The sequence below is a fragment of the Brevundimonas sp. NPDC055812 genome, from assembly GCF_053616535.1.
This window is the reverse complement of sequence record NZ_JBSHDX010000002.1, coordinates 193,146-301,508: the sequence shown is the minus strand read 5'-3', so window position 1 is coordinate 301,508 and position 108,363 is coordinate 193,146. Positions and strand designations below refer to the sequence as shown.

Genomic DNA, 108,363 nt, shown 5'->3' with positions numbered 1-108,363 from the left:
ACTGCATGTGCGTCAGGTCGATGTGCAGCGGCGTGACCGAGATGCGGCCCTCGTCCATGGCGCGCAGGTCGGTGCCGTCGGCGTGCTCCTGCGGCGCGCCGCGGAAGGCCATCCAGTAGTAGTCGCGGCCGCGCAGGTCGGTGCGGCGGATGGCGTGCATCTCGCCGATGTCGCGGAAGCCCTGACGCGTCACCTCAACCGTCTTGACCAGTTCGGGCGGCAGGCGCGGGAAGTTGACGTTCATGACCACGCCCTCCCCCCATTTCTGCTCCAGAAGGCGGGCGACGATGCCGGGACCGAAGGCCTCGGCCGTTTCCCAGTGGGCGACCGCTTCGTCGTGGAAACGCTCCAGCGACTGCGACAAGGCGATGGAGCGGATGCCGAAGGCCATGCCCTGAAGGGCGCCCGCCACCGTGCCGGAATAGCTGACGTCCTCGCCCACGTTGTGGCCGCGATTGACGCCCGACAGCACCAGATCGGGCTTCTCGGGCATGATGTCGTTGACGGCCAGGATGACGCAGTCGGTCGGGGTGCCGGTCACGGCGAACCGCTTGTCGCCCAGCTGATTGACGCGCAGCGGTTCGGTCAGGGTGATGCCCCGCCCCTTGGCCGACTGCTCGGTCTGAGGCGCCACGACCCAGACGTCGTCCGACAGGGCGCGGGCGATCTTCTCAAGGCAGGCCAGGCCCTCGGCCTCGATGCCGTCGTCGTTGGTCAGAAGGATACGCATCAGGCTTCCTTCTCCCCTTGTGGGAGAAGGTGGCTGGCGAAGCCAGACGGATGAGGGGTCGCGCCCCGGTCGGTAATCATGTCGTCTGCACTCGCCACTCGCATCTTCTGCCTGAGCAACCCCTCATCCGAGCCGCTGCGCGGCCCACCTTCTCCCGCAAGGGGAGAAGGATCAGCCCACCTGTTTCAACCCGCCCATATAGGGCTGCAGAGCGGCCGGAACCGCGATGGTCCCGTCCTCCTGCTGATAGTTTTCCATCACTGCAACCAGGGTGCGGCCGACCGCCAGACCCGAGCCGTTCAGGGTGTGCAGGAACTCGGTCTTCTTCTCGCCCGCGCGCTTGAACCGGGCGTCCATGCGCCGGGCCTGGAAGTCGCCGCAGTTCGAGCACGAGCTGATCTCGCGATAGGTGTTCTGCGAAGGCAGCCAGACCTCGAGATCATAGGTCTTCTGCGCCGAGAAGCCCATGTCGCCCTTGCACAGCAGCACCTTGCGATAGGGCAGCTCCAGCGCCTGCAGCACAGCCTCGGCGCAGCCGGTCATGCGTTCGTGCTCGGCTTCGGAATCCTCCGGGCGGCAGATGGAGACCATCTCGACCTTGGAGAACTGGTGCTGACGGATCAGACCGCGCGTATCGCGTCCAGCCGACCCGGCTTCGGCCCGGAAGCACGGCGTCAGGGCGGTCAAGCGCATGGGCTGGACGACCTCGTCCTCAGACAGGATCTGCTCGCGCACGAGGTTGGTCAGGGAGACTTCGGCGGTAGGGATCAGCCAGTGTCCGCTACGGCGTTGCTCAAAGGCTAAGTTTGTTCGATCTGGATCATGAACTGTAAGCGATTGTTCAATGGCTTCCTGGCGAGTGTCAGGGTGCAGGAACTTCGGATCGCCGATATTGGCCAAGCTGTCTGCAACTGTCTGAGCGAAGTCCACCGCGTACCTGTTGAGTTCTCCGATTCCCGGAAGCGCCAGGAACTGGTCATCGGAAAACTTCGGCAACTGCCCGGTGCCGAACATCGCCTCATCCTTGACGAGGAACGGCGGATTCACTTCCTGATACCCGTGCTTGTCAGTCTGCAGATCCAACATGAACTGACCGATGGCGCGCTCCAGACGCGCCAGTTGGCCCTTCAACACGGCGAAGCGCGAGCCGGACATCCTGGTGGCGGCTTCAAAGTCAAGAAGACCCAGCGCCTCGCCGAGGTCAGCGTGATCCTTGGCCGGGCCCGTGGTGCGAGGTTCGCCCCACTTCAGAACTTCGACGTTATCGTTTTCGTCCTCGCCGTCCGGCACGTCGGCGGCGGCCAGATTCTTCAATCCTGCAAGCAGGTCGCGCAACTGGTCGCTAGCAACCGCCTCGGAAAGGCCAGCTTGGTTGATCTCAGATTTCAACGCCTCGACCTCGGCCTTCAGGCGGTCGGCCTCGGCCATGTCCTTCTTGCCCATGGCGGCGCCGATGGCCTTGGAGGCGGCGTTGCGCTTGGCCAGGGCGTCCTGGCCGCGCGTCTGGGCGGCGCGCAGGTCCACGTCCAGCGCTAGAATGCGCGCGACGACATCGGCGGCGTCATCCACGCCGCGCGACGACCAGCCCGCAACGAAGGCTTCGGGATTGTCGCGAATGGCTCGGATATCGTGCATGGCGTCGCTCTTTCGGCGCTCAGGAAAGGAGAGCCGAAGGCTGTAGCGCCCCGCGCGGAGTCGGGCAAACCCCGCGCCCGATTTCTTAACCCTGACGCGCCGCCTTGACCTTGATCTCGACGCCGATTGCCTTGGACACCCAGTCGCCGCCCGCGTCCGACGCCATGCCCATGTTCAGCGCCGTGCGATCCAGTTCCAGCTTGCCCGCGACCGTGGCCGTCCCGTTCGCCTCGTCGAAGGTGAAGGGCAGGACGACCGGGACCGTCGTCGTCTTGATGCGCAGGGTTCCGGTCGCCTCATAGCGGTTGCCGCCCAGCGCCTTGAACGCCGTCGCCTCGAAGCGGGCGGTCGGATAGGTCGACGTGTCGAACCATTCGGCGCCCGGCAGGCTGCCTTCCTGCGTGGCGTCGCCGGTCCTGGCCGTGCCGGTCTGAACCGTCACCACGGCTTTCGAGCCCGCCAGATCGGCCGGGTCGAACCAGACTTGCGCGTCCCACTGCTCGAACCGGCCGGTGAAGGCCTTGCCGGTGTGGGTTCCGGTGAACTGGATCGTCGAGGCGGCCTTGTCCACGGTCCAGGCGGCGGCCGTGCCCGGCGTCACCGTCGCGTCAGCCGCAGGCGCGACGGCAGGGGCCGAGGCGACCGCCTGCCCTTCCGTCTTGGGCGCAGGCTTGGCGGCCAGACCGAAGGCGACGCCGATCACGACCACGAAGGCCACCCCCGCCAGCCGCTCGGCCCAGCGCAGGGCCGGGGTCGGCTCGGGCGCGACGCCATGCGCGTCATCGCCATGCGGCAGGACGGGGATCATGTGCGACAGCACGCCGTCACGGTCAAAGAACTGGTGCTTCAACGCCGCCCCGACGTGCAGGGCGACCAGCACGATCGCGCCCCAGGCCAGCTTGCTGTGCGCGCCCATGGCCATCCAGGCCGTCGTGCGACGGGCGGCTTCGGAGGCGTGCTCGATGAAGGGCAGGTGCGGAATGGTGAACAGGCCGAACCAACTGGTCGCCACGGCCAGCGGCGTGTCCGTGACCACGGCCCAGCCGGTCGAGACATAGATCCACCCCGTCAGCGGCAGGGCTAGCATCAGGGCGTAGAAGGCGGCGTGCGTCGCCCGCGCGGCGAACTGCTCCCACCCCTTCATGGCGCCCGGCAGGGCCGGAACCGGGTGCGTCAGCCGCCACACGATCCGCAGCACCGTCAGCGCCAGGATCAGGAAGCCGATCGACTTGTGAATCTGGAAGACGCGATAGGCCAGCGCCTGGCTGTCCGGCTCGACGATGGCGTCGCTCATCCACCAGCCCATCGGGATCATCGACAGGATGGCGACCGCAATCAGCCAGTGCAGGGCGATGGCGACGGCGCTGTAGCGGCTGGGGCGGCGGGTCATGAGAGCTCTCGCGTCAGTCTGAACATGAAGAAGGCGGGACCGACGGCCCCGCCCCTTCGTCGTGGTTCGCCGATCAGGCGGCCGGAGCGGCCGGGGCGACTTCCTTGATGAACTCGGCGTCGAAGCGGATCGTCACCTCATCGCCGACCGGGCCCAGCGGCATGCCGAAATCGGTCCGCTTGATCTTGCCTTCAGCCGCGAAGCCGATGGCCGGCGCCGGCACGAAGGGGTGTTGTTCCAAATCGCCGTTGAAGGTCGCATCCAGAGTCACCGGCTTGGTGACGCCCAGGAAGGTCAGGTCGCCCGTCACCTTGGCGGTGCGCGCGCCGGTCAGCTCGACCTTGGTCGACTTGAAGGTGATCTGCGGGAAGGCCGTGGCGTTCAGGAAGGCCTTGTTCTTGGCGATGTCCTCGCTGAAGCTCTTGAACCCGCTGGTCGGGAAGGCTGCGACATAATCGGCGGGATAGTTGGTGTCGACCGAGGCCGGGTCGATGGTCGCCTCAACCGTGCTGTTGGCCAGGTTGGCGGTGTCGAGCGTGATCTTGGCGTCGAACTTGTTGAAGCGCGCCGTGTAGTTCGAGATGCCGAGGTGCGGCAGCGACCACTGCAGCGAGGCGTGGGTCGGGTCCATCACATAGACGCCCGAGGTCGCCTTCAGCGCGACCGGAGCGGTCGAGGCGGCGTCGGTCGTCGGGGCGCCGGCGGTGTCGGCGGGCTGGCTGCAGGCGGCCAGCAGGGCGGCGGCCGAAACAGCGATCAGGGCGGCTTTGATCTTCATGGGAGGGAAACCTCGGTCAGACGGGTGAAACGAAAACTGGACAGACAGTCCGGAAACAGGTCGATTGTCCGTCCGGCCTCGCCGTCGGACTGCAACAGTATATGTTGCCATTCACGCGCTTCAAGCCCTCGATCACGAATTTCGCCTCGAGCCTCACGAAAAAAGGATTGAGGTGCGCCGGGCGGCGACGGCGCCTATCCTCGCGACTCACATGACCATCCGCCGCCTCCCCCCCGAAACCGTCAACCGCATCGCCGCCGGCGAAGTGGTCGAACGCCCGGCCAGCGCCATCAAGGAACTGGTCGAGAACGCCATCGACGCCGACGCCCGCAGCATCGAGATTCAGGCGGACGGCGGCGGCCTAACCCGCATCCTGATCGCCGACGACGGCAAGGGCATCCCGCGCGACGAACTGCCCGTCGCCATCGAACGCCACGCCACCTCGAAGCTGGAGCCGGACGACGCAGGCGACGTGGACCTGCTGCGCATCTTCACCCTGGGCTTCCGGGGCGAGGCCCTGCCCTCCATCGGCTCGGTCGCCCGGCTGAACATCACCACCCGCGCCAGGGCGGAGGCGGGCGAGTCGCAGAACGACGCCTGGGCCGTTTCCGTCGAGGGCGGCGCCCAGCGGCCCCTGTCGCCCGCCGCCTTCCCCGGCCCGCACGGGGCGCGGGTCGAGGTGCGCGACCTGTTCTACGCCACCCCTGCCCGGCTGAAGTTCATGAAGTCCGAGCGGGCCGAGGCCATGGCCATCTCCGAAGAGATCAAGCGCCAGGCCATGGCGCACGAGGCCGTCGCCTTCACCCTGACGCTGGACGGCAAGACGACCCTGCGCCTGCCCGCCGAACATCCCGGCGACGAAGGGCGGCTGAAACGCCTCGGCGCCCTGCTGGGCCGCGATTTCGAGGCCAACGCACTGCTGATCGATCAGGAGCGCGACGGCGTGCGCCTGTCGGGCTATGCGGGCCTGCCGACCTATTCGCGCGGCAATGCGGCGCACCAGTTCCTGTTCGTCAACGGCCGCCCGGTGCGCGACCGCTTGCTGCAGGGCGCGCTGCGCGGCGCCTACGCCGACTTCCTGGCGCGCGACCGGCATCCGGCGGCGGCTCTCTTCATCGACATCGACCCGCTGTATGTCGACGTGAACGTCCACCCGGCCAAGGCGGAGGTGCGTTTTCGCGATCCGGCGCTGGTGCGGGGCCTGATCGTCGGCGCCCTGCGCCACGCCCTGCACGCAGCGGGACACCGCGCCTCGACCACAGTCGCCGCTGACGCCCTGTCAGGGTTCCGCCCCCACACCGGCGACGCGCTCTACAACCCTGCTGCGCCGCAATCGTTCAGCAACGCCGCGCCGGGCTGGAGCGGCTGGCAGGGCTGGTCGCAACCGACCGCCGCCGCCCAGAACCTGCCGGGCCTGAACGAACGCTCCGGGCGCGTCGAGCATACATGGAGTGGTGAAGCCAGCGCTCCCAGCTTCCGTACGCTGGGCGAGATTCAGGCCGACCACGCCGGACAGATCACGCCGGGCGCCCCGACCCCGGTCGACCTGATCGACTATCCGCTGGGCGCCGCGCGGGCGCAGCTTCACGCCAACTACATCGTGGCCCAGACCCGCGACGGCCTCGTCATCGTCGATCAGCACGCCGCCCACGAACGGCTGGTCTATGAGCGGATGAAGGCCCAGATGGCCGACGGCGCCGTCACCCGTCAGGCCTTGCTGACGCCCGAGGTGGTCGAACTGGACCCCGCCGAGGCCGAGCGCGTCGCCGCCAAGGCCGAGGAATTGGCCGAAATGGGACTGATCGTCGAGGCGTTCGGCGCGGGCGCCGTGCTGGTGCGCGAGACGCCCGCCCTGCTGGGCGACACGGACGTTCAGGGCCTGATCCGCGACATCGCCGACGACCTGTCCGAACACGGCGCCGCCCTGTCGCTCAAGGAACGGATGGCCGAGGTCTGCGGCACCATGGCCTGCCACGGCTCGGTGCGTTCGGGCCGAGTCCTGTCGGCGCCCGAGATGAACGCCCTGCTGCGCCAGATGGAGGCCACGCCCCACTCCGGTCAATGCAACCACGGTCGACCGACCTATGTGGAGCTAAAGCTGCACGACCTCGAGAAGCTGTTCGGGCGGCGCTGATCTTTTCGTCGCCCTACCGCTTCGCTACTTGAGGGCATGGCTCCTTCCGTCCTCTTCGTCTGTCTCGGCAACATCTGTCGCTCGCCGCTAGCCGAGGCGGCCTTCCGCGAAGAGGCGCATCGCCTGAAACTGGACGCCATCGCGGATTCCGCAGGAACCGGCGGCTGGCACGTCGGCGCTCCGCCCGACCCGCGCGCCCAGGCGGTCGCCCTGAAGAACGGCGTCGATATCTCGGCCCTGCGCGGTCGCCAGGTGAAGCCCGCCGACTTCCGTCGCTTCACCCATCTGGTGGCGATGGATCACGACAATCTGGCGAACCTGCGCCGCCTCGCCCCGCCCGACGCCACGGCGGAACTGAGCCTGCTGCTGGACCACGTCGAGGGCCGCGCCGGTCAGGCCGTGGCCGACCCCTATTTCGGCGAGGACGACGGCTTCGACGTCACCTGGGCCGACGTCACGGCCGGCGCCCGCGCCCTGGCCGCCGAGCTCCAGCGTCTTAGAGGCTGAGCGTCTCGACCAGGCCGCTGGCCTTGCCGCCCGACGCCGCCTCTCCGCCGCCGATGGCGTAGATCACGCCGTCCACGCTGGCCGCCGCCAGGCCATGGCGCGGCGTTCGCATGGCCGGGCCGGCCGTCCAGGCGTCGCGCGCCGGGTCATAGATCCAGGTCTCGGCGAAGACCCCGCCCCCGCGACCCTCGAACCATTCGCCGCCGAAAGCGATCAGCCTGCCGCCCGCCTCGGCCATGGCCAGGCCGCCGCCGACCTGCCGTCCCGTGGCGGGCGAGGCCGGAATCGGCGCCAGCGTGTCCCAGCGGTCGCGGGCGGGATCATAGCGGTCCAGCCGCCCTGTTCCGCCGCCGTCCACCGTGCGGCCGCCCGCCACGAACAGCTTGCCGTCGAGCACCGCCCCGGCTGCACTGTTGCGAGCCATCGGCGTCGGACGCGCCGTTTCCCAGCGATTGGCGGCGGGGTCGAAGACCAGATGGGTCGCCACATCGGCCTGATCGTTCCACTGACCGTTCGCCTCGCCCTTAGGCGAGCGGCCGGTGACCAAATGCACCCGATCACCCACGGACAGGCCAACCGTTTCGCACAAACGCTGCGGCATCTGGCCGACCTGGGCCCAGCCCCCCCGGTCGATGGCCCAGATGTCCGTCATAGCCGTCCATTCGCCGCCGTCGCGCCGGTCGTAGCCGCCGAAGGCCCAGATTCGCCCGGCCGCCGACGCCAGCATCGGGTGATGGCGCGGTTGCGGCAGTCGCGGTCCTTCGCTCCAGCGATCCGCCTTCACGTCATAGATCGCCGTCCGGTCATTGATGTGCAGCCCGCCCGCCGCCGACCGCACTAGGCCGCCCGCGACCGTGATCGAACCGTCCTGGGCGGCGCAATAGATCTCCTGCGTCGGCCAGGGCATGGAGGCGCGGGGCGTCCAGCCTGTCTCGGCGCGGGATACGACGGGCGCTGCGGCGACGGCGGCGCCGACGGCGAGGAAGGTGCGGCGGTGTAGGGTCATGCCAACAAACCTAGCCGTTCGCCTCGTCCTGCGCTAGAAACCCGCCTCTTCCCCCAACGGGATCGAACCATGTTTGAGATTGTAGCCACGGCATAGGCCCGGACGCTGATCGTCCCAGGCCTTCTGAACCCGCCCCGCGCCGCCTTGCGCCGGGCGCGTGTCTTCTCATGCCTTGGAAATCTCAATCCCATGAACCTGTCACGTGCAGAGCAACGCACGCTCCACGCCCTCGCCCAGGGCGGTCGCATCCTGCTGGAACGCGACGAACAGGGCCGCATCCTGGCCGCCCGCTGCTTCACTCGCGAAGGCTGGGTGCTGGACGGCTGCAATCTGGATCAATGGCGCAGCCTGAAGCGCAAGGGCGTCATCAAGTCCCGCAACGGCGGCCCTTATGTCGTCAACCGCGAGGGCCTCGGCCGCCTGCGCAGCCGGGCCGACAACCGGACCTCAGGCCGAGGCTTCTGACGCCCTGAGGAACAGGACGCGCGCGGCGCCATAGTCGCGCGCGTCCAACCGCTCATAGCCGGGCGTGTCGATCTCGGGCTCGTCCGAGCCGCGCTCGAACACCACGACAGCGCCCGGCGCCAGCCAGCCGCCCTCCAGCAACCGCGCCAGCGTCTGCTCGCCCAGACCTTTGGCGTAGGGCGGGTCCAGAAAGGCCAGTGTGAAGGCTTCCCCCGCCGAGCCGGGACGCGGCCCTAGATCGGTCGCGCTGCGCCGATGCACCCGGCACCGGCCGAACAGGCCATAGGCGTCCATGTTCTCGCGGATCGCGCCGCGCGCGCCGTCGTCCGTGTCCACGAACAGGCAGAAGGCCGCCCCGCGCGACAGGGCTTCGAACCCCAGCGCGCCAGAGCCGGCGTACAGGTCGATCACCCGCGCCTCATGCAGACCATCAGCCCAGGGGGCGTGCTCCAGCACGTTGAAGATCGCCTGACGCGCCCGATCCGAGGTCGGCCGCGTGTTCTGCCCTTCGGGCGTGACGATGGCGCGGCCCTTCAGACTGCCCGCTACGATGCGCATGGATCAACCGCGCCCGCGCGGGCCGCCGCGACCGCCGCCGCCCGAAGGCTTGCCCCCGAAGGGTTTGCCCCCAAACGGTTTGCCGCCGCGCGGACCGCCGGGCCGGTCGCCCGAGCGCTCGCCAAAGCGATCATTGGGACGCGCATCGGAACGCCCGCCGGCGCCGCTCGGGCGGCCGAAAGGCTTATTGCCAGGCTTCCCGCTCGGACGACCGCCCTTGGCCGGGCCGCGACGGTCGTCGATGAACTGGTCCGCGCGCGGCTCGCGCGGCTTGAACGGGCGGCGCGGACGGTCATCGTTCCCAGCGCCTTCACCCTCGCCCGGACGAGCGCGCGGTTTGAAGGTCTTGGAATGCTCGAATTTGGGCTTGGCCTTGGCCCAGCCCTCCTTGCGGGCGGGCTTGCCGAACTCGGCGCCTTCTTCCGCAGCCGTTTCGGCGGCGCGGACACGGCTGGGCTTGCGCGACGGGTCTGACATCGCCGAGCCGGACTTGCCGCGCACGATCGGCGTGCCGGTGCGGCGGCCGGGAACGGGCGCGGGCGTCTCGACCGTGTTGCCGGTCGGCAGGTTCTCGGGGCGGATATGATCGGCCAGCATCTCGCGGATTACGCGCGGGCCGACTTCCTCGACCGCGCCGACCGGCAGGGTGCCGAGCTGGAACGGACCATAGGCCAGGCGGATCAGGCGGTTGACCGTCAAGCCGACGCTCTCCAGCACCTTGCGAACCTCGCGGTTCTTGCCCTCGGTGATCTGGACGCTGAGCCACAGGTTCGCCGAGGATTTCTCGCCCTCGGCCTTTTCCTTGGCCTTGTCGATGGTGGCTTCCACGGGGCCGTAGCGCACGCCGTCGACGACGACGCCGTCCTTCAGCTTGTCCAGCTGCGCCTGGGTGATGCGGCCGCGCGCCCGGGCGCGATACTGGCGCACCAGTGCCGTGTCCGGCAGTTCCAGCGCCCGGCTGAGTTCGCCGTCGTTGGTCAGCAGCAGCAGGCCCTCGGTCGCCAGATCCAGACGGCCGACCGAGATCACGCGCGGCAGGCCGCTGGGCAGGGCGTCGAACACGGTCGGGCGGCCCGCCGGGTCGTTGTGGCTGGTGATCAGGCCCGCAGGCTTGTGATAGCGCCAGACGCGCGTCGCCTGTGCGGCCCCGATCGGCTTGCCGTCGACGGTGATCTTGTCGTCGCGTTTCACCAGCACGGCGGGCGTGTCCAGGATGCGGCCGTTCACCGCCACCTTGCCCAGACCGATCAGCCGCTCGACCTCGCGACGCGAGGCGATGCCCGCGCGGGCCATGGCCTTGGCGATTCGTTCGGTGCGTTCGGGCGCCTTGGCTTCAGGCCCAGGCTTGCCGCCCGATCGACCCTCGGCCCGGTCGCGGGGCTTCCCGCCCGGCTTGCCGTCCTTGTCAAAGGGCTTTCGCGGGCCCTTGTCTGCGAAATTGCGGGGACCGCGCGCGTCGTCGTCTTGACGGGAGCGGGGCTTCTTGTCGTTGTCTTTGGGATGGCGATCCATGATGAGCGGTTCATGAGCATGGCGCTCGATCTGGCGCAAGCGGCGGCTGAAGCCGGCGAGGTGCCGGTCGGCGCGGTAATTGTCGATGAAAGGACCGGCGAAGTCCTTGGGCGTGGGCAAAACGGCCCCATTACGGCCCATGATCCAACCGCCCATGCCGAGATCATCGCCCTGCGCGATGCAGCGGCGAAGTTGCAGAATTATCGCCTTACCGACCTGACCCTCTATGTCACGCTGGAGCCGTGCGCCATGTGCGCGGGCGCCATCAGCCACGCTCGCATCGGCCGCGTGGTCTGGGGGGCTGATGATCCCAAGGGCGGCGCCGTCATCAGCGGCGGGCGTTTCTTCGACCAGCCGACCTGCCACTGGCGACCACAGGTCGAGGGCGGCGTCCTGGCCGATCCGGCGGCCGACATGCTGCGCGGCTTCTTCCGCTCACGCAGGAAATCCCGCACAGGAACGACGGGCGACGCAGGGCGTTGAGCCTTCAAGCTTGACCTTGAGAGGGGCCTCCCTTGCCGACCCGTATCCTCTGGCCCGCCATCGCCGCCCTGGTTCTATTGTCCGGCTGCGGCCCTGAACGGCGCAAGGCCCCTACAGATGGCGAAGAGGTGCGCGAGCGCGCTGTCGAGGCCCAAACCGCGCGCCGACGCACCGGCGCCGAACTTCAGGATCGAGCCCTGAACCGCGTCGTCCACGCCGTCTACCTGTGCAACAATTCCGAACGTCTGTCGGTCGACTTCGACAATCCGCGCCAGATGGCGACTGTGCGCAACTCCAGCGGCGAGGCGGTCGACCTGTACCAGGAGCGCGCCGCCGACGGCATCTGGTATCGCGCCTCGGGCTATGAACTGCGCGGCAAGGGCGTCATGGCCACCTGGACCGCCGCCGACCGCGAACCGACCGAGTGCCGGGCGGTGGACTAGGCGAGACTCCCCAGCCGTTCGTCCAGTCGTCGCCGTACCTCGAGCCAATCTTCGTCCAGTATGGCGAACTGAGCCGTATCCCGCGCCCGGCCCGTCCAGGTGATCTTATGCTTGCGCAGCACGCCTTCAAAGGTCGCGCCCAGCTTGCGGATAGCGGCCTGGCTGGCCGCGTTCAGGGCGTCGGTGATGATCTCGACCCGGATCGCCCCGTTCGAGAAGGCGTAGTCCAGCAACAACCGCTTGCACGCCGGATTGATCGACCCGCCCCGCGCCTCGGGCCGATAGAAGGTCGAACCGACCTCGCAGCGCCGATGCTCGGGCCTGATCTCATAGAGGCTGGTCGTGCCGACGACCGCCCCGTCGCTGCGCCGTCTGACCGCATAGGCGATGCGCGAACCCGCCGTCATCGCCCTCAGAGCTGCGCCCCACCAGCCGTCGAAATGCGCGCCATAGGCGGCGGCGACCATGCCGTTCCAGGCGTCCGCGTCACAGTCCAGCGCCGCCCTCACCTCTTCCTTCAGCGCTTCGCTGAACGGCTCCAGCCGCACGAAGGCGTCTTCCAGGACGATCGGCGACAGCTTCACGCCGCGCCTTCTTCGATCAGGAAGGCGCGCGCCGCCTCCGCGTCGACGTTCTTGTCGGTGAAGGCGTCGCCCACCGCCCGCGCCAGGATCAGGGTCAGGCGCCCGCCCTCGGCCTTCTTGTCCCCCGCCATGCGGCCAATCAGGGCGTCAGCGGCGAAGCCGTGCTCCACGTCCGACAATCGCGTCGGCAGGCCCGCCGCGCGAATACCCGCTTCAGCCCGCTCGACCTCGGCCGCCGGACATAGCCCCTGGCGCGCCGAATAGCGGAAGGCCATGGCGCAGCCCAGCGCCACCGCCTCGCCGTGGGTCAGGGTCTCGTCGAACGCCAGTTCAGCCTCCAGCGCGTGGCCGAAGGTGTGGCCCAGGTTCAACAAGGCGCGACGGCCCGCCTCCTTCTCATCCTCGCCGACGATCTGGGCCTTGATTTCGACCGAGCGGATCACGGCCCGTTCCAGCGCATCCGGGTCGCCCTGAGATCCCGAAGCACCCTCGCCGCCTAGCCAGTCGAAGAAGGCCGCGTCGCAGATCAGCCCGTGTTTCAGCACCTCGGCCCAGCCCGAACGCACCTGCCGCACCGGCAGGGTGGCCAGAGCTTCGATGTCCGCCAGCACCCGGCGCGGTTGGTGGAAAGCGCCGATCAGGTTCTTGCCGCGCGGGGTGTCGATCGCCGTCTTGCCGCCGACCGAGGAATCCACCTGGGCCAGCAAAGTGGTCGGAATCTGCACGAAGTCGACGCCGCGCATGAACAGGGCCGCCGCCAGACCCGCCAGGTCGCCCACCACGCCGCCGCCCAGGGCGACGACCATGCTCTTGCGGTCCAGCCCCTCGGCCAGCAGCCGGTCCAGAACGGCCTCAAGCTGTTCGAACGACTTGGACGCTTCACCCGCAGGAACGGTGACGATCCCCGTCGCCAGGCCCGCCGCCGCCAGAGAGGCGCGCACCGTCTCGCCGTGAATCGCCGCCACCGTCTCGTCGCTGACGATAAAGGCGCGCGTCGGCTTCAGCGCCGCGACCTCCGCCCCCGCCGTCTTCAGCAGGCCGCGCCCGACGACCACCTCATAGGGAGCGAAGGCGCCGCCCGCGACCGGGATCGTCGTGGTCATGACTGGGTCTCCTGCCGTCCGAACCGGCGCAACTGTTTCAGGATGGCCTCGACAGCCTGAGCGTGCGATCCGCCGCCCACATCGACGGTCAGATCGGCCTCGCCGTAGATGGGATAGCGCGCCTTGGCCAAGTCGTTCAGGGCCGTCAGAGGATCGCGATTGCGCAGCAGCGGCCGGGTATCGCGCCGCCCCACCCGCTCGGCGATCACTTTCAGATCGGCTCGCATCCAGACGCTGACGGCGTGCTGCTTCATCAGGGCGCGGGTGTCGGCGTTCAGCACAGCCCCGCCCCCAGTCGCCAGCACGATCGGCGGCCCTTCCAGCAGGCGTTTCATGACCCGCGCCTCGCCCGCACGGAACTCCGCCTCGCCGCGCGTGGCGAAGATTTCGTTGACGGTCATGCCCGCCGCTTCCTCGATCACCTGATCGCCGTCGGCGAACGGCAAGCCCAGCCGCGCGGCCAGGCGGCGCCCCACAGTCGATTTCCCGACGCCCATCAGCCCCACCAGAGCTATGGTGCGGACCGAAGACAGTGGGAAGGAATCAGGCGAGGCGTCGGAAGGCATGGTCCGTATACCCTCTACACCAGACGCCGCCCTGCTCCACATCCCACAAGCAACGATTGGCCAGAAGAGACGACCTGACGCCGCATGACCCCGCAGATCGAAGCCTTTCTGGAGATGATGGCGGTGGAGCGTGACGCCTCGCCCCATACGCTGGCCGCCTATGGTCGCGATCTGGCGGATGCCGAGACCTGGCTGGGCGACGCCGGGGGCCTGATGAGCGCGCCGCAGGAAGCTCTGGAGGCCTGGTTCGCCGATCTGTCGCGACGCGGACTGTCCGCCGCCACGGCCGCGCGACGCCGCGCCTCCGTACGCCAGTTCTATCGTTTCGCCCTGGGCGAGGGTTGGCGCGCCGACGATCCCTCCCGCCGCCTGGATGCGCCCAAACAGGGCCGCAGCCTGCCCAAGACCCTCAGCCGCGACGAGATCGAGGCCCTGCTGGCCGCAGCCGGCGCCGCCGACAGCACGGCGGGGCTGCGCCTGATCGCCCTTGTCGAGATGGCCTACGCCTCGGGCCTGCGGGTGTCGGAACTGCTGGCGCTCAGGGTCGAGGCGGTGCGCCGAGATCCCGCCTATCTGATCGTGCGCGGCAAGGGCGGCAAGGAGCGGCTGGCCCCACTGAACTCCGCCGCTCGCGAGGCGATCAAGGTCTGGCTCGACGCCCGCGACGCCGCGCGAAAGCCGAATGCGCCGGACAGCGTCTGGCTGTTTCCGTCGCACGGAAAGAGCGGTCATCTGACGCCGCGGCGGTTCGCCCAGCTTCTGGATCAGGCGGCCGTCACAGCGGGAATCGACCCGGCCCGCGTCAGCCCCCACGTCCTGCGTCACGCTTTCGCCACCCATCTGCTGGAAGGCGGCGCCGACCTGCGCGTGGTGCAGACCCTGTTGGGCCACGCCGACATCTCGACCACCCAGATCTACACCCACGTCGCCACGGATCGCCTGTCCCAGGTGGTCCACGCCAACCACCCCTTGGCGAAGGACGACTAAGCCCCCATACTCCCGATATGGCGCGCACCTTCTACGTCAAGGCGATCTGGGACCCCGAAGTCGAGGTCTGGTGCAGCGAATCCGACATTCCAGGCCTCGTCATAGAAACCGCGACCTTGGCCGAGTTCGAAAGCCTGGCGCGTCAGTTCGCCTCGGAACTCTTGGCTGAGAATCTCGACATCCACGGTCCCGTACCCATCCGTTTCGAAGCGTCAGGCGGTTTCGAGGTGCTGGCGGCGTGATTGCACATGCCGTGCGTTGCTCAATCGCGCTCCCGGTGATGATCTGACGTCATGCCCAAGGATTTCTACCCAGAACTCACCGCCCTACTTTACGCCGCAGGCTGGCGGCGCATGAACAACGCCAAAGGCAGCCATGAAAAATGGCGTCATCCCGATGTCGCGCACGCCATCATCGTACCGCGCTCCAAAAGCCGACACACCGCCAACACCGTCCTCAAACAGGCCGGCCTGCCCAAAGCCTTCTGAACCCGCGCTTGCTCCGGAACGTTCCCCGCTCTAGGTTCCGCCGCTTTCCGTAGCGCCATCGGCGCTTCCTCCTCTACGGACGCCTTATGGCCACGCACTATCTCGAATTCGAAAAGCCGATCGCCGAGCTGGACGCCAAGATCGCCGAGCTGTCGCTGCTGGCGCCGACCAGCGGATCGTTCGAGACCGAGATCGCCGCCCTGCGCAAGAAGGCCGACGCCATGCGCACCAAGGCCTACGCCAACCTGGACCCGTGGATGCGCACCCAGGTCGCGCGCCACCCGCAGCGTCCGCACTTCGTGGACTACGTCGACGGCCTGTTCACCGACTTCGTGGAGCTGCACGGTGATCGTCAGTTCGGCGACGACCAGGCCATCCTGGGCGGCCTGGCCCGCTTCCGCGGCCAGCCGGTCGTGATCATGGGCCATGAAAAGGGCCACGACACCCAGACCCGCATCACCCACAACTTCGGCATGGCTCGCCCCGAGGGCTATCGCAAGGCCGTCCGCCTGATGGACATGGCCGAGCAGTTCGGCCTGCCGGTTCTGACCTTCGTCGACACCGCCGGCGCCTATCCGGGCCTGGGCGCCGAGGAGCGCGGACAGGCCGAGGCCATCGCCCGCTCGACCGAGCGCGGCCTGACCCTCGGCGTGCCCTCCATCGCCACGGTGACCGGCGAAGGCGGTTCGGGCGGCGCCATCGCCATCGCGGCGGCCAGCCGCGTGCTGATGCTGGAGCACTCCATCTATTCGGTCATCTCGCCGGAAGGCGCGGCGGGCATCCTGTGGCGCGACGGCACGCGGGCCAAGGACGCCGCCAACGCCATGAAGATCACCGCGCCCGATCTGATCGAGCTGAAGATCGTCGATCGCGTGATCCCCGAGCCCCTGGGCGGCGCCCACGCCGATCGTGAAAAGGCCATCCAGAACGTCGGTCAGGTTCTGGAAGAAGAGTTGAAGGCCATGTCCGGCCTGTCGGCTGAACAGCTGAAGAAGCAGCGCGCCGACCGCTTCTACGCCATCGGCCGCCTGGGTTGATCGAGGGCTGATCGCGATTGCGCGGCGTCGCAGCGCCGCCGAAACTGACGCCATGCGATTCGGTCTGTTTCCTTCCTCAACCCTCGGCAGGCCTCCATGCGCAGCATGAACGGGGTCGGCGAATCCCTGCGCGAAAGCGCGGTGTTCAACTTCGACGGCGCGGTGACCATGGTCATCGACGATTCGCCGTTTTCGCTGGAGCTGACCGCCCAGGCCCTGCTCGGTTTCGGCATGAAGGTCCGTCACGCCTGCGAAAGCGCGGCCGGGGCCATCGCCATCCTGCAGAACCATCCGGTCGACCTCATCCTGGTCGACTGCGAGATGCCGGGCATGAGCGGGTATGAGTTCGTGCGCTGGCTGCGTCGCTCGGGGCTGGATCCGAACGCCTACAGCCCGGTCATCATGACCGCGGCCCACGTACGCCGCTCCAAGGTGTCGGACGCCCGCGACTGCGGCGCCAACTTCCTGATCACCAAGCCGTTCAGCGCGGGCGTTCTGCTGGAACGCATCGTCTGGGTGTCGAGAGACAATCGTCCCTTCCTGGAGGTGGGCGACTATTTCGGCCCCGACCGCCGCTTCCGAAACGAGCCCTGGCCAGGCCCGGAACGTCGCGCCGAGGAACGGCGAAGAACCGCCTTTGAAAAAGAACGCCGCGCGGCGGTGGAGCTATGACGGTCATCACCCACAATCGGCGCCGCAGCCGCCTGTCGACCCTGGTCGATCAGCCTGGCGGCGTCAGCGTCGGCGTCGCCTTGACCGAGGCTCGCGCCAATCTGGCGCGGTATGAGAGCCGCAGCCGCGAGATCATCGAGCAGCAGGTCACAGCCCTGGCCGCCCTGCCCGTTCCGACCGGCGTCGACGAAGGCGCGCTGGACCAGGCCTACGCCCACGCCAGCGCCGTGATCGACGCAGCCGGGCCGTTCGAGCTCAACGACCTGTGCGCGGCGGCGGCCAATCTGTGCGATCTGATCGACGCCGCGCCCGAAGACCGCCCATTCGACTGGCGCGTCGTCACCGTCCACGCCCAGGCGCTGCGCCTGCTGCTGACCCTGCCGCCCGAAGCCGTCGACGCCCGCGCCAAGGTGCTGGACAGCCTCAAGGACATGCTGAAGGCCAAGGTTCCGGGCGCCGGAGAGCCTGAGGCCTAGCTCGCCTGAGTCTTCGCCCCGCGCGTCTGCTTGCGCCACAGAGCCGCATATTCCCCGCCCTGACGCGCCACCAGCTCATGATGGGCGCCGCGCTCGACGATCCGGCCCGCCTTCAGCACCAGAATCTGATCGGCGTCGGCCACCGTGGACAGGCGGTGCGCCACCACCAGGGTGGTGCGGCCCGTGCGGGCGCGGCGCAACGTCTTCTGGATGGCGGCCTCGGTGCGGCTGTCGAGCGCGCTGGTCGCCTCGTCCAGGATCAGGATGCAGGGGTCCGCCAGCAGGGCGCGGGCGATTCCGACGCGCTGCCGCTCGCCGCCCGACAGCTTCAGCCCCCGCTCGCCGACGCGCGTGTCCATGCCCTCGGGCAGGTTGCGGATGAAGTCCGCCAGCTCCGCTGCTTCGGCGGCCGCCCAGATCGCCGCCTCGTCCGCATCAGGGCGGGCGAAAGCGATGTTGGCGGCGATGGTGTCGTTGAAAAGGGCCACGTCCTGCGGCACCAGGGCCACGGCGGCCCGTAGCGACGCCTGAGTCAGACTGCGCGCGTCCCGCCCATCGATCAGCACGCGCCCGTCCTGCGGATCCAGCAACCGCAGGGCCAGCTTGACGATCGTCGACTTGCCCGCCCCGGACGGTCCCACCAGGGCGGTCGTAGTGCCCGCCGGCGTGACGAAGCTGACGTCGTCCAGCCCCGCCGCCCGTGCGTCATGCCGGAAACCGACGTGGTCGAAAACGATCTCCGCCCCGCAGCCGCTTTCAGGTCGCGGCAGATCGATGGCGTCGGGCGCATCCGCCACCTGCGGCGCTTGACGCGTGACCTTAAGCATCTCCTCCATGTCGATGAAGGATTGTCGGATTTCCCGATAAGCGAAGCCCAGGATGTTCAGCGGCGCATAGAGGGAGATCATGATCAGCACCGCCGCCGTCACATCGCCCGGCCCCATGCGCCCGGCTGCCGCTTCGAACCCGGCCATGACCGCCATGACGCCCAGGCCCAGGTTCATGATCAGGCCCTGGATCAGGTTCAAGGCGGCCAGGGAGGTGTTGGCCTTCAACGACGCCTGAACATAGGTCGCCAGCGACTGGTCATAGGCCTCGGCCGCACGGCCCTCGGCCCCGAACGATTTGACGGTTTCGTAGTTCAGCAGGGCGTCGACCGACAGGCCGGCCGCCTCGCTGTCGGCGGCGTTCATGGCGCGCCGGTGCTCCAGCCGCCAGTTGGCCATGGCGAAGGTTGTGGCCGCATAGACCAGCACCACGGCCACGGCGACCGCGCCGAAACGCCAGTCGTACTTGCCGCCCAGAACCGCCGCCGCCAGCACCAGTTCCAGCACCGTCGGCCCCAGGTTGAACATCAGGATGCGCAGCAGGAAGTCCACCGCCCGCGAGCCCCGGTCCATCACCCGAGACAAGGCGCCGGACCGCTTGGTCTGGTGGAAGTCCAGCGACAGGCTGAGCGCGTGGGCGAAGGTCTCGGCCGCCGTCTTGCGCTGGGCGGCCGCCCGCACGGGAGCGAACACCACATCCGACAGTTGCGGCGTCGCCGCCGACAGGAAGCGGACCAGCGCCCAACCCACGGCGAAGGCGGCGAATCCCAGGCCTACGGACGCCGCTGGTCCCTGGTCCGCCGCCAGATGGTTGACCGCCGCCCCCAGAACCAGCGGAGCCAGGACCCCCAGCCCCTTGCCCGCCAGGGTCAGCAGGATCGCCCCGGCCACCCGCCAGGGCAGTTGCGGCGCGCCCGAACGCGCCACGACGCCGATCAGGTTTTTCAGCGCCTCGAACGTAGGCGGCGCCTCTTGCTGAGAGGTGTCGACGCCGGCGTTCATCGCCTTGGCCGCGACATCGCCGCGTCTTCCCGAGCGCTCACCACGCATCGCCACGCCTCGCCGCCATCACGCCTCCGAGGCGAAACGCGCTCGCCACGTCAGTTCAGGCTCGCCACGGCGTCGATCAGGGCGTCCACCGACGCCTCGTCCGTCGCCCAGGAACAGACGAACCGCACCGAACCGTCATCGAATTGATAGCAGGCCCAGCCCGCCGCATTCAGCTGCTCATGGGCTTCACCGTGCATCCGCACGAACACGGTGTTGGACTCCACCGGGTGAGCCAGCACGAAGGGCGTCTTCGCCTCGATGCCGTCCGCCAGGCGCTGAGCCATCAGATTGGCGTGAGCGGCGCCCGCCAGCCAGTCGCCCGACTCCAGCAGCCCCAGCAGGGGCGCGGCCAGCAACCGCCCCTTGGACGCCGTCTGGCCGGCCTGCTTCAGCCGGTTGTCGATCCGCCGCGTCATCGTCTTGTCGAAGATCACCAGGGCCTCCACGCAATGCGCCCCTGACTTGGCCCCGCCGAACGACAGCACATCGACGCCCAGGCGCGGAATGTCCTTGGGGTCGAAGCCCGCGGCCACGGCGTTGGCCAGCCGCGCTCCGTCCATGTGAACGCCCAAGCCCGCCCGTTTGGACGGCTCGATCAGGTGGCGCAACTCTTCCTCGGAATAGACGGCGCCGTATTCCGTCGCCTGGGTCAGGCTGAGCGCGGCCGCCGGCTGACGATGGCCCACGACCGGCTCTTCCAGAGCAGCGTACAGGGCGGCTACGTCGATCTTGCCCGAATAGCCCGGCAGACCGATCAGGCCGACGCCCTGGCCGAAGAAGCCGGGCGCGCCCGTCTCGTCCGTGCAGACGTGGGCCGCATGATGCGCCAGAACCGCCTCATAGGGGCGCGCCAGCATCGACAGGCCGATGGCGTTCGCCGCCGTGCCGCTGAAGACGAAACGCACCTCGGCGTCCGCATCCAGGGTCTGACGGATCAGATCGGCGGCGCGCGCCGATGTATCATCAGCCCCGTAGGCCCGCGCGAACCCGGCATTGGCGGCGACCAGGGCCTGAAGCGCCGAGGGCGCCATGCCCGCCGTATTGTCGGAACCGAAATCAAAACGCACGGCTCATTCTCCCCCTTGGGCCGACGTTCCGTCGGGCGCCACATCACTCTGAACAGGGGCCATGACGACCCGCGCGAACTTGGCGTCCCTTGCCGGCACCTCGACCTGGTGCGGGAAAGGAATCTCGATGCCGGCCTCGTCCAGGGCTTCCTTGCCCGCCTGCATCAGATCCGCCTGTGTCTGCCACCAGTCGTCGTTGTTCACCCAGGCATGCAGGGTGATCTGGACCGCGCTGTCCAACAGCCCTGTCACGCCTGTCCACGGCGCAGGCTCCTGCAACACCCTGTCGTTGACCCGCGCGACCGAAGCCAGCACCGCGCAGGCGTCCTTCAGATTGTCGCCGTAGCCGACGGTGAACTTGATCTCGATGCGGCGCGTGCGTTGTCCCGTCAGATTGACGATCACGTCGCTCAGCACCTTGGAGTTCGGAATGACGATCTTGTGGTTGTTGGCGTTCGTCAGCTGGGTGGTGAACAGGTCCAGCTTCTGAACCGTGCCGGAGGCGCCGCCTACGTCGATGGCCTCGCCCACGCGATAGGGACGCAGAATCAGAAGCATCACGCCCGCCGCGACATTCGACAACGTCCCCTGCAGCGCCAGACCGACAGCCAGGGAGGCGGCGCCCAGCACGGCGATGATGGAGGTCGTCTGCACGCCCAGCCGCTGCAACACGGCGATCATGCCGATGATGATGACCACGACCCGGACGATCTGCACCATGAAGGCCAGCACGGTGGGATCGCGCCGGACCACCCGCGTCCGCCCTAGAATCTTGCGCGCCGCGCCCGAGGCCCATCGCGCGGCGATGAGAGTCAGGACGAAAATGATGGCCGCCACCGTCAGGTTGATGGCGAAATCGCCCAGCATATCCATGGCCTTGGCCAGGATGGCGGCGTCGATGCTCAACCTCTGCTCGCCGGCGGCCACAGCCTGAGCCAGAGGCTCGGCGAACGCGGCAGGACTATGCTGAAACTTCGTGAGCATGAACCGGGTCTAACGCACGTACAGCCGATTGGAAGCCCCGCCGCTCAAGCTTTTTCGCCGGCGCTGACGCGCCCGCCGCCTCGCTCGATCGCATCCAGCAGGTCGAGGACGGAATCGAGGCTGTCGGCCTCACGCGCGGGCTTGTCCCAGCGGATGCGGCTGACGCGCGGAAAACGCATGGCCACGCCCGACTTGTGACGCGTCGAACGCTGCAGTCCCTCGAAAGCGATCTCCAGCACCAGACCGAAATCGCGCTCGGCGCGGACCGCGCGGACCGGCCCGAACCGGTCCGTCGTATGATCACGCACGAACTTGTCCAACTGCTTCAGCTCTTCATCGGTGAAGCCGAAGTAGGCCTTGCCGACCGGCGTCAGCGCGCCCTCATCGGTCCAGACGCCGAAGGTGTAGTCGGAATAGAATCCCGAGCGTTTTCCGTGCCCTCGCTGGGCGTACATCAGCACGGCGTCGATGACGTGCGGGTCGCGCTTCCACTTGAACCAGGGCCCCTTGGGACGCCCTGCAACATACAGGCTGTCGCGGCGCTTGAGCATCAGCCCCTCCGCGGCGGCCCCGACCGGCGGCTCAGCGCGCAGAGCGGCGAGATCGTCCCAGGTCTCATGCGTCAACAGCGGCGACAGCCCCAGGCGCTGCCCGCCATGTTCCCCCGCCAGGCGTTCCAGTCGCGCCCTCCGCTCGATCAGGGGCAGGCCGCGCAGGTCTTCTTCTCCATCGGACAGAAGATCATAGGCCAGGATCGACGCGGGATAGTCCTGCATCAGCCTGGCGCTCGCCGTCTTGCGATTCAGCCGCTGCTGCAGATCCCCGAACGGCGCCACCACCCCGTCGCGTATGACCAGAAGCTCGCCGTCGACGGCCCCCTCGAAGGCCAGATCCGCCGTTACATCCGGAAAGGCGGACGATATCTCATCGCCCGTGCGAGAATAGAGGCGTGTCTGTCCGCCTTCGCGTACGGCCTGCACCCGGATGCCGTCCCACTTCCATTCGGCGAGGAAGTCCGCCGGGTCCAGGCGCGGCAAATCCAGCCCTTCGTCGAGGGCCGTAGCCAGCATGACAGGACGAAACCGGCCGGGTGCGTTCGCGCTGGGCTGCTCCGCCCGCCCTTCAACCCAGGCGAACAGATCCTGATAGGGGGGCTGCAGCGCGTGCCATATCTCCTCGACATCGCTGACGGTGATCGGCGGCAGGCGCTCGACCGCCTCGTGCCCTTGCGGGCTCGGCGGGTCCGTCAGGGCGGCCGGCCGCATCATCGCCACGGCGGTGCGGGCCAGACGCGCGGACAGGCCGACCCGGAGCCCTCCCGTCACCAGCTTCAGCAATGCCCACCGCCCCTTGGGCTCCAGCGCATCCAACCAGCCCTCGATCAGGACGGGCGCGTCAGCGCGGTTGGCGCGAAGCAGAGCATCGACCACCTCGCCCAGATCTGGCTCCCGATTGGCGCGATGCGAGGGGTCACGCGGCCAGATCAGCGCGGTCGTCTCGGCCAGATCGCCCACATAGTCATAGGACCAGCCGAACAGGATGGAATCGACCCGGGCCTCGACGGCCTTGCGGATCATGGCCGGCTTGGCCGCCGTGAAGCTCAACTCGCCGGTCAGGGCAGCCAGCGCCCAGCCGCGATCAGGGTCGGGCGTCGCCTTCAAGTAATCGCGCAGCAACACCAGCTTGGCGTTGCGCGAGGTCGTCAGCGACAGGCGATCCAGCAATTCGGCGAAGGGACGCAATCGGGCTCCAGCTCTCAAGGCTCCCCTGCACAACGACGAAGAAAGCGCCTGGCTCCCTCGACGGTCGTCGCACCCGGCCCTTGCGCCGCATGATCAGGCGGCCTCCGCTTCCTGATCCATCAGGCGGCGAAGCGCCGTCCGTCCGCCCTTGGCGTGCGCCATGAGGGCCGACAGGCTGCGGAAATCGATCGGCTTGTTCAGATAGGCGTCAGCGCCCGCCGCCAGCCCGGCTTCATGGTCCTCGTTCCGCGCCGAGGCCGACAGAACCACGATGGGCGTCTCGGCGTTGGCCCCGCCCCCTTCACGGATCAGGCGCGTCGCCGCCAAGCCGTCCATGACCGGCATGTTGACGTCCATGACGATCAGATCGAACCGCTGATCCCGAGCGGCGTCGACGGCTTCCTGACCGTTTTCGGCGATGCTGCTGCGCCGCCCGGTGGAAGCCATCCAGGCTTCCAGGATCATGCGGTTGACGGGGTGATCCTCCACCACCAGCACCTCCATGCCGTCGCTCATGACGACGTCGCCCTCGGCTGGCGTCGCAGCTTCGGCCGCGCGCCAGGCGACCACCTCGCCCTCGACGGCGAAGGTGAAGGTGGATCCTTCGCCCGGGCGGGAGGTTACGGAAATGTCGCCCCCCATGATGTTGGCCAGACGACGCGAGATCGTCAGCCCCAGCCCGGTACCGCCGAACCGCCGTGTCGAGGACGCGTCCAACTGGGTGAAGGGCTGGAACAACTGTTCCATGTCCGCTTGGGAGATGCCGGCGCCACTGTCGATGACGGCGAATTCAAAAGTCACGCGGCGTTCTGAAACGCGTCGCCCTCGGGTGACGAAACGAACGGCTCCCTGATCCGTAAACTTGACCGCGTTGGACAGGAGGTTCTGCACCACCTGGCAGACCCTCAAGGGATCGCCGCGCACCACGGCGGGAATGTCGCCTTCGAAGGCGGTCACGAAGTCCAGACCCTTGGCCTCGGCCTGAGCCTCGAACGGGCCGATGATGCGACGGTGCAGATCCTCCAGGTTGATGTCCACCGTCTCGAAATTCATGCGCCCGGCCTCGATCTTGGTCATGTCGAGGATGTCGTTCAGCAGGCTCAGCAGGTTGTCGCCCGAGTTGCGGATGATCGCCAGATACTCGCGCTGCGCCCCTTCCAGCCGCGTCGCGCTCAACAGTTGCGCTGCGCCCAGCACCCCGTTCATCGGCGTGCGAAGTTCATGGGAGATGACGCCCAGGAAGTTGGACTTGGCTTCATTGGCCGCATCGGCCTTGTCGCGCGCAGCCTCCAGCTCCTCGATGAGATGCGCCTGATGCTCCTGGAAGGCGCGTATCCGCTCCTCGCGCAGCATGGTCATCGTCACAAGGACGAAAAGGCTGGCGGCCGTGAACGGCGCCAGGGCGACAAAGGGCCAGAAGACGGGGTCGCCGATCAGGCTGGCCCCGATGATCGCCGCCGCCGCGCCATAGGGAGAGGAGATGAGAATAGCCTGCCGGGGCGAATTCCTCAGCTGGGCGAACACGAGGACATAGCCCGATATCAGGAGGGCGATGGCCAGTTCGCGCCCAAACGCCGACGGCGAGAACCACGCCAGCAGGGGCGCCACGGCCCAGATCGCCGTGGTGGCGGTCGCCACCGCCGGGAACACCAGCCCCCAACCGGCGCCTGCGCTCTGGCTGACGCGTTTTTCGACCTCGCCGCGCAAGGCGCCTGCGGCCAGGGTCGCGACGAACCAAAGCAAGCCATGCGCCAGACCGACCGTCGCAATCAGTCCCAACGCCCAGCTGACGATAATGAGATAGCGCAGATAGTGAGTTTGCAGGATGGCGGTCAGGGCCTGGGCCGCTTCGCCCGGCGCCTGCGCCCCATCCATCCCCTTCGCAAACCCGTCAGATCCAACCATCGCGACGCCCCCGCTCGCTCCAAAATGCTTCGGGTGCGGACGCTAGAATGAAAGGTTCTAAGACGATATGAATGCGGATAACTACGTAATCCGAATTATCAACGGCGGCGACCGGCGTCAGGCCTGAGCTTCCTGCGGCGTCTGCGCCCGGATCGAAAGGGCGTGCACCGGACCGGCCAGCTCCTCCTTCAGCACGGCGTTGACGGCGCGCTGTCGGGCCACACGCGTCTGGCCGGCGAAGGCGTCGGATACGATGGTCAGCTGAAAATGACTTTCCCCGCCGTCCTGGGCGTCAATGCCGCCTTCATGATGGTGGCCCGCGTGCTTCCAGCTGTCATCCTCCAGTTCCAGACGCACCGGCGCGAAGGCCGCCGTCAGTTTTCCGCGCATAACCGTCGCGATCGGGCCGTCAGACATAGGGACTCCTTGAAGCTGACCAATTCGGCCCTACACTTCGGGCGATGTCTGCGTCTTTTCAATACAAGCCTCGCTTCACCGACATTCGGGTCAAGCCGCCGCGTTCCGACGATGAACAGGAAGCGGCGGAGGATGTCCTGCGCCTCAAGCCTGGCGAGAAGGCCTGCGAATGGGCGGAGTGCACCCGGCCGGCCACGGCCCGCGCGCCCAAGTCGCGCGAGCAGCTGAACGAATTCTATGACTTCTGTCAGGCGCATGCGGCCCAGTACAACAAGAGCTGGAATTTCTACGCCGGCATGAACGAAAGCCAGATTCGCGCCGCCCAGGAAAACGAGGCCATGACCGGCGGCCGCCCCACCTGGCAGATGAAGGCCGGACCGCAGACGCGCGAGGCCGCCGCCTTCGCCGCCAAATTCGGCACGGCCAATAATTCAGGCGCCGGTTCATGGCGCGACAGCTTCGGCCTGTTCGGTCGGCGGGTTCACGCCGAAGGCCCGGTGCAGGACGACCCCAGTCATCGACTGGGCAAGCTGGAGCGCGCCGCCCTGGCCGACCTGGGTCTCGAGCCCGGCGCCGACAAGGCCGCGATCAAGGCGCGCTATCATGAGATGCTCAAGCGCTTCCACCCGGACACCAACGGCGGCGATCGCGGCGCGGAAGCCAAGCTTCAGAGCGTCATCAAGGCTTGGAAAACCTTGAAGAAGGCCGGCCACGCCTGAGCGTTCTCAACAGCCCGCCCTCGCCCGGCAAGGCGTCGACGCGGGTCATGGACTGATCGACGGCCGAGGAATCCCAGATTTCGGCAAAGACCTCGGCCCCGGTCTCGTCCAGCATCATGCGCTGCGTTTCCTGGACCGCCTCCGTGAAGCTGTCGGCTTCCAGGGGAAACATCTGAGGCGTCCTTCCGGGCGCGTCATAGACATAGCAAAAATATTGCGTGTGCGTTTCCATGTCCCTCTCCCCCGACGGGAGCGATGCCCAATTGTTAACACCCTCCTGCCGAATTCCCGAATCACAGAACCGTTGTTTCTGAAAGACGTTGCCCCTTCATCATCCCCTTGTTCATCCCCAGACTGGGGATAAGGAGTCCACAGATGGAAGTTCTGTATCGCGCGCACGCAACCGCCTCCGGCGGAGGCCGCGATGAAGGCCGATCGGCCACCGACGACGGCAAGATCGATGTTCTCCTGTCCGTTCCGACCGAAATGGGCGGCAAGGGCGGCGACGGGACCAACCCCGAGCAGCTTTTCGCTACGGGTTATGCGGCCTGCTACCTGGGCGCCCTGCGGCTGGTCTCAGGCAAGGCGGGCACGCCCGTCGGTCCTGACACCAAGGTTTCGGCGGGGATCGGATTCGGCAAGAACACCCGAGGCGAGGGCTTCAACCTCGATGTCGCCTTGCGGGTGTCGGACCATGGACTGGATCGCGCGGTGATCGACGACCTGATCCAGAAAGCGCATCAGGTCTGCCCCTATTCCAACGCCACGCGCGGCAACGTCGACGTAGACCTGTCGGCGGAATAGGCGACCGGCCCAGGGCGAATAATCCATCCGGCCCCTCGCGCGTGTTGAGCCGCGCGCGCGAGGGCGCTAGGTGGATGGCCATGACCTCTCCGCTCGACGCCTCCCCCGATCCGCTCGTCACCCTGGAACCGCACCGCAAGGTCACGCTCAGAGAGGCGTTCGGCGTCGATTCCGACATGCTCGTGCCCGCCTTCGAGACGCGCGACAGCCATGTGCCGGAGATCGACGAGTCCTATCGCTTCGATCCCCAGACCACGATCGCGATCTGCGCAGGCTTCGCCTATGACCGCCGCGTGATGGTCCAGGGCTACCACGGCACCGGCAAGTCGACCCACATCGAGCAGGTGGCCGCCCGCCTGAACTGGCCCCTGGTTCGCGTCAATCTGGACAGCCACGTCAGCCGCATCGACCTGATCGGCAAGGACGCCATCGTCCTGAAGGACGGCAAGCAGATCACCGAGTTCCGCGAAGGCATCCTGCCCTGGGCGCTGCAACGCCCGGTGGCCCTGGTGTTCGACGAATATGACGCAGGCCGCCCCGACGTCATGTTCGTGATCCAGCGCGTGCTGGAGGCGCAAGGGCGTCTGACCCTGCTGGACCAGAACCGCGTCCTCCGCCCGAACAAATGGTTCCGCCTGTTCGCCACCTCGAACACCGTGGGCCTGGGCGACACCACAGGCCTGTATCACGGCGCCCAGCAGATCAATCAGGCGCAACTCGACCGCTGGAACATCGTCACCACGCTGAACTACCTCGACCACGACGTCGAAGCCGAGATCGTCGCCGCCAAGGTGCCCGAGTGGAACGACGCCGAGGGCAAGCGTCGCATCGCCGCCATGGTCCGCGTCGCCGACATGACCCGCAACGCCTTCATGAACGGCGACATCTCGACCGTCATGTCGCCGCGCACGGTCATCACCTGGGCCCAGAACGCCATCATCTTCGACGGCGACGTGGCCCTGAGCTTCCGCCTGACCTTCCTGAACAAGTGCGACGAACTGGAGCGGCCGACCATCGCCGAATTCTATCAGCGCGCCTTCGGCGAGGACCTGCCGGAATCCGCCACGCGGGTGAAGATCGGCTAGAGGGCTTCCCTCGCTCAAATTGAAAAGGCCGCCTTCCTGATCGAAGAAGGCGGCCTTTTTCTTAGCGCAGGCCCGAGGCGAACATCCTCGGTCGTGAACGCCGCACCATCCACAGATTGACCGTGGCCGCCGCCAACACCAGCGCCGCCGCAGCCTGGTGCAGCACGCCCAGGGTCACCGGCACCGCGTGGATGAGCGTCAGAACGCCCAGCCCCGCTTGCAGCCACAGCGCGCTCGCCAGCACCAGGGCCGAAGCGCCCAGCCCTTCGCCCAGGCGCCCGCGCAGGGCCTGGACGGCATAGAAGGTGCCAGCAAACAACAGCACATAGGCGCCGATCCGGTGGTTCAGCTGCACCAGCCCCTGATCGTGAAGGAAGGTCAGCGCCCCCTGCCCCCAAGCGACCGGCGGAAACAGAGCGCCGTTCATCATCGGCCAGTCCGTGTAGATCATGCCGGCCTTGGCCCCGGCCACCAGGCCGCCGAGCAGGCACTGGAAGAAGACGCCGCCCAGCAACAGGCCCGCGCCCCAGCTCCATCCGCGCGGCGCGCGCGTGAAGTCCGAGCCGGACCAGGCCTCAAGCCCCGTCCAGATCAGGCCGGCGAAGATCAGGAAGGCCAGACCCAGATGGGTCGCCAGCCGCTCCGGCGCCACGTCGACGCGCTCGGCCAGGCCGCTGGACACCATCCACCAGCCAATCAGCCCCTGCAGGCCACCCAGGGCCAGCAGGATCGCACAGCGCGCGATCAGACGGCGCGGAAGAACGCGGAAGGCCAGGAACAGGACGAAAGGTACGGCGAAGACCACGCCGATCAGACGCCCCAACAGCCGGTGCGCCCACTCCCACCAAAAGATGTACTGGAACTCCGCCATGCTCATGCCGGCGTTGACTTCGACGTACTGGGGGATGGCCTTGTACTTGTCGAACGCCTCGACCCAGTCGGCGTGGTTCATCGGCGGCAGGGCGCCCATGATCGGCTTCCACTCCGTGATCGACAGGCCCGAGCCGGTCAGCCGCGTCGCGCCCCCGACCACCACCATGGCGAACACCAGGGTCGCGCAGAAAAACAGCCACAGCGCCACCGCGCGGCTGCGGTCCAGTTCACCAATACGCTTCATTCGACGCCTGCCGTTCGCCCCGATATGCTTGCCGCCTCTTTCGCGGGCGGCGGAACCGAGGGATATGCCCCTCCCGCGAGGCAAGATCGAGTCGGTTTCTACGCCAAAGCGTCGCACAACATTCTAGGGAGCGCCGACCGGTGCAATATATCGAGATCGCCATCGCCCTGGCCGGGGCCCTGGGCCTGGCCTGGATCGCCGATCTGCTGACGGGCCGTCGCGGCCTGGGCGGGACGATTCTGGTCGCCCTGGTCAGCGCCGCCTGCGGGGCCTTCCTGGCGATCCGCGTCTTCGCCGTCGCCACCCTGGCCGACTGGGAATGGCTTCCCTGGGCCTTCGCGGCTGTCGTCATAGGTCTGGTCGCCTTCTTCCTGTTCCGGAGCAAACGCTGATGCCGCCTCGCGCCCGCCGCTTCATCGCCACCCTCGGCGTCATCGGCTTCCTGGCCTTCTGGGTGTGGGGCGCGGTGACCCTGCACGACCATCTGCCGGACGCCTGGTGGATCGACCTGATCTTCTTCGCCGTGGCGGGGATCGGCTGGGGCGTGCCGCTCATCCCCCTGCTTCGCTGGGCCGAGCGCGCGCCGGACGACAGAACGAAAGCCTGAACAGCAGAACGGCCGGCGAGATTTCCCTCACCGGCCGTTTCAGCCTGCTGATAACCCTCAGCAAATGGTCGGAGCGACAGGATTCGAACCTGCGACCCCTTGACCCCCAGTCAAGTGCGCTACCAGGCTGCGCCACGCTCCGAAGGCGCTCCCTATAGACGGCGGTTCGGTGCTCCGCAAACCCTAAAACGCTCTATCGACAACAACTTCCGCCTTATCGGCGCAGAACGGCCTCCAACCGGGCTCTGGCCCCCTCAAGGTCGCTCAACACGGCCTCGAGACGCGCCGAAGCCGCCGGCGTCACCGCCGCTTCCGACGCCGTTTCAGCTCGATCACCCGAATCAATCTCCAGCGTGGCGGCGGGATCGGCATAGGCCGTCAGCCGCGCCAGGCCCTGATCCTGCACAAGACGCTGGACGCCGCGAATCGTCAGTCCCTCGTCATGCAGCAGGCGCCGGACGGCCTTCAGCACCATGACGTCGTCGGGCCGATAGAAACGGCGCCCCCCGGCCCGCTTCACCGGGACGACGAAGTCGAACTTGGTCTCCCAGAACCTCAGCACATGCTGGGGGGCGCCGACTTCATCGGCCGCTTCAGAAATGGTGCGGAAGGCTTTGGGGCTTTTGGCCAAGGATCTCAGGTCTCGACGACGGCGTCGTGCACCCGGCTCTTCATGATCTGGGAGGCGCGGAAGCTGATGACGCGGCGGGGGTTGATAGCGGCCGGTTCGCCGGTCTTGGGGTTGCGGCCCATGCGGGCGCGTTTTTCACGGACCTGAAAGACGCCGAACCCCGACAGCTTGACCGTCTCGCCCTGCTCAAGCGAGTCGACGATCAGGTCCAGCGTGCGCTCGACCAGTCCAGAGCATTCCTGTCGGGACAGCCCGACTTCCTCGTGGACCGCTTCGCACAAATCCGCCCGGGTAAGGGTGTGATGTCCGGCCACTTGCATCTCCCCGCAATCAATCGGCGGGGCATTGAAGGGCAAAACGGCCGGAAATCAAAGTCCTCAATGCGAATCTAGAACCGGAAGGCGCACGCGCCCCACGTCAGGCCGCCGCCCATGGCCTCGACCAGGACCAGATCGCCCTTCTTGATTCGGCCATCCTTGATCGCGACGTCCATCGCCAGGGGGATGGAGGCGGCCGAGGTGTTGGCGTGCATGGCCACGGTCGAGATCACCTTGCCCTCGTCCAGGCCCAGACGGTCGCCCACGCCCTTGATGATGCGCTGGTTGGCCTGGTGCGGCACGAACCAGTCGATCTCGGGGATGTCGACGCCCGCGACCTGGGCGGCGGCGGTGATGGCTTCGGCGATATTGACCACGGCGTGACGGAAGACCTGGTTGCCCAGCATCCGCAGGTGGCCGACCGTTCCGGTCGTGGCCGGGCCGCCGTCGACATAGAGCATGTCCGACTTGGCGCCCTCGCAGCGCAGGGCGAAGCCCAGCACGCCGCGATCGTCCTTGCTCCCCCGCCCCTCGCCCGGCTCCAGCACGAAGGCCCCGGCGCCGTCGCCGAACAGGACGCAGGTGGTGCGGTCCGTCCAGTCCATCAGCTTTGTCATTTCCTCGGCGCCGATGACCAGGGCGCACTTGGCCTGACCGCGCGCCACGAATCCGTCGGCCACGCTCAAGGCGTAGACGAAGCCCGAGCATACCGCCTGGACGTCGAAGGCGATGCCCACCGGCGCGCCCAGCTTGCGCTGGACGATGGCGGCCGTGGCCGGGAAGGTCTGGTCGGGCGTCGTGGTGGCGACGATGATCAGATCGACGTCCGCCGCCGTCTTGCCGGCGTCAGCCAGGGCGCGCTCGGCGGCCTTGAGCGCCAGGTCGCTGGTCGGCTCGTCGTCGCGGGCCTTGTGGCGCTGGCGGATGCCGGTGCGCTCGATTATCCATTCGTCGGAGGTGTCGACGACCTTGGTCAGGTCGGCGTTGGTGACGACCTGTTCGGGCAGGAAGGAGCCAACCCCGGTAACGACGCTGCGGATGACGCTCACTGTTCGGTCTCTCCCATGACGGCGGGCGCCGTCTCGTCCATGGCCGCCGCCAGACGCGCGAAATTGGCGCTGACCTTGGTCAGATAGTCGCTGCGGGCCAGTTCGACAGCCACGCGGATGGCGTTTGCATAGCCCTCGGCCGTGGCGCCGCCGTGGCTTTTCACGACGATGCCGTTCAGGCCCAGCAAGGGGCCGCCGTTGACGCTGCTGGGATCGATTCGGCGCGCCATCTTCTTCAGGGCCGGCATGGCGATCAGAGCGCCCAGCTTGGCCAGAGGACCCGAGGTCAGCGCCTCTTTCAGCAGGCCCGAGATGAAGCGGGCCGTGCCCTCGGCGGTTTTCAGCGCGACATTGCCGGTGAAGCCGTCGGTAACGACGACATCGACCGTTCCGGCGGCGATGTCATGCCCCTCGACAAAGCCGGTGTAGTTCACCGGCACGGCGTCGGTGCGCAGGACGGCGTGAGCCTCGCGCACCTCTTCATGGCCCTTCATCTCTTCGGAGCCGACGTTCAGAAGGCCGACCGTCGGTCTTTCCACCCCATGCACGGCCGCCTGAAACGCCTCGCCCATGATGGCGAACTCGACCAGTTGGCGCGCATCGCTGCCGATGTTGGCGCCCACGTCCAGAACGGCGGTGACGCCGCGCTTGGTCGGCCAGCTGGCGACGATGGCGGGGCGCTCCAGCCCGTCGACCGCCATGCGCAGGATCAGCTTGGAGATCGCCATCAGGGCGCCGGTGTTGCCGGCGGAAACAGCCCCCTGGGCCTCGCCGGTCTTGACCGCCTCGATCGCGTTCCACAGGCTCGAGCCCTTGCCCCGCCGCATCGCTTGGGCCGGCTTTTCGTCCATGGCGACGACCTTGTCGGTGTGCCGGACCTGGCAAAGGTCGTCCGAGACGTGCAGGCGCGCCATCTCCGCGCGGATCGCCGCCTCGTCGCCGTGCAGCAGGAAGCGCACGCCGTCGCCCCCATAAAGGGAATAATAGGCCTTCACGCCGCCGACCACGACGGCGGGACCGTGGTCGCCCCCCATGGCGTCGAGCGAAATCAGTGTGGATGATGCCAAGTGGAAATCGACTCCGTCGCCGTCTTGTCGCGGCGCTTCAATGTTAGGGCGTACAGACGCAAATGTCGCACCCTGTGGATGCAACCGGGGCGCCCTTAGGTCAACTCTTGTCGGAATCGCCCGGCTTCAAGGTTCTCAGCACGCCGAAAGGGGAAATCTCGCCTGGCTCCGGCGGCTGCTCGAAGACGGCGCCTTCCTTGCGCGGGTAAGGGTCCAGATGCAGGGCCAACTGCTCGACGGCGTACTGGCCCAGGTCGATCTGGCCGTTCTCGACCACGTCGGGAGAATTGTCGTCCAGTTCCAGATCGATCTCGCCCTCTTCCGAAGGCGGCGTATCCAGGGCCTCGACCAGATTGATCTCGAACCGCTCGTCGATGTGGATCGGCAGGGGCTCCAGCGTCAGCACGCAGGATTGAACGGCGTCGGCCACGACTCGTCCCGTCAGGCGCCAGCCCGACACCGTGGCCGTCACCTCCAGATCCGCCTCGAAGCGATCCAGCGACTTCAGGTTCAGCGCGCGCGCGATGCGCTGACGCGCTTCGGCGTCCGGCTCCAGTCGCCGGGACAGACCCGCACCGATCTGATGCAGGCGGACGGGGTCGCTGTAAGGCAGGGCGGGAATCGTCATGCGACGATCATGGCCCAGTCCGGCGCCTTTTCCACGGCGGAAATCGGCTGACGCGCCAGGCGTTCGTGCGATTCCAGCGCATAGCGGGTCAGTTCGGCGCCGGCTGCGGGATCGTCGCTCTCGAACACATTGCGTGCGATCGAGGCCTGGAAGCCGTCACGGTCGCCATCGCGCAGCGCCTTCTCATAGGCGCTCATCCGGCCATAGAGAGCTTCGCCCAGCTTGCGCATCTTCTTGCCGACCGACACATCGCCGACGCCCAACTCGCGCAGCACATTGTCCAGGGCCGAGACGTAGGTATCGAACATTTTCTGAGCCAGATCGGCCCCACGCTCGCCCTCGCCCTTCATCCGCACGAACAGCAGAAGGACATGCAGGGTGTAGAGCTCGAACCGCGCGTCGATTCGATCCGCCACCCCCAGGCGGGCGTAAAAATCGGGCTGGCGCGCCTGTTCCACAGCCAGGGCGTAAAGGCCCTGCGCCTGGCGCTCTTGCGTCTGTCGTCTGAAGAGTGTCTTGAACATAGGATTTCACGGCCCCTTTTCCGCCGCGCCGTTGCACTAGGACGCAGCGACGGTTAGGTCAAAGACCTTGTTCCTAGAGGCCCATCGCCGATGCCCCGTTTTACGTCGCTCATCATCGCCGCCTCGCTCGCCGCCGCTGCGGGCGCCTGCGCCCCCGTCGTCGCCACTCAGGGCTTCCAGGCCGTGGACGCCAAGCCTCAGGACGTCGAAGTGGGCGTCGACACCCGCGAGACCGTTCTTGCCAAGCTGGGCACGCCCTCCACGACCTCGACCTTCGAGAGCGACAACGTCTGGTATTACCTGACCCAGACGACGCAGCGCTACACCTACAACAAGCCGCAAGTGTCGCAGCGGACCGTCACGGAAATCACCTTCGCCGAGGGCGACGAAAAGGTCGCCAACGTGCGCACCCTGGGGCTGGAAGACGGCCGCCAGATCGCCATGGAGCGTCGCGAGACCCCGACCCGCGGACGCCAGCTGACCATCCTCGAGCAGTTGCTCGGCAACGTCGGCCGCGGCCAACTGCCGCGTACCGAGGACGACGTCCCCGGCCAACGCCGCCCGGACTAAGCGGCCCCTACAAACAGGCGCCCTCAAGCCGCGAGCGACCGCGTCGCGAGCATAGGGCGCAAAGACAACGCCCCGGAGATCGCTCTCCGGGGCGTTTTCAGTTTCAGCCGATCGCCGTCAGACGATCTTGCCGCTCGCCAGCACCGCCAGCAGCAGAAGCGCCACGATGTTGGTGATCTTGATCATCGGGTTCACCGCCGGGCCGGAGGTGTCCTTGTAGGGATCGCCCACGGTGTCGCCGGTGACGGCGGCCTTGTGCGCTTCAGAACCCTTGCCGTGGACGACGCCGTTCTTGTCGGTGAAACCTTCCTCGATCACCTTCTTGGCGTTGTCCCAGGCGCCGCCGCCCGAGGTCATCGAGATGGCGACGAACAGACCCGTCACGATCACCCCCATCAGCATGGCCCCCAGGGCGGCGAAGGCGTTGGCCTTGTCCGGCTGGATGAACAGGATGACGACGAACAGGACGATCGGCGACAGAACCGGCAGCAGCGACGGCACGATCATCTCGCGAATGGCCGCGCTGGTCAGAATGTCGACCGCCCGGCCGTATTCGGGCTTGGTCTGGAAGGTCATGATGCCGGGGTTCTCGCGGAACTGACGCCGAACCTCGGCCACCACGGCCTCGGCGGCGCGCCCCACAGCCGTCATCGACAGGCCGCCGAACAGGAAAGGCAGCAGCCCCCCGAACAGCAGGCCGACCACGACATAGGGGTTGGACAGGTCGAAGGCGACCGCGCCCAGTCCGTGGAAGAAGCTGCCCGGCTGCGCCTCGGCCGCGAAGAACTTGAGGTCCTCCACATAGGCGGCGAACAGGACCAGCGCCCCCAGACCCGCCGAACCGATGGCGTAGCCCTTGGTCACGGCCTTGGTGGTGTTGCCCACGGCGTCCAGGGCGTCGGTCGAAACGCGGACCTCAGGCGGCAGACCCGCCATCTCGGCGATGCCGCCCGCGTTGTCCGTGACCGGACCGAAGGCGTCCAGCGCCACGATCATCCCCGCCACGCCCAGCATGGTGGTGGTGGCGATGGCGATGCCGAACAGACCCGCCAACTGGAAGGCTGCGACGATGCCCACGATGATGGTCAGAGCCGGCAGCGCCGTGGCCTCCAGCGACATGGCCAACCCCTGGATCACGTTGGTGCCGTGCCCCGAGACGGAGGCGTTGGCCACCGACTTCACCGGGCGGAAGCCCGTGCCGGTGTAGTATTCGGTGATGACCACGATGGCCGCCGTGACCAGCAGGCCGACGACGCCCGCCCAGAACAGGTTCATCGGCTGGATCAGCAGCCCGCCCGAGGTTTCGACCGCCCCCGGCAGAAGCTGGTTGATCACCCACCAGACCGCGCCCAACGACAGGACGCCGGTGACGATCAGCCCCTGGTACAGGGCCCCCATGATGTTGCCGCTCTTGCCCAGACGGACGAAGAAGGTGCCGATGATCGAGGTCACGATGCAGACGCCGCAGATCGCCAGCGGCAGCAGCATCAGCACGTCCACATAGGGCTGGTTGCGGAAGAAGATGGCCGCCAGCACCATGGTCGCCACCGTGGTGACGGCATAGGTCTCGAACAGGTCGGCGGCCATGCCGGCGCAGTCGCCGACGTTGTCGCCCACATTGTCCGCGATGGTGGCGGCGTTACGGGGGTCGTCCTCAGGGATGCCGGCCTCGACCTTACCCACCATGTCTCCGCCGACGTCGGCTCCCTTGGTGAAGATGCCGCCGCCCAGTCGCGCGAAGATGGAGATCAACGAGGCCCCGAAGCCCAGGGCGACCAGGCCGTCGATGACCTCGCGGCTGGTCGAGGCGTGGCCCAGCCCCTGGGTCATGAAGGCGTAGTAGCCGGACACGCCCAGAAGCGCGCCGCCCGCCACGAACATGCCGGTGATGGCGCCCGAGCGGAAGGCCAGGTCCAGTCCCTTGGACAGGCTCTGCGACGCGGCCTGGGCCGTGCGGACGTTGGCGCGAACGGAGATCAGCATCCCCGCATAGCCCGCCGCGCCCGACAGGACCGCGCCGATCAGGAAGCCCAGCGCCGCCCAGGTTCCGATAAGAAAAAAGGCCGCGACCAAGATCACGACCCCTACGATGCCAATCGTTGTGTACTGACGCTTCAGATAGGCGGATGCCCCTTCCTGGATCGCCGCGGCGATCTCACGCATCCGTTCATTACCACTGTCGGCCTTCATCAGGACGGCGGTCTGGACGGCGCCGTAAAGCACCCCCAGAGCGCCGGCCGCGATGACCAGCCAAAGATATGACGTCATGGCGTTTCCAAGCCCTATGCAACTAGACGCGCGGATCCATGGGCTGCGCTACGGGCGTTGTCGCCTCTCGGCCGCCTTCCGGTCCCCCCGTGCGCTTACGGACGCAAATTCACGCCCCTCGGGAATTGCGGCTAAATCGTGCCAAAAGCAGAGCCGTGGCGCAACAGCGCTCTTCTAGACGGCGCGAACGGTCGTGCGGCGGCGCGCGGCCTGGCTGACGACCTCGACGCGGGCGATCGCGCCCTTGCCGATCAGGGCGTCGGCCGAGCGGATCAGGCTGGCGCTCAAGGCCTCGGCGTCCACCTGGTTCCAGTCGTCAGTCAGGACGAAGGGCGTGCGGTGCCCGGCGCGAACCAGGGCGTCGCGCAGATAGGGCTCCTTGGCCCTCACCGCATCCAGGGCGTGGCCCTGGCCCAGATGCAGCTTCAGCACCACGAAGATGTAGTTTCGGACGCGACCGCCCATGATGATCGGCAGGCCCACCCCGGTCAGGTTGAAGCTCACCGGCTGGGCGGGCGTTTCCGCCGACGGCGAGGCGAACGCCGGCCCCGACAGGGCGGCGCCGGCGACGGCGAGGATCAGGGCGCGGCGGTTCATGGCGGCAGTCTGGCCTGGTCCCGTTAGGATTCCGTTGCCCTCAGCCGTGGGTCCAACCGGTGCGGGTCGGGGTGATGACCTGGCCCAGATAGCGCGGCGACAGCCCCCTGCCCTCGGCCACGCGGCCGACGCAGGTCAGGCGCAGATGGCGGCGCTCGGCCTCGCGGCGCAGGGCGTTCTCGGCGCCCGCCGGGACAGTCAGCAGGATCTCATAGTCGTCGCCGCCGCTGGCCAGCAGCTCCAGCGCCGCCTGCGGGTCGACCCGTCCCTCGAACCAGGCCTGGGCCGCCGCCGACAGGGGCAGAACCTCCAGATCAAGCTCGAGGCTGACGCCGCTGGCCTCGGCGATATGGGCGGCGTCGGCCAGCAGGCCGTCGGACACGTCGGCGCTGGCCGTCGCCAGGCCCAGGACGACGGGTGCGAACTCCACGCGCGGCATGGGGGTGCGATAGGCGGCTTCCAGCGCGTCTATGCGTTCGGGCTCCAGGCTCAGGGTCGCCTGGGCGGCCTGAAGGCCCAGCCAGCCGTCGCCGATCGTGCCGGTGACGAAGACCAGATCGCCCGGCCGCGCGCCCGCCCGGCTGACCGCCGCCCCCGCCGGCGCCCAGCCCAGCAGTGTGGCCGAGAAGCTGGCCGGTCCCGGCGTCTTCACCGTGTCGCCGCCCAGCAGGGAAATGTCGAAAATGGCCTGATCGCGCCGCAGTCCGGCGACGAAGGCCTCGCGTTCCGGCCAGCCGCAACGTTCGGACCAGTGGCAGGCCAGCAGATAGCCGAACGGCTCGGCCCCCTTGGCCGCCAGATCGGACAGGTTCACGCGCAGCAGCTTCTGCGCCACCGTATCCAGCGGGTCGTCGGGCAGGAAGTGGACGCCCTCGACGATCGCATCCTTGGTAAGGATGAGGTCGTGTCCCGGACGCGAGGGCAGCGCGGCCACGTCGTCGGCCAGCCCCCTCGCCCATTCCGGGTGCGCCAGCGGCTTCAGCAGCCGCTGGATGGTCTCGAATTCACCCGCGACGTCAATCGCGGGCATCGCGCGCCACGCCGTCCAGCGCCGCGTTCACGAACTTCGCCTCCGCATCGTCGAAAAAGGCCTTGGCCAGTTCGACGTACTCGTCGATCACGATCTCACGCGGGACGTCGGGCTTGTGCTTCAGCTCCCACGCGCCGCAGCGCAGCAGGGCGCGCAGGGTGGCGTCCAGACGCTCCATCCGCCAATTGGAGGCCAGACGCGCCTTGACCGCCTCGTCGATGGCCCGCTGATCCTCGACCACGCCGTGGACGATGTCGGAGAACCAGTCCTCGTCCGCCTCGGCCAGGGGGGCGCCGTCGATGTCGGCGTCGAAGCGGTGATTGCGGAACTCACGCACGACGCTTTCGACGCCCTCGCCCGCCAGCTCCATCTGATACAGGGCCTGGACGGCGGCCAGGCGGGCGACCGTGCGGGCGCGGCGTTGACGGCTGGTCAGTTGCGGTTCGGCGCGAGCCTTCTCGGCCTCGGCCAGCTGGGCCATGACTTCGGCGACGGTCGCCGGGGCGCTGGTCGGTTCGGTCACGAGGCCAGCCCCCCGCGCAGGCGCTTGCGGATGGCGATCAGGTCCAGGCAGGCGCGGGCCGCGAAGCCGCCCTTGTCGCCCTCGCTGAGACGGGCGCGGGTCCAGGCCTGCTCCTCGTCCTCGGTCGTCAGGATGCCGTTGCCGATGGCCACGCCCTTCAGGCCCAGATTGCGGATGCCGGCGGCCGACTGATCCGAGACGATCTCGAAATGGTAGGTCTCGCCGCGGATCACGCAACCCAGGGCGACGTAGCCGTCATAACGCGGGGCGGTCGGATAGCGCCCGGCCTCTTCGGCCATGGCGATCACGGTCGGCACTTCCAGCGCGCCGGGCACGGTCACGACGTCATACTGGACGCCTTGCGCGCGCAGGGCGTCCTTCGCCCCTTCCAGAAGGGCGTCGGCCAGTTCGTCGTAGAAGCGCGCCTCGACGATGAGGACGCGAGTGGGGTCGTTCAAGATTGGTCTTCTCCGTCCATGTCGCGCCAACCGGCGATGCGCAGGCCGTAGCCTTCCAGCGCCGTCGGATTGGGTCGCGTCGAACTCATCACGATCATATCCTTGACGCCGAGGTCGAGCAGAATCTGCGCCCCGACGCCATAGGCCTTCAGCGAACGATCCACGGCGGCGGGCTTGCTGGTGGCGCCCAGCCGCTCGGCCAGACCATGCAGACCGGGATCACGCAGGAAGACGACGACGCCCGGCCCGTCCTGGGCCGCCAGCGCGCGCATGGCCCTCGGAATATAGTCCTGACGGGCCTCGACATGGCCCAGCAGGTCGGCGGCGAAGTCGATCTGGTGCATGCGCACGACGGTCGGCTTCGCCGGGTCGATGTCGCCGCGCACCAGGGCGATGTGCTCGGCGCCCTCGATGGTGTTGCGATAGAGGATCAGCTTGAACGCGCCGCCGTGGACGCTCTCGAACGGCGTCTCCATCACGCGCTCGACAAAGCGCTCGGTGCGGCGGCGATAGGCGATCAGGTCGGCGATGGTGCCGATCTTCAGCCCATGCAGCTGGGCGAAGGCGATCAGGTCGGGCATCCGCGCCATCGTCCCGTCGTCCTTGATGATCTCGCAGATCACCCCGGCCGGGATCAGGCCGGCCATGCGGCTGATGTCCACCGCCGCCTCGGTATGGCCGGTGCGGACCAGGACGCCGCCGTCGCGCGCGACCAGCGGGAAGATGTGGCCCGGCGAGACGATGTCGTCGGCGGTGCGCGACGGATCGGCCGCCACCTGGACCGTATGGGCGCGATCGGCGGCCGAGATGCCGGTCGTGACGCCTTCCTTGGCCTCGATCGAGATGGTGAAGGCCGTGCCCATGCTCTCGCGGTTCTCGGCGGCCATCGGCGGCAGGCGCAGCTGCTTGGCGCGCTCGGACGTCAGGGCCAGACAGACCAGGCCCCGCGCATAGCGGATCATGAAGTTGATCTGGTCCGGCGTGGCGAACTGGGCCGGAATGACGATGTCGCCCTCGTTCTCGCGGTCCTCGGCGTCCACCAGGATGTAGGGGCGGCCGTTGCGGGCGTCCTCGATAATGTCCTCGATCGAGCTGATCGGGCTGTCGGTGTTGTAGACGGCCAGTTTCATCATGCGGTCTCCTGCCACCGCGCGAGGTAACGCGCCAGCATGTCGATCTCCAGATTGACCTTTTCGCCGACCTTCAGGTCGCCGAGGGTGGTCGCATCCCACGTGTGCGGGATAATATTCACGTCGAAGCGGCGCTCATGCACCCCATTCACCGTCAGGGAAACCCCATCGACCGTGATTGAGCCCTTTGGGGCGATGAATCTGTGCAGGGGCGCGGGCGCCTCGATCACGATGCGGTGCGATCCGCCCTCGGGCGTGATGGACACGACCTCGCCCAGACCGTCGACATGGCCCGAGACGATATGGCCGCCCAGTTCGTCGCCCAGCTTGGCGGCGCGCTCCAGATTGATGCGGCTGCCCTCGCTCCAGTCGCCCAGCTTGGTCTTGGACAGGGTCTCGCCGGACACCTCGACGGCGAACCAGCCCTCGCCCTTTTCCGTGACAGTCAGGCAGCAGCCCGCATGGCTGATGGAGGCGCCCAGGTCGATGCCCGCCGTGTCCCACACGGTCTCGACCTCATAACGACGGTCGCGGTTGGTTTCACGGACGCTGCGAACGCGGCCGATGTCGGTGACGATGCCGGTGAACATGAAAGCTCCGGTCCCTTCGGACCCAAAAAACAGAGTCTAATTAGTCTAATTCGTCTGAAATCGCGCCTGAGGAGACGTCAGATGCGGGCGTAGCGTTCCCACAGATCGTCTCCGACAGGCTCGACGCCCAGACGACGGAACTTGGGGGCGTCGGCCACCTTTGCAAGCGCCAGAGAGGCGACGCAGGGCCTGCCCTCCCCGCCCAGCAGGATCGGGGCGCGGAACCACTCGATCGCGTCCACCGCCCCCGCCTGGATGAAGGAGGCGGCGACACGGCCTCCGCCCTCGATCAGGATGGAGCCGACGTTGCGGGCGGCGAGCGCATCGAGGACGGCTGAAATGGCGGGGCGGCCGTCTTCGGCGGCGACCGCGACGACCTCTGTATGACCGATGGCGTGAGGCGCGGCGGCCGTGAGGATCAGGGTGTTGCCGGATGCGACCTTGGCCATCGCGGGGGTCCGCAAGCGGCTGTCGAGGACGACACGCAAGGGATGCGGACCGGCATGGTCAGGAAGACGCACCGTCAGTTCGGGATCGTCGGCCAGCACCGTCTCGACGCCGACCAGGATGGCGTCATGCGTCGCGCGCAAGCGGTGGCCCTGCTGGCGCGCCTCTGGCCCGGTGATCCACTGGCTTTCGCCCGTGGCCGTGGCGATGCGGCCGTCCAGCGAGGTGGCCAGCTTAAGGGTGACGCGAGGCCGCATCAGTCCTGGCCGGACTTGGTCTCGTCGAAACCCTCGTCGCCGAGGAATTTGGCGAAATCGCTGGTGTGGCGGAAGTCCTTGTAGACCGAGGCGTAGCGAACGTAGGCGACCTCATCGACCGACTTCAGCGCCTTCATGATGAAGTCGCCGACGATGTGCGAGGGGATCTCGGTCTCGCCCAGGCTTTCCAGCTGACGCACGATGCGGCTGACCAGAAGCTCGACCTGATCAGGCTGCACCGGACGTTTCCTCAGGGCGATGCCCAGCGATCGCTCCAGCTTGTCGCGGTCGAAGGGGGTGCGGCGGCCGTTCCGTTTCAGGATGACCAGTTCGCGCAGCTGCACCCGCTCGAAGGTGGTGAAGCGCCCGTTGCACTGCGGGCAGGACCGACGGCGGCGAATGGCCGCGCCGTCGTCAGACGGGCGGCTGTCCTTCACCTGGGTGTCGGCGTTTCCGCAGAAGGGGCACTTCATCCGATGGGCCCCTTAGCGATAGATCGGAAAGCGCGCAGTGAGCTCGCGCACCTGAGCCGCCACGCCCGCGACGACGGCCGGATCGGCTTCATCTCCGCCGTTCATCGAAGAGACGACATCGGCGATCCAGTGACCGATCTGCTTGAACTCCTCCTCGCCGAAGCCGCGCGTGGTGCCCGCCGGGGTGCCCAGACGGACGCCCGAGGTGACGGTGAAGGGCGCAGTGTCGAACGGCACGCCGTTCTTGTTGCAGGTCATCAGCGCCTTCTCGAGCTCATGCTCGGTGGCCTTGCCGGTCACGCCCTTGGGACGCAGGTCGACCAGCATCAGATGGCTGTCGGTGCCGCCCGAGACGATGGCCAGGCCGCGTTCGACCAGGACGGCGGCCAGGGCCTGGGCGTTCTTCACGACCTGCTGGGCGTAGAGTTTGAACTCGGGTTTCAGCGCCTCGCCGAAGGCCACGGCCTTGGCGGCGATAACGTGCTCCAGCGGGCCGCCCTGCAGGCCGGGGAAGACGGCCGAGTTGATCTTCTTGCCCAGATCCAGGTCGTTGGACAGGATCATGCCGCCGCGCGGGCCGCGCAGGGTCTTGTGGGTCGTGGTGGTGACGACGTGGGCGTGCGGGATCGGGTCGGGATAGGCGCCGCCCGCGATCAGGCCGGCATAGTGGGCCATGTCGACCATCAGATAGGCGCCGACCGAATCCGCGATCTCGCGGAAACGCTTGAAGTCGATGTGGCGGCTGTAGGCCGAGGCGCCGGCCAGGATCAGCTTGGGCTTCTCCTTCTGGGCCATTTCGGCGACGTGATCATAATCAATCAGATGATCGTCTTCGTTCACCTTATAGGTGACCGGACGAAACCACTTGCCCGACTGGTTGGCGGGCGACCCGTGCGTCAGGTGGCCGCCGCAGGCCAGATCCATGCCCAGGAAGGTGTCGCCCGGCTGCAGCAGGGAGAAGAAGACCGCCTGGTTGGCCTGCGCGCCCGAGTGCGGCTGCACGTTGACGAAGGCCGCGCCGAACAGCTCCTTGGCGCGCTCGCGGGCCAGATCTTCGGTGATGTCGACGAACTCACAGCCGCCGTAATAACGGCGCCCCGGATAGCCCTCGGCGTATTTGTTGGTCAGGACCGAGCCCTGCGCGTCCAGCACCGCCTGAGAGACGATGTTCTCGGAAGCGATCAGCTCGATCTGCTCCTTCTGGCGGCCAAGCTCGCCCTGGATGCCCTTGAAGATCGCCGGATCGGCGTCGGCGAGGCTCTTGGAGAAGTAGGAGTCGTGGGTGAAGGCGGTCACAGGCAGGCATCCCGAAGGCTGAGGGCGGAAACGGCGCTCTCTTCTAGGCCGCGCCGCCGAACACCACAACATCTAGGGGTTCAGCGCTGTGACAACGCTCGTTTCAGTTTGGCGATCGCCACCCGCTCGACGGCGCGCGGCTCGGCGACGGGCCCCATGGCCGAAACCTCGACGCCGGTGGCCGTGTGGACCGCCGAGCATTTCACATAGGGGCCGTTACGGACGAACTCGACGATGACTTCGCCGAGTTCGGGGTCAGCCGTCATGCGGCGACCGGACGACGCGCCACGTTGCAGTGCGACCAGAGCTTGTCCATCGCCTCGACCAGCTTGTCGATCATGGCGTCGTCATGATCCGGCGACGGGGTGAAGCGCAGACGCTCGGTCCCCTTGGGCACGGTCGGGTAGTTGATCGGCTGGACGTAGATGCCGTGCTCTTCCAGCAGCATGTCCGAGATCAGCTTGCAGTGGACCGGATTGCCGACGTGAACCGGCACGATGTGGCTGACGCTGGGCAGGACCGGGATGCCCGCCTCGGTCAGGCGCCGCTTCAGGGTCGCGGCGCGCTCCTGATGGGCGTCGCGCAGTTCGGGGTGCGCCTTCAGGTGGCGGACCGAGGCCAGGGCGCCGGCGGTCAGGGCCGGCGGCAGGCTGGTGGTGAAGATGAAGCCCGAGGCCCAGCTGCGCACCGCGTCCACGATCACGGCGTCGGCGGCGATGTAGCCTCCCATGACGCCGATGGCCTTGCCCAGCGTGCATTCGACGATGTCGATGCCGTCCAGCACGCCGTCGCGCTCGGCCACGCCCGCGCCGGTCGCGCCGTACAGGCCCACGGCGTGAACCTCGTCCAGATAGGTCAGGGCGCCGTATTTCTTGGCCAGGGCGATGGTGCCGGCGATGTCGGCGATGTCGCCGTCCATCGAATAGACGCTCTCGAAGGCGACCAGCTTGGGCGCATCGGCAGGCGCGGCGGCCAGCAGTTCCTCAAGGTGTTCGAGGTCGTTGTGGCGGAAGATGTGGCGCTCGCCGCCGCCGTTGCGGATGCCCGCAATCATGGAGGCGTGGTTCAGGGCGTCCGAGAAGGTGATCAGGCCCGGAAGGATCTTCTGCAGGGTCGACAGCGTCGCCTCATTGGCCACATAGCCCGAGGTGAACAACAGGGCCGCTTCCTTCTGGTGCCAGCTGGCCAGTTCGGCTTCCAGATCGACCGCCGAGCGCGTGGTGCCCGAGATGTTGCGCGTGCCCCCTGCCCCGGCGCCGGTCTTCTCGACCTCGGCCTGCATGGCCTCGATCACCGCCGGATGCTGGCCCATGCCCAGGTAGTCGTTGGAGCACCAGACGACGACGTCCTGCTGCGTGCCGTCCTCGCGGCGGCGCACCGCCCGGGGAAACTGGCCGCGCACCCGCTTCAGATCGGCGAAGACGCGGTAACGACCCTCGCTGCGGACCTGCTCCACAGAGTTCTGAAAGGCGGACTTATAGTCGAACAAGGCGGCGCTTCTTTCGCTTATGCAGCTTTTGGAGCCTAATTGCGCGCGCCGCCCTGTCTTGTCCATGTCAGGAGCCGGACAAAACGTCCCAACCCCTTAATTGATAACGGTTCTCAGAACCTTCAGCTAGAGGTTTCGGCCAAGGTCTCGATCGGAATACGCGTCACCTGGACATCCTCCTTGTTGGTCGCATAGCCGACATAGAGCCATCCATTCCAGATGACGCTCTTGGGGTAGTGATAGCCGGGCCGCTTGTATTGTCCCTCGTAACGCAGCGGCTGGAGATCGCCCGCCCCGCGCAGGAGAAAGCTGCGGTCGAACAGCCGCCCGTCGGAGCTCAACGTCACGGCCAGGGGGATGCGCGGGCGGTCCGCGTTCGGCGCATTGACCAGATAGGCCGTCCCGTCCGGCAGGTTGCCCGCGCTCTGCTTGGCCCGCGAATCCGGCATGTCGGTCAAGGCGGGCGTGGTCCAGGTCACGCCGCGATCACAGCTTTCCGACGCCAATTGGCGAAAGCTCAGCTCCTCGTCGCGGAAGACCATGACGGCGCAATCGCCGCGCTGGAACAGGCTGGGTTCGATCTCGCGGCTGAGCTGCTTTTCGTGTTCGGCGGCCGCGCCGCTGACGTCGCGAGGCAGGTTCTGCATCCGTCCGGCGGTCCAGCCCGACACGCCCAGAGCGTCATCAGTGTAGAAGGGCGTGGCGATCATGCCCGGACGCCTGTGGAAGCCGGTCATCAGACGGCCGCCGATCAGGTGCGGGTCCTGCTCGATCACGCCCTCAACCGGCCCATCGACGCCCGTGACGCGGCGCGGCTCGCTCCAGGTCTCGCCGTCGCGGCTCAGGCGATATTCGGCATAGCCGCCCGCCCCGGATTGAAAGCCGTCGGGCCAGACGTTGGCGTAGGCCACCAGGGTTTCGCCGTCCGTCCACCATCCGCCGCTGGAGCGCATCACCCCGCCCTCGCCCGCCTCGGCCAGGACGGCGGGCGCACGCCAGGTTTCGCCGTCCTCGCTGACGCTCCAGGCGACCCAGGTATCGGGCGCATCCTCGTCCCGAGCCGAGCTTTGCCACTGGGCGTACAGCCGCCCCTTGAAGGGCGTCAGCACCACGCCGTTGCTGAACCGGTCGGTGTTCTCGTCTGGGGCGAAGACCGTGAACGTCTGGGCGCCCGGCGCCGGTTTCAACCCCAGGTCGGGCTTCCCTGCCTGGAACAGGCCAGGCGCGACCCGGTAAAGCGGATCGGCTGGAGCGGCGGCCATCAGACCGACCGCCGCCACAGCGGCCAGCAGGCGAAGCCCGCCCTGACGCGTCACTGGGTCAAAATTCACTGGGCCAAATTTCGCTGGGCCAAACTTCACTGAGCCAGGGTGTCGATACGGCCGCGCAGCATCTGGACCATGGCGGAGAAGTCCTTGCCGCCGTAGCCGAGGCCGTTGAACAGCGCGTAGAGGGCTTCGGCCTGCGCCCCCAGCGGGGTCGTGGCGCCCGCCTTGGCGGCGGCGTCCTGCGCCAGCTTCAGATCCTTCAGCATCATGGCCGTGGCGAAGCCGCCTTCATAGTCGCGGTTCGACGGGGCGGTCGGCACCGGACCGGCCCAAGGGTAGTAGCTGGTCACGCTCCAGCACTGGCCCGACGACTTGGAGGCGATTTCGAAGAAGCGTTCCGGCTCCAGACCCAGCTTCTCGGCCAGGGCGATGGCTTCACAGGTGCCGATCATCGAAATGCCCAGCAGCATGTTGTTGCAGATCTTGGCGGCCTGCCCCGCGCCGTGGTCGCCCGCGCGGATGGTGATGCGGCTCATCGGGTCCAGCGCCGGTTCGACACGGGCGAAGTCGGCCTCGTCGCAGCCGACCATGAAGGCCAGGGTGCCTGCGTCGGCGGCCGCCGTGCCGCCCGAGACGGGGGCGTCGGCGAAGGCGTAGCCCGCCTCCTTGGCCAGAGCCGCCACCTTGCGCGCCGTCTCCACGTCGATGGTCGAGCAGTCCAGCAGAAGCGCGCTGGACGGCGCCGCGCCGATGATCTGTTCGGAATAGACGCTGAGGACGTGCGGCCCAGCGGGCAGCATGGTGATGACCACCTCGGCGTCCTTCACGGCTTCGGCGACCGAACTGACGGTGCGGCAGCCGGCCTCGGCGGCGCGTTCCAGCGCGGCGGGCGACAGGTCGAAGGCGGCCACGTCATGCCCGGCCTTGGCCTGATTGGCGGCCATGCCGCCGCCCATGTTGCCCAGGCCGATGAAGGCGATGCGAGTCATCTGTGCGTTTCCCTTATGGATTTTGGCCGAGGGTTAGCGCCGCCCGTCCCGCTTCGCCAGTCACCAATTCGAGACGGGACGCCTCAGTTCGGCTTGCGGAAGCGATAGACGAACTGATCGGTCTTGCCCCGGATGGCCTCATCGAAGACGTTCAGGCTGTGGTCGTCGGCCGTATTGGCGACGGCCGTGCTTTCGCCGTCAAACACGAAGCCGGCGGCCTCGACCTCCTTGCGAAGCTGGGCGCCCTCGATGCGGTGCAGGGTCTCGACCACGGAGTTGGCGGCGCCGGGCGCGGCCTGGTGGTCAATGACGACATAGAGGCCGCCGGGCTTCAGCGCCTTGAAGATGTCGGCGTTCATCTTGGCCACGTCCACGTCGAAACGGGGGATGTGGAAGTCGTGATACTCCTGGCTCATGAAGACCAGGTCCAACGGCTGGTCGAAGCTCATGGCGTCCAAGTCGCCGTTGACGCGGCTGACGTTGGGATAGGCGGCGACCAGGGCGTCGGCGCGCGGGTTCTCGCGCTCGGCCGTGCGGTTCGGCACGAAGGCGTAGACATGACCGCCCTCGCCCACGACCCGCGCGAACAGTCGGGTGAAGTAGCCCGCGCCGGGGCGGATGTCGGCGATCCGCTGGCCCGGCTTCACCTGGGCGAAGGCCAGCATCTCGGCCGGATGACGCAAGGCGTCGCGCTCGACCTCATCAGCTGGACGCAGGGCGTCGGCGACGGCGGCCTGATAGGCGGGCGTCGAAGCGTCCTGGGCGAGCGCCGGAGCGCCGCTCAGCAGAACGGCGGCGACGGCGGCGGCGAGCAGATACGGTTTCACGGCGAACTCCTTGATCTCTTGCTGCCCCGGTCGGGGCCCGGTCGGCATAAGGCGCGCGGATAAGGCGGCTGGCAAGCCGCCCCGTCTCAGGATCAACCGGCGGACATGGAGGCCGGCGTCTGCTTTTCCTTCAAGGTGACCAACTCCTCGGCCATGGTCGGATGGACGGCGCAGGTGGCGTCCCACTGAGCCTTGGTCAGGCCCGCCTTCACGGCGATGGCGGCCAGTTGGATCATCTCGGGGCTGTCGGGGCCGACGATGTGGCAGCCGACGACGCGCTGGCTCTCCGCATCGACCACCAGCTTCATCAGCACCCGCTCGTCCGAGCCGGTGAAGGCGTACTTCATCGGGCGGAAGCGGGTGACGTAGACGTCCACTTCGCCCGGACAGGCGTGGCGGGCCTCGGCCTCGGTCAGGCCGACCGTGCCCACCGGCGGCTGGCTGAAGACGGCGGTGGCGACGGCTTCATAGTCGAAGCTCTGCGGATTGTTCCTGTAGACCGTCTCATGGAAGGCCACGCCCTCGCGGATGGCGACGGGGGTCAGGTTCATCCGGTCGGTGACGTCGCCGATGGCCCAGATGTTGTCGACCGTGGTCTTCGAATACCGATCGACCTTGATGGCGTCGTTCTCGTTCAGCTCGACCCCTGCGGCCTCAAGGCCCAGGCCCTTGACGTGCGGCGTGCGGCCGGTGGCGAACATGACCACGTCGGTCTCGATCGTCATGCCGTTCTCGAGGTGGTTCACCAGGCCGGTCTCGGTCTTCTCGATCGAGGCGTGCTGGCAGCCCAGGATGACCTTGACGCCGCGCTTCTCGATCTCGCCCGCCAGATGGGCGCGCACGTCGTCGTCAAAGCCGCGCAGGATGTTCGGGCCGCGATAGATCAGGGTCGTCTCGACGCCCAACCCCGCAAAGATGCCCGCGAACTCCACCGCGATGTAGCCGCCGCCCGCGATCAGGATGCGCTTGGGCAGTTCGGGCAGGTGGAAGGCCTCTTCCGACGTGATGGCGTGTTCGATGCCGGTCAGGCTTTCCGGCTTCCACGGGCGGCCGCCGGTGGCGATCAGGATCTTCTCGGCGGTGATGGTCTGGTCTTTTCCGACGATCTCGACGGTGTGGGCGTCCTTCAGGACAGCGCGGCCGTGGATCAGGTCGACGCCCGCCTTGGCCAGGTTGGCGGCGTAGATGCCCGACAGGCGGGCGATCTCGACATCCTTGGCCTGCAGGAAGGTCGGCCAGTCGAATTTCGCGTTATCGAAGGACCAGCCGTAGCCCTCGGCGATTTCCAAGGCGTGGCTGACTTCGGAGGCCATGACCATGAACTTCTTGGGCACGCAGCCGCGCACGACGCAGGTGCCGCCGACACGGTACTCCTCGGCGATGGCGACCTTCTTGCCGCCCAGCGCCGTCAGCCGCGCCGCCCGCACCCCGCCCGAACCGGCGCCGATGACAAAGAGGTCGTAGTCGTATTGGGCCATCGGGGTCTCCGGCAGGATCGGACTCCGAAAAGATGAGTCCAATTCGTCTGAATCGTCTGAAATCCGCGCGGCTGAGCCGCAGCGCTGACCCGACTTAGGCGCCGGGGCGCGAGGGGGCAAGGCGTGAGGATCAAGCACGCCCGTTTGCCGCATCCCCCCTTCCGTCATCCTCCGGCGAGCGGAGCGAGACCGGGGGACCCAGCGACGCCGAAGGCGATCTTTACAGCAAGCGTGACGGGTGGAGCTTTCGCCCTGACGGGCGCCGCTGGGTCCCCTGGTCAGCGCCGCTGCGCGGCTTGCCGGAGGATGACGAAGAATGGGTAAGGATCAGGGATTAATCGTCTCGACGCCCGCATCCGTGCCGATGACGGCCAGGTCGGTGAGGTCGAGGAACAGGCCGTGCTCGACCACGCCCGTCAGGCTTTTCAGGTCAGCGGCGAGGCGTGCCGGGTCGGCGATCAGCTTGCAGGCTGCGTCGTAGATCAGGTTGCCGCCGTCGGTGCGGATCAAGCCGCGCTCGGCCTCGCGCACGCGGGCGGGCGAGGCGATGTCGTGATCGGCCAGAACATCGGCGATGCGGTTGGCGGTCGTCTTGTGACCGAAGGCGACCACCTCGATCGGCAGGGGGAAGGTTCCCAGCGCAGGCACCACCTTGGCCGCGTCGGCGATGCAGATGCAGCGGGCCGACGCCTCCCACACCAGTTTCTCGCGCAGCAGGGCCGCGCCGCCGCCCTTGATGAGGGCCAGGCCGGGGCCGATCTCGTCGGCGCCGTCGACCGTCAGGTCAATCTTCGGCGTGTCTTCCAGCGTCGACAGGGGCAGGCCCAGTTCGCGCGCCAGATCGGCGGTGCGCTCGGACGTCGGGACGCAGCGCAGATCCGGCAGGTTGCGGGCGGCCAGCGCCTTGACGAACCAGGCGGCGGTGGAGCCGGTGCCCAGGCCGACCACCATCCCAGCCTCGACGTATTGGGCGGCGGCTTCGCCGGCGTTCTTCTTCTGCAGGTCGCTCATTGGGATTTCGCCGCCTTCTTCGCGCGCATGGTTTCCATGAAGCGGGCGGCCCAGCCCGGCTTCGTCGTCTGCTGGCCGCGCGCCAGGGCCAGATCGCCAGGCGCGACATCCTTGGTCACCACAGAGCCGGAGCCGACCATGGAGCCAGCGCCGATGGCCACGGGGGCGACCAGCGAACTGTTCGAGCCGACGAAGGCCCCCTCGCCTACCGTGGTGCGGTGCTTGAAGAAGCCGTCGTAGTTGCAGAAGATCGTGCCCGCGCCGATGTTGGCCTTCGCCCCCACCTCGCCGTCACCGAGATAGGCTAGGTGGTTCGCCTTGGCGCCGGCGTCCATGCGGACGTTCTTGACCTCGACGAAGTTGCCGACCTTGACGCCCTGCCCCAGATCCGCGCCGGGGCGCAGGCGGGCGTAGGGGCCGACCTCGGCGCCGGTCGCGACCTTGGCGCCTTCGATGTGGCTGAAGCTGCGGATACGCGCGCCCTCGGCCACGACCGCGCCGGGACCGAAGGCCACGAAGGGTTCGATGGTCGTGCCTGCGCCGATGTCCGTGTCCCAGGCGAAGTGGACGGTGTCCGGGGCGCTCATGGTCACGCCCTGCGCCAGGAAATGCTCGCGCTGGGCCTTCTGGAACAGGGCTTCGGCCTGAGCCAATTCGGATTGGGCGTTAACGCCCATGACCAAGTCCTCGGCGGCGAAGACGGCGCGGGTCGGGGCGCCGCGCTTGCGGGCCAGCTCAACCACGTCGGTCAGGTAGTATTCGCCCTTGGCGTTGTCGTTCGTGACCTCGGCCAGCAGATCGAAAAGCAGGCCGACCGGCGCGGCCATGACGCCGGAGTTGCAGGCCGTGATCGCAAGAACTTCAGCCGAAGCTTCCTTGGCCTCGGTGATGGCCAGCAGGGCGTCGCCGTCGAGGATCAGACGGCCGTAGGCGCCGGGATCGCGGGCCTCGAAGCCGATGACGGTGACGCCTTCGTGAGAGTCGGCGAAAACCGGCTCGATGTCGGCGGCCTTCAGCAAGGGCACGTCGCCATAGGTGACGACTACATGGCCGACGAAATCGCCCAGCGCGGCCTCGGCGGCGCGCACGGCGTGGCCCGTGCCCAGCGGCGGGTCCTGAACGGCGATGCTGTCGGCGCCGAGGCGCTTTTCAACGTGGGCGTGGACTTCCGGCGAGTGGGCGCCGACCACGACCACGATGCGCTCGCACCCCAGGGCCTCGGCCGCGTCGATGGCGTGATCCAGCATGGCGCGCGCGCCGACCGGGTGCAGCACCTTTGGCAAGGGCGACTTCATGCGCGTGCCTTGCCCGGCGGCGAGGATGATGGCGGCGCGAGGGTGAGGTGCGGTCATGAATCGATCCGGCGGCTTGTCGTTGCCTGCGATCTAGCCCATTGCCGGGGTCTTCGCGAGCCGGGAGACAGATGAGTGAGCATTGAGCGCGACCTGGAAGGCTGGACCATCGCCTTCGACCTGGACGGAACGCTGGTGGATTCGGCGCCGGACCTGATCGGCACGCTGAACCGGATGCTGGCGGAGTATGAACTGCCGCCCGTGCCCATGTCCTCGACCCGGCACCTGGTCGGGCATGGCGCCATGGCCATGCTGCGCCACGGTTTCATGGAGGCGGGCGCCGTCTGGGACGAGGCCCACGCCCCCGGCCTGTTCGAGCGCTTCATCGACGTCTACCTGGCTCACATCGCCGACGAGAGCCGTCCGTTCGACGGCTGCGTCGCGGCGCTGGACCGGCTGAGCGCGCGCGGGGCGATCCTGTGCGTGGCGACCAACAAGCGCACGGACCTGTCGGTGGCGCTGATCGAAGCGTTGAACCTGACGCGCCACTTCGCCTTCATCGCCGGGCCAGATGCGGTGTCGGCGCGCAAGCCCAGCGGCGCGCACATCATCGAAGCGGTGCGCAAGGCGGGAGGCGATCCGGCGCGCTGCGTCATGGTCGGCGACAGCACGACGGACACCAAGGCGGCCAGGGACGCAGGCGTGCCCTGCATCACCGTCCGCTTCGGCTACAACGACGTGCCGCACGATGAACTGGGCGGCGATGTGATGATCGACCACTACGATGGTTTTGAAGAGGCGCTGGCCGGAGTGATGAGCGCCTGATTTACTTGCGGACAGCTTGAGCATAAAGGCGCATAGAAGCGGTCTGCAGCGAGGCAAAGCGCATGACCGCCAAGAATTTTTACCTGGCCATGGCCGTTGTGGGGACAGTGATTCCCTGGTTGTTCTTTGGATCGTTCTTCGGGACACATGGGCCCGATATTCCGCTGTTTCTGCAGTCGCTGTTCGCAAACGGCGCCGCCGGCGGTTTTTCTGCTGATGCGCTGATCACAATTGTCATCTTCTGGGTGTGGTCATGGCGTGATGCGCGCGCGAACAAGGTCGGGCGATGGTGGCTGGTCCTTCCGGCCAGCTTCTTTGTCGGACTATCGCTGGCGCTGCCGCTCTATCTGCATCTGCGTGAACCGCCGCAACACACAGATTGTCAGAAAAACTAAAACACGCGACAGAACTTCTCAGCATCAATCGCGACCGCTACTGTTGCCGTCCGTGCGCCTGCGAAACACATAGATCGACCTGTTCCTCCTCCCTGGGTCGTCATGCTTCGTCGCTTCTTCGCCATTCCCCTGTGGCAGCGCACCGCCGCCGGGTTCGCCCTGGGCATCATCGCCGGCCTGATCCTGCGCGAGCAGGCGACGATCTGGCTGCAGCCGATCGGCGACGTCTATCTGAACCTGATCCGCATGGTGGTGGCGCCGCTGGTGCTGTTCACCATCGCCAGTTCGATCGCCAAGCTGGGCGAAGGGGTCGGCGCGGTGCGGCTGGGGGTGCGGACCATCGTCTGGTTCGCCGTCACCTCCCTGCTGGCCGTGCTGGTCGGCTTCGCCTTCGGCCACATCATCAATCCGGGCGTCGGCCTGTCCGACCTGCCGCTGGGCGAGGTGAAGGCGCGCGAGATCCCCTCACCCCTGCAGGTGCTGCTGGGCGTCGTGCCGACCAATCCCTTCGCCTCCCTGGCCGAGGGCAAGGTGCTGCAGATCATCTTCTTCTCGGCGCTGCTGGGCGGGGCCCTGGTGGCGCTGGGCGACCGGGCGCAGAACGCGCGCAGACTGGTGGACGAAGGCGCGGCCCTGATCTTCCGCATCACCCGCTGGGTGATCCAGCTGACGCCGTTCGGGGTGTTCGGCCTGATCGGTTCGGTCGTCGGCGGCTACGGCTGGGAGGCGCTGCTGCCGCTGGGCAAGTTCATCTTCGCCATCTATGCGGCCTGCCTGTTCCACATCTTCGTCGTCTATTCGGGCCTGCTGAAGCTGCATGGGCTGAAGGTGGTCAGCTTCTTCCGCGGCGGCGCTGCGGCCATGCAGACGGCCTTCGCCACCTCGTCATCGCTGGGCACCCTGCCCGTCACCCTGCGTCAGACGGTCGAACGGCTGGGCGTGCCGCAGGCCTATGCGTCCTTCGCCGTGCCTCTGGGCGCCAATGTGAAGATGGACGGGTGCGGCGCCATCTATCCGGCCATCGCCTCCATCTTCATCGCCCAGTATTTCCAGATCGACCTGACGCTGACGCAATATGTGCTGATCGGCCTGACGGCGGTGCTGGGGTCGCTGGGCACGGCGGGCGTGCCAGGGACCAGCATCGTCATGCTGACCCTGACGCTGTCGACGGCGGGGCTGCCGCTGGAAGGCGTCGGCTATATCATCGCCATCGACCGCATCATCGACATGATGCGCACCGCCACCAACGTCACCGGCCAGATGGTCGTGCCGGTCCTGGTCGCCAGGGAGGAAGGCATCCTGAACCAGGACATCTACAACGGCCATGTCGCCTGGCTGCCGGGCGATCCCGAGGACGAAACCTCGGAAGGCGCGCAGGCGGCGGGAATCTGAACAAGCAGCGCTGGTATTTGATGATTTGAGGCTTGCCGTCATCGGAATCGCGGGCTATGTCCGCGCCTCCCGACGGCGCAGTCACTGACCGCCCCGTTCCAGGCGGACGCGTAGCTCAGCGGGAGAGCACCTCGTTCACACCGAGGGGGTCACAGGTTCAATCCCTGTCGCGTCCACCATTTTCTCACTCACGCTCAATTCGCTTTGCTCATCGCTCCGTGGGGGCGGCGAACGATCGCCGGTGCCCAGTCGAGCGCTGAGTGGATGGTTCAAGGCGCAGCCTTTCACCTCCACCGTTCTCTTCCTTGAATTCGAACCGCCAAGAGACGATGGCGTCGCCCTCGGCGTCGAACGACCTGGCGAACCCGCTTTCATCTGTGGAAGCGCGCGGCGGGAAGAACCTAGTATTTCCGACAAGATGACGCGGCGGCCTGACGGATGATTACATAAGCCGCCTCAGGCGAGAGGCGTGAAGTCCCAGGCCCGGCGATCCCAACCGCTATCCAGCGTTCGTCGGGCCTGTCACCCTCGTCGAGCGCCGCCATTGCGCCCTTTTTGTCTGATTCGGGCAGAAATTTGACGCATATGAGGCGATCAAATGGAACCCAATTCTTAATAAAAGGTTAACGCGATTGTCGACGGCGTCGGGGGTCATACGATCTCCCCTGTCACGCGAATACAGTAAGCACGTAGCGTTGTTTCGCCAATTGTAAACAACCATCAAGGCTGAAGGCGATGACAGATGATCGCTTTTCTTATGCGACGCCTCGCGACGCCCAAACTGCAAAACGGATCGCAGTATCCGGCGGCGCCGGTTTCCTGGGGTCTCACCTGTGCGGGCGACTGATCGACGCCGGCCACCATGTGACCTGCATCGATAATTTTCATACGGGCCGACACGCGAACGTCGCTCATCTGATGAGTTCGGATCGCTTCCATCTGGTAGCGCAGGACATCAATGAGCCGCTGGACGAGGCGCTGGGCCGCTTCGATCAGATCTACAACCTGGCCTGCCCCGCCTCCCCGGTTCATTATCAATATGATCGGGTGAAGACGGCCATGACCTGCTCGATCGGCACGCTGAACCTGCTGAAGCGGGCGGCGGCGGACGGGGCGCGGTTCTTTCAGGCCTCGACTTCGGAAATCTACGGCGATCCGGAAATCCACCCGCAGGTGGAAAGCTATCGCGGCAACGTCAACACGGTGGGACCGCGCTCTTGCTACGACGAGGGCAAGCGGTTCGCCGAGACCCTGGTGACGGACTTCGGGCAGCAGCACGGCCTGACCACGCGGATCGTGCGCATCTTCAACACCTACGGGCCGCGGATGCACCCGGACGACGGGCGGGTGGTGTCGAACTTCATCGTTCAGGCCCTGGCGGGGCGCGACATCACCATCTACGGCACAGGCGAGCAGACCCGGTCCTTCTGCTTCGTCGACGACCTGATCGAGGGCTTCATCCGCCTGATGGAGACGGACGAGGAGATCGACGGACCGGTCAACATCGGCAATCCGAACGAAATCACTGTCAACGACCTGGCTCGGCGGGTGATCGCCCTGTCCGGTTCAGGCTCGCGGCTGGTCTATCACCCGCTGCCGATCGACGATCCGCGCCGCCGCAAGCCGGACATCTCCAGGGCGCTGGCCCATCTGCGCTGGTCGCCTCTGGTGCCGCTGGAGGAAGGGCTGGAGCAGACCATCGCCTACTTCGCCGGCGAGTTGGAGGGCCAGCGTCTGGCCCAGAGCGGCGCGAGCGCATCCTGAGACGACAGCTGGATAATTCACCAACGGACCGAGCAACCACCACCGACTGATTGGGCAAATAACTGGGCGAGCGGCGTGATGAACACTCAAGATCCGAACTGGGCGACCCTGCTGGTCTGGCTGTTCGCCATTTCCCAGGTCCTGTATTTCGGCAGCTTCCTGCTGGAGATGTATTTCCGCTCGCTGCGCGTCGAGCGCGTGGACATGGACGAGCCCCTGCCGGCCAGCGAGGCCGATTATCCCTTCATCGTCCTGCTCTACCCCGTGCTGCGGGAGCTGGAGAGCACCATGGAGACGACGTTCACGGCGCTGGCCAAGCTGGACTATCCGACCGATCGCTATCGCGTCCTGGCCATTCCCAACAGCAACGACGCCGAGACCATCGCCAGCCTGAGACGGCTGACCGGCGCCTACCCCTTCGTCGAGATCCTGGCGGTGCCGCCGACCACCGACCCCAGCTGGGACATGGTGTGGAACGCCTGGGACCGGAATCCCAAGGCCTACTGGTGGCACACCGGCAAGCGCGCCGGGGTCAAGGATCTGCCGCCCAAGAAGACGCGGCAGCTGATCTACGCCACCTATCACGTGGCGGAGACCTACAGGGACAAGAGCGGGCTGACGATCGACTACATCGACGCCGACAGCTGCCCGCCGGCCGATCACTTCAAGGCCGCGGCCATCGGCCTGCGCCGGTTCGACGTGCTGCAGGCGCGCAATGTGGCGGGCAATCTGAACGCCAGTCTGGCCGCCGCCTTCCACGCCTTCGACCACATGACCTGGGACGGGGCCAAATACGGCCACCTGTCCGATCCGAAGCAGCCCTACTGGGTGCTGGGCAAGGGACTGTTCTTCAAGGTGGACGACCTGATCGAACTGGGAAGCTTCCACCCCTGGATCGCCATCGAGGACCCGGAGGTGGGCCAGCGGTTCTGGAAGAACGGCCGGACGCTGGGCATCATCGAGGGCTCCCTGATCGAAGAGGTGCCCGAGACCTTCCGCGAGGGGATCACGCAGAGAAAGCGCTGGGTCGCCGGCTTCTTCCAGAGCCTGACGACGCCGCTGAAGGAGATGGACTTCAGCTTCGGCGAACGGGTCCGCGTGTGGATGAACTTCCTGCCCTGCATGTCCATGTGGGTGAACACCCTGGGCATCCCCCTGGGCGTCTGGGCGGCCTGGCGGTTCTTCCAGGGCGCGGACTTCCTGCCGCTGTGGCTGGTGATCCTGTCGATCTTCAACATCGTCGCCTTCTCGATCCTGATGATCGGCCTCTACATCAAGACGTGGCGGCGAACCGATCTGGTGCTGGACGGCGCGGGCGCGCGCCTCGGCTACATGCTGATGGTCAATCCCATCTTCATCATGGTCTGGTGGTGCGTCTGGATCATCCCGCTGACGCTGGGCTTCGTCATGTATCTGCGGGACAGCGGCCTGGCCTGGCAGCGGACCGAGAAGATCGACGCCAACAACACCCTCGTCCGCACCAAGCTGGATGAGTTCGGCGCCCTTCGTCATCACCAGCACTAAGCAGACGATCATGCACAGGCACATTCTCATCACGGGCGGGGCGGGCTTCATCGGCTCGCACCTGGTAGACGCCATGCTGGCGCGGGGCTATCGGGTGACAGTTCTGGACAGTCTGTCGCCTCAGGTCCACGGCGACGCCGAACTGGATGCGGACGGGTGGCCCGTCTACCTAGACGCGCGGGCCCGCCGCATCAGGGGCGACCTACTGGAGGACGGCGTGTTCGAGGCGGCGCTGGACGGGGTGACCCATCTGGCCCACCTCGCCGCCTCGGTCGGCGTGGGTCAGAGCATGACCAACATCGTCGACTACACCCGCAACAACGTCATGACGGCGGCCGTCATGCTGGAGACCCTGTCCCAGCGACCGCACACGGTGGAACGGATCGCCGTCGCCTCGTCCATGTCGATCTATGGCGAGGGTGATTACGTCCGCCCCTCGACCGGCGCCCATGTGACCGCCGACGTGCGTCCGCACGCTCAGTTGGAGGCGCGCCACTGGGACCTGATGGTCGACGGAGAGTCGCTGGAGCCCTGCCCCACGCCGGAGGAGAAGCTGCTGCAGCCCAACTCCATCTATGCGGTGAACAAACGCGACCATGAGGAGATGTTCCTGTCGGTCGGCCGCGCCCTGCGCATCCCTACCGTGGCCCTGCGGCTGTTCAACGCCTATGGCTCGCGCCAGGCGCTGAGCAATCCCTATACGGGCGTGGCCGCCATCTTCATCTCACGGCTAATGAACGACCAGCCGCCGCTGGTCTTCGAGGACGGGCGGCAGATGCGCGACTTCGTCCATGTGCAGGACGTGGCCGAAGCCTTCGCCACCGTGCTGGATGACGACCGCGAAATCTGGGACGTGTTCAACGTCGGCAGCGGCGCGCCCGTCTCGATCAATGAGATCGCCGGCGTCCTGGCCCGATTGCTGGGCAAGAACATCGCCCCGGAGGTGCTGAACCGCTATCGGGTCGGGGATATCCGCCACTGCTTCGGCGACATCTCCAAGATCGAGCGCACCTTCGGCTTCACCCCTCGGCGCTCCATGGATCAGGGCATGGAGGAGCTGATCGCCTGGGTGTCGCACGCCCGCGCGCCCATTGACCGCAGCGCTGAAAGTCTGGAACAACTCTCCAGGGGAAGATTGGTCGTATGACAGCATTCGCCCCCCTGTTCTGTATGCGTGAAGCGCCCGTCGCAGGCGTCGCCAGCATCTGGCGCGTTCGATACTTCGCAAGGAACTGACCCATGCCCCATCGTCGACGCCCGATGACTTCGCTGTCCGCCCTGACGGCCGCGGCCTTCACCTGCGCGGCCGTCGCCTGGGTCGGCCCCGCCTCGGCGCAAAGCGACGTGACCATCTTCGCCGGCGGTCAGTTGGACGTCGCCGACAGCGCCTATGCCGGGGCGACGATCGGCCTGCCGGGCTCGGTCGACTCCAGGGGCTTTGCGGTGCGGGGCTCCGTCTACACCGGCAGCTATGACTACAACTCGGGCCCGAACGAGATCGACGCCGACTTCACCGGCGCCCAGGCGGAGCTGATCTATCGCTTCGGCAGCGGGCCGACCTGGGGCAGCGTCGGCGTGGGCTATCGCTATGTCGATACGGACCTGAGCCCCGCCGATCCCGGCAACCGGCGCGACGGCGGCCAGGGCGGGGTCATCGTCTCCCTGGACGGCGGCCATGTCTCCGGACCCTGGCGGGTCGACTGGTACGGCTCCTACGGCTTCGAGGTGGACGACTACAACGCCCTGGTCAGCCTGACCCATCAGGTCGGATCGTCCGGCCGGGTGCGCCTGGGCATGGAGGTCGCGGCCGAAGGCGACACCAACTACAACGCCTATCACGTGGGGCCCGTCGCCGGCTTCAAACTGAACGAACGCTCAGAAATCCAAGTTTCTGTAGGCCTCAGCGACGGCGATGAACGAGATTCCCAGGCCTATCTACGGGTCGGTTTCTATCGAAGCTTCTAGAGCCGGTCGCAGTCCGGCGGGCGGATTGAGCCGCTCAGCTCATGGAAACACCGTTTTCACGCCCAACTTATTGTCCATGACGCCTCTTAAGATTGCGCCTTAACGAGAAGTTAAGCGTAGTCAGGCAACCTTCTCGCGTTCCTGAGGAGGTGCAGCCGGATGCTGCCGCGACCCACCAGACGCGTCTTCATCGGCGCCGCCGCGCTGGCGCCCGCCCTTGGTCTGGCCGCCTGGCGTCCGGTGCGCGAAGGCGCGCCGCTGGACCCTCCGCCCGTGAAGCTCCCCGCCCTCGCTGACGCCGCCAGGACCCAGGGCCGCTATTTCGGCGCCGCCGTCCGCGCCGAACAGCTTCGCCAAAGCGCCGAATTGCGCGGTGCGGTCCTGCGCGACTGCCAGGTGCTGACGCCTGAAATCCACCTGAAGTGGAACGCCCTGGAGTGGCGCAAGGGCGAGTTCAACTTCGCCCCCGTCGACGATCTGCTCGACTTCTCCCAGCGCCACGGGATGCAGGTTCGCGGCCACACCCTGCTGTGGGACCAGGGCACGCCCGACTGGGCCAGGCAGGAGATGCTGCGTCGTCGCGACTGGTCGCTGATGTCGGGCCATCTGGAGCGCGTCCTCAAACGATACGGCGAGCGCATCACCGAGTGGGACGTCATCAATGAACCGATCGACACCCAGGGCGGCGCCGGCGGCCTGAGGCGCAACGTCTTCCACCGCGCCTTCGGCCCGACCTATATCGAGCGCACCCTGGAAGAAGCCCGCGCCCTTGCGCCCCAGGCCCATCTGGTCGTCAACGACTACGGCTTTGAATACGACAATCCGGTGGATCAGGCCCGGCGCAAGGCCATCGTCGCCCTGGCGCGACGGCTGCGCGCCTCGGGGACGCCGCTGGACGGCGTCGGCGTGCAGGCGCACCTGGATCTGTCCAAGGGACCGCTGTCGGTCGAAGGTCTGCGCGACATGACCCGGCAATTGGTCGACCTGGGGCTGGAGATCACCATCACCGAACTGGACGTCAAGGAAGCCGGCTTCCACGACGCGGCGGCCGCGCGGGATCAGAAGGTGGCCGATGAGACGCGCCGCTATCTGGAGACCATGCTGGTTTTCCCCCAGGTGCGAGGCGTCGTCACCTGGGGTCTGAGCGACCGCCATTCCTGGCTGTCCGAACCGCCGCAACGTCAGTACGCGGACGCTCCGCCTAACCGCGGCCTGCCCTATGACATCGATTACCGGCCCAAGGCGATGCACCGGGCCCTATCCGAAGCGCTGCGCCTGAACGCCTAGACGGCAACCTTTACTTTTGCTGCATTTTCGCCCCAGAAACTGGCACCCTTTCCGCTGATCCTGCGTTAAGGAGTCAGTGAGAGGGGGATGGAGTTTGCGCAAGCTCGCCAAAACAATCGATCTGGTGGCGGCGTTCGACTCCTCTCCCAATCCCTACATGTTGCTGGATCGCGACCTTCGGTTCGCGGGGATGAACCAGGCCTATCTGGACATCACGCAACGCACGCGTGAAGCGTTGATCGGCCACCACGTCATGGAGATTTTCGCGCCGGGCGACGCCCCGGACAGCGAAGAGGAAGGCCGCCGCCTGCGCGCCTCCTTCGACAAGGTGCTGAGCACCGGGCAGCCGGATCACCTGGCCATCCTGCACTATCCCGTCCTGATCCCCGGTCCCGACGGCACGCCCGTCTTCGACGACCGGTTCTGGAGCTGCACCCACACGCCGATCAAGAATGAGGCCGGCGAGGTCACCCATATCCTGCAGCACACAAGCGATGTGACCGACCTGCTGCGCCTGCGTTACAAGATCGGAGAAGCAGAGCCGACCTCCGCCCTGGACGCCATGGTCGGCGGCGAGGTGTTTCAGCGGGCCGCCAAGATCGAGGCCAACAACCAGCGCCTCGAAGCCGAACGCAAACAGCTGACCGACATGTTGATGAACGCGCCGGGCTTCGTCGCGGTGCTGAACGGTCCGGACCACATCATCCAGTTCTGCAACGACGCCTGCTACCGCCTGGTCAGCCACCGGGACATCCTGGGCCAGCCCGTCCGCGACGCCCTGCCCGAGCTGAGCGATCAAGGCCACCTCGACTTCCTCAACGATGTGTTCGAGACCGGCGAGCCGGTCTATGGCCGCCAGCGCGCCTTCGCGCTCCGACACGCGCAGGACGGACCGCTGGACTACCGCTACATCGACTTCGCCTATCAGCCCATTCGAGACGACGCAGGCCACATCGTCGGCATCTTCGTCCAGGGCCACGACGTCACCGATGTGGTTCTGGCCGCCGAACGTCAGAAGCTGATGATCGACGAACTGAACCATCGGGTGAAGAACACCCTGGCCACCGTCCAGTCGATCGCCATGCAGACGGCGCGCACCCATGAGGACCCCAGTTCCTTCGCCGCCGCCTTCCAGTCCCGCATCCTGGCCCTGTCCCACACTCATGACCTGCTGACCCGCAGCCATTGGGAAGGCGCCGACCTGCGCGCGGTTCTGGAGCATGAGACCCAGGCGCACGGCCTGGGACGGCTGACCCTGAACGGACCGCACGTGGCCCTGTCGCCCGCGCGCGCCTTGTCGCTGGGCATGGTCTTCCATGAGCTGGCCACCAACGCCGCCAAATACGGGGCCCTGGCCTGTGGCGACGGGCGCGTCATCGTCGACTGGCGCCTGGCCGACCAGAAATCGCCGCGCCTGGAGATCACCTGGCGCGAATTGGGCGGCGCGCCCATCCCTGAACCCGAACGACGCGGCTTCGGCACCCGCCTGATCGAGCGCAACGTGCGCCACGATCTGCACGGCACGGTCCAGCTCTCCTACCCGTCCCAAGGCTTTTGCGCCGAGATCAGCCTGCCCCTGGAAATGGAAATCGCATGACTGAAGCGCTGTCCGGCCGCCGCGTGCTGATCGTCGAGGACGAGTCCCTGGTCGCCATGCTGCTGGAGACCATCCTCAGCGACATGGGCTGCGCCGTCGTGGGTCCGGAATCGAACGTCGGCGACGGCCTGCGCGTCGTGGCCAGCGAGATCGATCTCGACGCCGCCCTGCTGGACGTCAATGTGGCCGGCCAGGAGGTGTTTCCCATCGCAGAGGCGCTCAAGGCGCGGGGGGTCCCCTTCGTCTTCTCGACCGGCTACGGTGAAAGCGGCCTGCCCGAGCACTGGCGCGGCAACCCCACGGTGCAGAAGCCTTTCACCGACGCCGCCATCCGCGACGCCCTGATGGCCGCGATGAACATGGGCATGGTCTGACGACCGTCCGGCTCAGTCTTCGACGGCCTCCCAGGCCTTGAGACGGCGCATCACGTCGGCCTCTATATCGGCGTAGAAGAGATTATAGGCGGGGATCTTGCGCTGATCGGCCCAGGACGCGGGCGTGCGGAAGGACTCTGACGTCAGGCGCGACCGCCACAGGATGCCGTTCCGGCACTCCGCCTCCACCAGACGGCGCTGAAGGGCGGGACGCGCGCCCCATTCCAGGTTGGTGGCATTGGTGGCGCCGCGGCTCTCGCGCGCCTGCGAGATCGGGGCGTCGACTGAACCCGTCACCGGATTGACGCAGGCGATGGGCGTCTCCGCCGCCTCGATCAAGGCGCCGCGGTCGTTCCAGGTCAGGGCGCGACGAATGAGACGTCTGGCCTCGCCCTCCGCATTCTCCTCCACCGAGCGCCACGACAGGGCGCAGCCGGTCTGGTCCGGCGTGCGGCACAGGGGCGTCTGCGTGAAGCGAGCGACCGGGGTCAGGCCCTCGATCAGATAGGCGGCGACGAGACGCGCCTTGAGCGAAGGCGTCCTGGCCACGCGGTCGTGCAGCAGACGATCCAGAATGTCGGCGCCCTGCTCCACTCCGACGAGGACGATCGGCCCCTCCGGCCGCGCCGCCAGCCAACGATCGAAGGCAGCCTGGACGTCGCCGTAGGCGAAGGCCCGCGCCTCGCGCGCATCCTCACGCAGGGTCAAGCGGCTGTAGAGGCTGGCCTGGCGATACAGGGGCGCGCTGACGTCGCCCGCCGAGGCGAACGGTCCGGCGTAGTTGGGCAGGACGACGCTGCGCAGCTTGTCCAGAGCGCGGCGGTCGTCGATGGCCCCGTTCCAGTCGCTGCCGCCGTCGTAGGTGGTGGAATGGATGAAGAAGACGTGGGCGGGGCCCGCGCCCGGCGCGCGCGCGTTCAGCAGGGCCCAGGCGTCCTCGGAGGCGTAGTCCGGCGCCGCCGGCGGCTTATAGGTCTGGAACGGGATCTGCGGGTCCAGCCCGGCGCGCAAAATGTCCCCGCGCCAGACAGCCACCGCCGCCGTCAGCAGCAGGACGAGCGCGAAGCCCGCATAGCCGACCCACTGTCGAAAGGTCAGCTTAGGCCACATCAGCGATACGGGTCCGGCTGGGCCAGGAAGTCCTGGACGTAGCGGCGCACGCCTTCTTCCAGCGGCGTCGATTGACCGCCGTAGCCGAGGGCGCGGATGCGATCCATGCTGGCCTCGGTGAAGTACTGATAGCGATCGCGGATCGCCTCGGGCATGTCGATATAGGCGATAGACGGCCCCTTGCCCGCCGCCGCGAAAGTGGCCCGCGCCAGATCGACGAAGGAGCGGGCCTGCCCCGATCCGGCGTTGAACACGCCCGAGATGTCCTCGCGCTCAAGCAGCCACAGGATGATGTTGACCACGTCATCGACGAAGACGAAGTCGCGCAACTGGCCGCCGTCGGGATAGTTCGGGTTGTGCGAGCGGAACAGGCTGACCGTCTCGCCCGCCTGCACCTTGGGCCAGATCTGGGCGACGACCGACTTCATCCCGCCCTTGTGGCCCTCGTTCGGACCATAGACGTTGAAGAACTTCAGCCCGGCCCACTGGGGCGGCGCCTCGTCGCGATCGGCCTGGCGCACGGCATACTGGTCGAACAGATATTTCGAATAGCCATAGGCGTTTAGCGGGCGTAGCGCATTCAGGCTCTCAGGGTCGTCGCGATCCTCGAAGCCCGCCTCGCCGTCGCCGTAGGTGGCGGCCGACGAAGCGTAGATCATCCGCACGTTCCGCACCGCGCACCAGTCCCAGATGTCGCGCGACAGGCTGAAGTTGGTGCGCAGGATCAGGTCGGCGTCCGGCTCCGTCGTCGAGGAGATGGCGCCCATGTGGATCACCGCCTCGATGCGGTCGGCGTGACGCTCCAGCTGGTCGAACAGCTCTTCGGGCGCCCACAGATCGGCGATGGGGTGTTTGGCGATGTTCTTCCACTTGGCGAGGTCGGCGGTCTCCAGCCGGTCGCAGACGACCACGTCCCAGGCGCCGCTCTCGCACAGGCGGGCGACGATGTTGGAGCCGATGAAGCCCGCGCCGCCGGTGACGACGATCATTCTGGGCGTCATGCTGTCTCTCCCGTCATCTTCTCGATGGTCTTCGTGGTGGAATAGCCGTCGGCGAAGTCGGCCAGACGGACTTCGCCGCCCCAGCTTTCGACCTCGGCGGCGCCGACGACCTTGTCCTTGGTGTAGTCCGAGCCCTTGATCAGCACATCGGGCTTCAGCCGCTCGATCAGGGCGATGGGGGTCGGGTCGTCGAAGGCGGTGACGCGATCGACGCTGGCCAGACCGCCGATGACGGCGGCGCGGCTGTCCAGATCATTGACGGGGCGGCCCTCGCCCTTCAGGCGGCGCACCGAGGCGTCGGTGTTCAGCGCCACGACCAGACGGTCGCACCAGCTGCGCGCCTGGCTCAGATAGGCGACGTGGCCACGGTGCAGGATGTCGAAGCAGCCATTGGTGAAGCCGACCTTCAGACCCTGACGCTTCCACGCCTCGACCTGATCGGCCAGTTCGTCCAGCGGCGTGACCTTGGACTGGGCCAGGGCCGCGTGCTGGCTCATCTCGGCCTCGATCAATTCGGCGGGCGTGACGACGGCGGTGCCGCTCTTACCCACGACCACGCCGGACGCCAGGATGGCGAACTGCACCGCCTGCTCCAGCGTCGCGCCCGCGCCCAGCGCGAGGCCCAGCGCGGCGAGGCAGGTGTCGCCCGCGCCGGAAACGTCGAACACTTCACGCGCCCGACCGGGGAAGTGGGTGACGCCGCCGTCTCTGCGCGCCAACGTCATGCCCTTGCCCGCGCGGGTGACGATGACGGCCTTGGCCGTGGTGGCGTTCAGCAGGGCGGCCAGCGCCGCCTCGACCTGTTCGTCGGTCTCGGTGGGCAGGCCGGTGGCGCCCGCCAGTTCGCTGGCGTTCGGCTTGATGACGTCGACCGCGCCATAGCGGGCGAAGTCGCGCCCCTTGGGGTCGACGATGACCGGCGCGCCGTATTCGGCCCCGGCCCACAGCGCCGCCTGAATGGCGCCGTCGTCCACCACGCCCTTGGCGTAGTCGGACAGCAGGATGGCGCCCGCGCCCCGGAACACCGCCTTGTCGGCATAGCCGGAATGGGTCGCGGCCTCGTCGTCCAGACGCAGCAGTTGCTGGCCGGCGGCGACGAAGCGCGTCTTGACGATGGTGGCGGCGCCTGCGGGCCGGATCAGGGCGTCCTCGATCCGGTCCTCGGCGGCGATCAGATCGGCCAGTTCGGCGCCCGCCGCATCATCGCCCGCCACAGCGCCCAGACGGGCCTGACCGCCCAGCGCTGCGACGTTGCGGGCGACGTTGCCCACGCCGCCGGGCATGGCCACGGTGCGGCGCGCGCGCAGAACGGGGATCGGCGCCTCTGGCGAGATGCGGCTGACCTCGCCATAGACATAGCGATCCAACATCAGATCGCCGACGCAGGCGACCTTCAGGTCGCGCACGCGCTCCAGCAGGGACTGCAGGGCGCCGAGATCGAGAGAACGTTCAGCCATGACGCCGAACTAGCGGATTCACGCCGTCTTCGCCATCGGCCCCTTGTGACCCAGCTTGATGGCCAGGTCGTCGAAGGCGATCAGTTCGGCGGCCAGAGCCTCGAACTGGCTCAGCGGCACCATGTTCGGACCGTCCGACGGGGCGTTGTCCGGGTCTTCGTGCGTCTCCATAAAGACGGCGTCGACGCCGACCGAGACGGCGGCGCGCGCCAGCACCGGCACGAACTCGCGCTGGCCGCCCGAGGACGTGCCCTGCCCGCCCGGCTGCTGGACGCTGTGGGTCGCGTCGAACACCACCGGGCAGCCGATCTCGCGCAGGATCGGCAGGGCGCGCATGTCGCTGACCAGGGTGTTGTAGCCGAAGCTGGCGCCGCGCTCGCAGGCCATGACGTTCGGATTGCCCGCGCCCGTGACCTTGGCGATGACGTTCTTCATGTCCCAGGGCGCCAGGAACTGACCCTTCTTGATGTTGATCGCCTTACCCGTGGCGGCGGCGGTCAGCAGCAGGTCGGTCTGGCGGGACAGGAAGGCCGGGATCTGCAGCACGTCCACGACCTCGCCGACCGGGCCGCACTGGGCTTCGGAGTGGACATCGGTCAGGGTCGGCAGGCCGGTGACTTCACGGATTTCGGCGAAGATCGGCAGGGCGTCCTTCAGGCCGATGCCGCGCGCGGCGCTGGCGCTGGTACGGTTCGCCTTGTCGAAGCTGGTCTTGTAGATGATGCCGAGGTTCAGCCGCTCGCCGATCTCCTTCAGCGCATGGGCGGTCTCCAGCGCATGCTGGCGGCTTTCCATCTGGCAGGGGCCGGCGATGAAGACGATGCGGGCGCCGCCGCCGATGACGACGGGTTTCTTGAGGCCTTCGGACAGGGTGATGACGGCATTCGGAGAGGTCACGGCGGCGCTTTCGACTGGTTTCAACGGCGGTCCGCGGGCCTGTGCCGCGACTTTGAGTCGGACAGGTGGCGTCGCGGATGCGTTTTCGCAACTTATCGGGCGACTCAGGCCCTGACCACCGGCCGCGCGATCATGATAGTCTGATCACATGAGCACGACCGACACGCCCTTGATCTCGACCGACGCCCTGGCCGCGCGGCTGGACGTGTCCGACCTGCGGATCATCGACGCCAGCTGGTGGCTGGACGGCCGCGATGCGCGGTCGGATTTCGAACGCGAGCGGCTGCCCGGCGCCGTCTTCTTCGACCTGGACGCCGTGTCGGATCGGGAAAGCCCTTATCCGCACATGCTGCCGTCGCCCCAAGCCTTCGCCGAGGCGATGGGCGCGATGGGCGTCGAGGAGACGGACGACATCGTCGTCTATGACGCGCAGGGCCTGTTCTCCGCGGCGCGAGTCTGGTGGACGCTGCGGACGATGGGCGCCCGGCGCGTGCGCGTGCTGGACGGCGGTCTGCCGAAGTGGAAGGCCGAGGGGCGGCCTCTGGAGGGCGGAGTTCCAGCCGCGCCAGACGCCGCTCGCTTCGAGACGCAGTTCGACGCCGACGCCATGGCGGATTTCAATCAGGTCGGGGCCGCGCTGGCGGACGGCCTTCAGCTGGTCGATGCGCGCGGCGCCGCTCGGTTCCGAGGCGAAGCGGCCGAGCCGCGTCCTGGCGTGCGAGCAGGTCATATGCCGGGGGCGCTGAACCTGCCCTTCTCCAACCTGCTGAACACGGACGGGACTTTGAAGCGGGGCGCGGCGCTGGAAGAGGCCTTTCGCGCGGCGGGCGTCGATCTGGAGCGGCCCGTCATCACCAGTTGCGGCTCAGGCGTGACGGCGGCGATCCTGACGCTGGGGCTGGCCGTGCTGGGGCGGCCGTCGCGCCTCTATGACGGGTCGTGGGCTGAATGGGGCGCCCGGCCGGATGCGCCGATCGCGACCGGCGCCGCCTGATCAGGCGGCCGAACGCTTGGGCGCGCGGATCAGGAACACCTGTCCGGCCAGAACCAGGGCCAGGCCGAGCAAGGCCAGCAGGCCGAAGCGCGCGCCTTCGAACATCACCGACACCAGCATGGCGATCGGCGGCGTCAGGGCCGAGATGTAGCTGGCGGTCGCATATCCCCTCGCCCGCGCGATGGTGAAATACAGGCCGAAGGCGACGACCGAGCCGAACACCGCCAGATACAGCAGGGAGATCACATAGGCCGGGCTCCACGCCACCGACCAGGATACGCCCGTGACCAGAGCGTAGAGCGCCAGCGTTCCCGTGCCGTAGGCCATGGCCCAGGCGGTGGACGGCAGGACGCCCGAACCGGCCTGCTGTCCCCTCCAGGCGAACCAGTTGCCGAACGCCGAGGCAACGACGGCGATCACGGCGAAGCTGACGCCGGCCACGGCGTGGACGCCCAGCCCCGCCCCCATCACCTCGCCCGCCGACAGGACGCCGACGCCGACCACGCCCAGCCCCGCGCCCAGCCAGGCGGCCGGCGCCGCCTTCTGCTTCGACGCCACGCGAAACAGGATCAGGTTGAGGAAGGCCAGGGCGGCGAAGATCACCGCCACCACGGCCGAGGCGATCTTCTCCTCCGAGGCGTAGACGAAGGCGTAGCTGATGGCGAAGGAGAACAGCCCCTGTCCCAGCGCCGCCAGATGCTGCCCCCGGGTCAACGCCAGCCGCCCACCTGTCGCCTTGACGATCAAGGCCAGCAAGGTCGAGGCGATGCCGAAGCGCAGCACCACCGACACCACCGGATCGACGGCCCCCAGTTGGAAGGTGATGGCGTACCAGGTCGTGCCCCAGATCAGGGCGCAGACCCCGACCCCGCCGAAGGCCAGCAGGGCCGGCGACGGCAGGCGTGAAGGCGGAGTTTCGGAATGGGGAGCTTCAGACTGGGACACGCCGGCGACTCGATCGAAACGAAACGGGAACTTCCGATAGCACCGCTTCCTATCCCGCGTCTCTCAAACTGTTGCAGCCTTATGCGACGCTGGCGCGTTCTGTTAAGCTGCCCCTCAAAGGAGACGCCGATGCGCCTGTTCCTCGCCCCTCTCGTCCTGGCCCCGGCCCTTCTGGCCGCCGCCTGCTCGTCCATGCCCGAGAGCCCCGCAGCCTCCACCCAGGTGCAGATCACGGCGACCTATCGCGAGCGCATCATGCTGCCGCCGGGCCATGTTCTGACCGTCAAGGTCGAGGACGTCAGCCGCGCCGACGCCCCTGCCCGCGTCCTGGCCGAGACGACCCAGCGCCTGGACGGCCGCGGCCCGCCCTACGCCGTCACTCTTTCGGTGCCGAACGACAGGATCGACAGCCGCATGGAGTACGCCGCCCGCGCCGAAATCCGCGATCCGTCGGGCGCCCTGCGCTTCACCACCGACACGCGCCATTCGGTCCTGACGCGCGGCGCGCCGAACAGCGTCGAGATCGTGATGGTGGGCGTACGCTAGACCTTGAGCAGTCTCGTCAAGCGATCGGTGCTGCTGTCCGGCCACGCCACCTCGGTGGCGCTGGAGCCTGAGTTCTGGGCCGTGCTGGACGCCATCGCGGCCGAACTGGCGCTCAGTCGGTCCGGCCTGCTGATCCGCATCGACGCCTGGCGGGGCCGCCGCCCCCTGGCCTCCGCCTGCCGCATCCTGGCCCTGCAGTGGGTCGGCGGCGACCGCAGCTTCGCAGAAGAGAAGACCTCATGAGCGCTGACATCGACAGGAACCGCCTCATCCCCGCCGCCGTCTTCGGCGGACTGGTGGCCATCGGACTGATCGGCGGCGGCGCCCTGATCGGCCAGGGCGTGGTCAACGCCCGCGCGGGGGACCGCTCCGTCACCGTGCGCGGTCTGGCGGAAAAGGACGTGAAGGCCGACCTGGCCGTCCTGCCGATCCGCTTCACCGCCTCGGGCGACGTGCTGTCGGAGGTGCAGGCGCGGATCGACGGCGACCTGGCCATCGTGCGGCAGTTCCTGAAGGCCCAAGGCTATCCCGACGACGCGGTGGACCTGGGCCAGTTGGGCGTGGCTGACACCCGCTCTCGCGAGTACGCCAGCCAGACCGGCGGGCCGCGCTTCATCCTGACCCAGACCGTCATCGTCCGCACCACGGATGTGGACCGGGTCCAGACCACCACTCGCAATCTGAACGATCTGGTGCGCCAGGGCGTGGTGCTGCAGGACTTCCAGGGTCCGTCCTACCTCTTCACCAAGCTCAACGACGTGCGGCCCGCCATGATCGCCGAGGCCACCGCCGCCGCCCGCACCGGCGCCGAACAGTTCGCCAAGGATTCCGGCGCGCCTCTGGGGCCGATCAAGACGGCGGGGCAAGGATCGTTCGAGATCCTGTCGCGCGACGGCGCCGGCGACGAGGCCAGCACGCCGAACAAGAAGGTTCGGGTCGTCACGACCATCAGCTATCGGCTGAAATAGGTCCGCGAAGGCCGGGATGAGCGGTTAGAGGTTGGCGAGATAATCCGCCAGCACCACGGCGTCGTTGTGCGCTTCGTCCCTCGCCCCATAGACCAGCGTCGCCGGACCGTCGGCGAGCGCGGCCTTCAACTCGGACACGGCGTCGCCGTTGGCCTTGAGCTCCGCGCGATAACGATGCTGGAACTCCGTCCATTTCTCGGGGTCATGGCCGAACCAGCGACGCAGTTCGGTGCTGGGCGCGATCGCCTTGAGCCACAGGTCGACATGGGCCTTGTCCTTGCTCAGCCCCCGCGGCCACAGGCGATCGATCAGAATGCGCGTTCCGTCCGATTTCGACGGCGGCTCATAGACCCTCTTCAGCGCCGGCTTCATCAGCTCAGTCCTGAGAAGGCGGGGTCGCCACCTGCGGCGGTTCGCTCGGGCGGGGCAATTCGGGCGGAGCCGGGCGGTCGGGCACCTCGGGAAGGCGCGGCGTCGGCAAGGTGATGTCGACATCCAGGTTGGGTCGCTCCGGCTCCGGAACACGGCCGCTCCCGAAAACGAACCAGGCGATGACCGCCACCAGCACCACCAGGCCGCCGACGACGAAGGCCAGGCCGACGCCACCGCTCTTTCGCGGCGGAGACGAAGAGGTGTTGATCGTGGTCTGATGCACCACCCGCTCGGGAGGAAGGTTCGGATCGGTCATGGCCTCGCCTCAATTCCCGCCCGGCGCGGCCGGCGCCGAGACCTCAGGCAGCTTGACCTCGACATCGACGTTCTTGGTGTCCGGCGCTCCGTCTCGTCCCAGCAGGAACCAGGCCAGGATGGCCACCACCACGACCAGACCGCCGACGATGAAGGCGAGACCGGCGTTCCCGCCGCCGCTGGAGTTTTCCGCCATAAGGCATCCCTTCCCTTTGTTGGCCTGTCATCTGGGACAACGGCGCTCTGGCTGCACGGTTCCGGAAACAGCCCGTGCGATTAGGCCTGACTTTGGCCGCTGTGCTGCTTATGTTCTCCCTTCAGATTCCGACGGGGCGACCGCCCCAGACGCCGCCCGAGTGCTTGCCCCTGTGACCGACCTGCCCGCCCCCCGCATTTCCGACCTCGCCCGCGCCCAGGCCCCGCAAGGGCCGGCGGCCGACTATCTGGCGGGCCTGAACCCCGAACAGCGCGAGGCGGTGGAGACGACCGAGGGGCCGGTGCTGGTGCTGGCGGGCGCGGGCACGGGCAAGACGCGCGTCCTGACCACGCGACTGGCGCACATCCTGGCGACGGGCCGGGCCAAGCCGTGGGAGCTGCTGGTCGTCACCTTCACCAACAAGGCCGCGCGCGAGATGCGCGAGCGGATCGGCCATCTGATCGGCCCGTCGTCCGAGGGGCTGCGCTGGCTGGGCACCTTCCACTCGGTCGCCGCGCAGATCCTGCGTCGCCATGCGGAACTGGTCGGGCTGAAGTCCAGCTTCACCATACTCGACACCGATGATCAGGAGCGGCTGCTGAAGCAGCTTCTGGAAGCGGCCAACATCGACACCAAGCGGTTCACGCCCAAGTCGCTGGCCCATATGATCGACCACTGGAAGAACCGCGGCTGGACGCCCGACAAGCTGCCGCCCGGCGAGGACTTCGCCAACGGCAAGGGCCCGGCGCTGTACGCCGCCTATCAGTCGCGGTTGGCGACGCTGAACGCCTGCGACTTCGGCGACCTGTTGCTGCACAACATCACCATCCTGTCGAAACATGCTGATCTAGCGGAAGAATATCGTCGCCGGTTCCGCTACATCCTGGTGGACGAGTATCAGGACACCAACGTCGCCCAGTATCTGTGGCTGCGGCTGCTGACCTCCTCGACCGGCAATGTCTGCTGCGTCGGCGACGATGATCAGTCGATCTATGGCTGGCGCGGGGCCGAGGTGGACAACATCCTGCGCTTCGAGCGCGACTTCCCCGGCGCCAAGGTCATCCGGCTGGAGCGCAACTATCGCTCGACCAAGCACATCCTGGGCGCGGCCTCGGCCCTGATCGCGGCCAATCAGGACCGGCTGGGCAAGACCCTGTGGACCGAGGACGACAGCGGCGACAAGGTGCGCGTGCGCGGCGTCTGGGACGGCGAGGCGGAGGCCCGCTTGATCGCCGACGAGATCGAGACCGCGCGCAAGCAGGGCATAAATTACAAGGACATGGCCGTCCTTGTTCGCGCGTCCTTCCAGATGAGAGCGTTTGAAGAACGCTTTCTGATGCTGGCCATTCCCTATGTCGTCATCGGCGGGCCGCGCTTCTTCGAGCGAGCGGAAATCCGCGACGCACACGCCTATCTGCGCCTGATCCAGTCCGAGGACGACGACCTGGCGTTCGAGCGCATCGTCAACGTTCCCAAGCGCGGCATCGGCGACACCTCGGTCCAGAAGATCCTGCACATCGCGCGCGAGAACGGCGTCTCGGCCATGCAGGCGGTGCGCCACCTGATCACGACGGACGAGCTTCAGGCGCGCACCCGCACGCCGCTGGCCAACTTCGTGCGCGATCTGGACCGCTGGCGCGACCTGATGGCCATGGGCACGCCGCACTGGCAGGTGACGGAGACCCTGCTGGACGAGAGCGGCTACACCGCCATGCAGAAGGCCGACCGCACCAGCGGCCAGACGCGGTTGGACAACCTGAAGGAACTGACCCAGTCGATGCAGTCCTTCGAGACGCTGCAGGCCTATCTGGAGCACGTTTCACTGGTCATGGACCTGGAGCGCCGCGACGAGAACGCCGACGGATCGGGCTCGGTGCAGATTATGACCCTGCACGGCGCCAAGGGGCTGGAGTTCCCTCTGGTCTTCCTACCGGGCTGGGAAGAAGGCGTCTTCCCCAGCCAGCGCAGCATCGACGAGAAGGGCGTGAAGGGCTTGGAGGAGGAACGCCGTCTGGCCTACGTCGGCGTCACCCGCGCCAAGCAGGATGCGCGCATCAGCTTCGCCGCCAACCGCATGGTCTATGGCCGCTGGACATCTCAGTTGCCCAGCCGCTTCGTCGATGAACTGCCGATCGCCCACGTCGAGCCGCAGTCGGACACCGGCTATTACGGCGCCTCGACCGGCATGAAGGAGGCCAAGAGCCGCTGGGACGACGCCCCCTCCTTCGGCGGCAGCTATTCCAGCCCTGGCTGGAAGCGCGCCCAGACCTATACCGCGAACCAGACGCCCAAGCCCGCCTATGCTCGTCGCGCAATGATCGAGGGCGAAGGACGCCTGATCGCCACGGCTGATCCCAAGGCGGCGTCCGGCTGGGCGCGCGGCGACCGGGTCTTCCACCAGAAGTTCGGCTACGGCCACGTCCGCGCGGTCGAGGGCAACAAGCTGGTCGTCGCCTTCGACAAGGCCGGCGAGAAGAAGGTCATCGACACCTTCGTGGAGAAGGCGTGACGGGGGCGACCGCCCTTTCACGACGCGATCCCGACGCCCCCACCCTGTGGGAGCAGGCGGCGGCCGGTCTGATCCTGACCCTGCTGTCCGGCGCCCTTCTGGGTCCGATCTTCGCGCCGCAGCAGCAGGAAACGCCGGTGCTGCGGCTGATCTGGCCGCCGATCTATCTGGTGATCCTGAGTCTGATCGGATTTCGCGCACGCCGGATGGCGGCGGCCTGGCCCGCTTTCATCCCCCTATTGCTGATGGTCGTCATGGCGCTGGCGTCCAGCCTATGGTCCCAGGCCCCGGATGTGACCGAGCGGCGCGTGCTCGCCCTGGGACTGACCGGGATCTTCGCCGTCTATCTGGGCGCGGTCTTTCGCGGGATCGCCCTGCCCCGACTGCTGACCGCGACCTTCCTGACCCTGGGGATCGGCAGCCTGATCGCCGTCTTCATCTTTCCGGGGTTCGGCATCCACCATGAGGCCAACGCCGGCATGTGGCGGGGCGTCTGGTACGAGAAGAACCAGCTGGGCATGGTCATGGCGGTCGGCCTGATCGGCGCCTCCGCCCTGCTGGCGGCGCAGACCGACGTGAAGGATCGTCGCTTGGCTCTGGCCGCCCTGGCGGTCTGCACCCTGGCCTTGCTGGGCTCTCAGTCCAAGACCGCCCTCGTCATGGCGGTGCTGGGCGGCGGTCTGGTGCTGCTTTGCCGGCTGGTGCGGCGTCTGGGGCCGGTGTTCGGCGTCATCGCCGTCTGGTGCATGGGCGTCGCCCTGGTCGGCGGCCTTTGGGCCTGGAGCGAGTTCTCCGTCGAGATCCTGGCCTTGTTCGGCAAGGACCCCAGCCTGACGGGCCGTACGGAAATCTGGGACGCCATCGGCCGCATGGCCGAGCGCAGGCCCTGGCTGGGCTACGGCTACAGCGCCTTCTGGCTGCCGCACTCGGAACCGATGGAGTGGATCCGCCATGAGACGGGCTGGCGCGTCCCGTCCGCCCACCAGGGCTGGCTGGACCTGCGCGCAGAGCTGGGCTGGGCCGGCGTCAGCCTGGTCGGCGTCGTCGTGGCCGTGACAGCGGCCGCCGTGCTCATGCGCCTGTCCAGCCTGGGGCGACGCGAGGGCTACTGGAGTCTGGCCTGGCTGGCGGCCTTCCTGCTGCTGAGCCTGTCGGAAAGCGTGCTGATGCGGCATCAGGATCTGCCGTGGACCCTGTTCATGGCGCTGATGGCGCGTAATCTGATCCCGGACCGAGCGCCCTGACGCGGGCCTTGCCCCCGCCGTCTTCGAAGCCTACCAGACCCTGCCCCGAATCGCCGCAAAATGCCCTGATGGACGACCTGTTTTCCAAGCTCGACGACGCCGAACCGGCCAAGCCCGCCGCCCCTGCGCCCGCTGCGACGCCCGCTCCCCAGGCGGCGCCTCCGGTTGCGCCTCAGCCCGTGCATGAACCGAAGGTCGAGCTGACGTCCCACGCCAGCGCCGCGACGGCGGCCGCCACCGGCTATTCCGCCTCCTCGATCGAGGTGCTGGAAGGCCTGGAGCCCGTCCGCAAGCGCCCCGGCATGTATATCGGCGGCACCGACGAGCGCGCCCTGCACCACCTGTTCGCCGAGGTGCTGGACAATGCGATGGACGAGGCCGTCGCCAAGCACGCCAAGCTGATCACCGTCGACTTAGACGCCGAGGGCTATCTGTCGGTGCGCGACGACGGGCGCGGCATCCCGGTCGACCCTCATCCCAAGCACCCCGGCAAGTCGGCGCTGGAAGTCGTCATGACGGTGCTGCATTCGGGCGGCAAGTTCTCGGGCAAGGCCTATGAGACATCGGGCGGCCTGCACGGCGTCGGCGTCTCGGTCGTCAACGCCCTGTCGGAAAGCCTGGACGTCACCGTCTGGCGCGACGGCTTCGAATGGCGGCAGTCCTTCAGCCGCGGCCTGTCGCAGGGACCGATCCAGCAGGTCGGCCCGTCGAAGAAGAAGGGCACCCTGATCCGGTTCAAGCCGGACGAACAGATCTTCGGCGTCGGCGCGGCCTTCAAGCCCGCCCGCCTGTTCCGCATGACGCGGGCCAAGGCCTATCTGTTCCGCGGCGTCGAGATCCGCTGGACCTGCGCGCCGGAACGCATCACCGACCAGACGCCCGCCCAGGCGACGCTGCACTTCCCCGGCGGCCTGGCCGACGCCCTGGCCGAGCGCGTGGGCGAGATCGAGACCGTCACCCCCGTCTTCGCCGGGCGCGTCGAGCGCAAGGGCGAGGCGGGCGCCCTGGAATGGGCTGTGACCTGGTCCCCCATCGGCTTCGGCGACGCCGACAGCTTCGTCGCCTCCTACTGCAACACCGTTTCGACCCCCGACGGTGGCACCCATGAGGCGGGTTTCCGCGCCGCCCTGGTCAAGGGGCTGAAGGCCTATGGCGAGCTGACCAATGAGAAGCGCGCCGCCCAGATCACGGCGGAAGACGTCATCGCCAATGCGGGGGCGATGATCTCCATCTTCATCCGCAACCCCGAGTTTCAGGGCCAGACCAAGGACCGCCTGTCCTCGCCCGAGGGCGCGCGCCTGGCCGAACAGCTGCTGCGCGACCCCTTCGACCACTGGCTGACCGAGAGCCCGAAACAGGCCAACGCCCTGCTCGGCTTCGTCATCGACCGGGCCGAGGACCGCCTGCGCCGCCGCAAGGACAAGGAAGTCCAGCGCGCGGCCGCCACGCGCAAGCTGCGCCTGCCCGGCAAGCTGTCGGACTGCAGCCGTCAGGCCGCCGAGGGCACCGAACTGTTCATCGTCGAGGGCGACTCGGCCGGCGGCTCGGCCAAGCAGGCGCGCGACCGCACGACCCAGGCCATCCTGCCCCTGCGCGGCAAGATCCTGAACGTCGCCTCGGCCACCGCCGACAAGCTGCGCGCCAACGTCGAGCTGACCGACCTGATGCTGGCGCTGGGCGTTCAGGCGGGCAGCCGCTTCAGCGTCGACGACCTGCGCTATGAGCGCGTGGTCATCATGACCGACGCCGACGTCGACGGCGCCCACATCGCGGCCCTGCTGATCACCTTCTTCTACCGCTCCATGCCGGACCTGATCCGTCAGGGGCGGCTCTACATGGCCCTGCCGCCGCTCTATCGGATTTCGGCAGGCCCGCTGTCGGAATACGCCCGCGACGACGCCCACCGCGACGAGCTTCTGGCCAGCGTGTTCAAGGGCAAGAAGACCGAGATCGGCCGGTTCAAGGGTCTGGGCGAGATGATGGCCTCTCAGCTGAAAGAGACCACCATGGACCCGAAGAAGCGGACCCTGGCCCGCGTCGCCCTGCCCGACAGCGAGGAAGAGATCGAGGATCTGGTCGAGCGCCTGATGGGCCGCAAGGCCGAGGCCCGCTATCAGTTCATCCAGGAAAACGCCCGCTTCGCCCAGGCCGACCTGGACGTCTGATGACGTCTCCCGCCGTCGCCCTCTCGGCGACGGCGGGTTGAACCAGCCTAGCCGATCATCCGGCCGACCGTGTCGTCCTTCCAGATGAAACGGTGGACCAGCACCATCAGGATGTGGCCCGCGATGGCGGCCAGCAACACCCAGGCCAGCAGGCCGTGCACGGCGTTGGCCGGAGCGGTCATCCACGACACCTCAGCCCAGCCGCCGTCGATCAGGCGCACGCCGAACACGTCCAGCGGCTTGCCCGATCCATACTGCCGCAGCAGCGCCAGCGACGGCACGATCAGCATCAGGGCGTAGAGCGCCAGATGCCCGACCTTGGCGGCCCGTCCCCAGAAGCCGCCGCCGTGCGCCGGGCGCGTCTTCATATTATAGAGGCCCCACAGGGCCCGCACCACGATCAGGGCCAGCAGGACGACCCCGATCCCCTTGTGGGTTCCGACCCAGAAGGCGGTGATCGGCGCCTTGCCGACGATCAGCTTGATGGCCATGCCGGTGAACTGCCAAGCCAGCAACAGGACCATCGCCCAGTGCAGCGCGCGCGTGACGGGCCCATATCGGAAACCGTCGTCTCTCCACTGCGTCGCCATGAATTCCCCTTTGCCGATAACGAGTCTCAAACATGATTCGAGGCGGAATCCGTCGCCGAATCCCGCCTCGCAAATTGTCGCAGTTTGAGGCCGGCTAAGGCTCAGGGAGCCTTGACGCCGTCGTCATCCGCCTGGGTGCGCTTGTCATAGACGTGGTCGACGATGCCCCAGGCCTTGGCTTCCTCGGCGGTCATGAAGTGGTCGCGGTCCAGGGTGCGCTCGACTTCCTCATAGGTCCGACCCGTGTGCTGGACGTAGATTTCGTTCAGGCGGCGCTTGGTGGCGATGATGTCCTCGGCGTGGCGCTCGATGTCCGAGGCCGTGCCGCGGAAGCCGCCCGAGGGCTGGTGCACCATGACCCGCGCGTTCGGCAAGGCGATGCGCTGGCCCGCTTCACCGGCCGTCAGGATCAGCGAACCGGCCGAGGCGGCCATGCCCATGACCACGGTCGAGACCGGCGACTTGATGTACTGCATGGTGTCGTAGATCGCGAGCGCCGAGGTCACCTGACCGCCGGGGCTGTTGATGTACATGCTGATTTCCTTCTTCGGGTTCTCCGATTCCAGGAACAGCAGCTGGGCGCAGATCAGCGAGGCCATGCCGTCTTCGAACGGGCCGGTCAGGAAGATGATCCGCTCGCGCAGCAGGCGCGAGAAGATGTCGAACGACCGCTCGCCGCGGCTGGATTGCTCCACCACCATCGGCACCAGGTTGTTGGAGATGTAGTCGATCGGATCGCGCATGGGGTCTCTCGGATTCATGGCGCGCTTGAGTCGCGCCCTCGCTTCAGCATATCGCGTTCGCCTCGGGCCTGCGCAAGGCGCATCCGCCGGGGGAGCGGACTTATCGCCTATCGATCGCGACGACCGTGCACCACTTCGTCCGCGATGCCCCGCGTCTGGGCCTGCAGGGTGAAGCGATTGGGCGTGGCGCGATACAGGGCCGCCAGATAGTCGCGGTCCCAACGGGTCATCTCCGTGATCTCGTCCGGCCGGGTGAACAGGTTGAGGATGGTGTCCTGCCCCGCCAGATCACCCTCGGGATTGACCTGCGCCAGGGCGATGAAGGCCACATAGTCGACCAAGGCGCTCATCCGAACCTGGGTCGTCCGGGTGAAGTCCACGATGATGACGACGCGCGCCAGGTCATCGCGCACATTGCTGCGCAGGCGCGAGGATTCGCGCACCGTATTGGTCGGATACTCCTCGCCGTCCAGGCGGACGGCGATCTCGCCGGTGTCGATGTTGACCGGCAGGCTGACATGCCACCAGCGCACGGGGGCCTCGCCCTCCTGGAAACGCTGCAGGGCCGCCCGGCCCCGATCGGTCGCGCCGCGCGCGGGCCGATAGCCGCGCGGATCGTCCTTCACCAGGGCCTTGGCCATCTGGGCGCCGTCGTCCGTCCCGACGATCATCACGTCGACCTTGCAGCCCGGCCCAGCGACGTCGCCGCCGGCCTCGATGATGCGCTGAGCCACGCGGTCGATGACGGCCTGGGCGTACTGCGGCGTCAGATGGGCCGTCGCCACGCAAACCGGCTTGTTCCAACGCGCCAGGGGACGCCCAGCCGGAGGGGCCATGTTGCTTTCGATGAAGGTGTCGACCCGCGCCCGCAGTTGGGCGTCGCGCAGGGTGGCGGCCACCGTGACGTCCTCGACCTGAACGGCGTCGAGGTCGGGCGTGGTCTGAGATTGAGCCGAAGACTGGGCCGGGGCTTGGGCTTGGGCTTGGGCTTGGGCTTGGGCTTGGGCTTGAAGAGGCTCCATCGACGTCAGCCCGGCCGCCAGGGCGATCATCGTCCAAAAGGCCATGAGGTCGACTCCAGAATCAAAAAGGGCCCGCCGAAGCGAACCCTTTTCATTTGCCTGAATGGCTGACGGAACGACAGTTACCGATCCGTAAGACGACGAGATCAGCCCTCGTCTTCTTCCTTCATCAGCTCTTCCTTGGAGATGGCTTCGTCCTTCACCTCGGCGACCGAGACGATCAGGTCGACGACCTTCTCTTCATAGATCGGCGCGCGCAGCTGGGCGGCGGCGTTGGGGTTCTGGCGATAGAAGTCCAGCACCATCTTTTCCTGACCCGGATAGTTGCGGGCTTCGGCCATGATGGCGTTCGACAGTTCCTGATCCGACACGCCGACGTTGTTGGCGCGGCCGATCTCGGCCAGGACCAGACCCAGGCGCACGCGGCGCTCGGCGATCTTGCGATACTCGGCCTTCAGTTCGTCTTCCGACTTCTTGGCGTCTTCTTCCGGCAGCTGGCCGGCGTCCTTGTCGGCCGAAACCTGGGCCCAGATGCCTTCGAACTCGGCGTCGACCATCTTCGGCGGCAGGGCGAAGTCGTGGCCTTCGTCCAGCACGTCCAGCAGGGCGCGCTTCAGCTTGAAGCGGGTGGCGCCGGCGTATTGCTGGTTCAGGTTGGACTTCAGCAGTTCCTTCAGCTGGTCCAGCGACTCCAGTCCGATGCGCTTGGCGAACTCGTCGTCGATCTTGGATTCGACCTCGGCCTTGATGGCCTTGACCGTGACGTCGAAGGTCGCGGCCTTACCGGCCAGGTGCTTGGCCTGGTACTCTTCCGGGAAGGTCACTTCGATGGTCTTTTCTTCACCGACCTTGGCGCCCTTGAGCTGCTCTTCGAAGCCGGGGATGAAGCGGCCCGAGCCGATCACCAGGTCGGCGTCGGTGGCGGCGCCGCCGTCGAAGGCCTCGCCGTCGATCTTGCCCAGGAAGTCGATGGTCAGCTGGTCGCCGTCGGCGGCCTTGACCGTCTTGCCCTTCTTGTCCTCGTAGGACTTGGCCTGCGAGGCCAGTTCCTTCAGCGCTTCGTCCAGGTCCTCTTCCGAGGCCTCATAGGTCGGGCGGGTCAGCTTCAGGGTCTTGGGGTCGACCGGGGTGAATTCCGGCATGACTTCCAGCGACATCTCATAGGCCAGGTCTTCCTGACCGGCGATGACCTTGTCCATGTCGGAGGTCAGGTTCATCTCGGCCGGAGCGGCCGGACGCAGCTTCAGCTCTTCCAGAGCGCCCTGGCTGGTCTCGTTCAGCGAGGCGTTGATGATTTCGCCCATGAAGTCACGGCCGAAGGTCTTCTTGACGTACGAGGCCGGCACCTTGCCCGGACGGAAGCCCTTCAGCTTCATCTGGGGAGCCACTTCCTTGATGCGGGCTTCGAGCTTTTCATTCAGCTCTGCGACGGGAATGGTCACCGCGATCACGCGGCTGAGGCCTTCGTTCGACTTTTCGACGACTTGCATGGTCGGGTATCTGACGCTCTGTGGCGACGCCGCAAAGGCGCGCGGTGGATAAAGCAACAGGGCCGCCCCTTTCGGGAGCGGCGCCTCGGAGCCCGCCCTTATGTCGAGAAGGGGCCGAAACGTCAACGCAACGCGGTTCCTTTGTGGTCATCGGGCCGCTATCTCATGACGCATGAGCCAGCCTTCAGCCCCCATCGGCGTCTTCGTCACGCCCGTTACGCCGCTTCAGCAGAACTGCACGACGGTCTGGTGCACGAAGACCAAGAAGGCCGCCGTCATCGATCCGGGCGGCTCAGTCGACGCCATTCTGGGCGAGGTCGCGCGGCGCGGACTGACGCTGGACGCCATCTGGATCACCCACGGGCATCTGGATCACGCGGGCGCCGCCGCCGAGATGCAGGAAAAGACCGGCCTCGACATCGTGGGGCCTCATCCTGAAGACCAGTTCTGGATCGACCTGATTCCCACGCAGGGCCAGAAATACGGCCTGCCCGAGGCCCGCACCTTCACCCCCACGCGCTGGCTGGACGACGGCGACGTTCTGACGCTGGGCGAGACGACGTGGGAGGTCTTCCACTGCCCCGGCCACACGCCCGGCCATGTGATCTTCTTCAACCGCGAGGCCCGCTTCGCCCAGGTCGGCGACGTGCTGTTCCAGGGCTCGGTTGGCCGCACCGACTTCCCGCGCAGCGACCATCAGGCCCTGCTGAGCGCAATCACCACCAAGCTGTGGCCGCTGGGCGACGATGTGACCTTCGTGCCGGGCCACGGGCCGCATTCAACGTTCGGTGCTGAACGGCGCAGCAATCCCTTCGTCTCAGACCGGGCCATGCAGGCGGCGCCGATCGCGCGCCCGGCCTCCGGCCCGGCCTGACCCCTTTGATGTCGGACCATTGATCTGAGTTCGGATTGATTCAATCCGAACCTATCATGGTCTAGCGCGCGGCCAGCAGGCCGATCAGGACGCCGATGCCGAGCGCATAGAGCGTCATGCGGATCGGTTCGTCGCGAATCGCCTCGCAGGCCTGAGAGCCGCGATGGCGGGCCCAGTCGCGCATTTCCGCCGCATCCTCGCGCACGGCTCGGCGAAGGGGACGCGGCCGGGCGCCGGCCGCCAGGATGTCATCAGCCGCGCCTTCCAGGCGGTCGCCCAGGGTCGAACGACCTTCGGTGATGTCTTCGGGCGACGGAGCGCCGTCGGCGTCGGCGTCGGCGATGGGGTTCTTGGAAACCGGCATGGGCTAAGCTCCTGAAATCTGCATTCCGAGCTTCGATGAACCCGCCGGAATCCGCGCGGTTCCCCCGCCGAGCACGCGCGCGGCCGCCGTTTGCCGAACAGGGTTTTAATCCTTTGTCGGAACCTCCGCGCCGGGGCCGGGTTCTCTTGCGCAAGCGCCACCGTCTACGAAAGGAACATCTGAAATGGCCGAAGGTCAGCCCACCCGCGGCTCCGGTGTTTCCAAGCGAGGCTTCGCCTCCATGGACCCGGAACGTCAGCGCGAAATCGCTCGCAAGGGCGGCGCCAGCGTCCCCAGCGAGAAGCGCAGCTTCTCCCAGGACCGCACGCTCGCGGCCCAGGCCGGACGCAAGGGCGGCGAAGCCTCCCACGGCGCGCGAAACAAGACCGGTCAGGACCCGGCGCCGCCGAAGCGCTGATCCCCCGCGATCGATTTCATAACCTTCCGACGGCGTGGGAAACCTCGCCGTTTTTCTTTGGCTGACAGCCGGTCGGCGGTCAGCAGGCCAGAAGGGCCAGGGCCACGCGCGGGACGTCGCTGACCTCGAAGGCCTCGACGCGCCAGCCGGCGGCTTCGGCCAGGGCGCGCACGCGGGCCTCGTCGAACTTGCGCGAGTTCTCGGTGTGGATCGTCTCGCCCTGCGCCAGACGGAAGACCAGCTTGCCCAGCCGCACCGTCATGGGGCGCAGGGCCTCCAGATGCATCTCCATCCGCGCCTCTGCCTCGTTCCAGACGGCGCGGTGGGCGAAGGCGTCCAGGTCGAAGTCCGCGCCCAGGTCCCGATTGGCGCGGGTCAGGACATTCAGGTTGAAGCGCGCCGTCACGCCTTCGGCGTCGTCATAGGCGGCGATCAAGGTCGGGGCGTCCTTGATCAGGTCGACGCCCAGAATGAACAGGGCGTCCGGTCCCAGCATGTCGCGCGCGCCGCGCAGGAGCGCCTCGGCCGTCGCCGGCGAGAGATTGCCGATGGTCGAACCGGGAAAGAAGCCGACCCGCCGACCCTGCCCCGCCTCGGCCGGCAGGACGCCCAGATGCTCGAAGTCGCCGACGATGGGCAGGACCTTCAGATCGGGATAGGCCTGCCTCAGGCGGGCGGCCGCCTCCTCCAGCGCCGTGGGGCTGATGTCGATGGGGACATAGGCCGCCAGATCGGGGGCCGCGTCCAGCACGATGCGCGTCTTCTCGCTGGCGCCCGAGCCGAGTTCGACCAGCACGGCGTCGGGGCCGAAGCGTTCGGCCCAGCGCGGGGCGACCCGCCGGAGCAGCGCCGCCTCCTGCCGGGTCGGATAGTATTCCGGCAGGCGGGTGATGGCCTCGAACAGCTCCGACCCGCGCGCGTCATAGAACCATTTGGGCGGCAGGCTCTTGGGCGACGACGCCAGGCCCGCGACCAGGTCGCGGCGGAAGGCCTCATGCTCGTCATCGGTCTCGTCGCCTCGGGCCGCGTCGCCGGGATCGGACGCCAGCCGGACGCCCGCGAAGGCCCAGCGCTGATCAGGGTAGAAGAAGTTGCGATAGGTCGGCCGCGCATGTCCCGGCGCCGTGGCGAAGGCGCCGCCGCGCAGCACCATCTGATTGGCCATGAACTTGCCGTTGTACTCGGCGGCCGTGCCCTCGGTCGGTCGAAAGCCGGGGTAAGGGCCGTAGGCGCCGGCTGTCCACTGCCACGCCTCATTGTCCAGGTTGGAGAAGGCGTCGGGACGGCTGCGGGCGGCGTGTTCCCATTCCGCCTCGGTGGGCAGACGCCGGCCCGACCACCGCGCGAAGGCGTCGGCCTCATAGAAGCTGACATGGCGCACCGGCGCGGCAGGATCCACCGGCCGCCGCCCCGCCAGGGTCATGACCGTCCAGCCCGCCCCGTCCTCTCGCCGCCAATAGAGAGGCGCGGTCCAGCCGCACGCCTGGACCGTCGCCCAGCCGTCGCTCAGCCACAGTTCGGGCCGGGCGTAGCCGCCGTCATTCATGAAGGCCAGCCAGTCGCCATTGGTCGTCAGGTCGGCGGCCAGGGCGAACGGCTCAAGCCAGACCCGGTGCGCAGGCCGTTCGTTGTCGAAGGCGAACCCCTCCTCCCCCGCGCCGGTCTCGACAAGGCCGCCCTCGAACGCCTGCCAGCCTCCACGCGACGGCTGGAGCGGCGCATGGCGAGGCTCCTCCTCATAGGCCGCCGGGTCCAGCGGCGAACGCGACATCAGATGCAGGAGGTCCATCAGGAAAAGCTCCTGATGCTGCTGCTCGTGGTTCAGGCCCAGTTCAAACAGATAGCGGCGCAGGGCGTCGAACGGCGCGGACGCATCGGCCAGGCGCGCCTCCATCCGACGGTCGACTTCGGCGCGATAGGCCATGACGTCGGCCAGCGAAGGCCGCGTCATCAGCCCCCGCTCGTCCCGACCGATCCGGTCGCCCAGGGCCTCATAATAGGAGTTGAAGACCCGCCGCAGCCGGGGGTCGATCGACTCATAGCCCGGCCGATCGAGCAGCATGGTTTCGAAGAACCAGCTCACATGGCCCAGGTGCCACTTGCCCGGACTGGCTTCGGCCGTGGACTGGGCCTGCAGGTCCTCGGCCGAGAGGGACGCCGCCAGGGCAGGCAGCACGGCGCGCACCTGCCGATAACGCTCGAGATCCCCGGCGGCCTCCGCCGGTCTGCGCAGCATTCCGGTCATGACGCCCTGTCCCCCTGGATGAATGTCGTCTGTCGCCACCTTCCTGAAATGCAGCCTGCGCAAAGGCGGTTCCGCCGGCGCGACGGCCGCCAGCCGGCCGGTTGAGAGGGGCGGCGCAACGGAACAGGCGTCGTCAACCGACGTTCTGATGGGGTTCCGGCGCCGACAGGGCGCAGGTCATTCAGGATCCCGCAGCATGCCCCAGATGCGCATGCCCGAGGGGCCGAACGCCATCGAGCCCCCGCCATCGACGCCCGATCCCGGCCGGTCGCCAGACCTGACGAACCCGGCCAATTGGCGCGCCATGCTGGCCTGCCAGATTCCGGCGTTGCGGGCCTTCGCCTTCTCCCTGGCGCGCAACCGGGCCGATGCCGATGATCTGGTGCAGGAGACGCTGGTCAAGGCGTGGACGCATCGGACGCGGTTCGAGGCCGGGACCAATCTCAGGGCCTGGCTGTTCACGATTCTGAGAAACAGCTGGTACACCGGCGCCGCCCGCCGACGCCGCGAAGTGGCCGATGAAGAAGGCCGCCACGCCGCCGGCCTGACCGCTGAGCCCAGCCAGGAATGGACGGCGGAGCTGACGGCGCTCCGAACGGCGCTCAACGCCCTGCCGCCCGAGCATCGCGAGGCGATCATCATGGTCGGCGCCGCCGGGCTTTCCTATCAGGAGGCGGCCGATATCGCCGGCTGCGCCGTGGGCACGGTCAAGAGCCGGGTCAACCGCGCGCGTCGCCGTCTGGCCCTGCTGCTGGCGCACGAGACGCCGCTCGACGGCGAAGAAAATAATGAGGACGACAACAGCTAGACCGGAGGAACAGAGGCCCCGCCGAGGGGTTAAATTCCAGCCTTCAGGAGAGTCCGTCATGATGACTCCGCGACATCCCCCCGCCCCCGAGACCCCGCGCACGGGCAAGCGCGGTTTCATGGACTGGCTGTTCGGCCGCACGCCGCCGCCGCCCGACAAGGCCAGCTCGAACCTTTATCTGGGCGACATCGTGGACGGCGACTTCAGCTCGCCCTCGGCGCACCATCACCACCAGCGGCCGCCCAGCGACGAACTGTGAGGCGAGCGGCAACCTAGCCGCGCGTTCGCGCGGCGTACTCCAGTCGGGCGATGGTGCGGTTGTGCACCTCGTCCGGTCCGTCGGCGATGCGCAGGGTCCTCACCATGGCGTAGAGTTCGGCCAGCGGCGTGTCGCCCGACACCCCCGCCCCGCCGAACGCCTGAATCGCGTCGTCGATGACCTTCAGCGCCATGCGCGGCGCGGCGACCTTGATCTGGGCGATCTCGGACTTGGCGCCCTTGGCCCCGACCTCGTCCATCATCCAGGCGGCCTTCAGCACCAGCAGACGGCACATCTCGATATTGGTGCGCGCCTCGGCCACCCGCTGCTCCCACACCGAATGCTCGGCGATGGTCTTGCGGAAGGCGGTGCGGCTGAGCAGGCGATCAACCATCAGCTCCAGCGCCTTTTCGGCCGCGCCGATGGTCCGCATGCAGTGGTGGATGCGGCCCGGCCCCAGGCGGCCCTGGGCGATCTCGAAGCCGCGCCCCTCGCCCGCGATCAGGTTCGAGGCGGGCACGCGGACGTTCTCCAGCACCACCTCGGCGTGGCCGATCGGCGCCTCGTCGTATCCGAACACCGACAGCATCCGCTCGACGCGGAAGCCGGGCGTGTCGACTGGGACGATGATCTGGCTCTGCTGCTGGTGAACAGCGGCGTCGGGATCGGTCTTGCCCATGACGATGGTCACGGCGACGTTCGGGTGCGCCATGTTGGTCGACCACCATTTGCGGCCGTTGATGACGTAATGGTCGCCGTCGCGCTCGATCCGGGTCTGGATGTTGGTGGCGTCGGACGAAGCGACCTCAGGCTCGGTCATCAGGAAGGCCGAACGGATTTCTCCCGCCATCAGGGGCTTGAGCCACCGCTCCTGCTGGGCGGCGTCGCCGTACATGTGCAGGACTTCCATATTGCCGGTGTCCGGCGCGTTGCAGTTGAACGCCTCGGCCGACCACAGCGCCCGCCCCATCAGCTCGGCGATGGGGGCGTATTCCAGGTTCGACAGCCCCGCGCCGTGCTCGCCCGGCAGGAACATGTTCCACAGGCCCTCGGCCTTGGCCCTGGCCTTGAGGTCTTCCATCACCGGCGGCTGGCGATTCGGATCGGCGCGGACCTGGGCGCGATACTCCGCCTCGCGCGGCAGGACCTCCGCCTCCATGAAACGGCGCACCCGCTCGCGCCAGTGCTCGCCCCGCTCGCTCAGCCGGAAATCCATCTACGCCTCTCCCTACATGAAAACGGCGCGGCCCCGTCGGAGCCGCGCCGTCGAACATCAAGCCTCAGCCCGCGCTCAGCCCTTGAGCAGCGGGGCCAGCTTCTGGGCGATCATCATGTCGCCCGCGATCTTCAGCTTGCCCTGCATGAAAGCCATCATCGGGTCGAGGCGGCCTTCGGCCAGGGCGACGAAGTCGTCCCACTTGATCGAGACGGTGGCGTCGGCCGGCTTGTCGTCGTTGCTGACGGTGTTCGGAGCCGAGGCGCCGTCGATGTAAATCTTGCCGTCATCGCCGAAGTCCAGCTTCACGGTCTTGCCCAGACCCGAGTTTTCGCCGACGGCGGCGCGGATCTTGTCGGTGGCGAGGGCCAGATCGGCCATGTGCGTCTCTCCCGTTGAGAAGGTTGAGCCACACGCCTAACCCGCGCGCCGGGCGGCGCCAAGATCACCCAAGGGAAGCCCTGCCCCGGATATCCAATATCCCGCGGGTTCCATCACATATGGTCCAGCTTACATGAGTTTGCGTTTGTCTCGGTCAGGAAGGCCTAAAAGCGGCAGGCTTGCGTAACAAGGACTCGCCAATGACCCGCCTGCTCACTCCGGAGGAAGTTCGTCTGGACCAACTGTGGCGCGAGCATTTCGGCCAGCCCCTGCCCATGATCGGCGCGCCCGAGGTCGCCCGCCGCATCCTGCGCCAACACGGCGTCGCCGTACGCCGCCCCAGCGAAGCCAAGGCCGGCGGCCCCCAGCAAAGCCAAGGCTGACAACATCTTCTTTTTGTATGGGAATTCTGGCGGAGACGGAGGGATTCGAACCCTCGGTACCCCTTACAGGGTACGACGATTTAGCAAACCGTTGCCTTCAGCCACTCGGCCACGTCTCCGGCAGGCCGCGTGGATAGCGAGTCGCGCGGCGCTTCGCAATGCGGAACTGACACCCTTTGTGTTAACCCGGCATAAGAGTGGCATGTGACACGGGGTTCGCACCCCATTTTGGTCGATTTCGGGAAAAAGACTTGGCTATCACCCCTGCTGACACACTGGGCTCCGCAGCCGAAGGCGCGCGCGCGAATCGCGCAGCCTTGGTCGAAGCACGTGCGCCGGCGGCGGAGACCGGGCGCGCCGGCCGAGCTCGGCGGGGGCCGCTGCGTCCGGACGTATGGCTGAACACCCGGCAGCGCGCAGCGGCGCGGCGGCGCGTGTTCTATTTCCGCGGCGTCGACATTGTCGCCTCCTCCTTCCTGTGCCTTGTGGCCATTGGCCGCATGAACCCCGGCGGCCTGATGCAGGTCACCTTGATCGAGGCCCTGCCCATTCTGGTCGGCTGCCTGCTGACCCTGGGCCTGGCGCGCTCGCTGGGACTGTATCGATTTGACCGCACGCGAGCCCCGGCGCGCCACCTGGCCGGCGTCGCGACCGTCGCGGGCGTCGGCGGGGCCGCGGCCGGCCTCCTGGGCCTCGCCCTGCTGGGCGGGGAAGCGCCGCTGGCGGAATACGGCTGGTGGGCGATCGCCTCGGCGGTGCTGCTGACCGGTCTGCACACCATCTGGCGCATGCTGGTGGCCCAGTGGAGAAGCCGCGGCGACCTGACCCCCAATGTCGTCGTGGTCGGCGCCACGCGTCACGCAGAGGCCCTGATCCGCGAGGCGCTGGATCGTCGCGACCTGAATATCCTGGGCGTCTTCGATGATCGCCTGGCCCGCACGCCCGACGCCCTGGCGGGGGTCCCGGTGCTGGGCGGGACCGACGCCCTGATGGAGCACCGGCTGACGCCCTATATCGACCGCGTCATCCTGGCCATCGATCCCAAGGCCGAGGCGCGGGTCCGCGCCCTGACGCATCGGCTGGAGGCCCTGCCCATCCCCCTGACCATGCTGGTCGACCCCAGGGGCGCGGCCCAGCGGAACGAGGCGCTGGAGAAGCTGGCCTCGGCCTCCCTGCCCCTGCTGGGCGGCGCAGTGGACGGCGAACGTCGCGCCTTCAACAAGCGTATCCTCGACATCATCCTGTCGGCCCTGGCCCTGGTCGTGCTCAGCCCCGCGCTGTTCCTGATCGGTCTGACCGTGCGGATGGACAGCAAGGGTCCGGCCCTGTTCCGCCAGCGCCGCCACGGATTCAACCAGGAAGAGATCGTGGTGTGGAAGTTCCGCACCATGCGTCAGGAAGCCTCCGACGCCACCGCCAGCCGCCAAGTGACGGCAGGCGATGATCGAGTGACGCGACTGGGCAAGTTCCTGCGCGCCACCAGCCTGGACGAACTGCCCCAACTGGTGAACGTGCTGCGCGGCGAGATGTCCCTGGTCGGGCCGCGCCCGCACGCCATCGGCATGAAGACCGGCGACGCCGAGTCGGCGCGTCTGGTCGCCGAATACGCCCATCGCCACCGCATCAAGCCCGGCATGACCGGCTGGGCCGCCATCAAGGGCTCGCGCGGGCCGCTGCATACGGCGGATGAAGTGCGTCGCCGCGTGCAGCTCGACATCGAATACATCGAGCGCCAGTCCTTCTGGCTGGACCTGTGGATCATCGCCATGACCGTTCCCGTGCTGCTGGGCGACCGGATGGCCGTGCGCTGATGTTCTGGCGGGGGGTGTTCGGCTACCTGCCGGCCAATATCGTGCAGGGCGTGGTCGGGTTTCTGACCATCATCATCTTCACGCGCCTGCTGTCACCCGAGGATTTCGGGCGCTACGCCCTGGCCTATTCGGTGCTGACGCTGGCCCATGTGGCGACGTTCAGCTGGCTGGAAGCCTCCATGGCGCGTTTCTGGGCGGCCCAGTCCGATGAAGCCCAGATGGCCGGGCATTTCGCCAGCCTGTACCGCGCGGCCTTCCTGATCACCGCCGTCTTCACGCCCGTCGCCGGGCTGGCCGTCTGGCTGTGGCCCATGCCGGACAACTTCCGCCTGCCGCTGACCGTGGCGCTGGCGGGGATTCCCGTGCGCTGCTTCCTGAAGCTGGCGCAGGAGCGGTTCCGCGCCGCGGGCGAAGTGGGTCCCGCCGCCGCCATCGACATCTGGAGCGCGGTCGCAGGGCTGGCCTTCGGCGTCGGTCTGGCCCTGCTGGGCCTGGGGGCCGAGGCGCCGCTGGCGGGGATGCTGCTGGCGCCGCTGGCGGCCCTGCCCTTCGTCCTGCCCGCCGAACTGCGCGAGGCCCGGCGCGGGCGCCTGGATCGCGAGCGTCTGAAGGCCTACGCCGTCTATGGCTATCCCATCGCCGTGGGCCTGGGCCTGACCGTGGTGCTGGCCTCGACCGACCGCTTCCTGCTGGCCCTGTTCATGAACGAGGCGGCGGTCGGCGCCTATCACGCGGCCTACAGCATCGCCAATCGGACGCTGGACGTCATGTTCGTCTGGCTGGGCGCGGCGGGCGCTCCGGCTCTGGTCATGGCGCTGGAACGCGGCGGGCGCGAGGATCTGCAAACCGCCGCGAGGGAGCAGGCCTCGACCCTGGTTCTCATCGGCCTGCCCGCCGCCGTGGGAGTGGCCCTGGTCGCGCGGCCGCTGGCGGAGTTCATGATCGGCGAAGACCTGCGCACCGTCGCCGCCTCGGTCACGCCGTGGGTGGCGCTGGGCGCCTTCCTGTCGGGCATGACGACCTATTATTTCGGACAGGCCTTCACCCTGGGCCGCCGCACGGGCTGGCTCTTGCTGGCCATGAGCATTCCCGCGGGCAGCAACATCGTCCTGAACGTCCTGCTGATCCCGCGCTTCGGCGTCATGGGCGCGGCCTGGGCGACGGCGATCAGCTTTGCGCTGGGTCTGGCCGCCTCCATGACCATCGGGCGGCGCATCCTGCCCCTGCCCGTGCCGTGGAACGCGCTGGCGCGCTGCGGTTTGGCCGCCGCCGTCATGGCGGGCGTCGTGATGATGCTGCCGGCCATCGGCGGGTTCGCCGAACTGATGCTGGACGCCGGCGTAGGCGTGATCGTCTACGGCGTGGTCGCCTACGCCCTGAACGCGGCCGGGGTGCGCGACCTGAGCGTGCGGCTGAAAGCCTTCCTGCGCGCACGGAGGCAGGCGGCATGAGTTCGGCGATTCATCACGACAGCTCCGCATGGGCCCAGGCGCAACCGATCCTGTCGGTGCTGATCCCATTCCTGCGAGACGATCCCACAGACCTGTTGCAGCGGCTCGACGCCGAGGCGGCGACGCTGGCCGGACAGGCCGAACTGATCGTGCTGGACGACGGCACCAATGACGCCGAACTGACCGCGCGCCTGAACGCCCTGATCGACCGCATGGCCCTGCCCGTGCGCCTCATCTCTCTCAGCGCCAATCAGGGGCGCTCGGAAGGCCGCAACCGCCTGGCGCAGGCCGCGCGGGGCCAGACCTTCCTGTTTCTGGACAGCGACATGAGGCCCGACCATCTGGGCTTCCTGAAGACGTGGGTCGATCTGGCGCGCGACGTGCGTCCGGCTGTGGCCTTCGGCGGCTTCTCCCTGTTGCAGGCGCCGCAGGATGCGCGTTTCGCCGTCCATCGCCACATGGCGGCCCGGTCGGACTGCATCCCCGCCGCCCAGCGCGCCGAACAGCCCGAGAAATACGTCTTCACCTCCAATCTGCTGGTCCGCCGCGACGTCTTCGATACGGAGACCTTCGATTCCGGCTTCAGCGGCTGGGGCTGGGAGGACGTCGAGTGGGCCATGCGCGTCTCGCGTCGGTTCGAGGTGGTGCATCTGGACAATCCCGCCACCCACATGGGTCTGGACACGGTCGAGGCCCTGGCCGCCAAATACGAACAGTCGGCCCCGAACTTCGCACGCGTCGTAGCGCGTCATCCCGACTTCGTGTCGGCCTACCCCAGCTATCGCGTCGCCAAGATGCTGAAGGCCGTACCGGGGCTGAAGGCGCTGCGCTCGCTGATCAAGGCCGCCGCCCGCGCGCCGATCCTGCCGACCGGCCTGCGGGCCTTCGCCCTGCGGCTGTATCGCGCGGCCCTCTATGCGGAGGCGATATGAGCGCGCCCGACGTCGCCGTCGTCATCCCCACCATGCGCCGTCTGGACAGCCTGACGCGGGCCCTGCGCTCGGTCTTCGCTCAGAAAGACGTGGCGGCGCGCCTGCGCGAGATCGTCGTCGTCGACAACGATCCCGAGGCCAGTTCGCGCGAAACGGTCGAGGCCCTGCAGTCGGAATCGCCCGCGCCCCTGATCTGGGTCCACGCGCCGCGTCCCGGCGTCGCCACGGCGCGCAACACCGGACTGGCCGCCACCTCCGCGCCCCTGATCGCCTTCCTCGATGATGATGAGGCCGCCTCGCCTGGCTGGCTGGCCGCCCTGCTGAGCGCCCAAGCGGCAACCGGCGCCGACGCCGTCTTCGGCCCTATTCGCGGGCGCGTGCCCGAGGGGACCGGCTGGACCACGCCCTATCTGGAGCGTTTCTTCGGCCGTCACGGACCGGACCGGGACGGCGTGCTGGATCACGCCCACGGTTGCGGCAACTCCCTTCTGGTTCGGGCCACGGCCCTGCCCGGCGAACAGCCTTTCCACGTCGGGTCGGATCAGATCGGCGGCGAGGACGACGTGCTGTTCGCCGCCCTTGAGGCGCGCGGCGGCCGCTTCGGCTGGGCCGCCGACGCCTGGGTGGACGAGTTCGCCCCGCCCCACCGCGCCACCCTGCGCTACGCCCTGACGCGCGCCTTCGCCTATGGTCAGGGACCGAGCCAGACCGCCGCCGAAGCGAAGAACTGGCCCGGCGTGGCGCGCTGGATGGCCGTCGGCGCGGCGCAGACGACGGTCTGGGGCGCGGCGACGCTGGCCCTCAGCCTGATCCGCCACCCCAGGCGCGCCGACATGGCCGACCGTACGGCGCGGGGACTGGGCAAGATCCTCTGGATGAAGGGCTTCGAACCGCAGTTCTACGGCCAACGCGAGCTGGACCGACTGAAACGCGCGGCCGAGCGGTCCTAGCTCGACTTAGCCGATGAACCGCTTGAGCAAGGCGGGCGGCTTCCACTTGGCCCGGTTCATCACCACCCCGGCGATGCGGCCGCCCTGGGCGTCGATCTCGTCGCGCAGGGCGACGGGTCCGGCAGCGTCGGTCGTCTCGGCCGCGACCACCAGGACGGCGGCGTCGGCCAGCGGCGCCAGGGTCAGGATCATGTCGCTGCGATCGGCCGCCGGGGCGTCGATGACGATGGTGTCGGCGTGGGCGCGCAGGCGCGTCCAGTAGCGCGGATCATTGACCGCCTCGGCCCGCTGGCCCGCGCGCAGGACCTCATTGTGAAAACGCGTGACGTAGAGACGGCCGCCCAGACAGGCCTTAGCCGTCATCAGCCGCCCCGGCGCCACGGCGCGCCCGTCGCGACCGCGCATCGGCGGCGCCACCGTGAAGAAGGCAGAACCGTCCGGAGAGGCCTGGACCGCAGGTCCCAGCCGCCCGAAGCGATCGGGCTGGGCCTCCACCTGCTCCATCTGCGCCTGTTGCGTCAGATCGCCGTCCACCAGCCAGGCCGGGCGACGGCCGCGCACGGCCGCCATGCGGGCGAATTCGCGCGCCACGGTCGAGACGCCCTCGCCCGTCTGGGCGGCGGCGAACAGGATCACGCGGCCGCGATGAGCCGGCGCTGGTCCCAGCGCCGCCCACAGTCCCGCCATTTCCGTCGTCAGATCGACCATGCGAATCGTTACGTGCGCCCTTCGTCCCAGCCTAGCACGCGCAGGGCTCAGGCGCTCTTGGCGGGCGCCACAGCCAGGACCGGCGCCTGCAGCGTGCGGCTGAGCGTGGCCGGCATGACGAAGCCCCGGCGCAGGAAGACCCGCAGCAGGCCCACGCACAGGGCCGTGAATCCGGCGAAGGCCAGGACGGCGATCATCAGGGGGAAACGCAGGCTCTTGCCCTTCGACGGCGGCTGGGCGCGTTCGATGACGGTGACGTTGTCGGCGCCCGCCTTGACCAGTTCGTTGTCGGCGCGGCTCTGGGTCTCGCGCTGCTGGAACTCGCGGATCGAGGCGGTCAGCACCTCCCGGTTTCCGGCCAGGGTCGAGTTGCGCGACTCCAGCTCGGTCAGGCGCGTCTGACGCGCGCGCAGATCGCCCAGCTGGCGGTCCAGAACCGCCAGGCGGGCGGCCAGGGAGTCCCGTTCGGCCTGGGCGTTGATGCGGGTGGTCTCCAGCTCGACCCAGACGGGGTTAGGGCCGGTGCGGACCTCCTTGGCCCCGACAGCCGTGCCGGAGCCGACATAGGCCTGAAGCTGGGCGATCTTGGACTCGATCTCACGCACCGGCTGGGCGTCGGGCTGATAGCGGGCCAACAGGCTCTCGCGCTCGGTGCGCAGCTGCAGGATCAGATCCTGGGCCGAAACATTCAGATCCTGGTACAGGGCCACCTCGGCCGGCGTGCGCGCCAGCTGGGCCGCCAGGGTCGTCAGACGCTGCGAGGCCTGCTGCAGCTGGGCCTGAACGCCCATCCGCTCGGTGAAGACGGACTGATAGCTGTTGGCGACCGTGGACTTGGCCGTGGCGAAATCGCCGATGGCGTTGGTGCGCAGGAACTCTTCATAGGCGCGATCCGCGTCGGCCAGCTCCTGCTCGAACGTCTGGCGCTGAGTGCGGATGGCCGAGGTCGCGCGATCCTGGAAGACCTCGCGTCGATAGGTCAGATACTGGTCGATCACCGTGTTCAGCACCCGCGCCGACTTGGCCGGATCACCGCTCTTGTAGCTCAGGCCCACGACCGGGCTGAGCGGCGTGACCTCGACGCCGAGCCCCGCGGCCACCGAACGGATGGCCGCCGCTTCCTGACGCGCCGGGCTCTCGGTCGAAGGGACCCCGCCCTGAAAGCTCTCGACGCCCAGGGCGCGCACCACGCGGCGCTTGACCTCAAGACTGTTGAGGATGGCGGCCTCGGACTGGGCCACCTCGCTGGCCGAAGGCGGCATGGCGCGCTCGCCCATGCCCACGCGCGGCTGATAGACGTATTCCTGTCCCACTCCGACGAAGAGGCTTGCGCCGGCCGTGTAGGTCTTCTTCATCGTCATGACGAACGCCGCGCCGAGAGCGGCGATCACCAGGAAGATCACGATCATCAGCACCAACTCGCGGAACAGCAGGGCCACGACGTCGACGACGCCGTAACGGGGACGGGCTGCTGCGAGGGAGGAACGCATAAAAGGCGAATTTCTCGGTCGATGACTGTTGTGCGCCACACTGAGGGCCACGCGTTAACCACGCGTTACCTATAAGCCGTCAGCTTGACAGAAGACGACATTTCTCCGCCTGGACCGTCCCCGACCATGAATTTCGATCGCCGCCTCATCCTCATGGCGCTGGCCGCCGGCCTGACCGGCTGCGCCGGCGGCGCCGGGTCGGGCGGCGGACGGCCGCGTCCGACGGCGGTCGACGATTTCCCGCCCGGCCTGCCTTTCGCCGACTGGACCGAGGTCGAACCCGAATACCGCCTCTATCCCGGCGACGACATCGAGGTCGCCCTGCCGACCGCGTCGGAGCTGACCCGCCAGTTGAAGATCGGCCCGGACGGCCGGGTGTCCCTGCCCCTGCTGGGCCACGTCACGGCGGCGGATCGCAGCCTGTCCGAACTGGAGGCCGACATCTCCATGGCCTACGCCCCTCACCTGCTGCGGCCCGAGGTCGAGGTGACCCTGCGCCAGGCAGGTCCGCTGAAGGTCTGGGTCGACGGCGAGGTGCGCAATCCGGGCGTGTTCGACATGCCGGGCGACATCGACGCCTATCAGGCCGTCATCATGGCCGGCGGCGTCCTACCGTCGTCCAGAGCCTCACGCTGCGCCCTGATCCGCCGCGGACCGGGCGATGTCCGCATGATGAAGGCGATCGACCTGAGCGCGCCGCGCGCCGAGATTCTGTCGCTGCGGCGCGGCGACATCATCTTCGTGCCGCGCTCGACCCTGGGCGAACTGGCCGCCTTCTTCACCCAGGTCCGCGCCGCCCTGCCGATCGGCTTCTCCTACGCCATCAACGGCGGCTACGCCTCGACCTGACGCGCGTCAGAGACGCCGGTGCGATGGGCGGGTTGCGATGAGGGCTAAGGGCGGCTTTCAACCCATTGCGGACGGTCGCAACTTCAGATTCGCTGAGCTAAAATATCGATTTCTCGAAATCGAAGCAGCGTTCCCAAAAGCGAGACGAGTGGCAGCACCGCTAGGCCGGAAAAATATAGAGACGTGGCGATCGCTGTACCGCCCCAGCCAAATCGGCCATCTGCCATCGGCGCGGCCCACATCAGCGCACCCGCCAAAAATAGAATGATCAACAGAGCAATCGACGGCCCCGTCACCCTAGAAAGTTCAGCCTTCTGACGATCCGTAGCGGCTTTCCTTTCCACTCTCGTAATATTGAGAAGGTCGATGAACTCAGATTTCAGAAGCAGCAGAAGACCTAGAACGAAAGCGCTGACCGGGATGACGAGGGCATAAATGGCGACAGGTGGATAAGCCCCAACTGGCGCCAGCCGCCAAAAAATCGCACCGGCGATCATGACCAAGGCAATGCCACCGATAACAGCTGCCCGCCGCCGTCTCTCTGTCGTCATGGAGTGTGTTGCCCAAGCCTTCCGTTCATTCTAGCCAGATTATGCCCCTGCCCATGTCTGCCTTCCACCCTTAAGCGAATTTCGGTTCACGACCCGCAGCTGACCTCCGCTCATCACTACTTCCGGAGAGCCCAGAGAAGAAGTAGCCCCTCGACGACGACAAACCCGACCGAAGCAACGAGAACAGCGGGCCAGAAAAAACGGTCCGCAGGTTGATCACAGGTTTGACCCGCAGCGATCTGTGCGTCGCTAAGAACGCAATGACTCATCACGAGCACGGATAACCCAGACGTAGCGATCAAAAGGTAGGCGGCGGTGATCAGGCAGAAGCTCCACCCCACTCTAGCGTCGCGGCTCATTTCGGCTCCCCTGTCGAGCCCAAACAATACTCGCTTAAGGTCCGCTAGCCACCCTTAAGCGAACTTCGCTTCACGACCTAACCTTCGCGGCGTCCGCCTGCGCGCGGCGCGAGCACTCTATCAATCTCGGGCTGTTTCATCGGCCCTGATGACGAGTGGGCCATTCGTACTCAGGTGGTTGAGGCAGCCGAGAGGTGTGGGCTTCTGCAGTTTCAACCCCAGCCGGTCGGAAATGCATGAACTGCCCATGTTCCCGAGAGCGTTTCGGAACATAAAATCAAAGAAGACTGCATTTATGAGCAGTTAGCCCAGCGCCGTTTGCTCTCCACCCGATGACCACTTCCACCCTTGGCGGATACTCGCGGGCGTCTGCTCTTGGTAATGCTAGTCGAAAGTCAGCGCTTCGGCGGCTTGGATAAGTATACAACTCATCCAGCCCAAAGGGGCTTAAGCCGTGGTCGGGGCGAGAGGATTCGAACCTCCGACCCTCTGGTCCCAAACCAGATGCGCTACCAGGCTGCGCCACACCCCGGACCGACGGAGCGCCCTCATGACACGACGGAGCCGCCTCCGCAACGGATGAGACGGCCTATTGTCGCTCAGGGATGAAAGAAGGGGTGTTTAACCTGATCGCCGGGCCTGGCGCCGATCTCGTCGGCGCGGCCGGCCCGCAATTCCAGCACCCCGTTGGCCGCCCCGTTCGAGGGAATCGGCGTGTCGGAGTTGGGCGTCGCGTGCCTGGCGATCGAGACGATTCGCCCGCGCGGGTCGATGTAGAGGATGTCCAGCGAACTGGGCGTGTTGCGCATCCAGAAGCTCTGCTCCGCCGCCACGGGGAACTGGAACAGCATCCCTCGGTCGTCGGGCAGAGGCGGTCGGAACATCAGGCCGCGCTGGCGCTTCGCGTCGTCGTCAGCGATCTCGACCATGAATTCGTGCTCGCCCGAAGTCGTGACGATCGTCAGCGGCTCCAGCGGGCGGCCGGTCGCATCCAGGGGCGCCTTCTGGGCGCAGGCCGCCGTCGCGGCGACCGCAGAGAAGGCCAGGGCCAGAAGGATGCGCCGGTTCACCATGTCTTCGTCCTCTAGCGGACGAAGGTCATCCGCCCGCTCTGATATCGGCCACGACCAGGCCCTTAGGCCCCTGGGCGAAGCGCACGTTCACCGGATCGCCCGGCAGGAGATCGTCAAGGCCGCAGCGTCGCAGCGTCTCGACGTGGACGAAGATATCGCCCGCCTCAGCCTCGCGCACCACGAATCCATAGCCCTTGGTGCGATTGAACCATTTGACGACCGCCGCTTCCAGCGGGCCGTCAGGCAGGCCTTCCGGGCGGGCGTGAGCCGAACTGCGGACGGGATCGCGACGAACCGGCGCTGCGGTCGCCTCCAGTTCGAGAATGTTGACGACCTGCCAGCCCTTGGAGCGTTTGGCGCATTCGCAGACGATGGCCGCGCCCTCGCCGGCCAACTCATGACCCGCATCCCGCAGGCTGGTGACGTGCAGCAGCACGTCGCGCTCCTCAGTCAATTCCGGCTGGTCCGGCACGATGAAGCCATACCCCTTGCCGGCATCGAACCATTTGACCTTTCCGACGACCTTTACGGTCTCGATAGGCTCCATCACGTCACAACTCGCCACCTTGAACCCCCGCCCGCAACAATCGGGTCAGCTACACTAACACGGTTCTCTGAACTCGAACATACAAATTGCCCCTTTTACGCCACATTGTCGACAACCAAATGTCGCGCACGCGAAAAGACCGCGCGAAGTCGCTCGGTGAAAGAAATAACGATGACGGGAGAAGACGTTATTCGCTCCGCGTGGCAGTCCCTAGGGGAGTCGAACCCCTCTTTTCAGGTTGAAAACCTGACGTCCTAACCGATAGACGAAGGGACCGCTGCGCGGAGGAGCGGCCTGATAGCCGTCCCTTTTCGGCGATGCAAGAGGGCGTCTCGCGCTTTTTCAAAAAAACGACGAAAGCCTGCCTTCAGGCGTGGATCGAGAACGCAGCACGGCGAATCCGCACAAGCTATCGCCGCCGCAAATGCATTCGAATTTTCTGGGAGGAAAACTCCGCGTGGCAGTCCCTAGGGGAATCGAACCCCTCTTTCCAGGTTGAAAACCTGGCGTCCTAACCGATAGACGAAGGGACCGCTGCGCGGAGGACCGTGTAGATAGCCGCCGATTCCGCTTATGGCAAGCGCGCCGACGCGGATTTGTGCGACTTTTTCAAAGACCTGCGTCGTTTCGCAGCCAAGCCTGACAGCCCTCAGGCCATACGCGGATCGGCGACGTCCTCGATCTCGAACTGGACGCCGCGACGGCCGTTCCAGTCATCGGCCTTCAGGCGTCCGACTAGGTTCAGACCGCCCTGCCCCGCCAGCAGCGCCTTGCCCGTCGGCAGGTCGGCGCAGCGCCAGGCGATGGCCCGCACCGAGGCGCCGTCCGGACCGACCAGACGGCACCGCACATGGCCGCCGTTCATGGCGACGGGCTCGCGCGCCTGCACCCCTTCCAGCGCAAACAGGGGCTCGGGGTTGGCGGGGCCGTAGGGCGCCAGTTGCTCGAAAGCCTCGAAGAGGTCGCGGGTGGCGGCGCGCGGGTCGATCAGGGCGTCGACCTCCACCCAGTCCTGGGCCACGGCCTCGACGCGCTCGGCCGACAGGCGGCCGTTGAGGAAGGCGCGCAGCTCGTCGATGCGGTCGGCCGCCACCGTCAGCCCCGCCGCCATGGCGTGGCCGCCGCCCGCGATCAGCAGGCCCTCGTTCCAGGCCGCCTGCACCGCCCGCCCCAGATTCATGCCCGGCTGCGACCGGCCCGAGCCCTTGCCCACGCCGTTGACGGCGTCGACGCCGATGACGATGACCGGCTTTCTCCAGCGTTCGCGCAGACGCCCGGCGACGATGCCGACGACGCCGGGATGCCAGTCCTCGCCCGAGACGACCACGGCGGCGCTGTCGTCGCCGTGGGCGCCGGTCGCCTCGACGCGACGGACGGCCTGCTCCGTCACCTCGGCCTCCACCTCGCGCCGGGCCAGGTTCAGGGCGTCCAGTTCCTGCGCCAGCATCCGCGCCTCGTCGGGATCGTCGGTGGACAGCAGGCGCGCGCCCAGGTCCGACTTGCCGATCCGCCCGCCCGCATTGATGCGCGGACCGAGGATGAAGCCCGCGTGGTTGGTCTTGGCCGGCCCCGGCTCGGCGCCCGCCGCCGTCAGCAGGGCGCGCAGGCCCGGATTGCGCCAGTGCGACATCACCCCCAACCCCAGACTGGTCAGGGCGCGGTTGAAACCCGTCAAGCCCGTCACGTCGCAGATGGCGCCCATGGCGGCCAGGTCCAGCCACTGACGGATGTCGGGCTCGGCCTTGCCCTCGAACAGGCCGCGCCCGCGCGCCTCGCGGTTCAGGGCGGCCAGCAGGACGAAGACCACCCCCGCCGCCGCCAGATTCCCCTGCCCCGAGTTGCAGCCCGGCCGGTTCGGATTGACCACGGCGAGGCAGGCGGGCGGCTCCTCTCGCATCATGTGGTGATCGATGACCACGACCTTGAGGCCGATGGCCGCCGCATGGGCCACCGCCTCATTGGCGGCCGCCCCGCAGTCGACGGTGATGACCAGATCGGCGCCGCGCGCCTTCAGCGTATCGAAGGCGCGCGCGCTGGGACCGTAGCCTTCGGTCAGGCGGTCGGGGACATAGATGGGAAGGTCCGCCCCCAGCGCCCGGAACCAGCGCACCAGCAGGGCCGCGCTGGAGGCTCCATCCACGTCGTAGTCGGCGAAGACGTGAACGCTGGCCTGCGCCTGCAAGGCGTCGACGATGGCGGCGGCGGCGGCGTCCATGTCCATGAAGCTGGACGGATCGGGGAACAGCGCCTTCAGCGTCGGCTTCAGGAAGTCGGCGCCCTGCTCGCCCGCCACCTTGCGCGCCGCCAGCGCCCGCGCCAGCGGTTCGTCCAGCCCCAGCGTCTGCATATGGGCGCGGATCGTCGTCGCCTCGGCCGGCCGCTGTCGCCAGGCCCGCCCGGACAGCGAGCGGCTGACGCCCAGGAAGGCGGGCGAAGCGGCGCCGTCCGCCATCAGGACGCTCGACGGGCGAAAGGAAGGGCGATGCAGGCGTGACGGGCCATGACGGACCTTTTTGGACAGTTCGGGCGACGACTTTCGCCGCCGTGCAGGATCGCGAGATTCGCACCACGACGCGACGTTCGCGCGGCTCGCACCCTAGGGGTGGGCTACGCCTGTCGCGGTCATGGGCCTCAAGGACGCGGGCGGTCGATCGGCGGCGGCGCCTTGGCGCGCCGGCGCAATTCCTCGGCGTAGGCCTCGACCTCTTCGGCGGTGCGCAGGGTCTGGGGCGACATCTGGCTGGCGTCGATACGACGGTTGATCGATTCCACGAAGGCGGCCGGGTCGCTGTCCAACGTCCAGTCGATGCGCGCCATCTCGGCGGTCAGGGCGGCGTTGCGGCTTTCCAGACGCCCGACCTCGGCGGCGATCTCGGCCGGAGCCGGCAAGGGCGTGCTGGTGCGCGGAAAATCGGCCCAGCGCGGATACTGGCGATTCTCGTCCACCAGCTTCTGGATGCGGGGTGCCAGAGGCGACGTCGGGTCGGTTTTCGGCTCGAAGGCGCTGACGCAACCGCCCAGCGCCACGGCGGAACTCAGGGCCATGCCCCAAGCCGCCGTCCATCCCGTCTTTTTCAGCAGAAGCGCGTTCATTTCCGTCACTGACATATGCCATCATCGCGTCGGGAGGAAGGCGTGCGAACTCGCGCGTCCCCATCGGAGGTTCGCCATGGCCAAGCGCCCGACCAAGGCCCAGCCCCAGAAGACGACGCCGGCCGACGCCCCCGCACCGCGCAAGGCGGGGCGCCCGACCTCGGCCAAGCCCCGCGTGAAAAAGGCTGCGCCTGCTGAAAAGCCGCAACCGGCTTCCGCTGCGGAACCGGCGGCGACCGCCGAAGCCCCCTTCTCCGCGCCCGACTTCATGGCCTTCAGCGCCGACCAGCGTCAGCAGCTGGAGACCCTGTCGCTGAACCTGGCCAAGGCGGCGATGATGGCCCAGACGGCGGTGGCCGAGGCGGCCCTGTCGCAGGCCGACCGGCCCGCCGCCCTGTCGCCCGATCCGTTCAACGTGGCCCCGGCCATGTCCTCGATCATGACCAGCCTGGCCGCCCGGCCCGAAAAGCTGTTTCAGGCCCAGGCCGACCTGTTCGGCCGCTATATGGAGCTGTGGTCGACCACCACGCGCCGCGCCATGGGCGAGACGGTCGACAACCCCGCCCCGGCCGACAAGCGGTTCCGCGACCCCGCCTGGTCCGAAAACCCCATGTTCGACATGATGCGCCAGTCCTATCTGGCCACCTCGGACTGGATGAACAGCCTGGTCTCCAGCGTCGAGGACGTGGACCCGCGCGTGAAGCGCCGGGCCGAGTTCTTCACCCGCCTGCTGACCGACGCCTTTTCGCCCGCCAACTTCCTGGCGTCCAACCCCGTGGCGCTGAAGGCCCTGGCCGAGACCAGCGGCGAATCCCTGGTGCGCGGGATGCAGAACTTCGCCGCCGATCTGGAGCGCGGCGCCGGGTCGCTGAAGATCAGCCAGGCCGACTACGGCCGCTTCGTCCTGGGCGAGAACGTCGCCACGGCGCCGGGTCAGGTCGTCTGGCGCGACGAGCTGTTCGAACTGATCCAGTACGACGCCGCGACGGACCAGCAGCACGCCGTCCCGCTGCTGATCTTCCCGCCGTGGATCAACAAATTCTACATCATGGACCTGCAGCCGGCGAACTCCCTGATCCGCTGGCTGAGCGCGCAGGGCTTCACCGTCTTCGTCTGCTCATGGGTCAACCCGGACCGCGACAAGGCGGAGTTCGGCCTCGACGACTATATGAAGAAGGGCGTCTATCGCGCCGTCGAGAAGACGCTGGAACAGACCGGCCAGACGCATCTGAACGCCGTCGGCTATTGCATCGGCGGCACCATGCTGGGCGCCACCCTGGCGCACATGGCGGCCAAGGGGGACGACCGCGTCGCCTCGGCCACCTTCTTCGCCGCCCAGCACGACTTCGCCGAGGCGGGCGACCTGCTGCTGTTCACCGACGAGCACTGGCTGGCCGAGATCGAGCGGCTGATGGACGAGGCGGGCGGCGTCCTGCCCGGCACGGCGATGGCCGACACCTTCAACGCCCTTCGCGCCAATGACCTGATCTGGTCCTTTTTCGTGTCCAACTATCTGATGGGCAAGGCGCCGCCCGCCTTCGACCTGCTGGCGTGGAACGCCGATCAGACGCGGATGCCCAAGCGGCTGCACCTGCAATACCTGCGCCTGATGTACGGCCGGAACGCCCTGGCCGGGGGCGAGCTGGAGATCGACGGCGAGCGTATCGATCTGTCGAAGGTCCGCATCCCCCTCTACTTCCAGGCCAGCCGCGAGGACCACATCGCGCCGATGAACTCCGTCTATCGCTCGGCCCGGCTGTTCGGCGGGCCGGTGACCTATACGCTGGCCGGATCGGGCCACATCGCCGGGGTCATCAACCCGCCCTCGGCCGAGAAGTATCAGCACTGGATCAACGCCGCCCTTCCCGAAACGCTTCAGGAATGGCAAGCGGGGGCGGAACAGCATCCCGGCAGTTGGTGGCCGCACTGGGCCGACTGGTTGCACGCCCGGTCCGGCGCGCAGATCCCGGCGCGTGATCCTAAGGTCGGGCCGCTGAAGCCTATCGAACCGGCGCCCGGCGCCTATGTGAAAGTGAAGTCTTGAAGCGTATCGAGCCCAACCTGCTGCTGGCCCTGACCACGGCCATTCCGCTGATCCTGCTGATCGCCACGGCGACCCTGTTCGGCGCACCGGGTCAGTTGCTGAAGTATGTGGTCATCGCCGTGATCGTTCCGGCCGTCTTCGTGCCGCTGAACGGCGTGATGGCCCGGCGAATGAGCCTGCAGCGGCCGCCGATGATCCATCCTGACGCCGCCTCCACCGCCGTCTGGGCCAGCCTGTTTCCCGCGCTGATCATCCTGGCGGCGGGCGTTCCCTTGGTCTTCCCCGGCCACGACTACGGCCTGCTGATCATCATCGCCGCCATCTTCTTCGCCCTGACGGTGGAGTCCGCGATCAAGGCCCGCCGGGTCTGATGATTCGATGCGCCCTGCCGGCCGCTATCGCGGCGACCCTGGTCTGCGTCGGCGCGGTCAGGGCCCAGGAGCGGCCGATCGACGCCGACAAGATCATACTGGTCGGGGACTCGACGACCTCGGTCGGCAGCGGCTGGGGCGGCGCCTTCTGCGACCGGCACGTCCTGTCGTCCCTGGCCTGCGTCAACCTGGGGCGTCAGGGCCGCAGCACCTCGACCTATCGCGCGGAAGGTTCATGGGATCTGGCCCTGAACGAAATGGCGACGCCCGGCTATGGCGCGGTCTGGGTGCTGATCCAGTTCGGCCATAACGATCAGCCGGGCAAGCGCAGCTCCACCGAGCTGGCGACCGAGTTTCCCGCCAACCTCAGGGCCTATGTCGTCGAAGCCAGGGCGCGCGGCGCGCGGCCGGTGCTGGTGACGCCCCTGACGCGCCGATCCTTCAGCGACGGCCGCCTGCAGGACACGCTTGAGCCCTGGGCCGAGGCCGTGCGCCGCGTGGCGCGCGAGACCGGCGCGCCCTTGATCGACCTGCACGCCGCCAGCGGCGACCTGGTCCAGAGCATGGGCGCGCTTGAAGCCGCTCGCATGGCGCCCGGCGCCCCTCCGCCCGACTTCCTGTCCGAGCTTCAGGCCGGAAACTCGCCCGCCGCGCCGCCCGCCGTGGCGACGACAGCAGGCCCCTACGGCCGTCACGCCGAAGACTTCGACTACACCCATCTAGGCCCCGAGGGCGCGCAGGTCATCGCCGCCCTGATCGCGCGCGACCTGATCGCCGCAGCCCCCGAACTGGCGCCCCGCCTGGCGCCCTGAACCCCGTCAGTTGAGGCCCGTCGCCTCGTCCAGGCCCAGCATGATGTTGAGGTTCTGAACCGCCGCGCCCGAGGCGCCCTTGCCCAGATTGTCCAGCAGGGCGACCAGACGCGCCTGCTCCCCCCCGCGATCGCCGAAGACGTGCAGGCGCATACGGTTGGTGCCGTTCAGGCTCTCAGGCTCGATGCCGGTCATGGCCTCGGTCTCGTCGATCTCGGCCACCTCGACGAAGCGCTGCCCCTCATAGGCCTCGACCAGAGCGCCGTGCAGCCGCTCGACCGAGGGCGTCTCCGGCAGGGCCGACAGGTGCAGCGGAACCTCGACCAGCATTCCCTGGCGATAGTTCCCGACGGCGGGCGAGAACAGCACCGGGCGCGACAAGCCCGCGTGTTTCGTCATTTCCGGCACATGCTTGTGCTTCAGCGTCAGGCCATAGGCGCGGAAGGCGGTGGATGCGCCCTCAGCTTCAAACTCGGCGATCATGGCCTTGCCGCCGCCGGAGTAGCCCGAAACCGCATTGATCGTGACAGGCCAGTCTGCCGGGACCAGCCCCGCCTTCACCAGCGGCCGCATCAGGCCGATGAAGCCAGTCGGATAGCAGCCGGGGTTCGATACCCGCGTCGAGGCGGCGATGGCCGCGCGCTGGTCCGCATCCATCTCGGCGAAGCCATAGGTCCAGCCGTCCGCCACCCGGTAGGCGGTCGAGGCGTCGATAACCCGCACCGACGGATTCTCGATCATCGACACCGCCTCGCGGGCCGCATCGTCAGGCAGGCACAGGATGACCGCGTCGGCGCTGTTCAACGCCTCGCGCCGCGCCTCGACATCGCGGCGACGGTCGCCCAGCAGCATCAGCTCCAGATCGCCGCGCGCCTCCAGACGCTCGCGGATCTCCAGACCGGTAGTTCCGGCCTCGCCGTCGATGAAGATGGTGTGGGTCATCTCGTGCTCCTGATCCTTCTCCCCTTGTGGGAGAAGGTGGCCCGCGCAGCGGGTCGGATGAGGGGTCGCACTGACGCGACATTCTGACGGCGACATTGAATGAGGCGAAACCCCTCATCCGTCGGCCTGCGGCCGCCACCTTCTCCCACAAGGGGAGAAGGACAAAAGAAAAGGCGCTTCGAGTTGCCTCGAAGCGCCCCTTCGTAAACCCATCGCCGGGTTCGGCGATTAGCGCTTCGAGAACTGGAAGCTGCGGCGAGCCTTGGCGCGGCCGTACTTCTTACGCTCGACGACGCGGCTGTCGCGGGTCAGGAAGCCGTGCGGCTTCAGAACCTTGCGCAGTTCCGGCTCGTAGTGGGTCAGGGCGTGCGACAGGCCGTGGCGGATGGCGCCGGCCTGGCCCGACAGGCCCGAACCTTCGACGGTGCAGATCACGTCGTACTGCGTGGCGCGGTCCGAGACGGTCAGCGGCTGGGCGACCATCATCTGCAGCACGGGACGAGCGAAGTAAGCCGCCACGTCCTTGCCGTTGACGGTGATCTTGCCGGTGCCGCGCTTCACCCACACGCGGGCGATGGCGTTCTTACGCTTGCCGGTCGAGTACGAACGGCCCAGGGCGTCGATCTTCGGCTCGCGGACGATTTCCTCGGCGGCAGCGGTGCCCAGGCCCTTCAGGGCGTCAAAGCCGGCGGCGGTGTCTTGAGTCACGTCGGTCATGCTCAGGCGCTCCGGGTGTTCTTGGACGACATCGACTTGAAGTCGATGGTCGTGGGCTGTTGGGCTTCGTGTTCGTGAGCCGCGCCGGCGAACAGGCGCAGGTGGGTCATCTGCTTGCGAGCCAGCGGCGACTCCTTGGGCAGCATCCGCTCAACGGCCTTCTCGAGCACGCGCTCGGGGAAACGACCGCCCAGAACCTTCTCCGGGGTGGTTTCCTTGATGCCGCCGGGGTGACCGGTGTGGCGATAGTAGACCTTGTCGGTGTTCTTCTTGCCGGTGAACACCACCTTGTCGACGTTGGTGACGACGACGTAGTCGCCGCAGTCGACGTGCGGGGTGTAGGTCGGCAGATGCTTGCCGCGCAGGCGGTTGGCGATGAAGGTCGCGAGGCGGCCCACCACGACGCCTTCGGCGTCGATGTGGATCCACTTCTTCTCGACCTCGGCCGGCTTCAGCGAAGCCGTGGTGCTCTTCAGCATGATGAGGGTCCTGGAAGACGAAAAACGCGGCCCGAACCAGATGGATCGAGCGGAGGCCGGGGTGATAGAGGGTCGCGCGCCGAAGGTCAATGTCGGTTACGACGACGATTTCGGCATAGATATTTGATTTTATTAAATATTTTAAATGAGGTATTAAAATACCCAATCCACTTCCTTCTCCCCTTGCGGGAGAAGGTGACTGCCGGAGGCAGACGGATGAGGGGGTGTGAGCGCCTCGTCGGCCTGAGAATCTGGCGAAGGAAAAGCGCTGCATGTCGCGCCGACACCCCTCATCCGACCCTACGGGCCACCTTCTCCCACAAGGGGAGAAGGAAAGCGCCCTACCCTTTCAGCAGCCGATCCCGCGCGGCGTTGACGCGGGCGGCAAGCCCCTCGGTTCCGCCCTGATCCGGATGCGCGCGGGCCATCAGGCGGCGCCAGGCCGCGTGGATCGTCTGGGCG

At 67.4% G+C, this 108,363-nt stretch carries 116 protein-coding genes and 6 tRNA genes (2 of these 122 running past the window's edge); 48 read left to right on the top strand and 74 right to left on the bottom strand.

Features of this window, described 5'->3' with window-relative positions; genetic code table 11:
- From surE to ACWGL1_RS04440, 4 genes are all read right to left on the bottom strand, one after another.
- Positions 1–730, bottom strand: the 5' portion of a protein-coding gene (surE, locus tag ACWGL1_RS04455) for a 5'/3'-nucleotidase SurE (protein ID WP_291782223.1). 62 nt of this gene lie to the left of the window's left edge; only the first 730 of its 792 coding nucleotides appear in the window; it begins with the start codon at positions 728–730; the stop codon falls past the left edge of the window.
- 171 nt (positions 731–901) lie between these two features.
- On the bottom strand, positions 902–2,365 hold the full coding sequence (gene serS, locus ACWGL1_RS04450; RefSeq protein WP_452111298.1) for a serine--tRNA ligase: 1,464 nt from the start codon (positions 2,363–2,365) through the stop codon (positions 902–904).
- Between the two features lie 85 nt (positions 2,366–2,450).
- Complete coding sequence (locus ACWGL1_RS04445; protein ID WP_452111297.1) at positions 2,451–3,755, bottom strand: YceI family protein; 1,305 nt, start codon at positions 3,753–3,755, stop codon at positions 2,451–2,453.
- Positions 3,756–3,828: 73 nt separating this feature from the next.
- On the bottom strand, positions 3,829–4,533 hold the full coding sequence (locus tag ACWGL1_RS04440; protein ID WP_346521952.1) for a YceI family protein: 705 nt from the start codon (positions 4,531–4,533) through the stop codon (positions 3,829–3,831).
- Between the two features lie 211 nt (positions 4,534–4,744).
- Between ACWGL1_RS04440 and mutL the strand changes: the two genes are divergently transcribed.
- Together mutL and ACWGL1_RS04430 are read left to right on the top strand one after the other, a co-directional pair.
- Positions 4,745–6,667 carry a DNA mismatch repair endonuclease MutL gene (gene mutL, locus ACWGL1_RS04435; RefSeq protein ID WP_452111296.1) on the top strand — a complete coding sequence of 641 codons (1,923 nt, stop codon included), beginning with the start codon at positions 4,745–4,747 and terminating at the stop codon, positions 6,665–6,667.
- A 36-nt stretch (positions 6,668–6,703) separates the two neighbouring features.
- The gene (locus ACWGL1_RS04430) at positions 6,704–7,174 is read left to right on the top strand and encodes a low molecular weight protein-tyrosine-phosphatase (protein ID WP_452111295.1); all 471 of its coding nucleotides are present in this window, start codon (positions 6,704–6,706) and stop codon (positions 7,172–7,174) included.
- On the opposite strand, the gene ACWGL1_RS04425 is transcribed toward ACWGL1_RS04430, so the two are convergent.
- Positions 7,164–8,180: a Kelch repeat-containing protein gene (locus ACWGL1_RS04425; RefSeq protein ID WP_452111294.1), complete on the bottom strand. Its 1,017-nt coding sequence runs from the start codon at positions 8,178–8,180 to the stop codon at positions 7,164–7,166. The two genes, ACWGL1_RS04430 and ACWGL1_RS04425, sit on opposite strands and share 11 nt — an antisense overlap.
- A gap of 189 nt (positions 8,181–8,369) precedes the next feature.
- Here ACWGL1_RS04425 and ACWGL1_RS04420 point away from each other — a divergent pair, with 189 nt between their 5' ends.
- Entirely contained in the window at positions 8,370–8,645 is a 276-nt protein-coding gene (locus ACWGL1_RS04420) for a YjhX family toxin (protein ID WP_291782242.1), read from the top strand.
- Here ACWGL1_RS04420 and rsmD read toward each other — a convergent pair.
- Positions 8,628–9,203, bottom strand: coding sequence for a 16S rRNA (guanine(966)-N(2))-methyltransferase RsmD (gene rsmD, locus ACWGL1_RS04415; protein ID WP_312218331.1), 576 nt, complete (start codon positions 9,201–9,203; stop codon positions 8,628–8,630). The two genes, ACWGL1_RS04420 and rsmD, sit on opposite strands and share 18 nt — an antisense overlap.
- A gap of 3 nt (positions 9,204–9,206) precedes the next feature.
- On the bottom strand, positions 9,207–10,715 hold the full coding sequence (locus ACWGL1_RS04410; RefSeq protein WP_291782248.1) for a pseudouridine synthase: 1,509 nt from the start codon (positions 10,713–10,715) through the stop codon (positions 9,207–9,209).
- On the opposite strand from ACWGL1_RS04410, the gene tadA reads away from it, so the two are divergent.
- On the top strand, positions 10,704–11,198 hold the full coding sequence (gene tadA, locus ACWGL1_RS04405) for a tRNA adenosine(34) deaminase TadA (RefSeq protein ID WP_452111293.1): 495 nt from the start codon (positions 10,704–10,706) through the stop codon (positions 11,196–11,198). The genes ACWGL1_RS04410 and tadA overlap by 12 nt on opposite strands.
- A gap of 32 nt (positions 11,199–11,230) precedes the next feature.
- Entirely contained in the window at positions 11,231–11,641 is a 411-nt protein-coding gene (locus tag ACWGL1_RS04400; protein ID WP_452111292.1) for an MliC family protein, read from the top strand.
- Here the strand turns inward: ACWGL1_RS04400 and ACWGL1_RS04395 are convergent.
- Genes ACWGL1_RS04395 through ACWGL1_RS04385 form a run of 3 tightly spaced genes read right to left on the bottom strand, consistent with a single transcriptional unit; the run spans position 11,638 to position 13,894 of the window.
- The gene (locus ACWGL1_RS04395; protein ID WP_452111291.1) at positions 11,638–12,225 is read right to left on the bottom strand and encodes a GNAT family N-acetyltransferase; all 588 of its coding nucleotides are present in this window, start codon (positions 12,223–12,225) and stop codon (positions 11,638–11,640) included. The two genes, ACWGL1_RS04400 and ACWGL1_RS04395, sit on opposite strands and share 4 nt — an antisense overlap.
- Complete coding sequence (gene aroB / locus ACWGL1_RS04390) at positions 12,222–13,328, bottom strand: 3-dehydroquinate synthase (RefSeq protein WP_452111290.1); 1,107 nt, start codon at positions 13,326–13,328, stop codon at positions 12,222–12,224. Before aroB ends, ACWGL1_RS04395 begins: the two co-directional genes overlap by 4 nt.
- Entirely contained in the window at positions 13,325–13,894 is a 570-nt protein-coding gene (locus ACWGL1_RS04385) for a shikimate kinase (protein ID WP_346487653.1), read from the bottom strand. Before ACWGL1_RS04385 ends, aroB begins: the two co-directional genes overlap by 4 nt.
- A gap of 84 nt (positions 13,895–13,978) precedes the next feature.
- Between ACWGL1_RS04385 and ACWGL1_RS04380 the strand changes: the two genes are divergently transcribed.
- The 6 genes from ACWGL1_RS04380 to ACWGL1_RS04355 all read left to right on the top strand — a co-directional run bounded on the left by ACWGL1_RS04380 (position 13,979) and on the right by ACWGL1_RS04355 (position 17,554).
- Positions 13,979–14,881, top strand: coding sequence for a site-specific tyrosine recombinase XerD (locus ACWGL1_RS04380; RefSeq protein ID WP_452111289.1), 903 nt, complete (start codon positions 13,979–13,981; stop codon positions 14,879–14,881).
- 17 nt (positions 14,882–14,898) lie between these two features.
- The gene (locus ACWGL1_RS04375) at positions 14,899–15,123 is read left to right on the top strand and encodes a DUF1902 domain-containing protein (protein WP_025977205.1); all 225 of its coding nucleotides are present in this window, start codon (positions 14,899–14,901) and stop codon (positions 15,121–15,123) included.
- Between the two features lie 51 nt (positions 15,124–15,174).
- The gene (locus ACWGL1_RS04370) at positions 15,175–15,369 is read left to right on the top strand and encodes a type II toxin-antitoxin system HicA family toxin (protein WP_452111288.1); all 195 of its coding nucleotides are present in this window, start codon (positions 15,175–15,177) and stop codon (positions 15,367–15,369) included.
- 86 nt (positions 15,370–15,455) lie between these two features.
- A complete protein-coding gene (locus tag ACWGL1_RS04365; RefSeq protein WP_312218340.1) occupies positions 15,456–16,406 on the top strand; it encodes an acetyl-CoA carboxylase carboxyltransferase subunit alpha in 951 nt (316 codons plus the stop codon).
- A 96-nt stretch (positions 16,407–16,502) separates the two neighbouring features.
- Positions 16,503–17,078 (top strand): response regulator, encoded by a 576-nt coding sequence (locus tag ACWGL1_RS04360; RefSeq protein WP_452111287.1) that lies wholly within the window; start codon positions 16,503–16,505, stop codon positions 17,076–17,078.
- Positions 17,075–17,554 carry a chemotaxis protein CheE gene (locus ACWGL1_RS04355; protein ID WP_452111286.1) on the top strand — a complete coding sequence of 160 codons (480 nt, stop codon included), beginning with the start codon at positions 17,075–17,077 and terminating at the stop codon, positions 17,552–17,554. The genes ACWGL1_RS04360 and ACWGL1_RS04355 overlap by 4 nt, the downstream gene beginning before the upstream one ends.
- On the opposite strand, the gene ACWGL1_RS04350 is transcribed toward ACWGL1_RS04355, so the two are convergent.
- The 6 genes from ACWGL1_RS04350 to ACWGL1_RS04325 form a co-directional block, all read right to left on the bottom strand.
- Positions 17,551–19,431 (bottom strand): ABCB family ABC transporter ATP-binding protein/permease, encoded by a 1,881-nt coding sequence (locus tag ACWGL1_RS04350; protein WP_452111404.1) that lies wholly within the window; start codon positions 19,429–19,431, stop codon positions 17,551–17,553. The two genes, ACWGL1_RS04355 and ACWGL1_RS04350, sit on opposite strands and share 4 nt — an antisense overlap.
- A 50-nt stretch (positions 19,432–19,481) precedes the next feature.
- The gene (locus ACWGL1_RS04345) at positions 19,482–20,498 is read right to left on the bottom strand and encodes a threonine aldolase family protein (protein ID WP_452111285.1); all 1,017 of its coding nucleotides are present in this window, start codon (positions 20,496–20,498) and stop codon (positions 19,482–19,484) included.
- 3 nt (positions 20,499–20,501) lie between these two features.
- Entirely contained in the window at positions 20,502–21,482 is a 981-nt protein-coding gene (locus ACWGL1_RS04340; protein ID WP_452111284.1) for a mechanosensitive ion channel family protein, read from the bottom strand.
- Between the two features lie 44 nt (positions 21,483–21,526).
- Positions 21,527–23,224, bottom strand: coding sequence for a cisplatin damage response ATP-dependent DNA ligase (locus ACWGL1_RS04335; protein ID WP_452111283.1), 1,698 nt, complete (start codon positions 23,222–23,224; stop codon positions 21,527–21,529).
- A 93-nt stretch (positions 23,225–23,317) separates the two neighbouring features.
- Entirely contained in the window at positions 23,318–25,129 is a 1,812-nt protein-coding gene (locus tag ACWGL1_RS04330; protein WP_452111282.1) for an ATP-binding protein, read from the bottom strand.
- Positions 25,130–25,246: 117 nt separating this feature from the next.
- Complete coding sequence (locus tag ACWGL1_RS04325; protein ID WP_452111281.1) at positions 25,247–25,546, bottom strand: BolA family protein; 300 nt, start codon at positions 25,544–25,546, stop codon at positions 25,247–25,249.
- Positions 25,547–25,590: 44 nt separating this feature from the next.
- Here ACWGL1_RS04325 and ACWGL1_RS04320 point away from each other — a divergent pair, with 44 nt between their 5' ends.
- Positions 25,591–26,265, top strand: coding sequence for a J domain-containing protein (locus ACWGL1_RS04320; RefSeq protein WP_452111280.1), 675 nt, complete (start codon positions 25,591–25,593; stop codon positions 26,263–26,265).
- Here the strand turns inward: ACWGL1_RS04320 and ACWGL1_RS04315 are convergent.
- On the bottom strand, positions 26,225–26,497 hold the full coding sequence (locus tag ACWGL1_RS04315) for a hypothetical protein (protein WP_452111279.1): 273 nt from the start codon (positions 26,495–26,497) through the stop codon (positions 26,225–26,227). The genes ACWGL1_RS04320 and ACWGL1_RS04315 overlap by 41 nt on opposite strands.
- A gap of 143 nt (positions 26,498–26,640) precedes the next feature.
- Here ACWGL1_RS04315 and ACWGL1_RS04310 point away from each other — a divergent pair, with 143 nt between their 5' ends.
- Together ACWGL1_RS04310 and cobS are read left to right on the top strand one after the other, a co-directional pair.
- Entirely contained in the window at positions 26,641–27,069 is a 429-nt protein-coding gene (locus ACWGL1_RS04310; RefSeq protein ID WP_452111278.1) for an organic hydroperoxide resistance protein, read from the top strand.
- Between the two features lie 74 nt (positions 27,070–27,143).
- Positions 27,144–28,154 (top strand): cobaltochelatase subunit CobS, encoded by a 1,011-nt coding sequence (gene cobS, locus ACWGL1_RS04305; RefSeq protein WP_291782302.1) that lies wholly within the window; start codon positions 27,144–27,146, stop codon positions 28,152–28,154.
- A 61-nt stretch (positions 28,155–28,215) separates the two neighbouring features.
- Here the strand turns inward: cobS and ACWGL1_RS04300 are convergent, their stop codons facing one another.
- A complete protein-coding gene (locus ACWGL1_RS04300; protein WP_452111277.1) occupies positions 28,216–29,271 on the bottom strand; it encodes a COX15/CtaA family protein in 1,056 nt (351 codons plus the stop codon).
- Positions 29,272–29,411: 140 nt separating this feature from the next.
- On the opposite strand from ACWGL1_RS04300, the gene ACWGL1_RS04295 reads away from it, so the two are divergent.
- Positions 29,412–29,663, top strand: a complete 252-nt coding sequence (locus ACWGL1_RS04295; RefSeq protein ID WP_312218347.1) for a transglycosylase — start codon at positions 29,412–29,414, stop codon at positions 29,661–29,663.
- The gene (locus ACWGL1_RS04290; RefSeq protein ID WP_312218349.1) at positions 29,663–29,878 is read left to right on the top strand and encodes a DUF2842 domain-containing protein; all 216 of its coding nucleotides are present in this window, start codon (positions 29,663–29,665) and stop codon (positions 29,876–29,878) included. The genes ACWGL1_RS04295 and ACWGL1_RS04290 overlap by 1 nt, the downstream gene beginning before the upstream one ends.
- A 65-nt stretch (positions 29,879–29,943) precedes the next feature.
- On the opposite strand, the gene ACWGL1_RS04285 is transcribed toward ACWGL1_RS04290, so the two are convergent.
- The 7 genes from ACWGL1_RS04285 to ACWGL1_RS04255 all read right to left on the bottom strand — a co-directional run bounded on the left by ACWGL1_RS04285 (position 29,944) and on the right by ACWGL1_RS04255 (position 34,094).
- Positions 29,944–30,020: transfer RNA gene (locus ACWGL1_RS04285), tRNA-Pro, on the bottom strand.
- 72 nt (positions 30,021–30,092) lie between these two features.
- Positions 30,093–30,509: a MerR family transcriptional regulator gene (locus tag ACWGL1_RS04280; RefSeq protein ID WP_291782314.1), complete on the bottom strand. Its 417-nt coding sequence runs from the start codon at positions 30,507–30,509 to the stop codon at positions 30,093–30,095.
- A 5-nt stretch (positions 30,510–30,514) separates the two neighbouring features.
- Complete coding sequence (locus ACWGL1_RS04275; protein ID WP_409450003.1) at positions 30,515–30,823, bottom strand: integration host factor subunit alpha; 309 nt, start codon at positions 30,821–30,823, stop codon at positions 30,515–30,517.
- Between the two features lie 74 nt (positions 30,824–30,897).
- Positions 30,898–31,875 (bottom strand): beta-ketoacyl-ACP synthase III, encoded by a 978-nt coding sequence (locus ACWGL1_RS04270; protein ID WP_452111276.1) that lies wholly within the window; start codon positions 31,873–31,875, stop codon positions 30,898–30,900.
- Positions 31,872–32,942 carry a phosphate acyltransferase PlsX gene (gene plsX, locus ACWGL1_RS04265; RefSeq protein ID WP_291782323.1) on the bottom strand — a complete coding sequence of 357 codons (1,071 nt, stop codon included), beginning with the start codon at positions 32,940–32,942 and terminating at the stop codon, positions 31,872–31,874. The genes ACWGL1_RS04270 and plsX overlap by 4 nt, the downstream gene beginning before the upstream one ends.
- 100 nt (positions 32,943–33,042) lie before the next feature.
- On the bottom strand, positions 33,043–33,570 hold the full coding sequence (locus ACWGL1_RS04260; RefSeq protein WP_452111275.1) for a YceD family protein: 528 nt from the start codon (positions 33,568–33,570) through the stop codon (positions 33,043–33,045).
- The gene (locus ACWGL1_RS04255; RefSeq protein ID WP_291782330.1) at positions 33,567–34,094 is read right to left on the bottom strand and encodes a ubiquinol-cytochrome C chaperone family protein; all 528 of its coding nucleotides are present in this window, start codon (positions 34,092–34,094) and stop codon (positions 33,567–33,569) included. The genes ACWGL1_RS04260 and ACWGL1_RS04255 overlap by 4 nt, the downstream gene beginning before the upstream one ends.
- 90 nt (positions 34,095–34,184) lie before the next feature.
- Between ACWGL1_RS04255 and ACWGL1_RS04250 the strand changes: the two genes are divergently transcribed.
- Positions 34,185–34,664, top strand: a complete 480-nt coding sequence (locus tag ACWGL1_RS04250; protein ID WP_291782332.1) for an outer membrane protein assembly factor BamE — start codon at positions 34,185–34,187, stop codon at positions 34,662–34,664.
- A gap of 117 nt (positions 34,665–34,781) precedes the next feature.
- On the opposite strand, the gene ACWGL1_RS04245 is transcribed toward ACWGL1_RS04250, so the two are convergent.
- The 18 genes from ACWGL1_RS04245 to glmU form a co-directional block, all read right to left on the bottom strand.
- Entirely contained in the window at positions 34,782–36,932 is a 2,151-nt protein-coding gene (locus ACWGL1_RS04245; RefSeq protein WP_291782335.1) for a sodium-translocating pyrophosphatase, read from the bottom strand.
- A gap of 174 nt (positions 36,933–37,106) precedes the next feature.
- Positions 37,107–37,529, bottom strand: coding sequence for a hypothetical protein (locus tag ACWGL1_RS04240; RefSeq protein WP_452111274.1), 423 nt, complete (start codon positions 37,527–37,529; stop codon positions 37,107–37,109).
- 40 nt (positions 37,530–37,569) lie between these two features.
- Complete coding sequence (thiL, locus tag ACWGL1_RS04235; protein ID WP_452111273.1) at positions 37,570–38,559, bottom strand: thiamine-phosphate kinase; 990 nt, start codon at positions 38,557–38,559, stop codon at positions 37,570–37,572.
- Entirely contained in the window at positions 38,546–39,082 is a 537-nt protein-coding gene (nusB, locus tag ACWGL1_RS04230) for a transcription antitermination factor NusB (RefSeq protein ID WP_422388293.1), read from the bottom strand. The genes thiL and nusB overlap by 14 nt, the downstream gene beginning before the upstream one ends.
- Positions 39,079–39,540 carry a 6,7-dimethyl-8-ribityllumazine synthase gene (gene ribH / locus ACWGL1_RS04225; RefSeq protein ID WP_003169442.1) on the bottom strand — a complete coding sequence of 154 codons (462 nt, stop codon included), beginning with the start codon at positions 39,538–39,540 and terminating at the stop codon, positions 39,079–39,081. The genes nusB and ribH overlap by 4 nt, the downstream gene beginning before the upstream one ends.
- On the bottom strand, positions 39,537–40,673 hold the full coding sequence (ribB, locus tag ACWGL1_RS04220) for a 3,4-dihydroxy-2-butanone-4-phosphate synthase (RefSeq protein WP_291782345.1): 1,137 nt from the start codon (positions 40,671–40,673) through the stop codon (positions 39,537–39,539). Before ribB ends, ribH begins: the two co-directional genes overlap by 4 nt.
- Positions 40,670–41,260 carry a riboflavin synthase gene (locus ACWGL1_RS04215; protein WP_452111272.1) on the bottom strand — a complete coding sequence of 197 codons (591 nt, stop codon included), beginning with the start codon at positions 41,258–41,260 and terminating at the stop codon, positions 40,670–40,672. Before ACWGL1_RS04215 ends, ribB begins: the two co-directional genes overlap by 4 nt.
- 77 nt (positions 41,261–41,337) lie before the next feature.
- Positions 41,338–41,964 (bottom strand): bifunctional diaminohydroxyphosphoribosylaminopyrimidine deaminase/5-amino-6-(5-phosphoribosylamino)uracil reductase RibD, encoded by a 627-nt coding sequence (ribD, locus tag ACWGL1_RS04210; protein ID WP_452111271.1) that lies wholly within the window; start codon positions 41,962–41,964, stop codon positions 41,338–41,340.
- Entirely contained in the window at positions 41,964–42,437 is a 474-nt protein-coding gene (gene nrdR, locus ACWGL1_RS04205) for a transcriptional regulator NrdR (RefSeq protein WP_003164743.1), read from the bottom strand. The genes ribD and nrdR overlap by 1 nt, the downstream gene beginning before the upstream one ends.
- 12 nt (positions 42,438–42,449) lie before the next feature.
- Entirely contained in the window at positions 42,450–43,733 is a 1,284-nt protein-coding gene (gene glyA, locus ACWGL1_RS04200; RefSeq protein ID WP_046653460.1) for a serine hydroxymethyltransferase, read from the bottom strand.
- An 80-nt stretch (positions 43,734–43,813) separates the two neighbouring features.
- Entirely contained in the window at positions 43,814–43,999 is a 186-nt protein-coding gene (locus tag ACWGL1_RS04195; protein WP_312217745.1) for a DUF6898 family protein, read from the bottom strand.
- A complete protein-coding gene (gene hemA / locus ACWGL1_RS04190) occupies positions 43,996–45,222 on the bottom strand; it encodes a 5-aminolevulinate synthase (protein ID WP_452111270.1) in 1,227 nt (408 codons plus the stop codon). The genes ACWGL1_RS04195 and hemA overlap by 4 nt, the downstream gene beginning before the upstream one ends.
- Before the next feature lie 122 nt (positions 45,223–45,344).
- Positions 45,345–46,553 carry a sialidase family protein gene (locus ACWGL1_RS04185; RefSeq protein ID WP_452111269.1) on the bottom strand — a complete coding sequence of 403 codons (1,209 nt, stop codon included), beginning with the start codon at positions 46,551–46,553 and terminating at the stop codon, positions 45,345–45,347.
- Between the two features lie 26 nt (positions 46,554–46,579).
- Positions 46,580–47,479: a 3-hydroxyisobutyrate dehydrogenase gene (gene mmsB / locus ACWGL1_RS04180; protein ID WP_338575633.1), complete on the bottom strand. Its 900-nt coding sequence runs from the start codon at positions 47,477–47,479 to the stop codon at positions 46,580–46,582.
- Between the two features lie 83 nt (positions 47,480–47,562).
- Positions 47,563–48,306, bottom strand: a complete 744-nt coding sequence (locus ACWGL1_RS04175) for a class I SAM-dependent methyltransferase (protein ID WP_452111268.1) — start codon at positions 48,304–48,306, stop codon at positions 47,563–47,565.
- 92 nt (positions 48,307–48,398) lie between these two features.
- On the bottom strand, positions 48,399–49,784 hold the full coding sequence (gene gor, locus ACWGL1_RS04170; RefSeq protein WP_452111267.1) for a glutathione-disulfide reductase: 1,386 nt from the start codon (positions 49,782–49,784) through the stop codon (positions 48,399–48,401).
- Between the two features lie 327 nt (positions 49,785–50,111).
- Entirely contained in the window at positions 50,112–50,795 is a 684-nt protein-coding gene (gene rpiA / locus ACWGL1_RS04165) for a ribose-5-phosphate isomerase RpiA (RefSeq protein ID WP_338575639.1), read from the bottom strand.
- Complete coding sequence (gene glmU / locus ACWGL1_RS04160) at positions 50,792–52,147, bottom strand: bifunctional UDP-N-acetylglucosamine diphosphorylase/glucosamine-1-phosphate N-acetyltransferase GlmU (RefSeq protein ID WP_452111266.1); 1,356 nt, start codon at positions 52,145–52,147, stop codon at positions 50,792–50,794. The genes rpiA and glmU overlap by 4 nt, the downstream gene beginning before the upstream one ends.
- Before the next feature lie 75 nt (positions 52,148–52,222).
- Here glmU and ACWGL1_RS04155 point away from each other — a divergent pair, with 75 nt between their 5' ends.
- From ACWGL1_RS04155 to ACWGL1_RS04105, 11 genes are all read left to right on the top strand, one after another.
- The gene (locus ACWGL1_RS04155; RefSeq protein WP_291782382.1) at positions 52,223–52,912 is read left to right on the top strand and encodes an HAD-IA family hydrolase; all 690 of its coding nucleotides are present in this window, start codon (positions 52,223–52,225) and stop codon (positions 52,910–52,912) included.
- Between the two features lie 62 nt (positions 52,913–52,974).
- The gene (locus tag ACWGL1_RS04150; RefSeq protein ID WP_452111265.1) at positions 52,975–53,307 is read left to right on the top strand and encodes a DUF2834 domain-containing protein; all 333 of its coding nucleotides are present in this window, start codon (positions 52,975–52,977) and stop codon (positions 53,305–53,307) included.
- Between the two features lie 102 nt (positions 53,308–53,409).
- Positions 53,410–54,699, top strand: coding sequence for a dicarboxylate/amino acid:cation symporter (locus ACWGL1_RS04145; RefSeq protein WP_452111264.1), 1,290 nt, complete (start codon positions 53,410–53,412; stop codon positions 54,697–54,699).
- Between the two features lie 104 nt (positions 54,700–54,803).
- A tRNA-Val gene (locus ACWGL1_RS04140) sits at positions 54,804–54,878 on the top strand.
- Between the two features lie 556 nt (positions 54,879–55,434).
- Positions 55,435–56,463 carry a UDP-glucuronic acid decarboxylase family protein gene (locus tag ACWGL1_RS04135; protein ID WP_312217755.1) on the top strand — a complete coding sequence of 343 codons (1,029 nt, stop codon included), beginning with the start codon at positions 55,435–55,437 and terminating at the stop codon, positions 56,461–56,463.
- Between the two features lie 78 nt (positions 56,464–56,541).
- A complete protein-coding gene (locus ACWGL1_RS04130; protein WP_452111403.1) occupies positions 56,542–57,987 on the top strand; it encodes a glycosyltransferase family 2 protein in 1,446 nt (481 codons plus the stop codon).
- Positions 57,988–57,997: 10 nt separating this feature from the next.
- On the top strand, positions 57,998–59,134 hold the full coding sequence (locus tag ACWGL1_RS04125; RefSeq protein WP_343829236.1) for an NAD-dependent epimerase/dehydratase family protein: 1,137 nt from the start codon (positions 57,998–58,000) through the stop codon (positions 59,132–59,134).
- 92 nt (positions 59,135–59,226) lie between these two features.
- Positions 59,227–59,952 (top strand): cellulose biosynthesis protein BcsS, encoded by a 726-nt coding sequence (gene bcsS, locus ACWGL1_RS04120; protein WP_452111263.1) that lies wholly within the window; start codon positions 59,227–59,229, stop codon positions 59,950–59,952.
- A gap of 159 nt (positions 59,953–60,111) precedes the next feature.
- Positions 60,112–61,239, top strand: a complete 1,128-nt coding sequence (locus tag ACWGL1_RS04115; protein WP_452111262.1) for an endo-1,4-beta-xylanase — start codon at positions 60,112–60,114, stop codon at positions 61,237–61,239.
- A gap of 94 nt (positions 61,240–61,333) precedes the next feature.
- Positions 61,334–62,836 (top strand): sensor histidine kinase, encoded by a 1,503-nt coding sequence (locus ACWGL1_RS04110; protein WP_452111261.1) that lies wholly within the window; start codon positions 61,334–61,336, stop codon positions 62,834–62,836.
- The gene (locus tag ACWGL1_RS04105) at positions 62,833–63,210 is read left to right on the top strand and encodes a response regulator (protein ID WP_291781981.1); all 378 of its coding nucleotides are present in this window, start codon (positions 62,833–62,835) and stop codon (positions 63,208–63,210) included. The genes ACWGL1_RS04110 and ACWGL1_RS04105 overlap by 4 nt, the downstream gene beginning before the upstream one ends.
- 12 nt (positions 63,211–63,222) lie before the next feature.
- On the opposite strand, the gene ACWGL1_RS04100 is transcribed toward ACWGL1_RS04105, so the two are convergent.
- The 4 genes from ACWGL1_RS04100 to kdsA are packed head-to-tail and all read right to left on the bottom strand — an operon-like array spanning position 63,223 to position 67,699.
- Positions 63,223–64,320 (bottom strand): DUF3089 domain-containing protein, encoded by a 1,098-nt coding sequence (locus ACWGL1_RS04100; protein ID WP_291781978.1) that lies wholly within the window; start codon positions 64,318–64,320, stop codon positions 63,223–63,225.
- The gene (gene rfaD / locus ACWGL1_RS04095; protein WP_291781975.1) at positions 64,320–65,321 is read right to left on the bottom strand and encodes an ADP-glyceromanno-heptose 6-epimerase; all 1,002 of its coding nucleotides are present in this window, start codon (positions 65,319–65,321) and stop codon (positions 64,320–64,322) included. The genes ACWGL1_RS04100 and rfaD overlap by 1 nt, the downstream gene beginning before the upstream one ends.
- Positions 65,318–66,778, bottom strand: coding sequence for a D-glycero-beta-D-manno-heptose 1-phosphate adenylyltransferase (gene rfaE2 / locus ACWGL1_RS04090; protein WP_291781972.1), 1,461 nt, complete (start codon positions 66,776–66,778; stop codon positions 65,318–65,320). The genes rfaD and rfaE2 overlap by 4 nt, the downstream gene beginning before the upstream one ends.
- 18 nt (positions 66,779–66,796) lie before the next feature.
- Complete coding sequence (gene kdsA / locus ACWGL1_RS04085) at positions 66,797–67,699, bottom strand: 3-deoxy-8-phosphooctulonate synthase (RefSeq protein ID WP_434735077.1); 903 nt, start codon at positions 67,697–67,699, stop codon at positions 66,797–66,799.
- Between the two features lie 124 nt (positions 67,700–67,823).
- Between kdsA and sseA the strand changes: the two genes are divergently transcribed.
- Positions 67,824–68,669 (top strand): 3-mercaptopyruvate sulfurtransferase, encoded by an 846-nt coding sequence (sseA, locus tag ACWGL1_RS04080; RefSeq protein ID WP_452111260.1) that lies wholly within the window; start codon positions 67,824–67,826, stop codon positions 68,667–68,669.
- Here the strand turns inward: sseA and ACWGL1_RS04075 are convergent, their stop codons facing one another.
- The gene (locus ACWGL1_RS04075; RefSeq protein WP_452111259.1) at positions 68,670–69,614 is read right to left on the bottom strand and encodes a DMT family transporter; all 945 of its coding nucleotides are present in this window, start codon (positions 69,612–69,614) and stop codon (positions 68,670–68,672) included.
- Positions 69,615–69,743: 129 nt separating this feature from the next.
- Between ACWGL1_RS04075 and ACWGL1_RS04070 the strand changes: the two genes are divergently transcribed.
- The 3 genes from ACWGL1_RS04070 to ACWGL1_RS04060 are packed head-to-tail and all read left to right on the top strand — an operon-like array spanning position 69,744 to position 71,128.
- A complete protein-coding gene (locus tag ACWGL1_RS04070) occupies positions 69,744–70,160 on the top strand; it encodes a YbaY family lipoprotein (protein ID WP_452111258.1) in 417 nt (138 codons plus the stop codon).
- A gap of 3 nt (positions 70,161–70,163) precedes the next feature.
- Positions 70,164–70,403 carry a ribbon-helix-helix domain-containing protein gene (locus ACWGL1_RS04065; RefSeq protein ID WP_291781958.1) on the top strand — a complete coding sequence of 80 codons (240 nt, stop codon included), beginning with the start codon at positions 70,164–70,166 and terminating at the stop codon, positions 70,401–70,403.
- Positions 70,400–71,128 carry an SIMPL domain-containing protein gene (locus ACWGL1_RS04060; protein WP_291781955.1) on the top strand — a complete coding sequence of 243 codons (729 nt, stop codon included), beginning with the start codon at positions 70,400–70,402 and terminating at the stop codon, positions 71,126–71,128. Before ACWGL1_RS04065 ends, ACWGL1_RS04060 begins: the two co-directional genes overlap by 4 nt.
- A gap of 24 nt (positions 71,129–71,152) precedes the next feature.
- Here the strand turns inward: ACWGL1_RS04060 and ACWGL1_RS04055 are convergent, their stop codons facing one another.
- The 3 genes from ACWGL1_RS04055 to ACWGL1_RS04045 are packed head-to-tail and all read right to left on the bottom strand — an operon-like array spanning position 71,153 to position 72,011.
- Positions 71,153–71,500 carry a DUF488 domain-containing protein gene (locus ACWGL1_RS04055; protein WP_343829226.1) on the bottom strand — a complete coding sequence of 116 codons (348 nt, stop codon included), beginning with the start codon at positions 71,498–71,500 and terminating at the stop codon, positions 71,153–71,155.
- Between the two features lie 4 nt (positions 71,501–71,504).
- The gene (locus ACWGL1_RS04050; RefSeq protein WP_452111257.1) at positions 71,505–71,816 is read right to left on the bottom strand and encodes a hypothetical protein; all 312 of its coding nucleotides are present in this window, start codon (positions 71,814–71,816) and stop codon (positions 71,505–71,507) included.
- Between the two features lie 9 nt (positions 71,817–71,825).
- The gene (locus ACWGL1_RS04045; RefSeq protein ID WP_452111256.1) at positions 71,826–72,011 is read right to left on the bottom strand and encodes a hypothetical protein; all 186 of its coding nucleotides are present in this window, start codon (positions 72,009–72,011) and stop codon (positions 71,826–71,828) included.
- A gap of 160 nt (positions 72,012–72,171) precedes the next feature.
- Here ACWGL1_RS04045 and ACWGL1_RS04040 point away from each other — a divergent pair, with 160 nt between their 5' ends.
- From ACWGL1_RS04040 to ACWGL1_RS04030, 3 genes are all read left to right on the top strand, one after another.
- A complete protein-coding gene (locus ACWGL1_RS04040; RefSeq protein WP_452111255.1) occupies positions 72,172–74,520 on the top strand; it encodes an ATP-dependent helicase in 2,349 nt (782 codons plus the stop codon).
- Positions 74,517–75,764: an O-antigen ligase family protein gene (locus ACWGL1_RS04035; RefSeq protein ID WP_452111254.1), complete on the top strand. Its 1,248-nt coding sequence runs from the start codon at positions 74,517–74,519 to the stop codon at positions 75,762–75,764. The genes ACWGL1_RS04040 and ACWGL1_RS04035 overlap by 4 nt, the downstream gene beginning before the upstream one ends.
- Positions 75,765–75,832: 68 nt before the next feature.
- Positions 75,833–77,929, top strand: a complete 2,097-nt coding sequence (locus ACWGL1_RS04030) for a DNA topoisomerase IV subunit B (RefSeq protein WP_291781940.1) — start codon at positions 75,833–75,835, stop codon at positions 77,927–77,929.
- A 47-nt stretch (positions 77,930–77,976) separates the two neighbouring features.
- Here the strand turns inward: ACWGL1_RS04030 and ACWGL1_RS04025 are convergent, their stop codons facing one another.
- The 4 genes from ACWGL1_RS04025 to tig form a co-directional block, all read right to left on the bottom strand.
- On the bottom strand, positions 77,977–78,519 hold the full coding sequence (locus ACWGL1_RS04025) for a cytochrome b (protein ID WP_452111253.1): 543 nt from the start codon (positions 78,517–78,519) through the stop codon (positions 77,977–77,979).
- Between the two features lie 101 nt (positions 78,520–78,620).
- Positions 78,621–79,262: an ATP-dependent Clp protease proteolytic subunit gene (locus ACWGL1_RS04020; protein WP_003165321.1), complete on the bottom strand. Its 642-nt coding sequence runs from the start codon at positions 79,260–79,262 to the stop codon at positions 78,621–78,623.
- Positions 79,263–79,369: 107 nt separating this feature from the next.
- Positions 79,370–80,329, bottom strand: coding sequence for a hypothetical protein (locus ACWGL1_RS04015; RefSeq protein WP_452111252.1), 960 nt, complete (start codon positions 80,327–80,329; stop codon positions 79,370–79,372).
- A gap of 101 nt (positions 80,330–80,430) precedes the next feature.
- Complete coding sequence (tig, locus tag ACWGL1_RS04010; protein WP_291781927.1) at positions 80,431–81,774, bottom strand: trigger factor; 1,344 nt, start codon at positions 81,772–81,774, stop codon at positions 80,431–80,433.
- Between the two features lie 172 nt (positions 81,775–81,946).
- Here tig and ACWGL1_RS04005 point away from each other — a divergent pair, with 172 nt between their 5' ends.
- Positions 81,947–82,648 (top strand): MBL fold metallo-hydrolase, encoded by a 702-nt coding sequence (locus ACWGL1_RS04005; RefSeq protein WP_312217776.1) that lies wholly within the window; start codon positions 81,947–81,949, stop codon positions 82,646–82,648.
- Positions 82,649–82,709: 61 nt separating this feature from the next.
- On the opposite strand, the gene ACWGL1_RS04000 is transcribed toward ACWGL1_RS04005, so the two are convergent.
- Positions 82,710–83,012, bottom strand: a complete 303-nt coding sequence (locus ACWGL1_RS04000) for a hypothetical protein (RefSeq protein ID WP_452111251.1) — start codon at positions 83,010–83,012, stop codon at positions 82,710–82,712.
- Positions 83,013–83,196: 184 nt separating this feature from the next.
- Between ACWGL1_RS04000 and ACWGL1_RS03995 the strand changes: the two genes are divergently transcribed.
- Complete coding sequence (locus tag ACWGL1_RS03995; RefSeq protein WP_291781918.1) at positions 83,197–83,430, top strand: con-10 family general stress protein; 234 nt, start codon at positions 83,197–83,199, stop codon at positions 83,428–83,430.
- A gap of 79 nt (positions 83,431–83,509) precedes the next feature.
- Here the strand turns inward: ACWGL1_RS03995 and egtB are convergent, their stop codons facing one another.
- Positions 83,510–85,675 (bottom strand): ergothioneine biosynthesis protein EgtB, encoded by a 2,166-nt coding sequence (gene egtB / locus ACWGL1_RS03990; RefSeq protein WP_452111250.1) that lies wholly within the window; start codon positions 85,673–85,675, stop codon positions 83,510–83,512.
- 196 nt (positions 85,676–85,871) lie between these two features.
- Here egtB and ACWGL1_RS03985 point away from each other — a divergent pair, with 196 nt between their 5' ends.
- Positions 85,872–86,483 carry a sigma-70 family RNA polymerase sigma factor gene (locus ACWGL1_RS03985; protein WP_452111249.1) on the top strand — a complete coding sequence of 204 codons (612 nt, stop codon included), beginning with the start codon at positions 85,872–85,874 and terminating at the stop codon, positions 86,481–86,483.
- Positions 86,484–86,541: 58 nt separating this feature from the next.
- Positions 86,542–86,742 (top strand): hypothetical protein, encoded by a 201-nt coding sequence (locus ACWGL1_RS03980; protein ID WP_291781908.1) that lies wholly within the window; start codon positions 86,542–86,544, stop codon positions 86,740–86,742.
- A gap of 13 nt (positions 86,743–86,755) precedes the next feature.
- Here the strand turns inward: ACWGL1_RS03980 and ACWGL1_RS03975 are convergent, their stop codons facing one another.
- Both ACWGL1_RS03975 and ACWGL1_RS03970 read right to left on the bottom strand, forming a co-directional pair.
- Positions 86,756–87,958, bottom strand: coding sequence for an acyl-CoA dehydrogenase family protein (locus ACWGL1_RS03975; RefSeq protein WP_452111248.1), 1,203 nt, complete (start codon positions 87,956–87,958; stop codon positions 86,756–86,758).
- A 75-nt stretch (positions 87,959–88,033) separates the two neighbouring features.
- Complete coding sequence (locus ACWGL1_RS03970; RefSeq protein ID WP_452111247.1) at positions 88,034–88,339, bottom strand: SCP2 sterol-binding domain-containing protein; 306 nt, start codon at positions 88,337–88,339, stop codon at positions 88,034–88,036.
- Positions 88,340–88,539: 200 nt separating this feature from the next.
- On the opposite strand from ACWGL1_RS03970, the gene ACWGL1_RS03965 reads away from it, so the two are divergent.
- The gene (locus ACWGL1_RS03965) at positions 88,540–88,722 is read left to right on the top strand and encodes a hypothetical protein (RefSeq protein WP_452111246.1); all 183 of its coding nucleotides are present in this window, start codon (positions 88,540–88,542) and stop codon (positions 88,720–88,722) included.
- 27 nt (positions 88,723–88,749) lie between these two features.
- Here ACWGL1_RS03965 and ACWGL1_RS03960 read toward each other — a convergent pair.
- Positions 88,750–88,841: transfer RNA gene (locus tag ACWGL1_RS03960), tRNA-Ser, on the bottom strand.
- A gap of 315 nt (positions 88,842–89,156) precedes the next feature.
- On the opposite strand from ACWGL1_RS03960, the gene ACWGL1_RS03955 reads away from it, so the two are divergent.
- Genes ACWGL1_RS03955 through ACWGL1_RS03940 form a run of 4 tightly spaced genes read left to right on the top strand, consistent with a single transcriptional unit; the run spans position 89,157 to position 93,866 of the window.
- Entirely contained in the window at positions 89,157–90,533 is a 1,377-nt protein-coding gene (locus ACWGL1_RS03955) for an exopolysaccharide biosynthesis polyprenyl glycosylphosphotransferase (protein WP_452111245.1), read from the top strand.
- On the top strand, positions 90,533–91,984 hold the full coding sequence (locus ACWGL1_RS03950) for a lipopolysaccharide biosynthesis protein (RefSeq protein ID WP_338575688.1): 1,452 nt from the start codon (positions 90,533–90,535) through the stop codon (positions 91,982–91,984). The genes ACWGL1_RS03955 and ACWGL1_RS03950 overlap by 1 nt, the downstream gene beginning before the upstream one ends.
- Positions 91,981–92,916: a glycosyltransferase family 2 protein gene (locus ACWGL1_RS03945; RefSeq protein WP_452111244.1), complete on the top strand. Its 936-nt coding sequence runs from the start codon at positions 91,981–91,983 to the stop codon at positions 92,914–92,916. Before ACWGL1_RS03950 ends, ACWGL1_RS03945 begins: the two co-directional genes overlap by 4 nt.
- Positions 92,913–93,866: a glycosyltransferase family 2 protein gene (locus ACWGL1_RS03940; RefSeq protein WP_452111243.1), complete on the top strand. Its 954-nt coding sequence runs from the start codon at positions 92,913–92,915 to the stop codon at positions 93,864–93,866. The genes ACWGL1_RS03945 and ACWGL1_RS03940 overlap by 4 nt, the downstream gene beginning before the upstream one ends.
- Before the next feature lie 6 nt (positions 93,867–93,872).
- Here ACWGL1_RS03940 and ACWGL1_RS03935 read toward each other — a convergent pair whose 3' ends face one another.
- The gene (locus ACWGL1_RS03935) at positions 93,873–94,574 is read right to left on the bottom strand and encodes a hfsB (RefSeq protein ID WP_452111242.1); all 702 of its coding nucleotides are present in this window, start codon (positions 94,572–94,574) and stop codon (positions 93,873–93,875) included.
- A 47-nt stretch (positions 94,575–94,621) separates the two neighbouring features.
- The gene (locus ACWGL1_RS03930) at positions 94,622–96,064 is read right to left on the bottom strand and encodes a GumC family protein (RefSeq protein ID WP_452111241.1); all 1,443 of its coding nucleotides are present in this window, start codon (positions 96,062–96,064) and stop codon (positions 94,622–94,624) included.
- 126 nt (positions 96,065–96,190) lie between these two features.
- On the opposite strand from ACWGL1_RS03930, the gene ACWGL1_RS03925 reads away from it, so the two are divergent.
- The gene (locus ACWGL1_RS03925; RefSeq protein ID WP_452111240.1) at positions 96,191–96,913 is read left to right on the top strand and encodes a polysaccharide biosynthesis/export family protein; all 723 of its coding nucleotides are present in this window, start codon (positions 96,191–96,193) and stop codon (positions 96,911–96,913) included.
- 83 nt (positions 96,914–96,996) lie between these two features.
- Here the strand turns inward: ACWGL1_RS03925 and ACWGL1_RS03920 are convergent, their stop codons facing one another.
- From ACWGL1_RS03920 to ACWGL1_RS03885, 8 genes are all read right to left on the bottom strand, one after another.
- Complete coding sequence (locus ACWGL1_RS03920; protein ID WP_338575699.1) at positions 96,997–97,416, bottom strand: hypothetical protein; 420 nt, start codon at positions 97,414–97,416, stop codon at positions 96,997–96,999.
- A gap of 862 nt (positions 97,417–98,278) precedes the next feature.
- A tRNA-Pro gene (locus ACWGL1_RS03915) sits at positions 98,279–98,355 on the bottom strand.
- Positions 98,356–98,422: 67 nt separating this feature from the next.
- The gene (locus tag ACWGL1_RS03910; RefSeq protein WP_452111239.1) at positions 98,423–98,896 is read right to left on the bottom strand and encodes a DUF192 domain-containing protein; all 474 of its coding nucleotides are present in this window, start codon (positions 98,894–98,896) and stop codon (positions 98,423–98,425) included.
- Positions 98,897–98,921: 25 nt separating this feature from the next.
- Positions 98,922–99,443 carry a cold-shock protein gene (locus tag ACWGL1_RS03905; protein WP_452111402.1) on the bottom strand — a complete coding sequence of 174 codons (522 nt, stop codon included), beginning with the start codon at positions 99,441–99,443 and terminating at the stop codon, positions 98,922–98,924.
- A 201-nt stretch (positions 99,444–99,644) separates the two neighbouring features.
- Positions 99,645–99,719 (bottom strand) — tRNA-Glu (locus ACWGL1_RS03900).
- 182 nt (positions 99,720–99,901) lie between these two features.
- Positions 99,902–99,976 (bottom strand) — tRNA-Glu (locus ACWGL1_RS03895).
- Positions 99,977–100,092: 116 nt separating this feature from the next.
- On the bottom strand, positions 100,093–101,895 hold the full coding sequence (gene recJ / locus ACWGL1_RS03890) for a single-stranded-DNA-specific exonuclease RecJ (RefSeq protein ID WP_452111238.1): 1,803 nt from the start codon (positions 101,893–101,895) through the stop codon (positions 100,093–100,095).
- Positions 101,896–102,074: 179 nt separating this feature from the next.
- On the bottom strand, positions 102,075–102,488 hold the full coding sequence (locus ACWGL1_RS03885) for a hypothetical protein (RefSeq protein WP_452111237.1): 414 nt from the start codon (positions 102,486–102,488) through the stop codon (positions 102,075–102,077).
- Positions 102,489–102,612: 124 nt separating this feature from the next.
- Here ACWGL1_RS03885 and phaC point away from each other — a divergent pair, with 124 nt between their 5' ends.
- The 3 genes from phaC to ACWGL1_RS03870 are packed head-to-tail and all read left to right on the top strand — an operon-like array spanning position 102,613 to position 105,763.
- Positions 102,613–104,580, top strand: a complete 1,968-nt coding sequence (gene phaC / locus ACWGL1_RS03880; RefSeq protein WP_452111236.1) for a class I poly(R)-hydroxyalkanoic acid synthase — start codon at positions 102,613–102,615, stop codon at positions 104,578–104,580.
- On the top strand, positions 104,577–104,951 hold the full coding sequence (locus ACWGL1_RS03875; protein ID WP_452111235.1) for a hypothetical protein: 375 nt from the start codon (positions 104,577–104,579) through the stop codon (positions 104,949–104,951). Before phaC ends, ACWGL1_RS03875 begins: the two co-directional genes overlap by 4 nt.
- Positions 104,951–105,763 (top strand): rhamnogalacturonan acetylesterase, encoded by an 813-nt coding sequence (locus tag ACWGL1_RS03870; RefSeq protein ID WP_452111234.1) that lies wholly within the window; start codon positions 104,951–104,953, stop codon positions 105,761–105,763. Before ACWGL1_RS03875 ends, ACWGL1_RS03870 begins: the two co-directional genes overlap by 1 nt.
- A 6-nt stretch (positions 105,764–105,769) precedes the next feature.
- On the opposite strand, the gene argC is transcribed toward ACWGL1_RS03870, so the two are convergent.
- From argC to ACWGL1_RS03850, 4 genes are all read right to left on the bottom strand, one after another.
- Positions 105,770–106,705, bottom strand: a complete 936-nt coding sequence (gene argC, locus ACWGL1_RS03865; protein WP_452111233.1) for an N-acetyl-gamma-glutamyl-phosphate reductase — start codon at positions 106,703–106,705, stop codon at positions 105,770–105,772.
- Between the two features lie 228 nt (positions 106,706–106,933).
- The gene (gene rpsI / locus ACWGL1_RS03860) at positions 106,934–107,422 is read right to left on the bottom strand and encodes a 30S ribosomal protein S9 (RefSeq protein WP_003165345.1); all 489 of its coding nucleotides are present in this window, start codon (positions 107,420–107,422) and stop codon (positions 106,934–106,936) included.
- Positions 107,423–107,424: 2 nt separating this feature from the next.
- Entirely contained in the window at positions 107,425–107,898 is a 474-nt protein-coding gene (gene rplM, locus ACWGL1_RS03855; RefSeq protein ID WP_181409293.1) for a 50S ribosomal protein L13, read from the bottom strand.
- 344 nt (positions 107,899–108,242) lie between these two features.
- Positions 108,243–108,363, bottom strand: the 3' portion of a protein-coding gene (locus tag ACWGL1_RS03850) for a molecular chaperone DnaJ (RefSeq protein WP_452111232.1). 311 nt of this gene lie beyond the right edge of the window; the window shows 121 of its 432 coding nt (coding positions 312–432); its start codon lies off the right edge, out of view; the stop codon is at positions 108,243–108,245.

What these genes read in the sequence shown, in the direction of transcription:
- serS (WP_452111298.1), bottom strand. Translation starts at nt 2,365, where the DNA reads ATGCACGATATCCGAGCCATTCGCGACAATCCCGAAGCCTTCGTTGCG.
- ACWGL1_RS04445 (WP_452111297.1), bottom strand. Translation starts at nt 3,755, where the DNA reads ATGACCCGCCGCCCCAGCCGCTACAGCGCCGTCGCCATCGCCCTGCAC.
- ACWGL1_RS04440 (WP_346521952.1), bottom strand. Translation starts at nt 4,533, where the DNA reads ATGAAGATCAAAGCCGCCCTGATCGCTGTTTCGGCCGCCGCCCTGCTG.
- mutL (WP_452111296.1), top strand. Translation starts at nt 4,745, where the DNA reads ATGACCATCCGCCGCCTCCCCCCCGAAACCGTCAACCGCATCGCCGCC.
- ACWGL1_RS04430 (WP_452111295.1), top strand. Translation starts at nt 6,704, where the DNA reads ATGGCTCCTTCCGTCCTCTTCGTCTGTCTCGGCAACATCTGTCGCTCG.
- ACWGL1_RS04425 (WP_452111294.1), bottom strand. Translation starts at nt 8,180, where the DNA reads ATGACCCTACACCGCCGCACCTTCCTCGCCGTCGGCGCCGCCGTCGCC.
- ACWGL1_RS04420 (WP_291782242.1), top strand. Translation starts at nt 8,370, where the DNA reads ATGAACCTGTCACGTGCAGAGCAACGCACGCTCCACGCCCTCGCCCAG.
- rsmD (WP_312218331.1), bottom strand. Translation starts at nt 9,203, where the DNA reads ATGCGCATCGTAGCGGGCAGTCTGAAGGGCCGCGCCATCGTCACGCCC.
- tadA (WP_452111293.1), top strand. Translation starts at nt 10,704, where the DNA reads ATGGCGATCCATGATGAGCGGTTCATGAGCATGGCGCTCGATCTGGCG.
- ACWGL1_RS04410 (WP_291782248.1), bottom strand. Translation starts at nt 10,715, where the DNA reads ATGGATCGCCATCCCAAAGACAACGACAAGAAGCCCCGCTCCCGTCAA.
- aroB (WP_452111290.1), bottom strand. Translation starts at nt 13,328, where the DNA reads ATGACCACGACGATCCCGGTCGCGGGCGGCGCCTTCGCTCCCTATGAG.
- ACWGL1_RS04385 (WP_346487653.1), bottom strand. Translation starts at nt 13,894, where the DNA reads ATGCCTTCCGACGCCTCGCCTGATTCCTTCCCACTGTCTTCGGTCCGC.
- ACWGL1_RS04380 (WP_452111289.1), top strand. Translation starts at nt 13,979, where the DNA reads ATGACCCCGCAGATCGAAGCCTTTCTGGAGATGATGGCGGTGGAGCGT.
- ACWGL1_RS04375 (WP_025977205.1), top strand. Translation starts at nt 14,899, where the DNA reads ATGGCGCGCACCTTCTACGTCAAGGCGATCTGGGACCCCGAAGTCGAG.
- ACWGL1_RS04370 (WP_452111288.1), top strand. Translation starts at nt 15,175, where the DNA reads ATGCCCAAGGATTTCTACCCAGAACTCACCGCCCTACTTTACGCCGCA.
- ACWGL1_RS04365 (WP_312218340.1), top strand. Translation starts at nt 15,456, where the DNA reads ATGGCCACGCACTATCTCGAATTCGAAAAGCCGATCGCCGAGCTGGAC.
- ACWGL1_RS04360 (WP_452111287.1), top strand. Translation starts at nt 16,503, where the DNA reads ATGCGCAGCATGAACGGGGTCGGCGAATCCCTGCGCGAAAGCGCGGTG.
- ACWGL1_RS04355 (WP_452111286.1), top strand. Translation starts at nt 17,075, where the DNA reads ATGACGGTCATCACCCACAATCGGCGCCGCAGCCGCCTGTCGACCCTG.
- ACWGL1_RS04350 (WP_452111404.1), bottom strand. Translation starts at nt 19,431, where the DNA reads ATGCGTGGTGAGCGCTCGGGAAGACGCGGCGATGTCGCGGCCAAGGCG.
- ACWGL1_RS04340 (WP_452111284.1), bottom strand. Translation starts at nt 21,482, where the DNA reads ATGCTCACGAAGTTTCAGCATAGTCCTGCCGCGTTCGCCGAGCCTCTG.
- ACWGL1_RS04330 (WP_452111282.1), bottom strand. Translation starts at nt 25,129, where the DNA reads ATGGTTGGATCTGACGGGTTTGCGAAGGGGATGGATGGGGCGCAGGCG.
- ACWGL1_RS04325 (WP_452111281.1), bottom strand. Translation starts at nt 25,546, where the DNA reads ATGTCTGACGGCCCGATCGCGACGGTTATGCGCGGAAAACTGACGGCG.
- ACWGL1_RS04320 (WP_452111280.1), top strand. Translation starts at nt 25,591, where the DNA reads ATGTCTGCGTCTTTTCAATACAAGCCTCGCTTCACCGACATTCGGGTC.
- ACWGL1_RS04315 (WP_452111279.1), bottom strand. Translation starts at nt 26,497, where the DNA reads ATGGAAACGCACACGCAATATTTTTGCTATGTCTATGACGCGCCCGGA.
- ACWGL1_RS04310 (WP_452111278.1), top strand. Translation starts at nt 26,641, where the DNA reads ATGGAAGTTCTGTATCGCGCGCACGCAACCGCCTCCGGCGGAGGCCGC.
- cobS (WP_291782302.1), top strand. Translation starts at nt 27,144, where the DNA reads ATGGCCATGACCTCTCCGCTCGACGCCTCCCCCGATCCGCTCGTCACC.
- ACWGL1_RS04300 (WP_452111277.1), bottom strand. Translation starts at nt 29,271, where the DNA reads ATGAAGCGTATTGGTGAACTGGACCGCAGCCGCGCGGTGGCGCTGTGG.
- ACWGL1_RS04290 (WP_312218349.1), top strand. Translation starts at nt 29,663, where the DNA reads ATGCCGCCTCGCGCCCGCCGCTTCATCGCCACCCTCGGCGTCATCGGC.
- ACWGL1_RS04260 (WP_452111275.1), bottom strand. Translation starts at nt 33,570, where the DNA reads ATGACGATTCCCGCCCTGCCTTACAGCGACCCCGTCCGCCTGCATCAG.
- ACWGL1_RS04255 (WP_291782330.1), bottom strand. Translation starts at nt 34,094, where the DNA reads ATGTTCAAGACACTCTTCAGACGACAGACGCAAGAGCGCCAGGCGCAG.
- ACWGL1_RS04250 (WP_291782332.1), top strand. Translation starts at nt 34,185, where the DNA reads ATGCCCCGTTTTACGTCGCTCATCATCGCCGCCTCGCTCGCCGCCGCT.
- ACWGL1_RS04245 (WP_291782335.1), bottom strand. Translation starts at nt 36,932, where the DNA reads ATGACGTCATATCTTTGGCTGGTCATCGCGGCCGGCGCTCTGGGGGTG.
- ACWGL1_RS04240 (WP_452111274.1), bottom strand. Translation starts at nt 37,529, where the DNA reads ATGAACCGCCGCGCCCTGATCCTCGCCGTCGCCGGCGCCGCCCTGTCG.
- thiL (WP_452111273.1), bottom strand. Translation starts at nt 38,559, where the DNA reads ATGCCCGCGATTGACGTCGCGGGTGAATTCGAGACCATCCAGCGGCTG.
- ribB (WP_291782345.1), bottom strand. Translation starts at nt 40,673, where the DNA reads ATGATGAAACTGGCCGTCTACAACACCGACAGCCCGATCAGCTCGATC.
- ACWGL1_RS04215 (WP_452111272.1), bottom strand. Translation starts at nt 41,260, where the DNA reads ATGTTCACCGGCATCGTCACCGACATCGGCCGCGTTCGCAGCGTCCGT.
- ribD (WP_452111271.1), bottom strand. Translation starts at nt 41,964, where the DNA reads ATGCGGCCTCGCGTCACCCTTAAGCTGGCCACCTCGCTGGACGGCCGC.
- nrdR (WP_003164743.1), bottom strand. Translation starts at nt 42,437, where the DNA reads ATGAAGTGCCCCTTCTGCGGAAACGCCGACACCCAGGTGAAGGACAGC.
- ACWGL1_RS04195 (WP_312217745.1), bottom strand. Translation starts at nt 43,999, where the DNA reads ATGACGGCTGACCCCGAACTCGGCGAAGTCATCGTCGAGTTCGTCCGT.
- mmsB (WP_338575633.1), bottom strand. Translation starts at nt 47,479, where the DNA reads ATGACTCGCATCGCCTTCATCGGCCTGGGCAACATGGGCGGCGGCATG.
- gor (WP_452111267.1), bottom strand. Translation starts at nt 49,784, where the DNA reads ATGGCCCAATACGACTACGACCTCTTTGTCATCGGCGCCGGTTCGGGC.
- rpiA (WP_338575639.1), bottom strand. Translation starts at nt 50,795, where the DNA reads ATGAGCGACCTGCAGAAGAAGAACGCCGGCGAAGCCGCCGCCCAATAC.
- glmU (WP_452111266.1), bottom strand. Translation starts at nt 52,147, where the DNA reads ATGACCGCACCTCACCCTCGCGCCGCCATCATCCTCGCCGCCGGGCAA.
- ACWGL1_RS04150 (WP_452111265.1), top strand. Translation starts at nt 52,975, where the DNA reads ATGACCGCCAAGAATTTTTACCTGGCCATGGCCGTTGTGGGGACAGTG.
- ACWGL1_RS04145 (WP_452111264.1), top strand. Translation starts at nt 53,410, where the DNA reads ATGCTTCGTCGCTTCTTCGCCATTCCCCTGTGGCAGCGCACCGCCGCC.
- ACWGL1_RS04135 (WP_312217755.1), top strand. Translation starts at nt 55,435, where the DNA reads ATGACAGATGATCGCTTTTCTTATGCGACGCCTCGCGACGCCCAAACT.
- ACWGL1_RS04130 (WP_452111403.1), top strand. Translation starts at nt 56,542, where the DNA reads ATGAACACTCAAGATCCGAACTGGGCGACCCTGCTGGTCTGGCTGTTC.
- ACWGL1_RS04125 (WP_343829236.1), top strand. Translation starts at nt 57,998, where the DNA reads ATGCACAGGCACATTCTCATCACGGGCGGGGCGGGCTTCATCGGCTCG.
- bcsS (WP_452111263.1), top strand. Translation starts at nt 59,227, where the DNA reads ATGCCCCATCGTCGACGCCCGATGACTTCGCTGTCCGCCCTGACGGCC.
- ACWGL1_RS04115 (WP_452111262.1), top strand. Translation starts at nt 60,112, where the DNA reads ATGCTGCCGCGACCCACCAGACGCGTCTTCATCGGCGCCGCCGCGCTG.
- ACWGL1_RS04105 (WP_291781981.1), top strand. Translation starts at nt 62,833, where the DNA reads ATGACTGAAGCGCTGTCCGGCCGCCGCGTGCTGATCGTCGAGGACGAG.
- ACWGL1_RS04100 (WP_291781978.1), bottom strand. Translation starts at nt 64,320, where the DNA reads ATGTGGCCTAAGCTGACCTTTCGACAGTGGGTCGGCTATGCGGGCTTC.
- rfaD (WP_291781975.1), bottom strand. Translation starts at nt 65,321, where the DNA reads ATGACGCCCAGAATGATCGTCGTCACCGGCGGCGCGGGCTTCATCGGC.
- rfaE2 (WP_291781972.1), bottom strand. Translation starts at nt 66,778, where the DNA reads ATGGCTGAACGTTCTCTCGATCTCGGCGCCCTGCAGTCCCTGCTGGAG.
- sseA (WP_452111260.1), top strand. Translation starts at nt 67,824, where the DNA reads ATGAGCACGACCGACACGCCCTTGATCTCGACCGACGCCCTGGCCGCG.
- ACWGL1_RS04070 (WP_452111258.1), top strand. Translation starts at nt 69,744, where the DNA reads ATGCGCCTGTTCCTCGCCCCTCTCGTCCTGGCCCCGGCCCTTCTGGCC.
- ACWGL1_RS04060 (WP_291781955.1), top strand. Translation starts at nt 70,400, where the DNA reads ATGAGCGCTGACATCGACAGGAACCGCCTCATCCCCGCCGCCGTCTTC.
- ACWGL1_RS04055 (WP_343829226.1), bottom strand. Translation starts at nt 71,500, where the DNA reads ATGAAGCCGGCGCTGAAGAGGGTCTATGAGCCGCCGTCGAAATCGGAC.
- ACWGL1_RS04050 (WP_452111257.1), bottom strand. Translation starts at nt 71,816, where the DNA reads ATGACCGATCCGAACCTTCCTCCCGAGCGGGTGGTGCATCAGACCACG.
- ACWGL1_RS04045 (WP_452111256.1), bottom strand. Translation starts at nt 72,011, where the DNA reads ATGGCGGAAAACTCCAGCGGCGGCGGGAACGCCGGTCTCGCCTTCATC.
- ACWGL1_RS04030 (WP_291781940.1), top strand. Translation starts at nt 75,833, where the DNA reads ATGGACGACCTGTTTTCCAAGCTCGACGACGCCGAACCGGCCAAGCCC.
- ACWGL1_RS04025 (WP_452111253.1), bottom strand. Translation starts at nt 78,519, where the DNA reads ATGGCGACGCAGTGGAGAGACGACGGTTTCCGATATGGGCCCGTCACG.
- ACWGL1_RS04020 (WP_003165321.1), bottom strand. Translation starts at nt 79,262, where the DNA reads ATGCGCGATCCGATCGACTACATCTCCAACAACCTGGTGCCGATGGTG.
- ACWGL1_RS04015 (WP_452111252.1), bottom strand. Translation starts at nt 80,329, where the DNA reads ATGGCCTTTTGGACGATGATCGCCCTGGCGGCCGGGCTGACGTCGATG.
- tig (WP_291781927.1), bottom strand. Translation starts at nt 81,774, where the DNA reads ATGCAAGTCGTCGAAAAGTCGAACGAAGGCCTCAGCCGCGTGATCGCG.
- ACWGL1_RS04005 (WP_312217776.1), top strand. Translation starts at nt 81,947, where the DNA reads ATGAGCCAGCCTTCAGCCCCCATCGGCGTCTTCGTCACGCCCGTTACG.
- ACWGL1_RS04000 (WP_452111251.1), bottom strand. Translation starts at nt 83,012, where the DNA reads ATGCCGGTTTCCAAGAACCCCATCGCCGACGCCGACGCCGACGGCGCT.
- ACWGL1_RS03995 (WP_291781918.1), top strand. Translation starts at nt 83,197, where the DNA reads ATGGCCGAAGGTCAGCCCACCCGCGGCTCCGGTGTTTCCAAGCGAGGC.
- egtB (WP_452111250.1), bottom strand. Translation starts at nt 85,675, where the DNA reads ATGACCGGAATGCTGCGCAGACCGGCGGAGGCCGCCGGGGATCTCGAG.
- ACWGL1_RS03985 (WP_452111249.1), top strand. Translation starts at nt 85,872, where the DNA reads ATGCCCCAGATGCGCATGCCCGAGGGGCCGAACGCCATCGAGCCCCCG.
- ACWGL1_RS03980 (WP_291781908.1), top strand. Translation starts at nt 86,542, where the DNA reads ATGATGACTCCGCGACATCCCCCCGCCCCCGAGACCCCGCGCACGGGC.
- ACWGL1_RS03975 (WP_452111248.1), bottom strand. Translation starts at nt 87,958, where the DNA reads ATGGATTTCCGGCTGAGCGAGCGGGGCGAGCACTGGCGCGAGCGGGTG.
- ACWGL1_RS03970 (WP_452111247.1), bottom strand. Translation starts at nt 88,339, where the DNA reads ATGGCCGATCTGGCCCTCGCCACCGACAAGATCCGCGCCGCCGTCGGC.
- ACWGL1_RS03965 (WP_452111246.1), top strand. Translation starts at nt 88,540, where the DNA reads ATGACCCGCCTGCTCACTCCGGAGGAAGTTCGTCTGGACCAACTGTGG.
- ACWGL1_RS03950 (WP_338575688.1), top strand. Translation starts at nt 90,533, where the DNA reads ATGTTCTGGCGGGGGGTGTTCGGCTACCTGCCGGCCAATATCGTGCAG.
- ACWGL1_RS03945 (WP_452111244.1), top strand. Translation starts at nt 91,981, where the DNA reads ATGAGTTCGGCGATTCATCACGACAGCTCCGCATGGGCCCAGGCGCAA.
- ACWGL1_RS03940 (WP_452111243.1), top strand. Translation starts at nt 92,913, where the DNA reads ATGAGCGCGCCCGACGTCGCCGTCGTCATCCCCACCATGCGCCGTCTG.
- ACWGL1_RS03935 (WP_452111242.1), bottom strand. Translation starts at nt 94,574, where the DNA reads ATGGTCGATCTGACGACGGAAATGGCGGGACTGTGGGCGGCGCTGGGA.
- ACWGL1_RS03930 (WP_452111241.1), bottom strand. Translation starts at nt 96,064, where the DNA reads ATGCGTTCCTCCCTCGCAGCAGCCCGTCCCCGTTACGGCGTCGTCGAC.
- ACWGL1_RS03925 (WP_452111240.1), top strand. Translation starts at nt 96,191, where the DNA reads ATGAATTTCGATCGCCGCCTCATCCTCATGGCGCTGGCCGCCGGCCTG.
- ACWGL1_RS03910 (WP_452111239.1), bottom strand. Translation starts at nt 98,896, where the DNA reads ATGGTGAACCGGCGCATCCTTCTGGCCCTGGCCTTCTCTGCGGTCGCC.
- ACWGL1_RS03905 (WP_452111402.1), bottom strand. Translation starts at nt 99,443, where the DNA reads ATGGAGCCTATCGAGACCGTAAAGGTCGTCGGAAAGGTCAAATGGTTC.
- recJ (WP_452111238.1), bottom strand. Translation starts at nt 101,895, where the DNA reads ATGGCGGACGGCGCCGCTTCGCCCGCCTTCCTGGGCGTCAGCCGCTCG.
- ACWGL1_RS03885 (WP_452111237.1), bottom strand. Translation starts at nt 102,488, where the DNA reads ATGGCCCTGAGTTCCGCCGTGGCGCTGGGCGGTTGCGTCAGCGCCTTC.
- phaC (WP_452111236.1), top strand. Translation starts at nt 102,613, where the DNA reads ATGGCCAAGCGCCCGACCAAGGCCCAGCCCCAGAAGACGACGCCGGCC.
- ACWGL1_RS03870 (WP_452111234.1), top strand. Translation starts at nt 104,951, where the DNA reads ATGATTCGATGCGCCCTGCCGGCCGCTATCGCGGCGACCCTGGTCTGC.
- argC (WP_452111233.1), bottom strand. Translation starts at nt 106,705, where the DNA reads ATGACCCACACCATCTTCATCGACGGCGAGGCCGGAACTACCGGTCTG.
- rpsI (WP_003165345.1), bottom strand. Translation starts at nt 107,422, where the DNA reads ATGACCGACGTGACTCAAGACACCGCCGCCGGCTTTGACGCCCTGAAG.